This is a genomic window from Mycobacterium sp. DL592 (assembly GCF_011694515.1).
GTDB lineage: Bacteria > Actinomycetota > Actinomycetes > Mycobacteriales > Mycobacteriaceae > Mycobacterium.
The window spans coordinates 517,635-629,575 of sequence record NZ_CP050192.1 but is presented as its reverse complement, the minus strand read 5'-3'; the positions used below and the strand labels follow the sequence as shown (position 1 = coordinate 629,575).

Genomic DNA, 111,941 nt, shown 5'->3' with positions numbered 1-111,941 from the left:
CAGCGGGGTCATCGACAGCGACTGCACACCGCCGGCGATGAGCACGCGCTCCATCCCGGAGCCGATCTGCGCCGAGGCGTTGCCGATCGCGGTCAGGCTACCCGCGCAGTGGCGGTTCACCGACTGCCCGGGAACATGCTGGAGACCGGTGGCGTCGGCCGCGTAACGTGCGAGATCGCCACCGCCGTAATGGGATTCAGCGAAGATCATATCGTCGATGGCCGCCGGGTCCACACCCGAACGACGGATGACCTCGGGCACGATCGCGGTGATCAGAGTCTCCGGCGGGGTGTTTACCAGCGTTCCCTTGAAGGACCGGCCGATCGCGGTCCGCACAGCGCCGACGATGACTGGTTCGGGCATAGTTCTCCACCTCAGGTTTGGACGCGTCAACGACGTTACAAAAGTAGCAGATAATGTATCGGTGCTGGCGGGGGGTCTCAGTCCGGCTCCGGCACGTCGAAATGCTCGTCACGCAGGCGGAACGCCGCCTTCGTCCCGTGCTGAGCGCGGGTCTTGACGAAATTGAACTCCCCCGGCGCGAACTGCAGGTTGGTGCCGTAGGCGTGGAAGAGGTAGCTGGCCACCTCCTCGCCCTGGTAGGCCTGGCTCTGCTCGACGAGGCGGAACGCCTCCTTGGCGATCACCACGCCGTCGGCGGGCATCTTCGCCGCCTTCTGCGCCCAGTACCGCGCCCTGGCGGTCACCGCGCCGGGCTCGCAGGTTTCGGTGAAGACTCCGAGGTGCTCGACATCGGCGGCGGTGATGATGTCCCCGGTGAGCAGCAGCCGCCGCGCCAGTACCGGACCCAACCGGTGGAAGAACATGTGCAGACTGCCCAGCGCGGGGCCCAGGAATCGGGTGGCGGGCATCCCGATCCTGGTGTCCCTGGCGATCACCGAGATGTCGGTCATCAGCGCCATCTCGAAACCGCCGCCCAGCGCGTACCCGCCGATCTCGCCGACGGTGACCTTCGGGAAACCCATCAGGTTGTGGTAGAAGCCGAACGTCTTACGGTCCACTGTGAGTCGGCGCCGCTGGCTCGGTCTGGTCCTGCGTTGCTCGGCGGTTGTGTCGGCCTCGCCGTACCAGCCGTAGGCGTTGTTCATGTCGGCCCCGGTGGAGAACACCCCCTCGGCCCCGCGCAGCACGACGACGGTGATGTCGTCGTCCTCGGCCACGGTATCGAGGTGACGGGCCATGGCCTCGCGCATCGACGCGTCGTAGGAGTTGCGGTGGGCGGGATTGTTCAGCGTGATCGTGGCGATCCGCCCGTCACGATCCACCTCGAACAGGACGCGGTCGTCGGCTGTCATGGTCGGCTCCTGGGTTCTGCGCTGGAGATGAGCTTGGCCTCAATGGGTTTGTCCCGGCCGAAGGCGAGGGTGTGGCGCCGCGCTGCGGCCAGATGGTCCTGGGCGAGCCGGACCGCGCGGTCGGCGTCGCCGTCGACGATCGCCTCGAGCAGGTGCCGGTGGTCATCCAGGGCCGCCCGCATGGTCGTGCGCCGCATCGGGTCACCGTCGTCGCCCCAGACCGACGACTCGTGCGCCGACCAGATCAACTCCAGCGAGCCGATCAACAGGATCATTGGCTCGTTGCCGCACCGGGACACCAACGCCTCGTGGAAGCGCCGCGCAGTGCGCACATAGTGGGACGGCTCGTCGAGAAGCCGTTCCTGACGGTCGATCTCGGCCTGCAGATAGGGCACCACCTCGGTGGACCGGTCGGCGCGGGCGGCACACATGCCGGCGCAGATCGGCTCGAGGTGCATCAGTGCTCCGCCGACGTCGGCAGGCGTGGCCGAGCGGGACTGCAACACCATGCTGATCATGTGTGCGGTGCGCTCGGCCGACGGCAGATGCACCACCGCCCCGCCCATGTTGCCGCGCCGCACCGAGATCAGTCCGTCGGCCTCCAAGATGTGGATCGCTTCCCGTAGGGCAGGGGGACTCACCCCGAACTCGGTGAACAGGTTCTCCTGGGACGGCAGGATGTCGCCGGCCTTGATGCGGCCGGACAGGATGTCGTCACGCAGCCGCGCGGCGACGATCTCGGCGACGCGCGGCTGACGGATCCTGGCAGCGGTCATCTAGCCGGACCGCCTGCGGCCGAATCTGTTGGCCGCCAGTCGTTCCGGTGGCAGCGCGACGGTGTCTGCCGTCCCGGTGCACAACACCTCGCCGTCGAGGCTGATGAGTGCGGTGGCGGAGATCCCACGCTCGTCGTGGGAGCGCTCGATGTCGAAGCGCAGTCTGGTGTTCAGCGGGGTGGGCCGACGGTAGGTGATCGACAGCGAGCGGGTCTTGCCGGCCATCCCGGCCGCACAACTGTGATGCTGGATCACGCAGTCGAAGAACAGCCCGAGGACGCCGCCGTGCACCAGGCCCGGTGGCCCCTCGAAGACGACGGGAAACGTCACGGTTCCGGAGGCGATGGTGGGCTCAATCGAATCGAAACGGTAAGTGGGAAAAGCCGGATTGAACGACCCGACGTCGAAGGCGTGCTGCAAATACAGCCGTCGGTCGGCGCTGTCGGGGGTCATTCGGGGCTGCAGGTCGGCGGGCAGCGCAGGCTCGAGTTCGCGTTCCCAGTGCGCGAACTGGTGCAGCATGGCCTCCACCGTCGGGTGGGGAAGCTCGAGGGAAAGCAGCATGCCGGTGAGGCGGCGCAGGGCAGCGGCCGCGGCGACGGTCTGCGGCAGCGGTAGTTCACCGAACCGCCGGTCGTCGCTGTCCGCCATGAAGCCCCTAACCCGGCCCATCCTTGCTAACTTCTACAAGATAGCACTACTGTATGGCTATCAGTAACGCATCCGAAAAGGCAGGATCCGCGGTGGGCGAACAGGCCGGGCCGGCCGCCGGTGCCGTGACGTCGTCGCGGGACGGCGCCGTCCTGCACATCACGCTCGACCGCCCGAGTCACCGAAACTCACTGAGCCACAGCATGATCGACACGCTGGTCGATATGCTCGCCGCCGCTGCCCGCGACGACGAACTGCGCGCTGTGCACCTGCGCGGAGCAGGTGCGGACTTCTGCGCCGGCGTCGACTGGATCGGGTCCCACCACAGCGGGCCGCGGCCGCGCCCCGGTCACCTGGTGCGCGGCGTGCCCCATAGCGCACACCGGATCATCGACCTGGTGCACACCCTGCACCTGCCGGTGGTGTGCTCGGTGCGGGGCTGGGCCGCCGGCATGGGGTGCAATCTCGCCCTGGCCGCCGACTTCACGGTAGCCGCTTCCGACGCGGTGTTCTGGGAACCGTTCGTGGCACGCGGGTTCTCCCCCGACTCGGGCGCCACCTGGCTACTGCCGCGGCTCGTCGGGATGGCGCGCGCCAAGGAGATGCTGCTCCTCGGCGAGAAGGTGGACGGCGCCACCGCAGCAGAGTGGGGGCTGATCCATCGCAGTGTCGGCGAAGAACAGCTCGACGAGACGGTGGCCGCACTCCTGCACAGGCTGGCAACCGGACCGACCGTGGCGATCGGCCTGGCCAAGCAGGCCATCAACCGCAGCCAGCACGCCGCCCTCGGTGAGGCGATGAACCAGGAGTTGTTCGACCTCGAACTATCCTGCCGGACAGCTGATTTCAAAGAGGGGCTGGCGGCGTTCCGGGAGAAACGGACGCCGGACTTCACCGGCCGATGAGACGAAGGGACATCCAGATGGCGGCGTACCGCACCATCACCTATGAGGTTGACGCCCACACGGCCACGATCACCCTGAACCGTCCCGAGGCACTCAACGCGCTGAGCCCGTTCATGATCACCGAACTGCGCGCGGCCTACGCTGCCGCCGAGAGCGACGACGACGTCTGGCTGTTGATCGTCACCGCCACCGGCCGGGCGTTCTGCACGGGAGCCGACGTCAAGGAGATCCCCGAAGACGGCAAGGTGATCAACGAGCGTGCCTACCTGTCCAGCTACGACCAGTGGGAGGCGCCGCAGGAGGGCACGCCGCCGTTTCGGCAGATGGCCAAGCCGGTGATCGTCGCGGTCAACGGAATCTGTTGCGGCGCAGGCCTGGACTGGGTGACCACCGGCGATATCGTGATCGCCTCGGAGCGGGCGACGTTCTTCGACCCGCACGTCTCGATCGGCCTGGTCGCCGGCCGCGAGATGGTCCGCCTGTCCCGGGTGCTACCCCGGTCGGTGGCGCTGCGCATGGCCATCATGGGCAAGCACGAGCGGATGACCGCCGAGCGCGCCTACGAACTCGGATTGATCACCGAGATCGTCGAGCACGACCGTCTTCTCGAACGCGCCCGCGCGATCGCCGCCACAGTCAACCGCAATGCGCCGCTGGCGGTGCGCGGCACCCGGCTCGCCGTCATCAAGGGTCGGGAGATCCCGATGCACGAGGCCGAGATGCTGGCCGAAGCCTTCCGGGAACGCAATCTGCACACCGAGGACTCCCTGGAAGGCCCGAAAGCCTTCGTCGAGAAGCGCACACCGAACTGGCAGTGCCGATGACCGCCGCCTTCGACACCATCCTGCTGGACTTCGACCGCAGCGACCACGTCGCCACCATCACGCTGAACCGCCCCGACAAACTCAACGCGTTCAACCGCACCATGTGCGAGGAGATGGCGGCGGCCTGGCGGATCGTCAAGAACGACACGGCAATCCATGCGGTGGTGCTGCGTGCCGCCGGTGATCGCGCCTTCAGCACCGGCCTGGACGTTAGTACCCCTTATGGGCAGCCGCACAACGTCTGGAACCACGAGGATCCCGGCGAACTGCTCAGCCCCAAATGGCAGAAGATGTGGAAGCCGGTGGTGTGCGCGGTGCACGGCATGTGCACCGCGGGAGCGTTCTACTTCGTCAACGAGGCCGACGTGGTGATCTGCTCCTCCGACGCGACGTTCTTCGACTCACACGTCAGCGCGGGTCTGGTATCCGCACTCGAGCCGATCGGGCTGATGCGCAAGGTCGGCCTCGGTGAGACGCTGCGGATCGCGCTGATGGGCAACGACGAGCGGGTCAGCGCCGACACCGCCCTGCGGATCGGGCTGGTGTCCGAGGTCGTCGCACCCGACGACCTGTGGTCGCGGGCCCACGAGATCGCCGCCACCATCGCCGCCAAACCGCCGTCGGCCACCCAGGGCACCGTGAAGGCGATCTGGGAGTCCCTGGACAAGCCGTACCGCGCCGCGATGGAACAGAACCTGATCTACACCCGGCTGGGAAACCCGCTGGGGCAGGCCGAACTTGCCGCTCAGGAGGACGACGGCGGGAGCAGGCCGACACCGAGGTTGCGGTAGTGCATCCGCTGTCGCGGCGGATCGACGCGGTGCTCGACCTCGATCCGGGGGCTCGCGCGATCGAGTATGAGGGCCGATGGTCGTCGTGGGGACAACTCGCGGCCTCCGCCGCACGGGTCGCGGAGATCGTCCATCCGGGAGCCCGAGTCGGCATCCTGCTGCACAACACCCCCGGCCACATCGCAGCGATCCTAGGAGTGCTGCTCGCCGAGGGCTGTGTTGTCGTGATCAACCCGTCCCGCGGCGAGCAGCGAATCGCCGCCGACATCGCAGGGCTGCAGCTGGATACGATCCTCGACCCCTGCGCCGAACTCGGCGCAGCGCCGGTGGCCCGTGCCGGTACGGCAGCGGGCAGCACCGCGCCCGGGGTGGCGGTGCGGATGCTGACCAGCGGCACCACCGGTGCACCGAAACGAGTCGACCTCACCTACGACATGCTGGCGGTCTCGGTGCTGGGATCGCAGTTCGCCACCAGCACCGCACCAACGGCCATCAGGCGTTCCGTCGCAATCGTCAATGCCCCGCTTGTGCACATCGGCGGGGTGTACCGGGTGCTGCAGTGTGTCGTCGAGGCCAGGCCGTTCGCCCTGCTCCCCCGCTTCGAACTCGCGACGTGGGCCGATGCTGTGCGCAGGCACCGCCCGAAGGCGGTCTCGCTGGTGCCCGCGGCACTGCGCATGGTGCTGCATTCCGGCCTGGGCCGTGACGACCTCGCGGGTGTTCGGGTCGTCACCTCGGGCACCGCACCACTGTCCGCCGACGACGCCGACGCATTCACCGCGAAGTTCGGCATCCCGGTCCTGACATCCTATGCGGCAACGGAATTCGGTGGCGGCGTGGCGGGCTGGACACTTGCCGACCACCAGCGGTACTGGCAGGCCAAAAGGGGCAGCGTCGGACGTGCCAGCCCCGGGGCACAGCTGCGGGTGGTCGCCGACGACGGCAGCGTTCTCGGGCCGGGCGAGCCAGGACTCCTCGAGGTCAAACCCGGCCAGCTCGGCCCGGCCGCCGACTGGGTGCGCACCACGGATCTGGCCCGCATCGACGCCGACGGGTTCCTGTGGATCCTCGGCCGCGCCGATCAGGCCATCATCCGCGGCGGGTTCAAGGTGCTGCCCGACGACGTGCGTGCCGCGCTGGAGAGCCATCCCGCCGTCCTGGGCGCAGCGGTGGTGGGACTGCCCGACGACCGGCTCGGCCACACCCCGGCCGCCGTGGTCGAGCTTCGCCAGGGCAGCACGGTCACCGCCGCGGACATCGACGAGTATCTGCGAACACGGCTGGCGCCCTACGAGATTCCCACCGAGATCGCGATCGTCGCCGCGATCCCGCGCACACCCTCGGGCAAGCCCGATCTGACCCTGGTCCGACAACACGTCACCGGCCGTGAATACTGACACCGTCGGCGCGCTGCTGCGCGACCAGGCTGACGCCCGCAGCGACCATCCCCTACTGGTGTGCGACGCCGACCACCTCACCTACGCCGCGGCCCACGAACGCTCCGCCCAACTGGCCCGCGGCCTCGTCGGGCTCGGTGCCGGCAAGGGCACCCACATCGGTCTGCTGTTCCCCAACGGCACGGACTTCGTCGTCGCGATGCTGGCCGCGGCACGCATCGGTGCGGTCGTCGTCCCCTTCTCGACGTTCGCCACCCGCGCGGAGCTTGCCGACCAGCTGACCCACAGTGACACCGAAATACTGCTGGCCACCGCAGCGTACCGGGACCACGACTATGTGGACCGGCTGGCCGGCGTATCCGCGCCGTGCCTGCGCCACGTGGTCTTCGACAGCCGGATCGCCGCGGCGGCCGATCCCGCACACGTGAACGCTCTCGGCGCCGATGTCGACGGCTGCGACCCGCTGGCCATCATCTACACCTCCGGCTCCACCGGCAGCCCGAAAGGTGCGGTGCACACCCACGCGGTGCTGCTGGCACATCAGCGCAACCTCAACGGGATTCGCGGGCTGAGCACATCCGACAGGCTGTTCTGCAACTCGCCGTTCTTCTGGATCGGCGGATTCGGCTTCGCGCTGCTGGCCACCCTGGTCGCCGGTTCGACACTCGTCTGCTCCACCGCACCCGACCCCGGCGCCACGCTCGACCTGCTGGAGGCCGTCCGCCCGACCATGACCAACGGATTCGCCGCCGGGGTAGCCCACCTCGCCCGCCACGACAGCTTTCCGCGCCGCGACCTGTCGTCGATGCGGCGCGGGAACCTCTACCCGATCATGGCCCCCGCGAGCCGCCCCCACGATCCGGAGTTGCGCCACAACATGCTGGGTATGACCGAAGCCGGCAGCGTCGTCCTGCTCAGCGGTGACGAGACAGACCAGCCCGAGCACCGGCGCGGCTCGTTCGGAAAACCCGCGCCCGGCTTCGCCACCCGCATCGTCGACCCGGGCTCCAGCCGGCCCGTGGCGCCCGGTGACGTCGGCGAATTGTGTTTGCGCGGGCCGTATCTGATGCAGCACTACTACAAGCGCAGTCGCGAAGACTGCTTCGATCCCGACGGCTGGTTCCACACCGGCGATCTGGTGCGCACCGATCCCGACGGCTTCTACTACTTCCTCGGCCGGCGCGGGTCGATGATCAAGACCGCGGGCGCCAACGTGTCCCCCACTGAGGTCGAGAAGGCCATCGCCTCGGTGACCGGCGGGATGACGGCATACGTCGTGGGTCTGCCCGACTCCCAACGCGGTCAGGTGGTGGCGGCGGCGTTGGTCGTCGCCGACGGCCAGGATCTCGACGAGGCGACGCTGCGGGCAGACCTCAAAGATGTGCTGTCGGCCTACAAGATTCCCCGGCGCTTCGTCGCGGTCCGGCCGACCGAGGTGCCGCTGCTGTCGAGCGGCAAAGTGGACATCCGCCGTCTCACGGAGCTGTTCGATGCCTGACACCCTCGACGCGCTGATCCGCGCCCGGGCGAGCCTGGGCGACAAGCCATTCCTGATCGACACCACCGCGCGGATCGGGTATGCCGAGCTCGACGCCACGACGCGGCAGCTGGCAGCCGGATTCCTCTCGGCAGGCGTCACGAAGGGCAGCCGGGTCGGTCTGATCATGCCGAACGGTGTGCGGTGGGCACAGATCGCGTTGGCGCTCAACAGGATCGGTGCGGTTCTCGTGCCGTTGAGCACGCTGCTGGCCGGCCCGGAGCTCATCGCGCAACTCAAGGTGGCCTCGGTGCGATATCTGGTGTCGGTCGAGGAGTTCCGTGGCCACCGCTATCTCGACGAGGTTGCCCGTGGGATCGTGGACCTTCCCGCGCTGCGCACCGTGTGGCGCGCCGACGAACTGCCGTCGGGCGGGGCCCACGGTGACGCCGCCGCCGTGGCGGGCACCGTCGTAGCGGCCGATCCCCTGGTGGTGATGTTCACCTCCGGCAGCAGCGGTCCGCCCAAGGGCGTGATCCACTCGCACGGCAGTGCGCTGGCCGCGGTACGCGCCGGGCTCTCGGTTCGTCGCATCGACGAGGGCACCCGGCTGTATGTGCCGATGCCGTTCTTCTGGGTCGGCGGCTTCGGCACCGGTCTGCTGTCGGCTCTTGTCGCCGGGGCGGCACTGGTCACCGAGGCGGTCGCGACCCCGCAGAGCACGCTGGATCTGATGGCGCGGGAACGGGTCACATTGTTCCGGGGGTGGCCCGCACAGGCCGAAGCACTGGCCCGCCACGCCGCCGAACTCGGCGCCGACCTGTCGGCGCTGCAACCCGGCAGCCTGGCGGCGCTGCTGCCACCAGAGCGCCGCCCGGCACCCGGATCCCGGGCGAACCTGCTCGGCATGACGGAATCGTTCGGCCCGTACTGCGGCTATCCGATGGACACCAACATGCCGCGCTCGGCCTGGGGATCGTGCGGAAAACCGTTGCCGGGTGTGCAGCTTCGGATCGTCGACACCGACACCGGCGAGCCGGTGCCGCCCGGCAACGTCGGCACGATCCAGATTCGCGGAGCGCAGACGCTGCGCGGAATCTGCCGACGCAGCCGCGAGGAGGTGTTCACGCAGGACGGCTTCTACCCCACCGGCGACCTCGGCCGTCTCAACCGGGACGGGTTCCTGTTCTACCACGGCCGCTACGACAACATGTTCAAGGTCAGCGGTGCGACGGTCTACCCGAGCGAGGTCGAGGCGGGGCTGCGCGCCATCGACGGTGTGCACGCGGCCTACGTCACCGACGTCGACGGCCGGGTGGGCGCCGCAGTGGTGTCGGCGATGAGCGTCGACGAGTTACGGGCCGCCGCGCGCGAACAGCTCAGCGCCTTCAAGGTCCCCATGGCGTGGCTGCTGCTCGACTCCGACGAGGACGTCCCGCGTGGCAGCACCGGCAAGGTCGACGTCACCCGACTGCGTGAGCTGTTGACTGGCGCCGAACCACGGCACTAGCCAGTCGGCGGGGACTGGCTCTTTACCGTCACAGCCGGATTCGGTGGAATACACACCATGACCACCACCGGAGAACTGATCGAGATTTACCGCGTCGCCGGTGAGCATGCGCTGGCACTGGTTGCCGCGGTGCCGCCCGACCGCTGGCAGGCTCCCGCGCTCGGGTCGTGGACGGTGCGGACGCTGGTCGGCCATCTCGGCCGCTCGTTCACCACCGTCACCGACTATCTGGCGAAGCCGGCCACCGATCGCGACGTGCACACCATCGCCGACTACTACATCATCGCCCTGCAGCAGACCAACCCGTCGGCCATCGACGCCCGCGCCGAGCAGGCCGCCCGCGCGCTCGGCGACGATCCACTGAGCGCGCTGCGGGCCTTCCGGGACGCGGCCCTTACCACGCTGGGCGGCGCGGGCGATCCGCTGATCTCCACCATCGCCGGCGGGATGCTTCTGTCGGACTATCTGCCGACCCGGATCTTCGAGTTGGCGGTGCACAGCCTGGACCTGGCCCGGGCGATCGGCGCGCCGCAGACCCTGCCGGATGAGGTGTGCAGCAGTGCAACGGAATTGGCCGCGGCGATCGCCGTCCGCCGGGGCCACGGTGAGCTGGTGCTGTCGGCGCTTACCGGGCGTACCCCGCTCGGGCCGGGATTCTCGGTGGTGTGAGTCTCAGGGGCCGGCGACGCGCCGGGCCACACCCTGCTTCACCAGGTGCTCGATCAGCGGCGTCGCCCCTGCCGCCAGGTGATCGGACATCGCGGCGCGCGCACCGTCCTCGTCGTGGGCCTGCAGCGCAGCCACGATGCGGTGGTGGTCGGCAACCGAGCGGTCCGGCCAGCCCTCGATGGTGGGGAACACCGATTCCGGTGCGTAGCGGGTGATCTGGGACATCAGCTGGGCGAGTTTCGGCGAGTCCGCGGCCACGTTGATCGCGCGGTGGAACTCATGGTTGAGCCGGACCGCATGGTCGCCGGCGTTGGCCGCGTAGGCCTCGGTCAGCTCGGCGTGGATGGCGTTGAGTTCCTGCAGCTGTTCGTCGTTGATGTTGGCCGCCGCCCGAGCAGCCAGCAGACCACCGACGTAGGCCTGCAGGTTCGACACGTCGGTGATGTCGCGGTCGGTGAACGGCAGCACTACGAAACCGCGCCGGGGCAACTGGTCCAGCAGCCCCTCGCCACGCAGCTCGAACAGGGCCTCGCGCACCGGGGTCACACTGATCCCGAGCTCGGCGGCGAGTTGGTCGAGCCGGATGTACTCCCCGGCCGGGTAGGTGCCGTTGAAGATTCGCTGTCGTACAAAGCGCGCGACGTCCTCGGCCAGCTGTGGCCGCGGCGCGAAATCCGGTGCACTCATGTCAGATCCGGTAGTCGGCCAGCAGCCGCTTGCTGATGATGTTCTTCTGGATTTCGCTGGTGCCCTCGCCGATGAGCAGGAAGGGGGCGTCGCGCATCAGCCGCTCGATCTCGTACTCCTTGGAGTACCCGTAGCCGCCGTGGATGCGGAAGCTCTGCTGGGTGACCTCTGAGCAGAACTCGCTCGCCAGGTACTTCGCCATCCCGGCAGCGACGTCGTTACGTTCTCCGGAATCCTTGAGCCGGGCCGCGTTGACCATCATCAGATGTGCGGCTTCGACTTTCGTGGCCATCTCCGCGAGCTGGAAGGCGATGGCCTGATGCTCGGCGATCGGTTTACCGAACGTGCTGCGCTGCTGGGCATAGCGGGCGGCGAGCTCGAAGGCCCGCACCCCCACCCCGCAGGCGCGGGCGGCGACGTTCACACGACCGACCTCCACACCGTCCATCATCTGGAAGAAACCCTGTCCCGGCTTGGCGCCCAGGACGTTCTCGGCGCCGGTGACGTAACCGTCGAAGATCAGCTCGGTGGTGTCGATGCCCTTGTAGCCGAGTTTGTCGATCTTGCCCGGGATGGTCAGCCCGGGCGCGACTTCGCCGAAGCCGGTGGGCTTTTCGATCAGGAACGCGGTCAGGTTGCGGTGCGGCTTGTCGGCCCCTTCGTCGGTCCGCACCAGTGTCGCGACCAGCGTCGAGCTGCCGCCGTTGGTCAGCCACATCTTCTGGCCGTCGATGGTGTAGGTGCCGTCGCCGTTGTCGCGGGCCCGGGTGCGGATCGCGGCGACGTCGGAACCGAGTTCGGGTTCCGACATCGAGAACGCGCCGCGGGTCTCGCCGGTGGCCATCCTGGGCAGGAAGCGTTGCTTCTGTTCGTCGGTGCCATGCTGGCGGATCATGTAGGCGACGATGAAGTGGGTGTTGATGACACCGGAGATGCTCATCCAGCCGCGGGCCAGTTCTTCGACACACAGGGCGTAGGTGAGCAGCGACTCGCCGAGCCCGCCGTACTCCTCGGGCACCATCAGGCCGAACAGACCCATCTCACGCATCTGGTCGACGATGGCCTGCGGGTAGGTGTCGGAGTGCTCGAGGTCCTGGGCGTTGGGGATGATCTCCCTGTCGACGAATTGCCGGACCGTGGAGATGATCTCGGTCTGGATCTCGGTCAGGCCGAGAGTCTGCGCCAGTCGGGTCATACTCCCACCCTTTCGAAGACGGCGGCCAGGCCCTGCCCGCCGCCGATGCACATCGTCTCCAGCCCGTAGCGCCCGTCGCGCAGGTGCAGTTCGCGGGCCAGCGTGGCGAGCATCCGCCCACCGGTAGCGCCCACCGGGTGGCCCAGCGAGATACCCGACCCGCGCACGTTGGTGCGCTCGAGGTCGGCGTCGGTGAACTTCCACTCCCGCATCACCGCCAGTGCTTGGGCGGCGAAGGCCTCGTTGAGTTCGATGACGTCGATGTCGGCCAGTTCCAGGCCGGCCTTTTGCAGCGCTGCTGCGGTAGCCGGCACCGGGCCGATGCCCATGACCTCCGGGCCCACCCCGGCCGAGGCCCACGAGACCAGCCGGACCAGTGGCCGCAGACCCAGTTCGGCGGCCTTCTCGGGGGTGGTGACCAGGCAGGCTGATGCGGCGTCGTTCTGGCCGCTCGAGTTTCCGGCCGTCACGGTCGCGTCGGGATCCTGGTTGAGCAGAACGGGTTTGAGCTTCGCCAGCGACTCGACGGTCGTGTCGGCGCGCGGGTGTTCGTCGGTGTCGATGAGCTGCTCACCACCGCGGGTGGGCACCGTGACCGCGATGATCTCCTCGGCGAGAACGCCGCTGCTCTGCGCGGCGACCGCCCGCTGGTGCGAGGTGACCGCCAACTCGTCCTGCTCCTGCCGCGAGATGCCGTACTGGCGGCGCAGGTTCTCCGCGGTCTCGAGCATGCCGCCGGGCACCGGATAGAACTTGCCGCCTGCAGTCGTGCGGCCGCGCGCCAGCCCGTCGTGCACCGTGACACCGTGCCGGGCACCTCCCCACCGCATGTCGATGGAGTAGAAGGCGACGTTGCTCATGCTCTCCGCGCCACCGGCGACGACGAGATCGTTGTCACCCGAAGCGACTTGGAGGCAGGCCTGAATCACCGCCTGCAGGCCCGACCCGCACCGGCGGTCCACTTGCATGCCCGGCACGGTGACGGGCAGACCGGCGTCGAGTGCGACCACCCGGCCTATCGCGGGTGCTTCGCTGTTGGGGTAGCAGTGTCCGAAGATGACGTCCTCGACGGCTTCCGGGGGGACGCCGGTGCGCTGCAGCAGTCCCGTCAGCGCGGCGACTCCCAACTCGACGGCCGTGAGCGACTGGAACATCCCGCCGTAGCGGCCGATCGGTGTGCGAACCGGCTCGCAGATGACCGCTGTCGGCATCAGAGGTGCCGTCCCCCGGTGACCTCGAGGACCGTGCCCGTCATGTATGACGACAGGTCGGAGGCCAGAAACAGCGCCACCTTAGCCACCTCGGCGGGCTCACCGGCGCGCCCCATGGGCACCTCGGCGACCTTGGAGTCCCAAATGCGTTGCGGCATCGCCTCGGTCATGGCGGAACGGATCAGACCGGGCTGGATGGCGTTGACGCGCACCCCGAGGTGCGCCAGCTCCTTGGAGGCCGCCTTCGTCATTCCGACGATCCCGGCCTTGGCCGCCGAGTAGTTCGTCTGCCCGATCATGCCGACCTTGCCGGAGATCGACGACATGTTCACTATTGCTCCGCTGCGCTGCTCGCGCATGACCGAGGCGGCTTTCCGCAGACCGTTCCAGGTGCCCTTCAGGTGCACCGAGATGACCTGGTCGAACTCGTCCTCGGTCATCTTGCGCAGGGTGGCGTCGCGGGTGATGCCCGCGTTGTTGACCATGATGTCGAAGCGCCCGAACTGCTCGACGGCGGCGTCGACCAGAGCCTCGACGTCGGCGTAGGACGTCACATCGCACTTCACCGCCCGGGCGACGTCGGCACCGCCGAGTTTCTCCGCCGCCGCCTCGGTGGCCTCGAGGTTGATGTCGCCGATCACCACCCTGGCACCCTCGGCGATGAACTGCTCGGCGATCGCAAAGCCGAGGCCCTGCGCCCCACCCGTGACGACTGCCGTCTGGCCGGCCAGCAACGACATCTGATCTCCCTTTTCAGGCTGCGGACGTGAAACTTCGCCGAATCATATTTCATATATGATCCTCAGCGATACCGCCCCCACTCACGAGGAGCTCTGATGAGCCCGGTTGTAGCTGTCAGCGACGACGACTTCCGCGAGATCCTGGCCCAGACCCGCCACTTCGTCCGCTCCGCCGTCGTGCCGCGGGAGTCGGAGATCGTCGCCGAAGACAAAGTGCCTGACGACCTGCGTGACCAGGCCATGAAGATGGGCCTGTTCGGCTACGCGATCCCCCAGCAGTGGGGTGGCCTCGGCCTGGACATCACCCAGGACGTGGAACTGGCCATGGAACTCGGCTACACCTGCCTGGCGCTGCGGTCGATGTTCGGCACCAACAACGGCATCGCCGGCCAGGTACTCGTCGGCTTCGGCACCGACGAGCAGCGCACCCGGTGGCTGGAGCCGATCGCCACCGGCGAGGTCGTCGCCTCCTTCGCGCTGACCGAGCCCGGCGCGGGGTCCAACCCGTCAGGGCTGAAGACGAAAGCCGTTCGCGACGGCGGCAACTGGGTGATCAACGGCAGCAAGCAGTACATCACCAACGCACCGGTGGCTGATCTGTTCATCGTGTTCGCCCGCACCCGGCCCGCCGACGACAAGGGCGCAGGCATCGCGGTGTTCCTGGTGCCGGCCGGCACTCCCGGCGTCGAGGTCGGGGTCAAGGACGCCAAGATGGGCCAGGAGGGCGCCTGGACCGCGGATGTGACCTTCACCGACGTCCGGGTCGGCGACGACGCGTTGATCGGCGGCAGCGAGGACCACGGCTACCGGGCGGCGATGACGTCGCTGGCGCGCGGACGCATTCACATCGCGGCACTGGCGGTCGGCGCCGCACAACGCGCACTGGACGAGTCGGTGGCCTATGCCGCGACAGCCACCCAGGGCGGCACCCCGATCGGCACCTTCCAACTCGTGCAGGCGATGCTGGCCGACCAGCAGGCCGGCGTGATGGCGGGCCGCGCACTGGCCCGCGACGCGGCCCGCAAATGGCTGGACGACGAGGACCGCCGGATAGCGCCTTCGGTGGCCAAGCTGTTCTGCACCGAGATGGCGGGCAAGGTCGCCGACCTTGCCGTGCAGGTACACGGTGGCGCCGGATACATGCGCGGCGTGCCGGTCGAGCGGATCTACCGAGAGGTGCGTTTGTTGCGGCTCTACGAGGGCACCAGTGAAATTCAGCGCCTCATCATCGGTGGCGGTCTGGTCAAGGAAGCGCAGCGCAACCGGTGAGCGGCCGACTCGCCGGCAGGGTTGCCTTCATCACCGGTGCGGCCCGCGGGCAGGGCCGCGCGCACGCCGTGCGAATGGCCCGCGAGGGCGCCGACATCATCGCCGTCGACGTCGCCGGTCCGCTACCGGACTGTGTACCCTACACGCCGGCCTCCCCCGAGGACCTCGCCGATACGGTGACACTCGTCGAGGACACCGGCCGCCGGATCGTGGCGGCCACCGTCGACACCCGCGACCATCACGGCCTCAAAGAGGCTGTGGCGCAGGCTGTTGCAGTGCTGGGACGACTCGACATCATCGTCGCCAACGCGGGGATCACCGCACCCGCAGCCTGGGATGACATCACCCCGGAGGCATTCCGCGACGTGATGGACGTCAACGTCACCGGCACCTGGAACACGGTCATGGCGGGGGCGCCCAGCATCATCGAAGGCGGCCGCGGCGGCTCGATCATCCTGATCAGTTCGGCGGCCGGCATCAAGATGCAGCCGTTCATGGTGCACTACACGGCCAGTAAGCATGCCGTCACGGGGATGGCGCGCGCCTTCGCCGCCGAGCTCGGCAAGCACAACGTCCGTGTCAACAGCGTCCACCCGGGACCGGTCAACACCGACATGGGAACCGGCGACATGGTGGCAGCCCTTGGCAAGGCGATGGAGACTAATCCCGCCCTGGACAGGATGCTCACACCGTTCCTGCCGATCTATATCGCCGAACCCGAGGATATCGCCGACACCGTGTGCTGGCTGGCCAGTGATGAGTCGAAACTGATTACTGCGGAATCGATCTCAATCGATCAGGGCTCGACGAAGTACTGAGCAGGGTGCGCTGCAGGAACGCGACCTGATCGTCGGCGGCCCGGTCGAACCAGGCGTGACCGGGCCAGACGTCGAAGTGGTCACACGGGTAGTGATGCACCTGCCCGCGGGCCAGAACCGCAGTGGCGGCTACCGAGTCGGCGGGCACGTAGCGGTCGAAGTCGGCGATCTGGAACAGCGCGGGGCAGCGTAACTGCTTGGCGGCCTGCGCCGTTCGGATGCTCGCGAGTTGAAGACCCGCTGCCGCGTCGACCTCGTTGCGCCACGTCGGCCCGGCGAGTGCCGTGTAGCTCTCATATGCGCCGTCCAGTGTCAGCCCGCCGGGCTCACCGGGGCGGGCCACCAGGGGCATCATCGTGGGACGTCGGCCGCGGGTCACGTCAGCGCGGCTCTTGAGCCCGATCGCCGTCCACTTCAGTGCCGATCCGACGTCGCGGTGCGCGATGGCGGCGCGACTGGCCGCCAGGCCGCTGGTCAGCGGTGTCATGGCGATGACGGCCGCGATGTCGGGGCGTCTGGCGGCCACCTGCAGGACATGACCACCAGACATCGAGGACCCCCAGAGCACGATCCGATTCGGGTCGACGTCGGGTAGCCGTTTGGCCGCCGCGACCGCCGATTCGAAGTCGGTGATCTGCCCGGCCACCGAGACCGTCTGGCGCGGTGAGCCTTCCGAGGCGCCGAAGCCGCGGTAATCGAAGGCCAGCACGTCAATGCCCTCCTGGCTGATGCGTTCGGCGAACGGGCCCAGCCCGGAGTCCTTGGTGCCGCCGAAGCCGTGGCCCATCACCACCACCGGCCTGCCCGCAGGTCCTAGGTGGCGATCACCCTCGCCGGCGAAATGCCATCCGCTGCAGAGCACTCCGGCTGAGTCGAAGGTGATATCGGTGGGCGTCATACAGCTTCCCTGGTGCGGCGACGACGGAGTTCGGCGCGCTTGAGACCGGCGGGGAACTCGCGGGTGCGGATGTCGTGCTCGTAGTGGAAGTAGTCGACCTGCTGGGTGTGGCGGGGACGGTCGACGCAGTGGCCGACGTACTTCTTCTGGTCGGCGTCGATCACCCGCTCCATCTCGGCGACCGGCGGCAGGGCGTAGCGGCCGATGGCGTAGGCGGCCATCAGCTTGGCCTGGCACTCGATGAACGGGAACAGGGTGGGGACGGCCTGGGCGAAGCCGATGAACACCAGATTGTCCATGCCGGGGGCGAACATTCGCTTGTAGATCCGGATGTCGTTGCCCGGAGCGCTGATGAAGTCGGGGTCGAAGAACGGGAAGGTGATGTTGTAACCGGTGGCGTAGACGATCGCATCGAACACCGCGCTGGTGCCGTCCTCGAAGTGCACGGTGTCACCGTCGAGCCGTGCGACGTTCGGTTTGGGGATGACGTCCCCTGAGCCCAGACGCAGGGGCAGCTCCACCGACTGCGTCGGATGTGCTTCGAACAGTTTGTGATTCGGCGCGGGGAGACCGTAGAGGGTGGGGTCGATTCCCATCGCCGGCGCCATTAGTTGGACGGCCTTACGCTGCCATGACAACGGCAGGTACGGCGAGGTACGCCAGATCGAGTCACCGGGGCGCCCGGCGATGTACTTGGGCACGATCCAGGCGCTCGAACGCGTCGAGAGTGCGACGGTATTCTGCAGAGTCTTCGACGACAGTTCGACGGTGATGTCGGCCGCGCTGTTGCCGATGCCCACCACCAGGATGCGCTTACCGGTGAGGTTCAGCGGCGTCTGCGGGTCGATGTAGTGGTGGGAATGGATTGTCTCGCCGGTGAATTCACCTGCGAAGTCCGGATAGCGCGCATCCCAGTGATGGCCGTTGCCGACCACCAGCAGGTCGAACTCGCGGGTGTCACCACGCTGGTCGGTGATGTCCCACCCGCCGTCGGCTCGCCGGGCGGCATGCGTGATGCCGTTGTTGAACTCGATGTTGTCCAGTAACCGGAACGCCTCGGCGTAGGCGTCGAGATAGGTCTTGATGTCGCTGTGGTGCGGGAAGGAGGGGAAGTGCTCGGGGATCGGAAAGTCCTTGAACGACAACCGCTGCTTGGAGGTGTCGATGTGCAGCGACCGGTAGGCGCTGGAGAGTCCGTTGGGGTTACCGAAGGCCCAGTTGCCACCGATGCGGTCGGACAGCTCGAAGGTGGTGTACGGAACCCCGTAGTCGGTCAGCATCTTGCCCGATGTGAGTCCACTGATTCCCGCACCGATGATCGCGGTGCGCGGCAGGGCATCACCCATGTCTGCTCCTACTCGGCGCCAATGAGATCGAGGGTGCCCAGGTCGCGGATGGCCTGGCAGCCGCGGCGCAACATCGCGGCCATCATGTCATCGCCGCGCTCGGTCTCGATGGAAAACGCGCACCCCAGGGCGGAGATCAACGGCACCTGGATCATGCCGAGCAAGTAGTCCTGCCAGCAGGTCGCCAGGTCATATTCCTCGACACCCTGCTCGATCAGTGCCTCGTGATACTCGGCGACAAGGTCCTTTTCCACCGCCGCCCGGACATCGGGCTCCAGACTCGTCCCGGTGAAGTAGGCGAGGTCGCGGCCGGCAAGTCCCACGCCGAGCGTCTGCCAGTCGACCACGGTGACCCGATCGCCGTCGAAGAGCAGGTTGTCCAGCCGGTAGTCGCCGTGCAGCAGCGCAAACCGGTCGGGCGCGTGCAGCAGCCACGGCGTGACCACAGCCATCGATGAGGACAGGGTCTCGGCGTCGGCGTCACTGAGCTTGCCCGCGAGCTTGTCCCTGGTGATGCCGGCGGCCATCTTGGAGATCTCGCCCATGCCGCGGATGGCGTCCTCGCCGGTGACCGACATGGCCAGACCTTCGAAGGTCCGCCAGTGCGGGTCGCACCAGGTGGGCCCGTGCAGCCCGGCCAGGGCCCGGACGGCCAGCCGGGCCTGCTCGACGCCGCAGCCGGCGATCTGGTCGCCCTGCACCGCGGGTGCCTGGTCTGCCAGCAGGAGGGCGAAACTGGCCCCGTCGTCGGTGATCTCACAGTGGAAGCACTGCGGGATGGGGATGGTGACCCGGTCGGCGACGGACTGATAGAAGGCGCTCTCGCTGCGGTAGCCCAATGCCACGCGGTCGCGCACGGCGTCGTCACCCGAGGGCAGTTTGAGGATGAACGTCTGCGGCACGCCGTGCGGATTGGCGCTGTAGGTGGCGTTCACCCGAAAGGTGGCACCGGTCTGCCCGGTTCCGACGGGGCGCACGTCCACCGAGGTGACGTTCGTCGCCGTTCCGCGTCCGGCGAGAATCGTCGCCAGCCAGGCGGGGGTGACGTCGGAGGGATGCCGGGGAATGGTAGACACATCGCTCATAGTGTCATGTGCTGTTCGTCTGTGGAACGGCGTTGAGACATAGGCGTTGACGCGAGACCGTACCCACGACGAACTCCGAACTACCCGCGGGCGGCCACTGCCTGCCTGGCCGCCTCGACCAGATGCTCGGCAGCGCGGTTCATCCTCCTCAACTCCGCGGCCGTCAGGTTCTGATGCGTGTAGGCAGCCTTGTTCTTCAAGTTGAGCAGGGTGTTGAGATGGCGCTCGGATCCGCTATCGGCTTGCTTGAGCAAGGCGACAGCCTCGCTGTGGTTGCCCGTGTTCGAGTGCACGCCGAGGCGGACGCAGCAGAGTACATCCGACGCGGCGATACCAGCGTCCACGTACAGGTCCCCAGCGGCGTTCGGCATTTCCTCCCCCAGATGATCCGCGGCGTCGAAGAATTCGTTTGCTTTCGACATACGTCCCGCCGTAACCGCAGGGTCGCAGTTTCGCTGTCCCGCCATCAGGACTTCTTCGCCGGGCGCAGCTGGGCGTTGAACCACGCCCTCGTACCCGCGACAGTCAGTCCCTGCTTCGCTACATCACGAAGCAGTGGCTCACCAGCGGCAGCCGCCGCCTGAAACTCGACCTCGGCGTACTCAACAATTCGGCCGTCGTTTCCGGTCCACGCGGCGACCAGTCGACCGAGTTCGGTCACCTGCTGATCCCACGTGTAGTCCTCACCGGAGTCAGCGGTGCGCACCAGGAACACGTCGATGTCGCTGTCCAACCTCATCCTCCCAGTCGCCGCCGACCCGAACACCGCGGCGTACCGCAGCGTCGGCCCCCATCCGTCCAGGTGTTGTTCGAGCCGGCCGAGGAACGTGGAGTGCAGCCGCGACAGCGCCATGATGGGCTCGGCCGCGAGATGCTCGGTGTTGAGGCGGTAGGTGTGGGTCCTTCCCACTTCGTCGTGCAGCACGACGCCCTGAGCGGTCAGGCGGTTGAGCACCTTTCGGATGCCTTCCCCCGACGCGGTGGTGAGGATTCGCCGAACCTGGCTGATCGTGAAGGTGACGTCTGCGCCCGCCAGAACGGCGAGTACGTCGCCGTCCAGGGTCGGCGTAACCGTGGCGAACGGCTTGTTCAACTGCATGACCGCAACCCTCTCTAACTAAAGTTAGAGTAACACATCTATAGTTTGCGTAAGCGACAGAGTGAGACTGGGCCCGATTGGACCACGACAAGCGTGTGGGGCAAGAAACCGAGGAAGCACTTCGGGAGCCGAAAGACACAACGCGCTCCACAAACGAGAAAACCACCCGCTAAGCCGGGTAGCCCTGAAGTGGCCAGGGCCGGGATCGAACCGGCGACCTTCCGCTTTTCAGGCGGACGCTCGTACCAACTGAGCTACCTGGCCGGAAGGCACAAGTGCCTCGCCGTAATGGCGACCCTGACGGGACTCGAACCCGCGACCTCCGCCGTGACAGGGCGGCGCGCTAACCAACTGCGCCACAGGGCCTTGATGTCACTCCACGTTGCCGTGTCGTGAGTACCCCCAACGGGATTCGAACCCGTGCTACCGCCGTGAAAGGGCGGCGTCCTAGGCCACTAGACGATGGGGGCCCGGCCGAATCTCTTCGGGGTACTCGCAACGAGTCAACGTTGGAGCGTCGTTAGCTTAGGGCACCGACAGCCCAATCCCAAAACCAGGACCCCTACCCGGAGGCAGTATTCTGTCCGACGCGCCCCTATAGCTCAGTCGGTAGAGCTACGGACTTTTAATCCGCAGGTCCCAGGTTCGAGCCCTGGTGGGGGCACCACAGCCCGAAGTCGGCCGCGTTCGGCCGCCGGCGCTGCGCCCGACCGCGCCGGCCGCATCGATTCCGGTGACGTCTCCCCCGCCCGCTACCCACGCGCTCGCCGAACCGATGCTCACCGCCGTCAGCTAAAGTTCCGTCGGGAAGAATTTGAATGTTCACCGAGCACAGAAGTGAGCGCTCCGACGGATCACGAGAGTTCCCCCGAATCAGCTCGGCAACCCCAAAGGCCAAGCGCAGCAGACGACTAACGACTTTGCGACGTACACGTGCGTCAATTACATCTCCTCGGCACCGACTGGAAATGACAAATCTGCACACGTATGTGTGAGGTTTTCCAGCAACGGGTAAACACCCCCACAACTTCCGGTCGGGCACGGTCAGGAGAGCGTTATGAACAGCCCATGGGTCACCTCGACCGATGTCGTGCGCTACGCCATCGCGGACACCGTCCGAAAGCTCGGGGGCGACGAGGAAGCGATCGACGACATCGCCGTTGCCGCCACCTACGCAATGTGGTGTACGGCGTTATCGGACGGACATCACTGAGCCCGTAGGCCCGCTCTGCTACTACGCCGCAGGGCCCTTCTGGACCGGACAGCTCGCGCCCAGGTAATGGATTCCGTTGTCCCGGTGGTCGACCGGCGGAAGATTACGGTCGGGTGTGTGCAGCAGCGGCGCGTCGGCCGGGATGCGGCCGGCCGCGCGATCCCACCCGGCCCGTGCGCGCGGGTGCATCCGGCGGCGCCGCGGGACCATCTTGAACGCCAGGTTCACCGTCCGGCCGAACAGCCGATGTAGCCGCTCGTCACGCTTCGACCAGGTGTAGCCCATCAAATCCCGCACCGGTTCGTCGTAGAGCCCGACCGTCAACCACACCGCGAACGGTCCCATCACCTTGAGGTACGCAGACCACAATGGATCAGGAATCCACTGCAGCGACGGGTGTTTCGGCATGGTCGACAGGTCGAGCACCTCACGAGTGGCCCAGTTGTTCTCCAGCACGTTGCGGCACATGTGGTCCCAGTAGGCCTGGAACGCCTCCCACGTGGCCGGCACCGGCCGCATGCTCATCCCGTACATCCGGTACCAGGTGACGTGCTCGTCGAACAGCTGGCGCTTCTGGTCCTCGGTCAGCCCGTCGCCGAAATGCTCGGCGGTCAAGATGGTGCCCATGAAGAACGTCGCGTGCGCCCAGTAGAAGACATCGGGGTTCAATGCGCTGTAGCGCCTGCCCTGCTCGTCGACACCCTTGATCGGGATGTGATAGTCGCGGATCTCCGCACCCGTGGCCGGCGCACGGTCACCGTCGAACACCACGCCGCCGATCGGGTACAGCGAGCGCAGTAGGCGTGGCAACCGCTCGAGGAAGAAGATCGAATGGTCCTTGACCGCAGCTCCGAGCTGAGGATGCATGTTCTGCATCGAGCCCGCCCAGGGGCCTTGCAGAAGGCCACGCCAGTCGCCGAAGTACTTCCAGGTCAGCGAGTCGGGTCCGAGCACAGCGGGCGGCGCGTTGTAGGCGCCGGCGGTCACCGGGCAACCCGACGCGAGAGATTCATCGCCGGTGGTGTCCGGGTGCGCCGCGGACGTATCTTGACTCAACTGATGACCTTCACAATCTGACTACGTACGTTGTCATCACGAGCTTAGGAGCCATGTGACGTCGGGTCAACGACGGGGACGCTGGTCGGGCGTGCCACTGCAGGACCGCCAGGTGCTGCGCCGGGACGAACTCATCGCAGCCGGCGTGACCCTCCTCGGCGATGCGGGCGGCCCCGCCCTGACCGTGCGGGCCGTCTGCCGTCAGTCCGGCCTGACCGAGCGCTACTTCTACGAGAGTTTCAGCGACAGAGACGATTTCGTTCGTGCGGTGTACGACGACGTGTGCAGCCGGGCGATGGCGACACTCATGACGGCAACCACCCCGCGCGAAGCGGTGGAGCGGTTCGTCGCACTGATGGTGGACGACCCGGTCCGCGGCCGCGTGCTGCTGCTGGCACCGGAGGTCGAGCCGGTGCTGATCCATTCCGGAGCCGAGTGGATGCCCAGTTTCATCAGGCTGCTGCAGGGCAAGCTCACCGAGATCGACGACCCGGCGCTGCAGAACATGGTCGCCACCGGGCTGATCGGCGCTTTGACGGCACTGTTCACCGCCTACCTCGACGGTCGGCTCACAGCCTCCCGCGAGCAGTTCATCGATTACTGCGTGGAACTGCTGCTCAGTCGTGCAGCGGGTTAACCGCCGGCGACCTGCCCGGCCTGGCCGGGAACCTGACCATCCTGCAGGAGCTCGGACGACGCGTTCTGCTGGGCCTGGGCCTGCTGTTCGGCCACCTTCTCCTCGTAGTCCGCGCGCGCCTGACGGCCCTCGGGGCTACCGATCGAGTTACCCGGCACGCCGGCGGCGGCGAAGCTGTTGTTGCAGTTCAGGTACAGCAGCACCTGCCCGCTGGAGCTGGTGCCGCTGGAGTTGAGGAAGTTGGCGCTACGCGAGCCCGTAACGGTGCACTGGTCGGTGGGCAGGAAGCTGCCGACCCGCGTCGCGATCACCGCGGTCTGACCGGCATTGCTGATGGCCTGCGAGGCGTCGGCATAGGTCTGTCCGGCGTACTCGTTGACCGCTGAGGCGACACCCGAGCCGAAGACCGCGAACGATGCTGCCGCAACACCGACGGCGCCGATGCCGAGGACTAAGGGCTTCTTCACGTCTGAACGACCTCCGACTTGAGGGTTGCTGTGTGTTTCCTAGAGAAACGCTTGTGGCTTCAGAAACGGAAGAGTACTCCACTGCCCCCGTCCTCGCAGGGGCACCGACCAGGGATTTACGCCCGGAAAGTCGAATCCGGCCGAACCATCCCAGCCCGGAAGCGACTCACCGGCGGAAGCAACTTGAATGTCACTGGGATACACAGATATATTGATGCAACTACTGGAAACAGATAACTGGAGGGTTCATGTCGCAAGACCTGACCGACCTCGAACTGCTTCGCGAGCTCGAACCCGTGGCGGAGAAGCTGATCAACCGCCACATGTCGATGTTCAAGGACTGGAACCCACACGACTACATCCCGTGGTCGGACGGCAAGAACTACTACGCCCTCGGCGGCCAGGACTGGCATCCCGAGCAGGCTCAGCTGTCCGAGGTCGCCCGGACCGCGATGGTGCAGAACCTCCTGACCGAGGACAACCTGCCCGCCTACCACCGCGAGATCGCGATGAACTTTTCCACCGACGGCCCATGGGGCTACTGGGTCAACCGCTGGACCGCCGAAGAGAACCGGCACGGCATCTCGATCCGCGACTACCTGGTGGTCACCCGCAACTGCGATCCGGTCGAGCTCGAAGAGCTGCGAGTGGAGCAGATGACCCGCGGTTTCTCCCCGGGCCAGAACCAGCAGGGCGACCTGTTCGCCGAGAGCCTGTTCGACTCGGTGATGTACGTCAGTTTCCAGGAGCTGGCCACCCGCGTCTCCCATCGCAACACTGGCAAGGCCTGCCAGGAGCCAGTCGCCGAGCAGCTGTTGGCGCGGATCTCCAACGACGAGAACCTGCACATGATCTTCTACCGCGACGTCAGCGAAGCCGGCTTCGACATCGCTCCCAACCAGGCGATGCACTCGCTGCACCGGGTGCTGCGCAACTTCCGGATGCCCGGCTACACCGTGCCGGACTTCCGCCGCAAGGCGGTCATCATCGCCATGGGCGGCGTCTACGACCTGCGCATCCACCTCGAGGACGTCGTGATGCCGGTGCTGAAGAAGTGGCGCATCTTCGAACGCGAGGACTTCACCGGCGAGGCCGCCCGGATGCGTGACGACCTGGCCGACCTGATCAAGGAGCTCGAGGAATCCTGCGAGAAGTTCGAGGAATCCAAGCAGCGCAAGCTCGAGCGTGATGCACGGCTCGCCGAGAAGCGGGCCGCCAAGAAGCTTGCCGGGGCTGCGACATAGTCGACACCTCACCAGCCACCACCGGGCTGCGGATCGGGCCTTTCGCCCTCCGCAGCCCGGTCGTCTTGGCGCCGATGGCCGGGGTCACCAACGTCGCGTTCCGCACGCTGTGCCGCGAGCTGGAGCAGACCCGCGCCGGTACCGTCAGCGGCCTTTACGTCTGCGAGATGGTCACCGCCCGCGCTCTGGTCGAACGTCACCCCGTGACCATGCACATGACGACGTTCGCGCCCCAGGAGTCACCGCGCTCGCTGCAGCTCTACACCGTCGACCCGGCCACCACCTATGAGGCGGCCCGGATGATCGTCGAAGAGGACCTGGCCGACCACATCGACATGAATTTCGGCTGCCCTGTGCCCAAAGTCACACGGCGTGGCGGCGGGGCCGCTCTGCCCTACAAGCGGCGGCTCTTCGGCCAGATCGTCGCAGCCGCCGTTCGCGCCACCGAGGGCACCCCTGTCCCGGTGACGGTGAAGTTCCGCGTCGGTATCGATGACACCCACCGCACCCACCTCGACGCCGGTCGCATCGCCGAGCAGGAGGGCGCCGCCGCCGTGGCGCTGCACGCCCGCACCGCAGCTCAGCGGTATTCCGGGACGGCCGACTGGGAACAGATCGGGCGGCTCAAAGAGACCGTGCAGTCGATCCCGGTGCTCGGCAACGGGGACATCTTCGAGGCCAACGACGCGCTGGCAATGATGGCCGCCACCGGGTGCGACGGAGTCGTCATCGGCCGCGGCTGCCTGGGCAGGCCCTGGTTGTTCGCCGAACTGTCCGCCGCGTTCACCGGCTCACCCGCGCCCACCCCGCCCACTCTCGGCGAGGTCGCCGACATCATGCGCCGCCACGGCCGGTTGCTGGCCCAGCACTTCGGCGAGGACAAGGGCATGCGCGATATGCGCAAGCACATCGCGTGGTATCTGCACGGCTTTCCGGCGGGCGCCGACTTGCGCCGCGCATTGGCGCTGGTCAAGACTCTCGACGAGCTCGACGGGCTGCTCGATCAGCTCGACCGCGAGGTGCCGTTCCCGGCGGCGGCGACCGGTCCCCGGGGCCGCCAGGGATCGGCCGCATCGGTGTCGCTTCCCGAGGGCTGGCTCGACGACCCCGACGACTGCACCGTGCCCGCGGGAGCCGACGTCATGGGATCGGGTGGCTGATTCGAGACGGTCCCGACATCTGGGCGAGCTAGCGGTCCCGCATGTTGTCTCAGTACGATAGAAACCTTGTTGTGGACCCGCTGGACTGGCGGACCCACAGCGACTCCTGCTAGAAGACAGAGGACGGTTGTGGCGCCGCACAGCGGCGATCCTCACCGAGGTGCCGAGACACACGCACCACGGCTGTGTACGCGCGACGATGCGCAATACCCCCAGAGTCGGAGGCGACTGGAACATGAGTGACGGCGATAACGCCACTCCTGGCCAGCACCGCGGTTCTGAGCCTGGCGGCAACGAACGCATCACGCGCACACCGAGACCGGCGCCGAGCGCGACCCCCTGGGAACGGGCCGCCGCCTCACACCGCTCCCCCCAGCAACCGAAGGCCGGCCCCGGCGCATCTGGTAACCACACCGAAGGCGTCGCAGTCGCCGACCTGATCGCCAAGGTGACCGGCGGATCCCCACCCGCGCCCAGCAGGCGCCGGGTGGAAGCGCCCGCAGGACCTCCCGACAACTCCGCGGACCGCACCGAGCCCATCGCGGTCGTGGCGGCTGCCTACGCCGACGAGCTGCCCGACCTCGAGGCGCTCAACCGCGCCCGTGGGACGCTGGCCGCCGACCCCAGCCCCGAGCCGGAGCATCCAGCCGATGAGCAGGGCACGCCGGCCAGGCCCACAAAGGCACGGAAAGCCACGAAGAAGACCAAACCACGCAGGCCGGTCATCCTGGCCGGGCGCTCGGCGGCAGCACTGTTCGCGGTCACCGCGCTGGCGCTGACGGGTGGTGCCTGGCAGTGGCAGTCGAACAAGAACGATCTGCTGCGCAACGTGGCCGCCCTGGATCCGAACTCGCACGACATCCTCGACCCCAACGCCCAGTTCGGCGACGAGAACTTCCTCATCGTCGGCGTCGACAGCCGCACCGGCGCCAACGGCGAGATGGGCGCCGGAAGCACCGCCGACGCCGAAGGTGCCCGCTCGGACACGATCATGCTGGTCAACATCCCGGCCAGCCGCAAACGTGTCGTCGCGGTGTCGTTTCCCCGCGACCTGGCGATCACCCCGATGAGATGTCAGGCCTGGAACTCCGACACCGGCCAGTACGGCCCGGTGTACGACGCAAAAACCGGCGAGTGGAGCGACGACTGGCGCTACACCCAGACCAAGATCAACTCGGCCTATGCCCTCGGCGGTCCGAAGTGCCTGGTCAAGGTCATCCAGAAGCTGTCCGGTCTGTCGATCAACCGATTCATGGCCGTGGACTTCGCGGGCTTCGCCAAGATGGTCGACGCCCTCGGCGGCGTCGAGGTGTGCAGTACCACCCCGCTGCAGGACTACGAACTGGGCACCGTCCTGGCCAGCGCCGGGCGCCAAATACTCGACGGGCACACCGCGCTGAACTACGTGCGGGCACGCCAAGTCACCACCGAGGTCAACGGTGATTACGGTCGCATCAAGCGGCAGCAGCTGTTCTTGTCGTCGCTGTTGCGCTCGGTGATCTCTAACAACACACTGCTCAACCTCGGCAAGCTCAACGACGTCGTCAACATGTTCATCGCCGACACCTACGTCGACAATGTGCGGACCAAGGACCTGGTCGACCTTGGCCAGTCGCTGCAGGGCATCAACGCGGGCCGGATCACTTTCGTCACCGTCCCCACCACTGGGATCACCGACGCCGACGGCAACGAGCAACCCCGCACCGACGACATCCGGTCGCTATTCGACGCGATCATCAACGACGATCCGCTGCCCGGCGAGAACGACACCAACGAGACCACCAGCCCGATGACAGCGGCCAAGAAAGCCGAACAGGCCGCCCCGAGCCCAACAGCCAAACCGCCCGCCGAAACGACCCAGACCGAGCTGGTCAACGCCGTGACGACGAACCCGGCCGATGTCACCGTGCAGGTGTCCAACTCGACCGGCAAGGAAGGACTCGGCGCCAACGCCACCGCAGCCCTCCAGGCGCATGGGTTCAACGTGCTCGAACCCAACGACTACGACGGCACCGTCAGCGGCACGACGGTGATGTTCTCGGCGGGTAACGAGGAGGCCGCCGCGACCGTCGCCGCGGCCTTCCCGAACGCGGCGATGGAGCGGGTCGACGGCCTCGGCCAAACGGTCAAGGTGGTGCTCGGCTCCAACTTCGACACCGTCGCCGCGCCACCACCGAGCGGATCTGCGGTCAGCGTGCAGGTCAGCCACGACGCCAGCAGCACCCCCACTCAGCTGCCCGAGGACCTCACCGTCACCAACGGCGCCGACGTCACCTGCGAATAACCACCCAGATTGGGTTTGTTTCCATTCACCGTTCGTTCACCGACTCAAGCCATACTCAGATGACCTTCTGAAAGTAGGGTGGACCGTATGCGGACCGCGTACCACGAGCAACTCGATGCTCTCACCAACCAGCTGGCCGAGATGTGCCGGATGGCCGGCGTTGCGATGGAGCGCGCCACCCAAGCACTGCTGCAGGCCGATTTGGTGCTTGCCGAGCAGGTAATCACCGACCACGAGGCGCTCTCCGCGGCCAGCGCCCGCTCCGAGGAAGCCGCCTTCGTGCTGCTCGCCCTGCAGGCGCCGGTGGCCGGCGACCTGCGGGCCATCGTGAGCTCGATCCAGATCGTCGCCGACGTCGACCGGATGGGCGCGCTGGCGCTGCACGTCGCCAAGATCGCCCGGCGCCGGCACCCGCAACACGCACTGCCCGAAGAGGTCAACGGCTACTTCGCCGAAATGGGTCGCGTCGCAGTCGAATTGGGCAACAGCGCCCGCGAGGTCCTGTTGTCCCGCGATCCGGAGAAAGCCCGTCGCATCCGGGAAGAAGACGATGCGATGGACGACCTGCACCGCCACCTGTTCACCGTGATGATGGACCGCGAATGGAAGCACGGTGTCGCCGCGGCGGTCGACGTGACCCTGCTGGGACGGTTCTACGAGCGTTTCGCCGACCACGCTGTGGAGATTGCCCGCCGGGTGATCTTCCAGGTGACCGGACATCTTCCCCAGGAAGAAGAGATCGCGACGTACTGACCTTCACCGAAAAGAAGGGCTGCCGCATTCCGCGGCAGCCCTTTTTCGTTCCGGACCCGGTGGTTATCCGAACCGGCCGGAAATGTAGTCCTCGGTAGCCTTCTGGCTGGGGTTGGAGAAGATCTTCTCGGTGTCGTCGACCTCGACCAGCTTGCCCGGCTTACCGGTGGCCTCGAGGTTGAAGAAGGCCGTCTGATCGCTGACGCGGGCAGCCTGCTGCATGTTGTGGGTGACGATCACGATAGTGAAATCCTGCTTGAGTTCCGCGATCAGATCTTCGATGGCCAGCGTGGAGATCGGATCCAGTGCCGAACACGGCTCGTCCATCAGCAGCACGTCGGGCTGCACGGCGATGGCGCGCGCGATGCACAGCCGCTGCTGCTGACCGCCCGACAGGCCGCCGCCCGGCTTGTCCAGCCGGTCCTTGACCTCATTCCACAGGTTGGCACCCTTGAGTGAACGCTCCGCGGTCTCGTCGAGCACCTTGCGGTTGCGCACACCCTGCAGCTTGAGTCCGGCCACCACATTGTCGCGAATCGACATGGTAGGGAATGGGTTCGGCCGCTGGAAGACCATACCGATGGTCTTGCGAACACCCACCGGGTCGACCCCGGAGCCGTAGATGTCCTCACCGTCGAGCAGCACCGAGCCCTTCACGTATGCGCCCGGGATGACCTCGTGCATGCGGTTGAGGCAGCGCAGCACCGTCGACTTGCCGCAGCCGGAGGGCCCGATGAACGCCGTGACACTGCGCGGCGGAACCGCCAGCGACACGTCGGCGACGGCGTGGAAGGAGCCGTAGTAGATGTTGACGTCTTTGAGGTCAAGCCGCTTGGCCATCAGGTATTCCTACACCTTCTTGGGAGAGAAGAACTTTGAGATGAAACGCGCGCCGATGTTGAGCACCGCGATCAGGATGACCAGCGTCAGTGCGGCACCCCAGAGCCGATCAGTGGGAACGGGATTGGCGCCGGCGCCGGCCGAGGTCTGGTCGTACATCATGCCGGGCAGCGAGCCCATGAAGCCGTTGAACATGTCGAAGTTCATGGCCTGCGAGTAGCCGACGAGGATCAGCAGCGGTGCGGTCTCGCCCATCACGCGGGCCAATGCCAGCATGATGCCGGTGACGATGCCCGACAAAGCCGTCGGAATGACAATGCGCGCAATGGTTTTCCACTTCGGTACGCCCAGGGCGTAGCTGGCCTCGCGCAGATCCATCGGCACGATGCGCAGCATCTCCTCGGTGGAGCGGACGATCACCGGGATCATCAGCAACACCAGCGCCAGCGACACCGCGAAGCCGGAGCGCGGGAAACCGAGCGTCGCCACCCACAGTGCGTAGATGAACAGCGCCGCCACGATCGAGGGCACACCCGTGAGGATGTCCACCATGAATGTGGTGATCTTGCCCAGCTTGGTGCCGCCGCCGTATTCGACCAGATAGATACCAGTGAACACGCCGATCGGGATCGAGATGACAGCGCAGACCAGTCCCTGCAACACGGTGCCGACCAGCGCGTGGTAGACGCCGCCGCCCGCCATGAACGCCGTCATCCCCTGCTGCGAGTTGGACCACCAGGTGCTGTCGAGGATGACCTTGTAGCCCTTGGATATCACCGCGTACAGCACCCACAGCAGCGGCACCACCGCGACAAGAACCGAGAGGGAAACCAGCGCCGTGGCGGTGTTGTTCACCGCCTTGCGGCGCACACTCACGCCCTGGAACGTGGGCGCCTTGACCGGTCGGTCCAGCGTCGAGGTCATCGGGCACCCCTTCCGGCAACCGCGGCGCGGGCCAGCGAGTTGACGACGAACGTCAGGATGAACAGCACCAGGCCTGCCGCGATATACGCACCGGCCTTGTACTGGTCGTTGAATTCCGAAGCGGCCGAGGCGATCTTGCTGGCGAAGGTGTAACCCGCGTCGAACAGCGACCAGCCGAATGCCTTTTGCGTGCCGCGCAGGATGATCAGCAGTGCGATCGTTTCACCGAGTGCGCGGCCGAGGCCGAGCATCGCTCCGGAGATGTATCCGGACAGGCCGAACGGAAGCACCGTCGTCCGTACAACTTCCCAGCGAGTGGCGCCCAGAGCCAGCGCCGCCTCGATCTGGCCGCGAGGTGTTTGGACGAACACCTCCCGGGCGACAGCGGTGATGATCGGCAGGATCATCACCGCCAGCACGATGCCTGCGGTGAAGATGGTTCCACCGCCGGCCACCGAGGCGTTGCCCGTCTGGAACAGGAAGAGCCAGCCGAGATTTCCGTTCAGCCACAGCGCCACCGGCTTGAGCACCGGGGCCAGCACGTAGATGCCCCAGACGCCGTAGATGATCGACGGCACCGCGGCGAGCAAATCCACCATGTAGCCCAGCGGCCCGGCCACCCGGCGCGGTGCGTACTGCGTCAAGAAGATCGCAATACCCAACGCGACGGGCATGGCCAGGACGAGGGCGAACAGCGAGACGAAAACCGTGACCTGGATGAGGTCGAAGATGCCGAAGGTCATCTTCGACGTGTCAGTGGTGATCCAGTTCCCGCCGTAGGTGAAGAAGTTCACCTCGTTGCGTTGCAACGCCGGCACCGCACGCCAGACGAGGAAGAAGCCGATCGCGGCGATCATGACGATGATCAGGACGCCCGAGCCCTCCGAGAGGCCCCGGAAGATCGCATCCCCGGGCCGCACCTTGGAATGACCCGACGGGTCCGTCGGCACCGCAGGCTTCTCGGGTATCGGCGCCGCGACAACTTCACCCGAACCCGCATCTGCCGGATTAGGCGTCGTCACGTCTACCCCATCGCTCACTGATCTCTCCATCGTCACCGCAATCGACCTACCTCGCCAGCGCTATTTACTGGATTGCGTTGACTGCGGTCAGCAGACGCTGCTTGAAGGCATCAGGCAGCGGCACGTACCCGGCGGCCGGAAGGCCGTCCTGGCCGTAGTTGGCGGCCACCGTGAGGAACGACTTCACCGCGGCGGAGGTGTCGGCGTCGTAGCCCTTCGAGCAGACGATCTCGTAAGTCGCCAGGATCAGCGGGTAGGCGCCCGCCTCCTTGGTGGCGTAGATCGAATTCAGGTCGAGCACGAGGTCGTTGCCGTCGGCCTTGAACTTCGCGGCGTCGATGGACTTCTTCGCGCTGTCGTCGGTCAGTTGCACCGGACCCGAACCGGTGTCGATCTGCGCCACGGCAGCACCGGCCTGGGTGGCGAAGCCCTTCTCGACATAGCCGATCGATCCCGGAGTCGCCTGCACGGCCTGGATCACGCCGGCGGACTTCTGCGCGCCCTCACCGGCGCCACCCTGGAACTCCTTGCCCGCACCCTTGGTCCAGCTCTGCGGGGCGGCGGCGGTCAGGTACTTCTGGAAGTTGTCGGTGGTACCCGAGGAGTCCGACCGGTAGATCGGGGTGATCTTCTGGTCCGGCAGGGTCGCACCGGAGTTCAGAGCCGCGATGGCCGGGTCGTTCCAGTTGGTGATGCCACCGCTGAAGATCTTGGCCAGCACGTCACCGTTGACGACGAGCTTGTCGACACCGGGAAGGTTGTAGGCCAGCGCAACCGGACCGAAGACCAGCGGCAGGTTCCACGCCGGGTTTCCGCCGCACCGCTTGGCGGCCGCATCCGGCTGATCCTTCGACAGCGCCGAGTCCGAGCCGGCGAAGTCGACCTGGCCGGCGATGAACTGGGTGACACCCGCGCCGGAGCCGGTCGGGTTGTAGGACAGGTTCTTGCCCGGGCACTTCTGGCCCCAGACCTGGTTGAACACCGCGATCGCGTTCTGCTGGGCGGTCGAGCCCTCGGCGGTCAGCGCGTTCTTGCCGCCACAGTCGGCGGAGGAGGCCGACGATCCCGACGCGGCGGTCGAGGAGGACTTCCCGGCGTTGTTGTCGCTTCCGCATGCGGTGAGCGCCATCCCGGTGATGGCCGTCGCTGACACCGTCACGAAGAACGCCTTGCCAAACCTGTTCAGATTCACCGATCCCACTTTCTCGAGGTTGCTCGGTCCGCCCCGGACAGGGGCGTACGCGTCATCCCGGAAGTTATGCGCCGGTGGTGGACGGAACCCGTTGAGTAGATGAACGCGGGGTGAACAGGTTGGTGAACGTGGCGTTGCGACCAGCCGGGAATCAGCTGTCGGTGTCGCCGCCGTCAATTTCGGCGGTCGAAGCCGGTGCGTAGGCGGTGTCGACGTTGCTCACGGCGAAGCCGAGCCGCTCATAGGTTTTCACCGCCGCGGTGTTGTCGGCCTCGACGTAGAGCATCACCGTCGGATCGTCATGACCGCCGAGCCGCCGTGCCAGGTGCCCGATCCCGACCAGCGTGAGCGTGCGGCCCAAGCCGCGTCCCTGCGCAGCCGGATCCACTCCGACGACGTACACCTCGCCGAGCCCCGGGTGCTCGGCGTGCACTTTGGTCCAGTGGAAGCCCAGTAGCGCTCCGGTGGCGTCGTCGAACGCCAGGAACACGCCCTGCGGGTCGAACCAGGCCTCGCCGCGGCGCTCGTCGATCTCGGCCTCACCCCAGCCGCCCTGCTCGGGATGCCAGGCGAAGGCGGCGTTGTTCACCCGCAACAATTCGGGATCGTCGGCCGGGCCTGCGTAGGTGCGGACGGTGACGCCGTCGGGGGTGACGGCGTCGGGCACCTCACGCAGTGCGCGGCGCATCTGCATCAGCTCGCGTACCGCGGTCATCCCCTGTGCGTCAGCCACCGCCTTGGCCGCAGCCAGGGTGCCGTGCGCCCAGTAGCGGATCCGCCCACCGGTGCGTTCGGTGGCCGCGCCGAGCAGTGCCGACCCGACACCGCGGCGACGGGCCCGCGGGTGCACGACCAGCTCCCCCATCGCCTCGGCGCCGTCCCGGCCGGGGGCCAGGTTGAGGTATCCGATGACGTCGTCGCCGTCGGTCGCCAGCAGGTGTCCAGTGCGGTCGTGCGGCAACTCGCGCAGCACCTGCTCACCGACGGGGGCGACGCCATCGGCTCGGGTTGCGGCGTCGACGAGCTCGCGGACCTGGTGTTGATCGCCCGCCGACAGGCTGGTCCGCCAATGCGGTCCGGTCACTGACTGCGCAGTGGGTGCAGGGCCTCGCGCACGGAGTCCACCACATCGTCGCCGTCGAGGCCGTCGTCGTCGTCCTCGATGTAGTCGGACTCCACGGCGGCCGGCCGGCCGCGGGCGGGACGAACGGCCTTGTAGCCGACGTTGCGGACCGTTCCGATCAGCGATTCGTATTCCGGGCCCAGCTTGGCGCGCAGCCGCCGGACGTGGACGTCGACGGTGCGGGTGCCGCCGAAGAAGTCGTACCCCCACACCTCCTGCAGCAGCTGCGCCCGGGTGAACACCCGTCCGGCGTGCTGTGCGAGGTACTTGAGGAGTTCGAATTCCTTGTAGGTGAGGTCTAGCGGCCGCCCGCGCAGCCGCGCGGTATAGGTGCCTTCGTCGATGACAAGTTCCCCGAGGCTGACCTTGCCCGCGCTCTCCTGGCTGGCGGCGCCGCCGCGCCGGCCGACAAGCAGGCGAAGGCGCGCGTCGATTTCGGCGGGCCCGGTGCTGGGCAGCAGGATCTCGTCCAGGCCCCAGTCGACGTTGACCGCGACCAGGCCGCCCTCGTTGACCACGGCCACCACCGGGACAGACGTGCCCGTGGTGCCGAGCAGCCGGCACAGTCCCCGGGCGGCGGCCAGATCGGTGCGTGCGTCGACGATGGCGACGTCCGCACTGCCTGCCTCCAGCAGCGAGGAAACCTCCGTCGGGGCCGACCGAACGGTGTGCGCGAGCAGCGCCAAGGAGGGCAGCACCGACTCCGGATGCGGGTCGACGGTCAGAAGCAGCAGGTCCAACAGATTCTCCAATGCTCTGGATGGGCCAACGTCGACAGCATCGTCGCGGTGACCTACCAGACTCATGGGCGACATATGGTCGTTACGACCATGGGTCGACTAACTTTAACCCGCGACCTGCCATTTAGCCGATCTGAGCTATTCGAGCGACGGGTACCTGATACCGGTAGGCCAGAATGTGCAGGTGCGGAAGCTGCTGATTGCCCTGGGCACCGCCCTCCTGGCGGTGCTCGTCGGAGCGGTCGGTGCCGATTTCGGGGCGACGATCTATGCCGAGTATCGGCTGGCCAGGACCGTTCGCAGCGTCGCGGGACTGTCCTTTGACCCGTCGGTGGCGATTCTGGGTTTCCCGTTCATCCGCCAGGCCATGCGGCACCATTACGACGAGATCGAGATCAAGGCCAACGGGGTGGACCACGCCGTCACGGGCAAGGCTTCCGTGGAAGCGACCATGCATGACATCGACCTCACCGACGCCTCCTGGCTGATCAGGCCGGACGCCGATCTCTCGGTCGGCAAGCTGGAGAGCCGGATCATCATCGACTCCTCCCATATGGGCCGCTTCATCGGCATGAAGGACCTGATGGTGGAGGCGCCGTCGAAAGAGACCAACGACGCCACCGGCGGCACCACCGAGTCGGGCATCTCGGGCAACAAAGGCCTGGTGTTCACCGGAACCCCCAAGAAGGCCGGATTCGACAAGACGGTCAGCGTGAGCGTCGACCTGTCCATCGCCGGCGCCGAGCAGACCACGTTGGTGTTTACCGCGACGGGCCTGCAGATGGGGCCCGGCACCGCCGACCAGGACGTCCCGGAGGACAAGAAGGCCGCCGTGCTGGCGGCGTTCAGCGGCAGTCTGCCCGGCCAGAGGCTCCCGTTCGGGGTTCGCCCCACTACCGAAGGCGCCCGTGGATCGGACATCATCATCGAAGGCATCACCGAGGGAGTAACGATCCGCCTCGACGGGTTCACACAACCATGACCTCTTCACTAGTAATCGCGGTCGCGGCCATCGCCGCCGCACTGGGCGTCGCCGCCATCGCAGGCGTGCTGCACAACCGCCGCTCCGGCGTGCTGCGCCACAGCGCCGACCCGGACGACATCGACACCAGCGACCTGGGCCTGTCGCGCACCGGGCCTACCATCGTGCACTTCAGCGCGGTGTGGTGCGGCCCGTGCGCCGGGGTTCGCCGGGTGGTCAACCAGGTCAGCGCCGAGATGCGTGACGTAGCTCACGTCGAGATCGACATGGACGCCAACCCGGCTGCCGCACGCAAGCTTTCGGTGCTGTCACTGCCGACGACGTTCATCTTCGACGCCGAGGGTCGTCAGCGGTACCGCACATCGGGGGTGCCGAAGGTGGCTGACCTGCGGTCGGCCCTCGAGCCTCTATTGGCCTAAGACCGGTGTCATTGGGTAGCATCACTGCCGTGTCCGCCCGCCTCGAGCTCATGCTCACCAAGCGCCGCGCAGTGGATCTGTGCCGCGTCGCGGGTTGTTGCTGTTGTTGTTGTAGCTGCTGAGTCGCCGCGCCCTTTCGCGTCGCCGCTCGGAGCAGGCCCCTTCTGGGCGTGTCTCCATCCAGCCCATCCCAGCAACAGGAGTAGACCCATGTCGACCACGACAAACACCAACACCGGCCCCGCCCAGGTGGACGTCCGCGGCCCCCGGTTCGCGGCGTGGGTGACCACCGCCGTTCTCATCGCGGTACTCGTCGTGTCGGCGGTAAGCTCCGTCGCCGCGGCGATCCTGCTCGGCCTCCAGGCCGTCGTGTTCGCCATCGGAGCGGTGGGCGGCCCGCGTAATCATCCCTACGGGCGGATCTTCGCCACGCTAGTGGCGCCCCGGCTCAGTCCGGTCACCGAGCGGGAACCGGTGCCGCCCTTGAAGTTCGCCCAACTCGTGGGACTCGTGTTCGCCGTTGCCGGGGTCGCCGGCTTCGCCCTCGGGGTTCCCCTGCTCGGTGTGATCGCCACTGCCTTCGCACTTTTCGCCGCGTTCCTCAACGCGGCGTTCGGCATCTGCCTGGGCTGCCAGCTCTACCCGCTGGTGGCCAGACTGCGCCGCGTTCCCGCATAAGCCTGCACGACACCAAAGAACCGAAAGGATCCACTTCATGGCTCGCTCCGACGTCCTGGTCTCCGCCGACTGGGCCGAGAGCAATCTCGATACCCCCAAGGTCGTCTTCGTCGAGGTCGACGAAGACGCCAGCGCCTACGACACCGGGCATATCGCCGGTGCGGTCAAGCTGGACTGGAAGCAGGATCTCCAGGATCCGGTCAAGCGCGATTTCGTTGACGCCCAGCAGTTTTCGAAGCTGCTGAGCGATCGTGGCATCGCCAATGACGACACCGTCGTGCTCTACGGTGGCAACAACAACTGGTTCGCCGCGTACGCCTACTGGTACTTCAAGCTCTACGGCCACGAGGACGTCAAGCTGCTCGACGGCGGACGCAAGAAGTGGGAGCTCGACGGTCGGCCGCTGTCGGCCGATGCAGTCCAGCGCCCCGCCACCAGCTACTCGGCCAAGGCGCCCGACAACAACATTCGCGCTTTCCGTGAGGAAGTGATCGCGGCGATCGGCACGAAGAACCTCGTCGACGTCCGCTCCCCTGACGAGTTCTCGGGCAAGATCCTGGCCCCGGCTCACCTGCCGCAAGAACAGAGCCAGCGCCCCGGCCACATCCCCGGCGCCATCAACGTGCCGTGGAGCAAGGCCGCCAACGAGGACGGCACGTTCAAGTCCGACGAGGACCTGGCCAAGCTCTACGCCGAGGCCGGCCTGGACGGCGAGAAGGAGACCATCGCCTACTGCCGCATCGGTGAGCGCTCGTCGCACACCTGGTTCGTGCTGCAGGAACTGTTGGGACACAAGAACGTCAAGAATTACGACGGCAGTTGGACGGAATACGGCTCCCTCGTTGGGGCCCCAATCGAGTTGGGAAATTGATCATGTGCTCTGCACCCAAACAAGGACAGACCCTGCCCGCCGGTGTCGACCTGGAGAAGGAGACGGTGATCACCGGTCGCGTCGTCGACGGCACCGGGCAGACCGTGGGTGGCGCGTTCGTGCGTCTGCTGGACTCCAGCGACGAGTTCACCGCTGAGGTCGTCGCCTCGGCCACCGGTGACTTCCGGTTCTTCGCCGCTCCCGGCACCTGGAAGGTGCGGGCGCTGTCGAAGCTGGGCAACGGTGACGTCACCGTCGCCCCGACCGGCGCCGGCATCCACGAAGTCGACATCAAAGTCGCCTGAGCGACTCAGGCTGACATATCGCTGACGGGACTCGGGCGGCGACGCCGCCCGAGTCCCGCGCGGTTAGAATTCCATCGTGGTTCTGTTCTACGAAGTCCTGCTGGTCGCTAACGTCGTGTTGATCACGTGGTTCGCGCTGTACGCGCTCTACCGACTGATCACCGACGAGTCGTGACCTCTGACGACATCGCCGGCAGCGGCGATCGTGCCGTCGCAGCGGCAGCCGAGCGCGCCCGAGAGACGGCCGGCCGCAACATTCCGGTATTCGACGACCTTCCGGTACCTGCCGATACCGCTAATCTGCGGCTGGGCGCCAACCTGAACGACGCGCTGCTCGCGCTGCTGCCCCTGGTCGGGGTGTGGCGTGGCGAGGGCGAGGGCCGCGGCGCCCAGGGCGACTACCGGTTCGGCCAGCAGATCATCGTCTCCCATGACGGCGGCGACTACCTGAACTGGGAAGCCCGCTCGTGGCGGCTGGATGACGACGGCGGCTACCACTCCCCCGGCCTGCGCGAGACCGGCTACTGGCGCTTCGTCGACGACCCCGACGACCCCGGTGAGTCGCAAGCCATCGAACTGCTGCTGGCCCACTCGGCCGGGTACGTCGAACTGTTCTACGGTCAGCCCCGCAGCCAAGCGTCGTGGGAGCTGGTCACCGACGCGTTGGCACGCAGCAAGTCCGGCGTTCTGGTCGGCGGCGCCAAGCGGCTCTACGGCATCGTCGAGAACGGTGATCTGGCCTACGTGGAGGAAAGGGTCGACGCCGACGGCGGACTGGTGCCCCATCTGTCCGCACGACTCACGCGGCACGTCGGCTGATGCGCCGGCTACTGCTCGTCGTGGCGGGCGCTGCGCTGCTCGCGGGGTGCTCGTCGAGCCCGACCCCGTCCGGCCCGCCCACCCCGATCAGCCCGGCGCCGACCGAGGCGACCATCACACCGGCCGAACACGGATCGCTGGCCCATTGCCTCCAGCAGCACGGCGTCTCGGAATCCGGTGGCTCGGTCGTACTCGGACCGCCCGCGGGCGTCGATCAGAAGACCTGGGACGACGCGATGCGGGCGTGCTCGCCGCTGGGCCCCGGCCCGGCGGGCTAATCGCCGCGGATACTGGTGACCCGGCGTAGGAACTGCTGGGTCCGTTCCTGCTGCGGGTTGGTCAAAACCTGTTCAGCAGAACCAGATTCGATGATCTTGCCGCCGTCGAGGAAGCATACGGTGTGGGCCACCTGCCGCGCGAACCCCATCTCGTGGGTGGCCATGACGATGGTGCGCCCGGAGGTAGCCAGTTCCCCTACCAGATCGAGCACCTCGCCGACGAGTTCGGGATCCAGGGCACTGGTGATCTCGTCGAGGAGGAGCAGCCGGGGGTCGTAGGCCAGTGCGCGCGCGATCGCCACCCGCTGCTGCTGGCCGCCGGACAGCTTGTCCGGGTAGGCGTCGGCCTTGTCCGCCAAGCCAACCCGGGCGAGCAGTTCGCGTCCGCGCTCCTGCGCTTCCCGCCGATCACGTCCGTGCACGACCCGGGGCGCCAGCGTGACGTTGTCGAGCACCTTCATGTGCGGGAACAGGTTGAACGACTGGAACACCATGCCGATGGGCCGGCGGGCGGCGTCGGCGTCGACGCGCGGGTCACTGATGTCGCGCCCGTCGAGGAAGATCTGGCCCTCGTCGATGTCTTCGAGCAGATCCACGCATCGCAACAGCGTCGACTTACCCGATCCCGACGCGCCGATGAGGACCACCACCTGGTGCTCGGCGACGTCGAGATCGACGCCGTCGAGGACGTTGCGATCGCCGTAGCTCTTGACCAGGCCCCGAACCGACAAGACCTCGGTCACAGCGCGCCCTGGCGGGTGGCGGCACGCCGCGACGCCCAGTCGGCCAGCCTGGCCGACGGTACCGCCAGGGCGACGAAGAGCAATCCGGCCACCACATACGGCGTGAAGTTGTAACTCGTGGCCACCTGGATCTGCGCGGCACGGACCGCATCGACCGCGCCCAGCACCGAGATGAGGCCGCAATCCTTTTGCAGCGCAACGAAATCGTTGAGCAGGGCCGGAGTGACCCGCCGCGCCGCCTGAGGCAGGACCACCAGGCGCATCGTCTTGCGATAGTTCAGGCCCAACGATCTGGCGGCCGCCAGCTGCGACGGGTGGACCGACTCGATGCCGGCGCGGAACACTTCGGCGACATAGGCGGAGTACACCAAAACGAGCGCCAGACCGCCCAGCAACACCGGGTTGTTGGGTATTCCGGCCAGTCGCAGACCGGGAAGTCCGAACCCGACGAGATAGAGGCAGATGATCAGGGGCAGTCCCCGGAACAGGTCGACGTAGCCGGTGGCCAGTGCGCGCACCGGGAACCACACCGGCCCGCGCAGGGTGCGCACCGCCGCCAGGCCCAGCCCGAAGGCCAGGATCAGGATCTGGCACACCACCAGCACGCGGACGTTGAGCCACAGACCGTCGAGCACGGCGGGCAGGCTGTCCCAGCCCACCCGGAAGTTGAAGAAGGACTCCCGCACCCGCGGCCAGCCCGGCGAGGACATGGCGGCGAATGCGGCCACCGTGGCGAACACCACGGTGGAGACCAGGGCGACCAGCGTGGACCGTCGTGCCCTCGACCGCCGATACGCCTGGCGCTCGACGGCCAGGATGGTCACTTCAGTACCGGCGCGCTGCCGGCTTCGGCCAGCCACTGCTGTTGCAGTTTGGCCAGCGTCCCGTCGCCCCGCAGGGCCTCGACCGCGCCTGAGACACACGCGGTCAGCTTGCTGCCCTTGTCCAAGACGATCCCGAACTGTTCGGGTTTGTCTGTCCCCGAGGGCAATTGGCCAACGATGGAGCCGTCGGTCAGCTCGCTTTGCACCTCGAACGCGGTCGGCAAGTCGAGTACCAGCGCATCGATCTGGCCGTTCGTCAACGCCGCTTTGGCGTCGTCGTTGTTGTTGTAGACGGCGATCGGGGCCTTGGTGTTCAGCGCCTTGGCCGCGTTGTAACTCGTGGTGCCGACCTGGGCGCCCAGCCGCAGGTCGCGCAGACCGTCCAGCGTGGTGACCTTGGCCGCCGGCGACGACTTGATGGTGACGACGGCCTGGGTGACGTCGAAGTACGGTGCGGAGAAGTCGACGGCGTTCTTACGTTCCTCGGTGATGGAGAATTCGTTGAGGTTGGCGTCGAAGGTCTTCGGGCCGGGCGCGATCGCGGCGTTGAACGGGACCCGCACCCATTGCACGTTCTTGGTGTCGTAGCCGAGCTTGCCCGCCACCGCATAGGCGACCGCGGACTCGAACCCCTTGCCGTTGGACGGGTCGTCGTCGACGAACCACGGCGGGTAGGCGGGTTGGTCGGTGCCGAACGTCAGCACGCCGGATTTGAGGGTGGCCAATGCACCCTTGTCGCACTTCTCGGCGCCGGTCGCCGTCGTCGATTTATCGTCGGCCGGGGCACAACCCGCCAACGCCAGCAGTGCCGTCGACGCCGCGACGGTGAACATGACCAAGCCTTTACGCATGCGCGGCATCATCGCGCACAGCGGGCCGCGGCGCCACCAATCCGGTCATCGTGGTTGCAGGGAGGTGGTGCGGCCTCATAGCAGTGCCATAGCGCGGTGCTAATCGCTGCCCAGACGGCAGCCATACGGTCGGCGGAGTTCGTTCCCGCAAGCAAGGAGAGATGACATGACTCTGCGACCGCTACACGCCACGGCCATGGCCGTTCTCGGGGCGGCTCTGATCGGCGGTGTGGTGGGCTGCTCGGCCCCGAGCGACGCCGCGCCCGCCGGTCCCGGTGGAGCGGGCGGTGCCGGTGATCCCTTCATCCAGTGCATGATCGACAACGGTGTGCCTGCGCCGCCGCAGGGTGGGCAAGGCGGTCCGGACGGGCACGGTGGGCAGCCGCCGCAGGGCGGGCCCGGCGGCCAGGGTGGCCAACCGCCGGCACCTCCGGGCGTGGATCAGGGAGTCTGGGACAAGGGTCTGCAGGCCTGCGCGTCGCTGGCGCCGCAGCCGCCCCAGCTGCGGTAGCGCATCGAGTCTGCGTCCGGCCCCGGATATGGGTCGGCCCCCGAGCCGTTCTTCCTGGTTGGACAAAACCAGGGGCTCGGGGGCCGGGTAGCTGCCTGGAATTCGCCAGCGCGCTCAGGGCGAAGGTGATTCCGGCACCTGGTGCTGCTAGCGGGCAGCCACCTCACATGTCCTAGAAGTACTGCTCAAAATTCCGGACCACCTCCTTCCTTGTGTACGGCCGACGGTACCCGTGGCGCGCCAAGGGTGGCAACCGTTTTTCGCGGTCAGCGATCGCTGAGAATCGCGGCGTCAACCAGCTCGGAGATTTCTCCTGCCAGCGGCGCGGGCGTCAGGTAGCGGCCGTCCAGTGTGTGCACACGCGCCGCGAGTGTGATGCTCGAAACCAGCCAAACACCTTGTGCGGCAAACAAATCCGCGGGCCGAAGGGCGCGGTAGTCACAGTCGTACCCCTTGCCGCGAGCCACGTCGAACAACGCCTGCTGGGTAGTTCCGCGCAGGATCGGGTACCACGGCGGCGGAGTGTAGAGACAGGGCCGCCCCGAGGAGTCCTCGCTGTCGGCGGCGATCACCACCGTCGAACGCGGGCCCTCGAGGATGAACCCGTCGGAGCTGACGAAGATCACGTCGCCGGCACCCTTGGCGGCGGCATGCCGCAGGGCGGCCATGTTCACCGCGTACGACAGCGTCTTGGCACCCGCCACCAGCCAGGGCATCGCGTCCACCCCGGAGGCCGGCAGCCCGCGTTCGAGCACCACCGCGGCCAGACCGTTGCTCCGGGTGGCCGCCACCCGGTCGGCGACCGGGTTGACCGTGAGGTACGCCGTCGGCGCCGAGCCGCTCTCCCGGCCACGGCTGTAGACCAGACGCAGGGCGCCTTCAGCCGGCGTCGCCGTGACCCACTCGCCGACGGCGACGTCGATGGCGTGCCGCCAGGCGGGCAGGTCCGGCTCGGGCAGCTCCATCGCCTTGGCGGACTGGACCAACCGCTGCAGGTGCGCCTCCACCAGACAGGCCCTGCCGTCGCGCACGAGCAGTGTCTCGAAGACCCCGTCGCCGCGCACGGCAGCCAGGTCGTCGGCGAACAGCAGAGGGGCAGCCGGATCACGCACCTGCCCGTCGAGCGTGACGACCACAGAAGACTGTCCAGGCATGAAGCCACAGCGTACTGGCCGGCTCCGTAGAGTTGACGTGTGTCTGCCGTCCCCGCCCCCGCCAATTCCCCCGACGCCGGAGCGGTCTGGCACTTCGGTGACCCGCTCGGCGAACAACGCACCGCCCAGCACGAGGCCGTCGTCGTCGACCGCTCCCACCGCGCGGTCATCACCCTCACCGGAGCCGACCGGCGCAGCTGGTTGCATTCGATCTCATCGCAGCACGTCAGCGAGCTGCCGGACGGCTCGGTCACCGAAAATCTCAGCCTCGACGGCCAGGGCCGTGTCGAGGATCACTGGGTGCAGACCGAGCTGGACGGCGTCACCTATCTCGACACCGAACCCTGGCGCGGCGAGCCGCTGCTGGCCTACCTGAGCAAAATGGTGTTCTGGTCCGACGTCGCACCTGCAGCGGCCGATCTGGCGGTGTTGTCGCTGCTCGGGCCGCATCTGGCCGACGCCGCGGTGCTGGCCGTGCTCGGTGTGCAGCAGTTGCCCGCGGAGGGGACCGCTGTCGCGGTGCCGACGGGAGGCTTCGTCCGCCGACTGCCGGCAGACGGCGGACGAATCGAGCTTGACCTGGTGGTTCCCCGCTCGGAGAAGGCCGGCTGGCTGGAGCGGCTGGGTGCCGCCGGGGTGCATCAGGCCGGGGTGTGGGCCTACGAGGCGCACCGGGTTGCCGCCCAGCGCCCCCGCCTGGGCGTCGATACCGACGAACGCACCATCCCGCATGAGGTGGGCTGGATCGGTCGCGCCGTGCACCTCGACAAGGGCTGCTACCGCGGGCAGGAAACCGTCGCACGCGTCCACAACCTGGGCAAACCGCCCCGGACCCTGGTTGTCGTGCACCTGGACGGGTCCGGCGACCGGCCCGCAACCGGCGATCCGCTGCTCGCCGAGGGCCGTACCGTCGGCAGGCTGGGCACCGTGGTCGACCACGTCGACGACGGGCCGATTGCGCTGGCCCTCGTCAAACGCGGAATCCCGGCCGGCACCCCGCTGACCACGGGCGGCGAACACCAGGTCGCCGCCGAAATCGATCCGGACTCCCTGCCGGCAGCCGAGACGGTGGGTGCGGGGCGGCTGGCTGTCGAGCGCCTCCGGAGCGGCGGCAACTGACGTTCACCGTCAGCCGAACGGGCCTGCCAGCACATCGGAGCGGGGCACGGTAAAGTGTTGGCAGGACAATAACCAACACACAGATCGGAGCCGCCTGATTTCGGGCCGCTCCGTTATTGCGCGAGGGGGTTCCCCCATGGGCCGCGGCCGGGCTAAGGCGAAGCAGACCAAGGTTGCTCGAGAGCTGAAATACAGCTCTCCGCAAATCGATGTCGATCGGCTCCGTAAGGAGCTGGCCGGTTCGGGCGGGAGCGAACCCGAGAAGTCCGACAACGGGTTCGGCGACGACCCGTGGACCGACGAGGACGACTGGCGGCCCTGAGCCGCCTTCCCTTTTTTAGAACCGTGGGTGCTGGCCCACGAGCGTCGCTCGTGGGCCGTCTTTCCCCTTGGCGACCGTTCCCAGCGTCCAGCACGTCAGGTGCCGGGCGGTAAGGATGGCCAGCGCGCGGTCGGTGTCCTCCGGCGCGACGACGGCCACCATGCCGACGCCCATGTTGAAGGTCTTCTCCATCTCGGCGCGGTCGATCCGGCCGCGCTGGGCGATCATCGTGAAAACCGGTGCGGGAGTCCATGTTCCACGATCCAGCTCGGCAACCAGACCGTGCGGGATGACCCGCTCGAGGTTGCCCGCCAGACCACCGCCAGTGACGTGACAGAACGTGCGGACCTGAGTCTCGGCGGCCAGCGCCAGGCAGTCCTTGGCGTAGATGCGGGTCGGCTCGAGCAGCTCTTCGCCCAGCGTGCGCCCGAACTCCTCGACGTGGCCGGCCAGGTTCATCCGGTCGATCTCCAGCAGGACCTTGCGGGCCAGCGAATAGCCGTTGGAGTGCAGTCCCGAGGAGCCCATCGCGATGATGACGTCGCCCGGACGCACCCGGTCGGGACCCAGCACATCGTCGGCCTCCACGACACCGACGCCGGTGGCCGAGATGTCGTAGTGGTCGGGTTCCATCAGCCCGGGATGTTCGGCCGTCTCGCCGCCCAGCAGGGCGCACCCGGCAAGCACACAGCCCTCGGCGATGCCGGAGACGATCGCGGCCACCCGTTCGGGCACGGTACGGCCGACGGCGATGTAGTCCTGCAGGAACAGCGGCTCGGCGCCACACACCACCAGGTCGTCGACCACCATGGCGACCAGGTCCAGCCCAACGGTGTCGTGTTTGTCCATCGCCTGCGCGACGGCCAGCTTGGTGCCGACGCCGTCGGTCGATGCGGCCAGCAGTGGCTCACGGTAGCCGCTGCGCAGCGCAAACAATCCGGCGAACCCGCCCAAACCACCCCGCACCTCGGGCCTGCTGGCCCGCTTGGCCAGCGGTTTGAACAGCTCGACCGCGCGGTCACCGGCCTCGATGTCAACCCCGGCCGATGCGTAGGAGATCTGGCTGTCTTCCTCGCGATCAGTCATCGGGCATAAGGCTACCGCCCGTGGACTGGCGCCGTAACGTGCCGGGGTTCACCCCACGTGCCGGGCGATCCACTCGCCCAGCGGCACCCCGGCGCGCAATGTGGTCACGACGTGCTCTTTGGCCTTCTTCGTGCCCAGCCACGCCCCGACGGGCCAGGTCTTCATCATGGCGATGCCTTTGTGGCGCAGCAGCTCGATCCTGGGGTGTTCCTTGGGATATCCCTTGGGTGCGGTCTTGAGCACCTCGTGGGCCATGATCTCGTAGCCGGCCGCGCGCAGGTCCCTGACGATCGCGGCGAGCTCGGCGCCGGACTTCGGTTTGTCCACGGCCTCGCGGTAGCGCGCCAATGTCTTCGGGTCGGGCATGTAGAGCCCGCCACCCACCGACAGCCCGTCGGCGGAGAACGACACATACCCCGATCCGATCGTCGCCGCGCAGTTGGTCTTGTACGGGGTCTTGTCGGCGCTGAACCGAACGTCGCGGTAGGGCCGGAAGATCTTGCCTGCACCGAACTCGTCGGCCAGCTCGGTCAGCAGTTGCTCCATCGGCGCCTTCACGTGGCGGTCGTAGACCGCCTTGTGCGCTGTCCAGTAGACCTTGGAGTTGTCGGCCTCAAGGCCCTCGTAGAACTCGACCGCCTCGATGGGCCATCCGGTGAACGCCATGACAGCCATTGTGGGGTGATGTCAGCTCTCCGGGCAGCCGAACGCGGGGTGCGGTCGGCAGTAGGTGCCGGTGAGTACACCGCGCGCGATGACACTGCCACTCATCACGTGAAGAAGCTCCCTAGCGGTCCGCACGTCGTCGGGCACCGCAGTGCTCAATGCGAAAAGGTGGAACCGGTAGTGGTGCGTACCGTGCCCGGGGATAGGGCGCGGGCCGAAGTATCCCCGCCCTAGAGCCGTTCGGAAGAATCGGATGCCTGGTGTACCCGGCGCCAGAGCACCCTCATCGAGGTGGTCAACCCCCGCAGTCAGAATCGCAACCGTGTGCATCAGAGGACGTGGCAACGGGACGTCCTCGTCTTCAATGACCAACACCAGGGTGGCGGCGTGCTGGGGGACGCCACACCAGGACAACGCCGGCGACATGTTGCTGCCGACCCCTCTACCTGCGTGAGCTGCCGGCATCGGGCCGCCGTCCGCAAACGCCGGACTGCGGAGCTCGAACGTGGATGGCGACGGCAGCGCTGCCAATCGGCTGCGTCGGGCGCCGGCTCGGACGGGCCGCAGCACCTTACCGACGTGTTCAACGAGACTCACGCGTCACTGCCCTGACCGGCCGCGGCCACCGCGGGTGAGCGCAGCTGATCGGCGAGTTCGGTTGGCAGGAAGCCCCGTTCGGCCAGTCTGGGCAACACACCGCCGCTGCCCAGGATGTCCAGGATGAGATCGGGCAGCACCGGGACGGCGCCTGACGCGCCCGTGGTGTCGTTTCGCCAGGTGCCGATGCGCAGGTCGAAGGTGCCGAACTCGCCGTCGGCGAATGCCTTGGTGACGCCGGGAATCGTCATGGCCGGCAGTCCGGCATTGATCGCGTTGCGCAAGAACAGCGAGTTGAACTCTTCTGCCGCCAACGCTGCGATGCCGAGTTGGTTGAAGAGCGCAGCGACGGGGCGCGAGGACCCCAGCCCGAAGTTCCTGCCGGCGATCACGATGTCGCCGGCCCGAACTTCACGCGTCCAGCCTGGACGTACGTCGTAGAAGACCATCGCTGCCGCGTCGGCGAGATCCAACTTCATCGCTTCCGCCGGGTACATGTCGTCGGTGTTCAGGTTGTCGCCGAAGACCCAGACACGCCCGGTGACGACGAGTTCGTTGCTCATCGCACGACCTCCCTGGCGTCGGTGATGTGTCCGGTCACGGCGGACGCGGCCACCGTGGCGGGTGAGGCCATGAAGATCTCGGCCTCCGTCGAGCCCATCCGGCCGGTGAAGTTACGGGTGCTCGAGGTCAGACAGACCTCACCGGGCCCGACCACACCCATGTGGTATCCGAAGCATGCCCCGCAGGTGGAGTTGGTGACCACCGCGCCGGCGTCAGCGAGGTCCTGCAGGTAGCCCAACCTCAACGCGTCGCGGTAGACCTGTTGGCTGGCGGGAGTGACGATCAAGCGGACGCTGGGTGCGACCTGCCGGCCGCGCAGAATCTCGGCGGCGATGCGAAGGTCGTCAAGCTGGCCGTTGGCGCAGGAACCGATGAAGGCTTGGTCGATCTTGCGGGGTTCGACCTGGCTGACGGGAAGTCCGTTGCGAGAAACCGTCCCGGGTCTCGCAACATAGGGCACCAGCGCCGACATGTCGACCGGACGGACCGCGGCATAGGCGGCGTCCGGGTCGGCGCAGGTGGGCTCATAACCGGTGATTCCGAGGGTCTGGAAATGCTCGGCGAGTAGGTCGTCGTAGGCGAAAGTGGAGAAGTCCGCGGAGATCTCGGCTCCCTGTGTGGCAATCGTTCGCCGGTCGTTGAGGGGGACCGAGGCAAGGCCAGGTCCGCCGTACTCCAGATTGCTGTTGGTGGCGTCGCCGTACTCGTTGGCGATGTAAAGGAACAGGTCCTTGCCGCTGACGCCGGTCGGCAGCGCCCCGGTCAGCTCATAGCGGATGGTGGGCGCAGCCTGGAACCAGGTGACCCCGGTGCACAGAATCGAGTAGATCTCGGCGGGGCCAAGGCCGCGTGCCGCGGCGTTGTAGGCGCCACCCGCGCAGGTGTGGCTGTCGGTGCAGGCCAGTATTTCTCCGGGCCGGGCGAGTCCATTCTCGGCGATGACTTGGTGGCAGATGCCGTGCCGGCCGACATCGTAGAAGCGCTCGATGCCGAACTCGGCCGCGAACCGTCTGGCCTTCGGGCCGCCGGCGGCGTCCTTTATCGTGGGCGCCGGGACCGCGTGGTCCATCACGATTGCGACTTTGGCGGGATCGCTGATCCGCAACGGCTGCATCCACATCGTGGCGAATTGCAGGTCGATCAGGACGGTCATATCCACCTCGACCGTCACGGTGTCGCCGGCCTGGACTCGGGGTCGGCCGGCCTTGCGAGCCAGGATCCGTTCGATCATCGTCATGCCCATCTCAGACCTCCGATTCGATGGCGGGTTGGTGTTTCTCGCCGAGGGCGGACCATTCGGCCATACCAACGAGGTTGAAGAACCCGTGCGGTGTGGTCGGCAGGAACTCGTCGACGGCGACACCGCGTAACTCGCATAACGCGGTCAATGCACCTATCGTTGCCCGCCCGAGCACGGCAGACGGGTGGATGGCGATGGCGAAGCCGAGTTCTTCTAACCGCTCCACAGACTGCTCGGGGGTCAGGCCGCCGATCACCAGATTGAGCAGCAGCAGCGGCGCGTTCACCTCCGCAGCGATCCGTTCGATCTCTGCGACGCTGTGCGGGGCCTCCACGAAGAGGATGTCCGCACCCGCCGCCGCGTACCGGTTGGCGCGACGGATCGCCTCGTCCAATCCCAGCGGACCCCGGGCATCGGTCCTGGCGATCACCAGCATCCCGTCGTCGGTGCGCGCGTCCAGGGCAGCGTCGAGGGTGCGAACGAAGTCGTCGCTGCTGACCAATTCCTTGTCCGGCAGGTGACCGCATCGCTTGGGAAAGGCCTGGTCTTCGATCTGGATCGCGGCCACCCCGGCGTCCTCGTATTGGCACACGGTGCGAATGACGTTGATGGGAGCGCCATAGCCGGTGTCGGCATCAGCCAGCAACGGCACGTCTCCGAGCGCACCCACGACCATCCGGGCGCGTTCGACCATCTCGGTCTGGGTCACCAGCCCGATGTCGGGAAGTCCGAATCCCGCGGCGGCGACGCCGGCACCGGTCAGGTACGCCGCGGCGTGTCCGGTGCGCTTGGCCAGCTGGGCGGAGATGCCGTCGTAAACACCGGGAGCGACGATCAGCCGCCCCGCATCGAGTAGCTCACGAAGCCGCGCGCGGGCGTAGGTCGTCATCAGTCCAGCGCCCTTCCGACAGAGCCGGCGAGGAGATCCGACAGCGCAGCCACATCGTGTGCCTCGGGCAGGCCGAGCACGGCGGATTGGATCGCCGCGGCTCGGTCGGCCGGCATCACACGTCCGACAAGACTGTGAAACTTAGCCACCACCTCGTCGTTGGTCACCGGGTCGAGTGGGTTGCCATGCGGCGCGATCACCGATGCCGACTCCGTACTGCCGTCGCCGAAGGTGAGCGTCAGGTGGGTCTGGAACCGCTCGGTGATAGACAGCTCATCGATGCTGCGGTCGAGGTGAACATTGGTGCACTGCAACAGGTTCCATATATCGTCGGCGTCCATTCGTTCAGCAGTGAACTGCTCAGGCAGCGCGGTCCCGTCGAGTAGGGTTACCGCCGCGGCATACCCAATGTTCATTTGTGCGCCGATCGCTGTCAACGGCCGCTGAGGAGTCCACCAGCCGTGGTGATAGACGACGTCACCGACGCGGATGTCGATGCGGTCGATGGTGCGACTCCCGTTGCGCTGTCGCAATATTCGGGCGGCTTCGACCACGCCGTGCAACCCGCCCATCACCGCCCACGACTTCACCATGATGACGTCGGTTTCCCAATTCTCGCCGAGTCCCCGGGTAATCGCTTTCGCGTCGGGGTCGTGCCCTTCGCCATAGACCGCCAGAAATCCGCCGTACGGGCGTTCCAGAACTTGATCGATGCCGGTGTACCCGGCCTGTGCGAGTGCGGCGGAATAGAACCCGTTACGCGCCGCGAACCCGTGCTGCATACGCTTGCCCATCGCCTCGTACTGTGCTGACATCAGTCCGGCGGATTGTGTCGCGGCGAATCCGACTGCGTCCTCAAGTTCTGCACCGTCGAGGCCCCGCAGCACGCCGCAGGCGAGAGCCGCGGCGATGCCACCAAATATCGGGCCGGAATGCCAACCACGAGAGAGCATTTCGGCTCCACCCAAGGAATGCCCAATCCGCGGACCGGTCTCGAAACCGATAATCACTGCGAGCAGCAACTCACGCCCGCTCACAGTACGGTCCAACTGTGCGGCGGTGGCCAGCAGAGCCGGCAGCAGTACCGCCGCGGAATGCAGCGGTGCCAGCGGATGAAAATCGTCGAGCTCGAAGCCCTGAATGAAGGCACTGTTCAGCAGTGCCGTACCTGCCGGTGTGGTGGTCAGGCCGGTGCCGATGACCGGCGCGCTCCCAGCACCCTCGATGGCCAGCACCGCCTCGGTGGCCACCCTCGACCACGGCAGTTGGGCGCCGATGAGAGCGCATCCGAGGCCGTCCAGAACCAGATGCGCTGCGCGCCGACGGACGGAGTCGGGTACGTCATCCCATGTCAGGGTGCGAGCCCAGTTGACCAGGCGCCCAGTCGTACCGTCGGGTGCACTCGGGGCAGCGGAGGAAACTTTCACGCGTCCCATTTACAGGCAACTCGTCGGCAATCCGCCAAACAACTTGCCGAATACGCAAGTAACATGAGTCTCGTGCCTACCGCACTGCGCGGCCTGCAGATATTGGAAACCCTGGCGGGCATGCGTCAACCAGCTGCGCTACGTGAGATTGCCGAGCGCATCGGGCTTTCGGATTCATACACCTTTCGGATCCTGCGGTCTCTCGAGCGCGAGGGCTACCTGCACCATCTCGGAAGGGACGGCTACCGCCTGGCCAGCCGGTCGATCGCGCTGGCAACGCTGATCGGTCCGCGGCCGGCATTGCTTCGGTTGATGTATCCAGTAGTGGCCCGGCTGGCCATTGTCAGCGGCGAAGCGGCAGTCGTGCACTTGCGTGCCGGTGACGCTCGAGTGCTCGTGCTAGGTGTACCCGCGCCGTCGGGGCCGATGGTCGACCCCGCGGGAGTTCTCGGGGAGCGCTCGCCGTTGGCAGTCGGAGCCAGCGGGCGGGTCATCCTCGCCCATCTGCCGACTGCTGAGCTGGCCGGCTTAGAACTCGAAGGAATTACGCCGGAACGCCTCGCGGAGATTCGCCAACGCGGCTACGAAATTTCCTGTGGGGAGAACCACCCTGGCATCAACGGCATCTCGGTTCCTCTGCTTGCTGAGGCTGACCATCCAGCGACTCAACCCTTCGTACTGGGCTCGATGACCGTCGCCGGGCCCTCGGGACGCCTGTCCTCCACCGCGCTGACCCGCCTGGTCGGACCGCTACTGGGTGCTTCCCGTGAGCTCAGCCCGCGCTTGGGCGCCTTGCTGGGCCCGAACCCCGGCGCCGCTGTCGGCGCCCTCGATCTGTAGAAGCCCCAAGGCCGGGCCCGCCGCTGTGACACCCTGACTGACTATGGCTGCAATTCAGCGGTTGGCAGTTGCGGGGGCCACGGCCGCGCTGGGCGTGCTGGCCCCGCCCGCTCCGGCCTCGGCCACCCCCGGTGACGGTGTGGACGCCGTGACGCTGTCGCAAGCGTCGCGCAACGACAAGGACTACGTCACCAAGCAGATCACCATCGCGCCGGGCGGCACGACCGGCTGGCACTACCACCCCGGCGAGGTCTTCGGTGTCATCAAGGAGGGCACGCTGACGCACTACGACAGCGGTTGCACCGTCGACGGTGTCTACGGCGTGAACCAGCCGATTACCGAGGGCAGCGGGCGGGGATACGTCCACGAGGGCCGCAACGAAGGTCCCGATCCACTGGTGATGTGGGTGCTCTACATCGACCCGGCGGGCAGTCCGCTCACCGTGGACATGCCCAATCCGGGGTGCCCGTTCTGAGTCGGGCGCAGGTGGGGGCAATCCGGAGAGGCGTCGGCTCCGAATAGCAGTCGACTGATGGGAGGGGTTTCGGTGTCGGCTGAGCAGATGAGGTGCCTGGTCACGGGTGCGACGGGGTACATCGGGGGCCGCCTGGTCCCACGACTGCTGGAAAGCGGCTTCACGGTGCGGGCGCTGGCGCGCAATCCTGACAAACTGGCAGGCGTCCCGTGGCGCAGCAAGGCCGAAGTGGCCCGCGGCGACCTCAATGACGTGGCCTCGCTGGAGGCGGCCTTCGCCGACGTCGACGTCGTCTACTACCTGGTGCACTCGATGGGACTGGAGAAGGATTTCGCCGCCGAGGAGCGTCGCGCCGCGCAGAACGTCGTGACGGCCGCCCGCTCGGCCGGTGTGCGCCGCATCGTCTACCTCAGCGGCTTGCATCCCGAAGGTGTCGAGCTCTCAACACATTTGACGTCGCGCACCACGGTCGGCGAGATCCTGATCGCTTCGGGGATCGAGGCGATCGTGCTGCAGGCCGGTGTCGTGGTGGGCTCGGGGTCGGCCTCGTTCGAGATGATCCGGCACCTCACCGATCGGCTGCCGGTGATGACGACGCCGAAGTGGGTGCATAACAAGATCCAGCCGATTGCGATCCGCGACGTGCTGCACTACCTTGTCGCGGCGGCCACCGCGACGGTGCCGAAGTCGCGGACCTGGGATATCGGCGGACCCGACGTGCTGGAGTACGGCGACATGATGCAGATCTACGCCGAGGTCGCCGGACTGGGGCGGCGGCACATGCTGGTGCTGCCGGTGCTCACTCCGCGAATCGCCGCGCTGTGGGTGGGATTGGTGACGCCGATCCCGTCCGGTCTGGCCCGGCCACTTGTCGAGTCGCTGCACTGCGACGCGGTGATGAACAACCACGACATCGACACGATCATCCCGCCGCCGGCCGGCGGGCTGACCCCGTATCGGCGGTCGGTGTCACTGGCGTTGGCCCGCATCGCCCGCGGCGAGGTGGAGACCACGTGGAACACCGGCACCGCCGCTCAGCTGCCGAGCGATCCGGAATGGGCAGGCGAGATCGTGTACACCGACACCCGCTCTCGGCACACCGCGGCGAGCCCGGACCGGCTGTGGAAGGCCGTCGAGAGCAGCGCGCCGGATCGGTGGACCGTCGAGGAGCGCGAGCCCGGAAAGGTGTTGCGGCTGCGGGCCGCCAACACCGCCCCCGGCGATCGGTGGCTGGAGATGCGGGTCACCCCGGAAGGCGACGGCAGCCGCTACGAGCAGCGGGCGATCTTCTATCCGCGCGGCCTGCTGGGACGGCTGTACTGGTACGCGGGCCGTCCGGTGCAGGCGATGCGACTTGATGCCCGGGTACGGCGAGTGACCACCGCGGCCGGCTGAGGTCTGCCGCTACGGCCGGCGCAGGGCCGAGACGTTGTCGTTGTCGGTTTGCAGCGGAATCCCGGTGCGGGCGGCGGTGGCCAGCATGTGCTCGACGACGTTCTTGCCGAGCTGGGTCTCGCCGGGCAACTCGATCGGGTAGTTGCCGTCGAAGCAGGCACAGCACAGCCGCGACGCGGGCTGTTCGGTCGCGGCGATCATGCCTTGCTGCGAGATGTAGCCCAACGAGTCTGCGCCGATCGCGTGCCGCACCGCCTCGAGCATCTCGTCCTCGTTGTCCACCGCGTTGGCGATGAGTTCGGCCGGGGTGGCGAAATCGATGCCGTAGAAGCACGGCCACTTCACCGGCGGGGAGGCGATGCGCACATGCACCTCGACGGCGCCGGCCTCCCGCAGCATCCGCAACAGTGCGCGCTGGGTGTTACCGCGGACGATCGAGTCGTCGACGACGATGAGCCGCTTGCCGCGGATCACCTCTTTGAGTGGGTTCAGCTTGAGCCGGATACCGAGCTGACGGATGGTCTGCGACGGCTGGATGAAGGTGCGCCCGACGTAGGCGTTCTTCATCAGGCCCTGGCCGAACGGGATCCCGGATTCCTGGGCGTAGCCGACGGCGGCCGGGGTGCCCGACTCGGGAACACCGATCACGAGGTCGGCCTCGACCGGCTTCTCGCGGGCCAGCCGGCGTCCGATGTCGACCCGCGCGCCGTGCACCGACCGCCCGGCGAGCGTGCTGTCGGGACGGGCGAGGTAGACGTACTCGAAGACGCAGCCCTTGGGTGTCGGGTTGGCGAAGCGGCTGGAGCGCACGCCGTCGGCGTCGATGGCCAGCAGCTCGCCGGGTTCGATGTCACGCACGAACGACGCGCCGACGATGTCGAGGGCCGCCGTCTCCGACGCGACGACCCAGCCGCGGTCCAGCCGGCCCAGCGACAACGGCCGCACCCCGAACGGGTCGCGGGCGGCGTAGAGGGTGTTCTCGTCCATGAAGGTCAGGCAGAACGCGCCGCGCACCGTTGGCAACAGTTCGAGGGCGGCCTGCTCCAGGGTGGAGTCCGCCGCGCCGTGCGCCAGCAGCGCTCCGAGAATGTCGGAGTCGGTGGTCGCCGCGCCCGGCATGTTGGGGTTGATCAGGCCGGCTTCCCGGGCGCGCCGTGCCATGTCGGTGGTGTTGACCAGATTCCCGTTGTGGCCCAAGGCAACTCCGGTGCCGGCCGCGGTGTTGCGGAATACCGGCTGGGCGTTCTCCCAGGTGGTCGAACCGGTGGTGGAGTAGCGGCAGTGACCAATGGCGACGTGGCCCGGCATCGCGGCCAGCGTCTGCTCGTCGAACACCTGGCTGACGAGGCCCAGATCTTTGAAGACCAGCACCTGTGATCCGTCGGCGACGGCGATGCCTGCCGCCTCCTGGCCCCTGTGTTGTAGGGCATAGAGGCCGTAGTAAGTGAGTTTGGCTACATCTTCGCCCGGAGCCCAGACTCCAAAGACGCCGCACTCTTCGCGGGGCTCGTTTTCCAGTTGGCCGGTCACGATATGGGCTGCTCCCTGGCGGAGGTTGTTGGCGTGAACCCAGTCTACGGTGATCGGCGCAAAACGCGGAATTGAACGACGAGTGTCGTGGGCGCGCTCAGTTGAGTTTCACGACTGGCAGAAAATGGCTCACCTCTGCGGCGCGCGATCCGGACAGCCGCAGTGTCCCGTTGCGGGCGGCGTCGGCGAGGTCGAGCCGACCGGTCGCCACCCGCAGCCAGGTTCGCGGGTCGGTCTCGACGACGTTCGGTGGCGTACCGCGGGTGTGCCGGGGACCGTCGATGCACTGGACGGCGACGAACGGCGGGATGCGCACTTCCACACTGGCGCCGGGAGCCAGTCTGGCCAAGGTGCGCGCGGTCAAGCGGACGGCCACCGCAATCGCGGACCGGTCGGGTGCCGCAGCGTTCTCGTCGCTCAGCCAGGCCGCGACCGCACGCACCGCGGCCAGCGTCGCCTCCGGGTCTGCGCTGCGGCGGGATGTCACGGCACCAGTATTTCAGCACCGCGCCAGGCATTGACATCAACCAAAGTTGAGGTCTTAGCGTGGGCCCATGACCTTCGCACCGCACGAAATCGCCTATCTGAACGCGGCCGATATCGGCAGGCTCGCCACCATCCAGCCGAACGGCACACTGCAGAACAGCCCCGTCGGCTTTCAGTACAACGACGATCTCGGCACGATCGACGTGTACGGCTACAACCTGGCGAAGAGCCAGAAGTTCCGCAACATCGCCACCAACAACACGGTGGCGTTCGTCGTCGACGACATCTTCTCGCACGATCCATGGCGCGTGCGCTGTCTGGAAATCCGCGGCACCGCCCAGCAGGCCGAGAACGCCAAGGGCGAGCCGCTGATCCGGATCACCCCGAAACGCATCATCAGCTTCGGCATCGATGACACCGACACCGAAGCCCACGACCTGGTGCCGGACAGCCGCGACGTGCCGACGACGGCGAGCTAACGTCCGCGGACGATCAGGGCGGCGACCGCACCGGCTTCGTTGATCGCGAGGTGGGCCAGCATCGGGGCCACCACGCTGCCCGACCGCTCGGCCAGCCAGCCGAACCCCCACCCGGCCAGCCCTGTCACCAGCACGGTGCCGAGCACCGGCTGGCCCGCCCTGCGGGCGTCCGGGACGTGCCAGAGGCCGAACGCCACAGCCTGCAGCAGCCGGCCGGCCGTCGGTCCGAGCCCGCGGCGCGCGGCGCCGGCCAGCGCACCGCGGAACAGTGCCTCTTCGAACCAGACTGTGCCCAAAGGGATATCGAACACCAGCCAGCGTCGTGCACTGTCGGGGACGTCGCGCTCGCGCATCGCCGTGCGCACCGAGGGCGCCATCGTCGTGGCCGCCACCCCGGCGGCGACCGCCACCGCTGCCGCGCCGCCGTGGCGCAGGCCCGACCACAGGTGCGGCGGTCGAAGGCCAAGCGGCGCACGAACGGCCAGCGCCGCGGCGGTGCCGGCCGCCGCACGCAGAACGGGACGCCAGGTCACTGGAATTCCGGGCCGCCCGCCGCCATGGCCTTGTCCAGGAACTGACGGATGCGGTCGGTGTCCTGGGCGCTCCAGCCCGCGGGTGCGGCCACGGCGACCCAGCCGTCGAGCTGGCCGTCGCCGTAGTTGTGGCCGTGTCCGATCGGCGAAGCCTGCGAGCTGGTGACGTTGCCTGCCATATCGGCGCTGACTTGCCAGAACGTGACGATCGGATACCAGCGCATCAAGGCGCTGCGGTCGAAGCCCGGCGGTTCGGCCAGCCAGTCGGGCTTCTTGAACAGCAGATCCGGTGTCCACCACACCACCGGATCCGATGGGTGCTGCAGGTAGAGCACCCGGGTGCCGCGCCATGGCGGATCGGCGGCCACCCGGGCGATCTCGGCGGGACCGGCAGCCTGGGCGAAGCGCACCGTGCGGCCGTTGTCGTAGCGGGGCTGCACCTCAGGTGTTCCCGGATCGCGCCTGGCGGTCAACGCTTTCCACAGCGCGCTGGCATTCGGCGGGCCCACCCACAGCACCGACGAGAAGTCCATGTCCACCACGTCGGGCAGATATCCGAATGCGCCCTGGCCGGCCATCGAGCCGAGACTTTCGCCGTACAAGGCCAATTGGGGCCGCCGGTCGGCGGGCCACTGCTGCCAGCGGTCGTGGATGGCGTAGACCATCGCCTTGCCAGCCTGCACCGACTTCTGCTGGTCGGCGAGGAACGAGATCCAGCTCGGCAAATAGGAATACTGCATGGCGACCAGCGCGGTGTCGCCGTTGTACATCGCCTCGATGGCGCGCGCGGCGACGGGATCGACCCAGCCGGTGCCGGTGGTCGGGATGATCACCAGCAGTTTGCGTTCGAAGGCCTTGGTGCGCTGCAGTTCGGAGAGCAGGACGGCGACGCGGCCCTCGTCGGTGTCAGCGGTCTGCAGGCCCGCATAGATGCGGATGGGCTCCTTGGCGGGCCGGCCGTTGAGCTCGGTCAGTTCGCGGGCATGCGGCCCGGTGCCGACGAAGTTGCGGCCCTGGAATCCCAGCGTGTCCCATTTCGCGAATGATGCTGGGCTACCCGATCTTTCGGGGTTCAGCGGTTGTTCGACGCCGGGTCGGGTGGTGGTGTTCTGCGGCTGGAACACCGCGCGGGCGCCGCCGATGAAGCCGCGCACCAGCACGCCGTTGACCAGGGTGATGATCAGCACGACGACGATCGCGGTGCCGACGAACATCGCAACCTCGTCGTTGATGTCCCAGCGCCGGATCATCACCCGGGCCAGCAGCTTGATCGCGTCCTTGACCACCCGTGCCACCGCGACCAGCAGCCCTCCGGCCACCACGGCGACGACCAGGATGCGCAGGTAGCCCAGGGTGTCCGGACCGTCGATGCCCATGACCGAGGCCAGCTGCCGTTGCCAGGCCGCCGCGGGGATGACCATCCCTACGCTTGCCGCGATCGCACCCACCACCGTGGCGGCCTTGAGGGCGTAGCCGATCTTCGGCTTCGGCGGCCACCAGTCGCGGTGCGAGAGGAACAGCCAGCGAAAAGCCTTGCCCACCAAGACGCCGATGCCGTATCCGATGGCGGCGTTGATGCCACCGATGAGACCGCCGGTTGCCCAGTCCCGCGGCAGCAGCGACGGGGTCAGGGACAGACAGAAGAACAGTGCGCCGAACGCGATGCCGACGAAATCGAGACGGACCAGGCTCCACGCCCAGGCCATAAGCGATTCCCGGTGCCGTCGACGTTGGGGCGAGGCCGCTGCCTCACCCGTGACGTCGTCGACCGCACTGGTCATCCGAACAGCCCGGGCAACACTTTCTCAGATGTGGTGCGCAGCTCTTCGAGTGACACGGTGAACAATCCTTGGACCTCAACGGAATCCGAGCCGGTGTCCGAGACGCCGATCCGGGTGATCGGCAGGGCGCGTGCCTCGCACATTGCCCGGAACCGGCTCTCCTCGGTGCGGGGCACCGCGACCAAGGCCCGGCCCGCGGACTCGGAGAACAGAAAGACAAAGGCGTCCCCGACTGTTTCACATTCGCTGGGAAGCACTATGCGGCAACCGGTTTCGCCGGCCAGCGATGCCTCCACGACGGCCTGGATCAGGCCGCCTTCGGACAGGTCGTGCGCCGCGGAGGCCAGCCCGTCGCGCGAGGCGGCCGACAACACCTCGGCCAGCAGCTTCTCACGGTCGAGATCGACCGACGGCGGCACACCGCCGAGGTGGTCGCCGGCGACCTGGGCCCAGATGGACCCGTCGAACTCGTCGCGGGTGTCGCCGAGCAGGAACAGCGTCTCACCGGGCTCGTTGCCCAGACCGGTGGGCAGCCGTCGGCTCACGTCATCGATGACACCGAGCACGCCGACTACCGGGGTCGGCAGGATGGCCGTCGCCCCGGTCTGGTTGTAGAAGCTGACATTGCCGCCGGTGACCGGAATGCCAAGGGCTGCACAGCCGTCCGCGAGGCCGCGGACGGCCTGGGAGAACTGCCACATGACGCCCGGGTCCTCCGGGGAGCCGAAGTTGAGGCAGTTCGTCACCGCGATCGGGGTGGCCCCGGTGACCGCGACGTTGCGGTACGCCTCGGCCAGCGCGAGCTGCGCGCCGGTGTAGGGGTCGAGCTGGGTGTAGCGGCCCGAGGCGTCGGTGGACACCGCGATGCCACGGCCGGTGGCTTCGTCGATGCGCAGGACCCCACCGTCGGCATGCTCGGCCAGCACGGTGTTGCCGCGCACGTAGCGGTCGTACTGCTCGGTGATGAACGCCCGGCTGCACAGGTGCGGGCTACCCACCAGGGCCAGCAGAGTCGAACGCAACTCCTCGCCGGTGCTGGGTCGCGGCAGCTTCGCCGAGGTGTCGGCGATCAGTGCGTCCTGCCATTCGGGCCTGGCCACCGGCCGCTGGTAGACCGGACCCTCGTGGGCCACGGTGCGCGGTGGCACGTCCACGACGCACTCGCCGTGCCAGCTGATCTGCAGCCGGTCGCCGTCGGTGACCTCGCCGATCACCGTCGCCAATACCTCCCACTTGCGGCAGACGGCCATGAACTTCTCGACGTTCTCCGGTGAGACGACCGCGCACATGCGTTCCTGCGACTCGCTGGACAGGATCTCCGCCGGGGTCATGTTCGCCGCACGCAGCGGGACCTTGTCCAGCTCGATGGCCATGCCACCGTCACCGGCGGACGCCAATTCTGATGTGGCACAGGATAATCCGGCACCACCGAGGTCTTGAATGCCGATGACCAGCCCGGCCGAGTACAGCTCGAGACAGCACTCGATGAGCACCTTCTCCATGAACGGGTCGCCGACCTGGACACTGGGCAGCTTCTTGCGGCCCGGCCCGGAGCCTTCGTCACCGCCGAAGGTGTCGCTGGCCAGCACCGAGACGCCGCCGATGCCGTCGAGTCCGGTGCGGGCGCCGAACAGGATGATCTTGTTGCCCTGCCCCGAGGCGAACGCCAGGTGCAGGTCTTCCTTGCGCAGCACGCCCACGCACAGCGCGTTGACCAACGGGTTGCCGGCGTAGGACGGGTCGAACACCGTCTCCCCGCCGATGTTCGGCAGGCCCAGGGAGTTGCCGTAGCCGCCGATGCCGCGGACCACACCGTCGAGCACCCGGCGGGTGTCGGGCGCGTCGGCCGCACCGAAGCGCAACTGGTCCATCACCGCGACCGGGCGTGCGCCCATCGCCATGATGTCGCGAACGATGCCGCCCACGCCGGTGGCAGCGCCCTGGTACGGCTCGACGTAGGACGGGTGGTTGTGCGACTCGACCTTGAAGGTGACCGCCCACCCGTCGCCGATGTCGACCACGCCGGCGTTCTCGCCGATCCCGGCCAGCATCGCTGTGCGCATCTCGTCGGTGGTGGTCTCGCCGAAGTACCGCAGATGCACCTTCGAGGACTTGTAGGAGCAATGTTCGCTCCACATCACCGAGTACATCGCCAATTCGGCATCGGTGGGCCGCCGGCCCAGGATGTCGCGTATCCGCTGGTACTCGTCGTCCTTGAGGCCGAGTTCGCGGAACGGCTGCGGGTTGTCAGGGGTGGCCGCCGCCCGGTCGACGGTGTCAACGGGCGAAACGTCGGTCGTCACAGAAGACAGTTTATGGCCTGGCGGCCGCAGCCGGTTCCACGGAAGCCCGACTCACCAGCATCGGACCCACCAGGCCGTGGATCACCACGCTGCCGAGCACCACGATGATCATCACCGTCAGCAGCGTTTCCGACGGAGCGTCGGGCAGCACGATGTAGGCAAGCAGCCCGAGCGCGATGCTTGCGGTGCCGCGCGGACCCAGACCCGCCATCAGGCTGCGCTCGGGCCACGTCAACCCGGATCTGAGCAGGACCAGCATGACCGGAAGGCCGCGGACGACGATCAACACCAAGACGCCGAACACCACCTGGCCCAACTCCACGCCGTCCTCGAGGACGTACCAGGCGACCGCGCCGAAGACGAACCACACCACCGCCGTGAGCAGGAAGGTGATGTCGTCGATGAACTCCTGTTCCCGGCTGTCGTCGATGTAGCGCCGCACGCTGTTGAAGGCGATACCGCAGACGAAGGCGGCGACGAACCCGTTGCCATGCAGACCGATGTTGACTGCGTAGGTCAGCACGGGCGCACCGACAACCAGGTAGCGCCGGGATTGCTCGGTCATGTAGCCGAGACGGTCGGCGGTGTTGGCCAGCCACGCCAGGCCGGTGCCGATCCCCACACCGAGGGCTATTGCGACCGCGAGATGGGGCAGTCCTTCCCTCAGCGCGGTCGCGATACTCTCGGCCTTGCTGTGCTCGCCGTCGGAGATCGCCAACGCGAACAGAAAAATCGGTGCGATCACGCCGTCGGAGTAACCCTCCTCAACGTTGAACAGCTGGCGTACCCGCAACGAGATTCGCGTGTCGTGCAGGAAGGAGGTCACCGGAGCGAAGTCGATCGGGACCACCACGCAGGCCACCACCAGCAGCATCGGCCATGACAATCCCGGCAGCAACCACATCCCGAGTCCGACGGCGAGTGCCAGGCTGATCGGCAGCGCCACGAACAGCAGCCGCATCGCCAACACGGTCTGTCCGCCGAAGTATCCGCCGCGAATGTTGGCAGCGTGCTCGAAAAGCACTATGGCGAGGATCATTTCGGTGATCGGTTCGATGACGTGGGCTTGGATGCCGGCTGCCAGCGCATCGTGGGTGACGAATCCGACCAACGCACCGGCGAAGACCAGTGTCATGACGGGTGTGATGCGCCATCGCTCCAGCCGGCGGGCGACCAAGGACCACACGACGATGATCGCGGCTAATCCGGCGACCGACCACACCACCGGGTGATTATCACTCGGGCACCACCACGCCGCGAGTTCGGCTCTCCCGATGACCCCGGGTCAGGAGAACACCTCTGGTGCCGTTCAGTGCGCGGCGGCAGCGACGCAGAACGCGTTGCCTGCCGGGTCGGCCAGCACCACCCAGCTGAACGCGTCCCCGAACGAGTGCCGTGCCGTCTCGGTGGCGCCGTGGGCGACCAGCCGCCGGACTTCCGCCTCGACGTCGACGGCGGCGAAGTCGACGTGCACCCGGTTCTTGCCGGGTGTCGGGTCATCGACCCGCTGGAAGCCGAGCCGGGGTCCGTCGGGTTGGGAGACCATGACGAATTCGCCGGGCATCACCGCGGTGGCGCTGCCCCCGACGGCACCGGCCCACCAGTCGGCCAGCCCGTCGGGGTCGCTGCAGTCGAATGTGATCATCTCCACGCCGAGAGCCATGCGGCCAGCGTAGGTCAGGCCGGTGACAGGAACGCCTGCAGCGCAGCCGCATACGACACCACGTCGGCGGCACCCATCAGTTCACGCGCGGAGTGCATGGCCAACTGCGCCGCCCCGACGTCGACCGTCGGGATGCCGGTGCGTGCCGAGGTCATCGGGCCGATCGTCGAGCCACACGGCAGGTCGGCCCGGTGTTCGTAGCGCTGCAGCGGCACCCCCGCCTGGCGGCAGGCCAGTTCAAACGCGGCTGCCGTGCGGCCGTCGGTGGCGTAGCGCAGGTTGGGCTGAACCTTGAGCACCGGTCCGCCGTTGACCGCGATCAGGTGGCCGGGCTCGTGGCGGTCGGGGTAGTTAGGGTGGGTGGCGTGCGCCATGTCACCGGAGGCCACCATCGACGCGGTCAGCCGGCGCAGGAAGTCCTCTCGGTCGCCGCCGGCGCTCAACACGATGCGTTCGAGTGTGGTGAGCAGCAGGTCGGATTGGGCGCCGTGGTCGGATGTCGAGCCGACCTCCTCGTGGTCGAACAGCGCCAGCACCGGCAGGTAGCCGCGCGGTTCGGTGGCCAGGAACGCTTCGAGCCCCGCGTAGCAGGTGCCCTGGTTGTCCAACCGCGGCGCGCTGACGAACTCCCCGTCGGCGCCGATCAGCGCCGACGGGGTCAGGTCGTGGGTCATGAGATCGGCCGAGAGCAGGTCGGCCGGATCCACACCGACCCACTGGGCGGCGTAGTCGAGGAACGAGCGCGGCGCCGAGCCCAGCCCCCACACCGCGTTGACGTGCCGCTGCGGGTCCAGCTTGACCGCGGCGCGGTCCTCGGACAGGTGGATGGCCAGCTGCGGAACCCGCAGGATCGGCTCGTCGATGAGGACGAGCAGATGCGAGACGCCGCCGTCGGCATCGGGGTCGCGGACCGACAGTCGGCCGCTGACGCCCAGGTCGCGGTCCAGCCAGGAGTTCAGCCACGCCCCGCCGTAGGGCTCGAGCGCCACGACCTGCCAGCCCGCGACCGCCCGGTCGGGGTGCTGCTTGACCCGAAGGTTCGGGCTGTCGGTGTGCCCGCCGACGATGCGGAACGGCCGGGTGGGGTCGTCGCTACTGTTCCAGGCGACCAGCGAGCCGGCCCGCACCGTGTAGTAGCGCCCCTTGCGCTCCGGCCAGCGGTCGGTCTCGGACAGTTCGGTATATCCCGCGGCGTCCAGCCGGCGAGCCGCCGTCTGGCAGACGTGGAACGGCGACGGCGACGCGTCGATGAATTCGCACAGCCCGTGTGCACTGGCCCCGGTCGACATGTTGACCATCATGTCCGACCGCGCAGCCATTAGGGTCGAACAGTGCCCTCCCCGCAGCCGCAACCGGTACTGGCGCCGCTGACACCGGCGGCCATCTTCCTGGTGGCCACGATCAACCAAGGCGGTGAGGCGGTGGTGCACGACGCGCTGCCCGACCTGGCCGGCCTGGTTCGCGCGATCGGCTTCCGCGACCCGTCCAAAAATCTGTCGCTGGTGACGTCGATCGGCTCCGACGCGTGGGATCGGTTGTTCGCCGGTGTGCGCCCTGCCGAGTTGCATCCCTTCATCGAGCTGCACGGCGGACGCCACCACGCCCCGGCCACGCCGGGCGATCTGCTGTTCCACATCCGCGCCGAGGTGCTCGACGTCTGTTTCGAGCTGGCCGGCCGGATCGCCAAGGCGATGGCGGGGGCGATCACGATCGTCGACGAGGTGCACGGCTTCAAGTTCTTCGACAACCGCGACCTGCTCGGCTTCGTCGACGGCACCGAGAACCCCGATGGCCAGGTTGCCCTGAGCGCCAGCCAGATCGGCGAGGAGGATCCCGACTTCGCCGGCGGCTGCTATGTGCACGTGCAGAAGTACCTCCACGACATGGGGTCGTGGGAGTCGCTGTCGGTCGAAGAGCAGGAACGTGTCGTCGGTCGCACCAAACTCGACGACATCGAACTCGGCGACGATGTGAAACCCGCCAATTCCCATGTGGCACTGAACGTCATCGAGGACGCCGACGGTAACGAACTGAAGATCGTCCGAGCCAACATGCCGTTCGGCGAGGTCGGCAAGGGCGAGTACGGCACCTACTACATCGGCTACTCGCGGACCCCTGCGGTCACCGAGAAGATGCTGGAGAACATGTTCATCGGCAGCCCGCCGGGCAACACCGACCGCATTCTGGACTTCTCGACCGCAGTCACCGGAACCCTGTTCTTCACCCCCGTCGCCGATTTCCTCGACGATCCGCCACCGCTGCCCGGCACTGACACGCCGGCGGCGCAGACCGCCCCTCCCCCGACTCACGACGGCTCACTGGCAATCGGCAGCCTGAAAGGACAGCCCCAATGAACAACCTTTACCGCGAACTCGCTCCGGTCACCGAATCCGCCTGGGAAGAAATCGAACTGGAGGCGACGCGCACCTTCAAGCGGCACATCGCCGGCCGGCGTGTCGTCGACGTCAGCGGTCCGGGTGGACCGGTCACCGCCGCGGTGAGCACCGGGCACCTGCGCGATGTGACCGCACCCGCCGACGGTGTCGTCGCACACCTGCGGGAGTCCAAACCACTTGTCCGGCTGCGGGTTCCGTTCACCGTGTCGCGCGACGCGATCGACGACGTCGAGCGCGGATCGCAGGACTCGGACTGGGACTCGGTGAAGGAGGCCGCCAAGAAGCTGGCGTTCGTGGAGGACCGCGCGATCTTCGAGGGTTATGGTGCCGCGTCGATCGACGGTATCCGCAGCTCCAGCTCCAACCCGGCGCTGGCCCTGCCCGCCGACCCCCGCGAGTACCCCGACGTTGTCGCGCAGGCGCTTTCGGAGCTGCGGCTGGCCGGTGTCGACGGGCCGTACTCGGTGCTGCTGTCGGCGGACGCCTACACCAAGGTCAGCGAAACCACAGAGCACGGCTATCCCATTCGCGAACACCTCAACCGGCTGGTCGACGGCGAGATCATCTGGGCGCCCGCCATCGACGGCGCGTTCGTGCTGAGCACCCGCGGCGGTGACTTCGATCTTCAGCTGGGCACCGACGTGTCGATCGGCTACCTGAGCCACGATGCCGAGACCGTGCAGCTCTACCTGCAGGAGACGCTGACGTTCCTCTGCTACACCGCCGAGGCCTCGGTCGCCCTGACGCCGTAACTGCGCATCGCCTCCCCTTTTCGCGACTGCGCGGTTTCATCCGCAACACGCCGCGAGAGGCGGATAAGAACGCACGCTCGGAATAAAGGGGCAGCCGCGCGAGATCGCCAGTGTGGTGGCTTTCCTGACCGGTCCCGTCGGGCCGCTTGATTACCGGTCGGCGCGACGGACGTGTGCCTCCACGCAGCGGATGAACGCATGGCAGGCAGCCGACCGCACCGTGCCGGCAGGCGCGATCAGGTTGACCTGTCGGTGCAGATTGGCGCCGCGCACCGGTCGCAGTGCGAGTGAGACGTCGCCACCGGCCCGCGATGTCGCCACCGACTCCGGCAACAGCGCAACGCCCAGATCTCGGCGGACGAACTGGACCACCTCGTCGACGCGGGTGACCTCGAAGGCAACGCGCCTGGGCACGCCGGTGAACCCCCGGTCGGTTTCGTGCCGTAGGCCGTAACCGGGAGGGAAGTCGATGAACGGCAGCTCGGCGAGTTCGGCAAGCGCGAGTGACGACTTCGCCGCGAGCGGATGCCCTGCCGGAAGCACCGCGATGAGCGGCTCGCTGAACAACTCGGTGTGCGTCAACCGGCCCTTCGCGCCGGCGACATTCGAGCCGACGATGGCGACGTCAAGCTTGCGATCCCGGATGGCGTCGATCAGCAGATCACTGCCGCCACTGCGCAGTGTCACGCTGACCTCGGGGTATCGGGCGTGAAATGTCGCCATCAGCGCCGCGACATCGAGGCTCTCCGAGGGCACCTCCATCATCCCGACCGTAAGCCGACCACCGATCGTTCCGCTCAGTGCCTGTGCGTCGACCGTGATCTGATCGATTCCGGCGAGCACCTGATGGACCAGGGGGATCAGCGCCTCGCCTGCCGGTGTGAGGGATACCGACCGCGTCGTGCGTTCGAACAGTTGGACGCCGAGTTCGTCCTCGAGCTTGCGGATCTGCTGACTCAACGCGGACTGCACGACGAAGGCACTCTCGGCAGCCTTGGTGAAGCTCTGCGCTTCGGCCAGGGCTACCACGTAGCGCAGCTGTTGAAGGTTCATCGCACCAATCACTCCTGATGATAGATCGCATCATATATATGAACTGGACTGGTAGGTGGGTGCCGGACAGAATTGACGCCATGTCGGTCCCCGCCTCGGTTGACGCGCCAGCTGTCCGCGTCGCGGTGCGGCCTCAGTCGCGCGTTCAGACCAACGATTGCTCGGATCCTGTTGTCGCCGCGCACGTCAACGAGGAACTGGACGCCCTGCCGTTCCTCGGCGTCCTGTCCTGCGATACCCCGTCGGTGGTGGCCGGCGCTATCGAAGAACTGATCTTCACCTACATCGTGGGCCGCTCGGGTATCGCCGACAGCGGCTGGCTCAAACTGTGCTTCCGGTATTACTCGGACTGGGACCTCCAGACGGTCGATCCGCACGGCCGCGACTACGCCTCGGCCCGCCTGGTGCACCGTTCTCGCGCCGGACGCGCGTCCGAGCAGGGGCTCGCCACCGTCGAGCACCTCGAGGTCAGATACGACGTCAAGGGTGGCGAGCGCCCCTTCCAGAAATCACTGCTGATCCACGTGGTCGATGGGTACCTGCGCCCGGGGGACATCATCGAGATCCGGTTGGGTGACCGGAGTTTCGGCGGTCCCGGCACCAGGGTGCAGACTTTCGTCGAGGACGAGTTCGAGGTCCATCTGTTCGTCGACGCGCTGGGTACATCGCGGATGGCTCATGCCGGGGTCACGAGGCTTGCCATCACACCCGGCAGGCCGGAGCGGCTGGTCGTGCACGGCCCCAGGGTGGTTCGCGCGGATGTCGACACCGCCCAGCTGCGTGCCCATCTTCAGGACCGGTGGGGCAACGTCTGCCGCGACGTGCCGGCGACGATCCATGCCGCGGTGGACAACCTGTCGGTGGCACGAGCCGCGTTCCCCACGACCGGATGGGCGTGCACAACGGTGGCGGTTCCAGCCAGCGGTGGCACCGTCGAGCTTCTCGCCGACTTGGACGCCCCCGAGCGGCTGTCGAGCACCTGCCACCTGGACATCGTCGACGAACTCCCCTCTCCCCGAGGCTTTTTCGCTGATCTGCACGTGCACTCCAACGACACCGTCGGAACCCAGGACACCCCGTGGAATCTGACGTTCGGGCGCGACGTCGGCGCTCTCGACGTATTGGGCTACACCGCCAACGATTTTCAGATCACCGATCAGGCCTGGGCCGAAGTCGTGTCGGCCTGCCGAGAGGTGACCGAAGAGGGACGGTTCGTCTGCTACCCGGGAGTCGAGTGGTGCGGCACCGCCGGCGTCGGCGGGGACCACAATGTCGTGTTCCTCGGCGACGACACCACGTTGGCCCGTTCGCTGGAGTGGCACCAGGGGATGTCGACCAATGAGCTTGCGCCACAAGCGTGGCCGATCACCCGCCTGTACGCCGCCTACGACCACGATCCCGAGTCCTATCTGTTGATCCCCCACGTGGGGGGCCGGCGTGCCGTTCTGGACTGGCACCATCCGGGCCTCGAGCGCCTGATCGAGGTGCACTCGGCCTGGGGCACCAGTCCGTGGTTCTTCGAAGACGCGCTGGCGCGCGGTCTGCGTCTGGGCGCCAGCGCTGCCAGCGACGAGCACCGGGGTCGCCCCGGCGGCGGCGCACCCGGCGCCAACATCTTCGGCGGATACGGTGGGCTCACCGGGGTGTTGGCCACCGAGCTGAACCGCGGGGAGGTCGGGCGCGCCCTGCGCTCCCGCCGGACCTGGGCCACCACCGGCGCGCGAGCGGTCGCGCTTCTGCACTCCGGTGAGCACTGGATGGGCGACGAGTTCGAGGTGGACGCCGAGCAGCTCGCGGCGGAGTACGCCCTCTACGGCAGCACCGGACTCGAGGAGCTCGAGGTACGCGACACCACCGGGCGACTCTGGCGGCGCGACCTGCAAACCGAGACAGGGCTCTCCGACGAACTGGTCCGAGTCCGCTGGGGCGGGGCGCGCCATCGAGACCGCTATCGGTGGGCAACCTGGACGGGGCGGCTACGGGTCAGCGGAACCGATATCGAAACGGTGACGCCCTGGGCCGCTACGCATCCCGAACAGCACTTCGACACTCTCGCCGACGGGCTCACCTGGCGCACGGTGACCTACGGCAGCGACATCGGCGTGGTGTTGCGGCTCTCCGCACTGGCACAGGCGCGACTGGAGCTGTCCACCACAGTGATCGAGGGCGGCCTCGAAGCAGCACTGACGATCACCGGTGAGCAACTGATGCAGTCGGTTCATCACGACATCAGCGTGGGCGGCCTGAACCTGGCGGTCAGGGTCGAGCGGATCGCGGAGCCGGCAATGCTGCCCGTGACGGCCACCGGTCGCCTCGCACTGGATCTTCCACACGGCGACAGCGCCGTCTACCTGCGGGCACGGCAATCCGATGGCCACCAACTGTGGACCAGCCCGTTGTTCCTCTCCCGGCCTGATCGGAGCCCGGCGTGACACCGGCCCTTCGGTCGCAGCTCACCAGACGCCTGCACATCGATCTGCAGCGCGTCATCGCCGCCGCCTGTTGCGGCCTGCGCGGCTTCGCCCGCTTTCGCTGAATCCTGCTGTCCTGCACTTCATCGCACCGGCCGATGGCCGGTCAACACCCATTCTCGGTACACATACTTTCCTCCAGGAGACATCATGCCTCGACGCATGTTCACTATTCAGGCGGCGGTGCTGCTGTCCGTACTCGTTGCCGGGCTGACCGGCTGCGGACAGAACGCCTCGTCGACGAGTGCGGCCCACTCCGTCACACTGCGCCTGGGCTACCTGACCCGCATCACCCACGCGTCCGCCTTGGTCGGCATCGACAAGGGGCTTTTCGGCAAGAATCTCGGGCCCGACGTCACCTTGGATGCCAAGGCGTTCGGTCAGGGCACCGAGGAGGTCACCGCCCTGTTGTCGGGCCAGATCGACGCTGCTTACGTCGGGCCCAACCCGGTGTTCAACGCTTGGCAGAAGTCGGGCGGCACCGCGATCAAGATCGTCTCCGGATCAGCAACGGGGGGAACGTCTTTCGTCGTCAAACCGGAGATCCGCACCGCCGAGGACCTGCGCGGCAAGACGCTGGCCGACCCCGCCCTGGGTGGGACACAGGATGTCAGCCTTCGGTCGTGGCTCAAGGAGAACGGCCTGCACACCAACGCCCAGGGTGGGGGCGACGTCTTCATCAAACCCACCAAGCCTGAGTCCGCCATCGTCGCGGAGTTCGCCGCGAATCAGATCGCCGGCGCGATCGAGTCCGCCCCGTACGACGTTCAGCTGGTCAAAGCCGGCGGCACGACGCTATGGACGGACCCGAACACCATCACCGTGCTGGTCGTACGCCAGGAGTTCCTCAATGCGCACCCCGACGTCGTCAGCGGTCTGCTCCGCGGACAGGTCGAGGCCAATGACCTCATCCACGACAGTCCCGACGCTGCCGCGCAGGCCGCCAACGCGACGCTGGCCAAATCGCTGGGCAAGGGGCTGGATCCGGACGTGCTCCGCGCGTCCTTCCAGGAGACGACCTTCACAAATGATCCCAACGCCGCCTCGTTGAAAGACCAGGTGCAGAAGGCGGTTTCGGTGGGCCTGCTCGAACCGATCAACCTCGACGGGATCTTCGACCTGCATCTGCTGAACGACCTCCTGAAGGCATCGGGAAAGCCACAGGTTGACGCATGACCAGCCCCGTGTGCACGGCGGCGAGTCCTCCGCACTCCGGGTCCGAGGTGGCCGTCCGGCTGACGGAGGTGTCGAAGGTCTACCGGCAGGCCCGGTCGGATGTCCAGGCGCTCGACGGCATCTCCCTGAGCGTGGAATCCGGTGGCTTCGTGTGTATCGTCGGCGCATCCGGTTGCGGCAAGAGCACATTGCTGTCGCTCGTGGCGGGTTTGGAGCAGCCGTCCTCGGGCGCGGTGTTCACCGGGAATGGCCGCCCGGCCTTGATGTTTCAGGAAGCGGCTCTGTTTCCCTGGTTGACCGCGGCACGCAACGTGGAGTTGCCGCTGCGGGCCCGCGGGGTACCCAAGCGGCAGCGGGCAGAACGTGTCGCCGAATTGCTGCACACGGTCCGGCTCACCGAATTCGCCGACGCTCGCCCCCACCAACTGTCCGGAGGCATGCGCCAGCGGGTGGCCTTGGCTCGAGCGCTGGCTCAGGACGCGAATACGCTGCTCATGGACGAGCCGTTCGGCGCCCTCGACGCGATGACCCGCGATCATCTGCACACCGAACTCGAACGGGTGGTCACCGAGTGTGGGTTGACCGTGCTGTTCGTGACGCACAACGTCGGTGAAGCGGTGCGGCTGGCTGACCGCGTCGTGTTGTTGAGCAGCAGGCCCGGGCGGGTTCTTGCCGACTTCCCGGTCCGGATCGAACGTCCGCGGCGCGTCGACACGGCCGAGGTGGCGCAGCTGGCGGCTGTGATCACCGATCGTCTGCAGTCCGGTGGCGGTGGCCATGACACTCACTGAGGTCGTGCGATCACCGCGACGCACCAACTACTCGTCCCTTGGTGTCATCCGCTCGCTGATGCCGCCGGTACTGGGAATCCTGACCGTGCTGCTGGCGTGGCAGCTGGTGTACCTCAGCGGCTGGAAACCGCCCTTCGTGCTGCCCAGCCCGGCCACGGTACTGGCCGAGTTGTGGGCCCAAGCGCACCACGCGGTCTTGTGGCAGGCCATCTGGACCACCATGGGCAGGGCGGTGTGCGGGTTCGCGCTGGCGTTGGTGATCGGGACGGCCGTTGGCGTCGTGGTGACGCGGAACCGATTGCTGCGCAGTGCGTTCGGGCCGGTCATCACGGGTTTGCAAACGATGCCGGCGATAGCCTGGTTTCCGTTTGCGATCATCTTCTTCGGCATCACCACGTCAGCGATTCTGTTCGTCATCGTGATCGGTACCGCGCCGGCGATCGCCACCGGAGTCATCGCGGGCGCCGACCACATCCCGCCGCTGCTGTTGCGCTCGGCCAAGTCGATGGGCCTGCGCGGGGTGGCGCTCTACCGGCACCTCATCCTGCCCGCGTCGCTGCCGATGTTCGTCGCCGGTCTCAAGCAGGGATGGGCGTTCGCCTGGCGCAGCCTGATGTCCGGTGAACTCGTCGTCATCGTCACCAACACCGCCTCGATCGGCGTGTTGCTCGAGAACGCCCAGAACCTGTCGGACATGCCCGCGGCAATTGCGATCATGATCGTGATCCTGATCTTGGGCATCATCATCGACGCCCTGTTCACCTTCTTGGACAGGGTGATCCGGCGCCGCTGGGGCCTGATCGACACGGCGGACTCATGACACATCAGGATCCGGCCGCGCGACCGTTTCGGCTGTGGGCCTTCGGTGACGCGCACGTCGGCACGGACAAGAAGTTCGGCCGTCGCAGTCTTGCCGAGGCCATCACCCAGTCGGAGTCCGGCGGTACCGAAGGCGGGCCCGCCTTCGGCTGGGACATCGCCGTCGATGTCGGGGACATGTCCGGCGCTCACCACGACGTGCCGGCGGACGACGAGGGCCGAGAAGTGCGCGAGCAGTTCGCGGCGCTGCGGACCCACCGCCGCGAGGACGTCTACAGCGTGTGCGGCAACCACGACCGCAGCGGCTTGGCCGAACCGGAGGCCTGGTGGTGGCAGAAGTGGATCGACCCGCTTGGTGAGCACACCGAGTACTCCGGGGTCGATGCTGCCGCACGCCGGTACCCGATCGAGGGGAGCTGGCACCGTTACTCCTTCCGGGTGGGCAACCTGTTGTTCCTGATGATGAGCGACCGAAACGAACCCTCCCAGACCGTCGGGCGCGGAACGTTGGGCGGCAACCCCGGCGGAGTGGTCGGCGGTGAGACGTTCGACTGGTTCACCCAGATGGTCGACGCCAACCCGGACGCCGTCGTCGTCGCGGCGCACCACTACGTGTTGAAGGACACCACCGTGGCTTCCGGCGAGTGGGAGGGGGTGCGCAGGAACGCGGCCGGAGAGTGGGAGGAGTACTACCACCGTCCGTTCGAGCAGGGCACGCCTCAGGGCGCGTCCTATCTGTACTGGGTGGACAGCCAACCTGATTCGGGGGCCTTCGAGACGTTCCTGGCCGAGCGCCCGGGTCGGGTGCAGATGTGGCTGGCCGGCCATACCCACACCCACCCGGAGGACAACCACGGCGGCAAGACTCACATCGAACGCCGTTGGGGGACCTGGTTTCTCAACGTCGCATCGCTGAGCCGCCACCACATGCCACGGACCACCCTGCCGGTGAGCCGGCTGCTGACATTCACTCCGGGCAGCCGCGAGGTGCGGGTGCAGTGCTATCTGCACACCAGCCAGTTCGCGCCCCAGGGCTGGTATCCCCGTGCGGAACGAACCATCGCCCTCGATCGGCCGTTCTTATGGCAGTGAACGGTCGGGCGACGGAGGCCTAGACCAGGACGGCGTCCAGCGCGGAGTAGAACAGGCCGAGGCCGTCGTCGGATGGCCCGGTCAGCGCTTCGGTCGCGTGTTCGGGATGTGGCATCAAGCCGACGACGCGCCCGTTGGCCGAGCTGATGCCCGCGATGTCGCGCATCGAGCCGTTGGGGTTGTCGGCGTAGCGGAACACCACGCGCCCCTCCCCCTCCAGCTCGTCGAGCACGGCCTCGCTGGCCACGTAGCGGCCTTCGCCGGACTTCAGCGGCACCAGCAGTTCGGCACCCCACTCGTAGCGCGACGTCCAGGCCGTGGTGATGGAGTCGACCTTGAGCCAGACGTCGCGGCACACGAAGTGCAGTCCGGCGTTGCGGGTCAGCGCCCCGGGCAGCAGGCCCGCCTCGCACAGCACCTGAAAGCCGTTGCAGATGCCAAGGACGGGCATCCCGCGGCCGGCCGCGGCCACCACCTCACCCATGACCGGGGCGAACTTGGCGATGGCCCCGCAGCGCAGGTAGTCGCCGTAGGAGAAACCACCGGGGACGACGACGGCGTCGACGCCCTTGAGGTCGGCGTCGGCGTGCCAGAGACTGACGGCCTCGGCGCCGGCCAACCGCACCGCGCGGGCGGCGTCGACGTCGTCGAGCGTTCCGGGGAAGGTGATGACCCCGACGCGCGCGCTCACGGCTTCTCCCGGGTGACCGACCAGTCCTCGATCACGGTGTTGGCGAGCAGTGACTCGGCGATCTCGGCGAGCTGCGCGTCGCTGACCGAGTCGTCTACTTCGAGCTCGAATCGCTTGCCCTGCCGGACATCTGAGATGCCGGCGTGCCCGAGCCGGCCCAGCGCGCCGACGATGGCCTGGCCCTGCGGGTCCAGAATCTCGGCCTTGGGCATCACATTGACTACCACCCGGGGCACGGAAGCTCCTCGCTGACGTCGGTGAACGGTGCGGCTCAACTGTACCGGCGCGCTACGGACACGACCCGATATAGGCGGTGCAGAGCGGCGCGGCGAGGGTGTCGAGCACGGTTTCGTCGTCCAGCGAGGGCCACGCGGTCTGCGGTGGGGCGCTCGACCACAGCGACAGTTCGGTGATCGTGCTGTTGGCCGGGTTGGCCACCAGGTACAGGTGCAGGATCGTCGGCCCGCTGACCACGGCCGCCATCCGGTCGGGCTCGAGAATGGTCACCGACGGCGACTGCGCCGGGTTGGTGCGCTGACAGGCCCGCAACACGGCGACGGCGGTGTTGAAGGTGTCCTCGGCCAGCGGTCCGCCCCGCCAGGTCTCCCCACGCCAGTGCACTACCTGGGCCTGCAACTGCCACTGGCCGTCGGGGTTGACGACGGTGGCCCGCTCGGCGACGGCGTAGGAGCGGGGGTCGGCGGGCACCGGTGGGCTGGCGCACAGTTCCTCGAACCGGAATCGCGGCGAGACGGCGGTGACAGCCAGGCCGGGCAGCCGCGGCCACACGTAGCGGGCGTTGAGCGGAATCGCCCACGGCGGGATCCAGGCTGAGTCGGGGATGCGATCACAGGCAGGCGGACAGGTCTCCGGTTCGGCGGCAGCCGGGGACGCGACGGCCAGCCCGCAGGCCACCAGCACGACAGCCAGGACCATCCGCATAGTGACGCCTCCCCTAAGCGCACAATCGTAAGCATGGAATTGACGCATTTCGGCCATTCATGCCTTCTCGCCGAGCTCGGCGGCGCCACGCTGTTGTTCGATCCGGGCAACTTCTCGCACGGCTTCGAGGGTGTGACCGGTCTGTCGGCGATCCTGATCACCCATCAGCACCCCGACCACGCCGACCGGGAGCGGCTGCCCGCGCTGGTGGAGGCCAACCCGGGTGCCGCGCTCTACGCCGACCCGGCCACCGCTGCCGAGCTCGGCGGACGGTGGCAGGCGGTGCACGTCGGCGACGAGCTGGCCGTCGACGGCCTGACCATCCGCGGGGTGGGTGGCCGACATGCCGTCATCCATCCCGAGATACCGATCATCGACAACATCTCCTATCTCGTCGGCGATGACGAGCACCCGGCCCGGCTGATGCACCCCGGTGACGCGTTGTTCGTCCCCGGCGAGCCGGTGGACGTGCTGGCCACCCCGGCGGCCGCGCCGTGGATGAAGATCTCCGAGGCGGTCGACTACCTGCGTGCCGTGGCCCCCGAACATGCCGTTCCGATCCACCAGGGCGTCGTCGCCCCGGAGGCTCGCGGCATCTACTACGGTCGACTCACGGAGATGACCGACACTGACTTCCGGGTGCTGCCCGAGGAGAACTCGGTGCGGTTCTAGAGGACGGGCTGTGCGGGCGATGTTCGACAGGTGGCGGCTGCAGCGGCGTGGCGAGCGTTGTACGGCAACGGTTCTGCATGTGCAGCAGGCCAATAAGATCGCGACCAACGACTACCGCAAGTACGACTTCGTCGTCGATGTCCATCCGGGTAACGGCGAACCGGCACGAATCGAGATCACCGATACCTTCACGGTGATGGGTCTCAAACCCGGGCCGGGTGACGTCGTACCGGTGATCTGGGACAGCGCCGGGCAGCGGGCTGTCTTCGACCTGGCCGGCGATCCCCGCTACGACATGAAAGCCCTTCGCGCCCAACAGGATGCTGAGCGGCAGAGGCTTCTCGGCCTGCCGCCGAACGGAATTGAGGAAACATGAGCGCTGCAGATCTGACCGAGTTGTTCGGCCTGTCGGGGAAGACGGCGCTGGTGACCGGCGGCACCCGCGGAATCGGCATGATGATCGCCCGCGGCCTGCTGCAAGCGGGGGCGCGGGTCATCGTCAGCTCCCGCAAACCCGATGCCTGCGAGCAGGCGGTCGAGGCGTTGTCGGCGTTCGGGGACGTGCGGGGCATTCCGGCGGACCTGTCCCAGCAGCAGGAGTGCAAGCGGCTGGCCGCCGGGGTGCTCGCCGACACCGACGCGCTGCACATCCTGGTCAACAACGCCGGGGCGACGTGGGGCGAGCCGCTGGAGACGTTTCCGGCATCAGGGTGGGACAGGGTGCTCGACCTGAACGTGAAGTCGCCGTTCTGGATGGTGCAGGAGTTGGTACCCGCGCTGCGCAAGGCCGGCACCCAAGACGACCCCGCGCGGGTGATCAATATCGGCAGCATCGACGGCATCCACGTGCCGGTCCTGCCGACCTACTCCTACTCGGCAAGTAAGGCCGCCCTGCACCAGCTCACCCGGGTGTTGGCGAAAGAACTTGGCCCGCAACACATCACCGTCAATGCGGTGGCGCCCGGGCCGTTCCCGTCGAAGATGATGGCCGCCACGCTGGATGCCTTCGGTGAGGCGATCGCCGCCGCGGCTCCGATGCGCCGCATCGGCCGTGACGACGACATGGCCGGTATCGCGATCTTCCTGGCGAGCCGCGCGGGTTCCTATGTGAACGGGGCGATCATCCCGGTCGACGGCGGGATCGCGACGACCGCTTCGGGGTCGGGTTCAAGCCGCTGACGATGCCGGCTGGTCACGTTCCCACCGGTAGACCGCCGGTGCGCAGCCGTGCATCAGGGCGAGGTTGACGACGTCGAGCATGGCCTGCCGAGGTCCGGGCTTGCGCAGTTGCCGCGCCGCGACGCCGACCCGGACCAGACCGCCGCGCCGCGCCGTCCGCTCGGCGGACAGCACCAACGTCCGGCACCACCACGGCTCGGACAGGAACCCTTCACCGATACCGAGCACCCGGCCCCGCACGGTCGATCCGCTCACCAGGTCGGTCATGCCATGGAGGTCGGCCAGCATGCGAAACCCGTTGCGCGGCAACGCAGTCACCGTTCCCGACGACACCGTCCAGCCGGGTGCGGCGAACAGCCTGGTCCTAAGCCCGACGTGCTCGAGCACCCGGTCGGCACCCATCAGGCGCAGGTTGGCCTCGTGGGCGGGCAGCGTGGCGAATTCGCCCCGGCGTTTCTTGGTCGCGGCCTCGTCGAAGCCGTGCAGTACCACCGCGTCGCCGGCGGCCCGGCGGCGCGCCAGCCAGTCGACCGTCACGGGGTCGGCTTCCAGCCGGTAGCCGTCTTTGAGCCGGGGCGCCACCAGCAGCGACACCGGTACGCCCTGGCTGTCGAGCACCGAGCAGAACTCGTCGACATCGCCGAGCGTGCGCTCGCAGATTCCGGACACCGACACGATGAGTCGTCCAGCCATGTGTGGATTCTGACAACTCCAGGTGTCCACATGGTGTCGTCCATCGAGATGTCAGACGACCATCCGGATCAGTTCGGCAGGACCGCTTCGATCGCGGCGACCACCTCGGTTGCATCCGGTTCGGTGCGCGGACGGAACCGGGCGACCACCTCGCCGCCAGGGGCGATCAGGAACTTCTCGAAGTTCCACTGGATGTCGCCGGCCTGACCTTCGGCGTCGGCGGTCTTGGTCAGTTCGGCGTACAGCGGGTGACGGTCCTCGCCGTTGACGTCGGTCTTGGCCAGCAGCGGGAAGGTCACCCCGTAGGTCGTCGAGCAGAAGGTGGCGATCTCCTCGGGGGTGCCGGGTTCCTGGCCCATGAACTGGTTGCACGGCACCCCGATCACGGTCAGGCCTCGGTCGGCGTAGTCGCGGGCCAGCTGCTCGAGGGCACCGTACTGCGGGGTGAGACCGCACTTGGAAGCGACGTTGACCAGCAGGATGGCGCGATCGGCGTAGTCGCCCAGCGAGGTCGGCGTGCCGTCGAGCGTGGTCAGCGGGATATCAGTCAGGGCCATGACGGTGACCGTACCCGGCCGGAGGCCCACCCGCCCCGCCGGTCGCGCCTGCCACATCGTCTGCTACTGAAGAGAGGGCATTTCCACGACATCGACGGAGTGATTCAGTGACGCAGACTTCCCCGGCCCGCCAGCGTCGTATCCCGGCCGCGGATCTCGAGCTGTGCGCCGATGCCTACGGTGACCCGGCCGATCACCCGGTGGTGCTGCTGCACGGGGGCGGTCAGACCCGGCACTCCTGGACGAAGACCGCCGCCGACCTCGGCACGCAGAACTGGTACGCGTTGACCGTCGACCTGCGCGGGCATGGTGACAGTGGCTGGTCCCCCGACGGCGTCTACTCCCTGGACCGCTTCGCCGACGACGTCGTCCGGATCACCGAGTTCCTCGGGCGCCCGCCTGTGCTGGTGGGGGCCTCCCTGGGCGGCATCTCGTCGCTGGCCGCGCTGGGGTTGCGGCCCGACCTCGCGCTCGGCCTGGTCCTGGTCGATGTCTCGCCGTTCCTGCAGCCCAAGGGGACCAGCAGGATTCGTGACTTCATGATGGGGCGCGCCAAGGAGGGCTTCGCATCGCTGGAAGAGGCCGGGGACTACGTCGCGGCCTACCTGTCGCACCGGCCCCGGCCGAAGAGTCTCGACGGCCTCAAGCGCAACCTTCGCGAGATCGACGGCCGGTGGTACTGGCACTGGGATCCGGCCTTCCTCGCTTCACCGGAAGATCAAGCGGTGCAACGCAACACCTTGACCGACCCGGCGTGGCTCGGGGCGGCGGCGGGCACCTTGCGGATTCCCACCCTGCTGGTTCGGGGCGGTAAGTCCGACGTTCTCAGCATCGAGGACTCGGTGCGGTTTCTGCACCTCGTTCCGCATGCCGAGTTCGCGTCGGTGGCCGACGCGCACCACATGGTCGCCGGTGACGACAACGCGGTCTTCGAGCAGGTGCTCTGGGACTTCCTGGATCGCCGGGTGCGTTCCCGGCTGGCGCTGCTCGACGGCTGAGCGCCCCTAGGCCTGCTTCCCGTAGTGCTCGCTGTCGGCGGTGGCCAGCAGCCAGGAGTACTGGAACGCCGCCTCTTTCCACCGCTCGTAGCGGCCGCTGATTCCGCCGTGGCCTGCGGTCATCTGGGTCTTGAGCAGCACCGGATGGCCGTCGGTCTTCGTGTGTCGCAGTGCGGCAACCCATTTGGCCGGTTCGACGTAGAGCACCCGGGTGTCGTTGAGCGACGTCATCGCCAGGATGGCCGGATAGTCTTTGGCCTCGACGTTCTCATACGGCGAGTAGGACTTCATGTAGAAGTAGACGTCCTTGTACTCCAACGGGTTTCCCCACTCGTCCCACTCCGTCACGGTCAGTGGCAGCGACGGGTCCAGGATGCTGGTGAGGGGATCGACGAACGGCACCTGGGCGAGGATTCCGGCGAACAGGTGCGGTGCGAGGTTGGCGACCGCGCCCATCAGCAGGCCGCCGGCGCTGCCGCCGAGAGCGACGAGGTTCTGCGGCCGGGTCAGACCGCTGTCGATCAGATGCTCGGCGACAGCGATGAAGTCGGTGAAGGTGTTGCGCTTCTCCAGCAGCTTGCCGCGCTCGTACCACAGCCGCCCCATCTCCCCGCCGCCGCGGATGTGGGCGATGGCGAACACCATCCCCCGGTCGAGCAGCGACAGCCGGGCCACCGAGAATCGCGGGTCCTCGGAGGACTCGTAGGCGCCGTACCCGTACAGGACTGTGGGAGCGGGGAATTCGATACCGGCGCGGTACACCAGGGAGATGGGCACCCGGGTGCCGTCGGCGGCGACGGCCCAGTCCCGGCGTTCGACGTAGTCCTCGCGGCGGTAGCCACCCAGGACCGGTTGCTCGCGCAGTAGGGTGCGCTCACCGGTGGCCAGGTCAAGGTCGTAGATCCGCAGCGGCGTGATGAAGGATGTGGTGCCCACCCGAAGCTTCGGCGCGATCCAGTTGGGGTTGCCTGCCAGGCCGGCCGAGGTCAGTTCCGAGTCGAAGGTGATCTCCTCGGGCGTTCCGTAGCCGTCGGGGCCGATGGGCCACAACTGGATGCGCGGCAACGCTTCCCGGCGATAGCTGACGACGAGGTGATCGCCGAACGCGTCGACACCGTCGAGCCTGACGTCGTCGCGTGCGGCGATCAGGGTGCGCTGGGCGGTCGGATCGGCGACCGGCGCCTCCACGAGGGTGAAGTTGACGGCACCGTCGTTGTGCAGGATCAGGAAGCGGTCCTCGCCGTCGACCACGGCGTGTTCCACCGAGTACTCGACGCCGTCACGGCGCGGCAGGATCGAGACGAACGGTGCTGCCGGGTCGGCGGCGTCTGCGACGAACACCTCGGAGGTGATCGCCGATCCGGCGGCGATCATCACGTACTTGTTGCTGCGGGTGCGGCCGACCCCGATCCAGAACCGTTCGTCGGGCTCGTGGAACACCTGCTCGTCGGGCTCAGCCGAACCCAGACGGTGCCGCCACACGGTGTCGGGCCGCCAGGCGTCGTCCACGGTCGTGTAGTACACGCATCCGTTGTCCGCCGCCCATGTCACGCCGGAGGAGATGCCGGCGATCTCATCGGGGTAGAGCTTGTCGGTGCGTAAGTCCTTGAACCGCAGTGTGTATCGCTCGTCACCCACGACGTCGACGGAGTACGCCAGCAGGTTGCCGTCCAGGCTCACACTGCTGGCGCCGAGCGCGAAGAAGTCGTGCCCTTCGGCAAGCGCGTTCTCGTCGAGCAGTATCTGCTCGCCGGGGATGTCGGTGTGCTCGTCGAACACCGGCGGGGTCCAGTCGTCCGGATCGGACAGCGGGCACCGGCAGTGCACCCCGTACTGCTTGCCCTCGAAGCTCCGCCCGTAGTACCACCAGTCGCCCCGGCGGGTCGGTACCGAGAGGTCGGTCTCCTTGGTTCGGGACTTGATCTCGTCGAAGATCTTCTGCCGCAGCGGTTCCAGATACTCGGTTGCCTGGTCGGCATACTCGTTTTCGGCCTCGAGGTGGGCGATGACCTCGGGATCGGACTTCTCCCGCAACCACTCGTAGGGGTCGACGAAGACGTCGTCGTGGTGGACGCGGCGGGTGTCGACGCGCTTGGCGACGGGCGGGTTCATACGGTGGGTCCGATCCAGTCGGCGAACGAGAGTCCCGAAATTCGTTCGTAGGCTTCGATATAACGGGCCCGGGTGGCCTCGATGATGTCGTCGGGAAGTGGCGGCGGGGGTACCGATCCGTAGCGGTCCCAGCCCGACTCCGGCCCGGTGAGCCAGTTGCGGACGAACTGCTTGTCGAAGCTCGGCTGCACCACACCTTGGGTGTAGGTGTCGGCGGGCCAGTACCGCGAGGAGTCTGGGGTGAACACTTCGTCGGCCAGCACCACCCGGTCGTCGGCGTCGACGCCGAACTCGAACTTGGTGTCGGCGATGATGATGCCTTTGGTCAGGGCGTGGTCGGCGGCCTGGGTGTAGATCTGCAGCGTCCGCTCCTCGAGCTGGTTGGCCCGCACCGCGCCCACGAGTTCGATGACCTGAGCGAACGAGATGTTCTCGTCGTGTTCGCCGAACTCGGCCTTGGTCGCCGGGGTGAACAGCGGGGTCTCGAACTTGCTGGCCTCGCCGAGGCCCGGCGGCAGCGGGATGCCGCAGACCGATCCGGTGCGCTGGTAGTCCAGCAGGCCCGATCCGGTGAGGTAGCCGCGGGCGACGCACTCGACGGGCACCATCTCCAACCGCCGGACCACCAGTGCACGGCCCAGCACCTCGCCGGGGATGCGCGGGTCGTCAGGCGGGCCTGCCAGATGGTTGGGCGCGTCGATGTAGTCGAAGAAGAAGACGCTCATCGCGGTGAGGATGCGGCCCTTGTCGGGGATGAGGCTGTCGAGGATGTAGTCGAAGGCCGAGATCCGGTCGCTGGCGACGAAGAGCAGGTGCTCGTCGTCGATGCGGTAGATCTCGCGTACCTTGCCGCTGGCCAGATGCTGATAGTCGCTCAGAGCGGGGCGCATCGGGTCAGCCTATCGGCCGCTGAGCGGACGCGACTGTGCTGGGATCGAGCCATGAGATCGCGGTATCTGCCCTATGCCACCACCCCGGGTCGACTGCTGGTGCAGTTGGTCACCGACCTGCTGGTCGTCCTGTGGGCGGTCCTGTGGGTCACGGTGGGTCTGGGTGTGCACTCGGCCATCGCGACCATCTCCAGCGTCGGGCGCCAGGTCAACGACAGCGCCACCGGGCTGTCGGACAATCTGCATTCGGCCGGCGACAGCGTGCACGGTGTCCCGCTGATCGGCGACACGATGTCCAAGCCGCTGCGCGCGGCCAGCGAGGCGGCGCTCGACCTGGCCGGGGCGGGCCACGAGTTGGACACCACCGCGGCGTGGCTGGCGGTGCTGCTGGCGATCGCCGTCGCCGCCCCGCCGATCCTGGCGGTCGGCATGCCGTGGCTGTTCCTGCGGATCCGGTTCTTCCGGCGCAAGCTGACGGTGGTCGCGCTGGCCAGAACGAACGCCGGGGTGCAACTGCTGGCGCTGCGGGCCCTGGCCAACCGTCCGTTGCGCAAGCTCACCGAGATCAGCCTCGACCCGGTAGGGGCGTGGCGCCACGACGACCCGACGGCGATCCGGGGGCTTGCCGCCCTCGAGCTGCGGTCGGCGGGCGTCGGGCCGCCGCGGTACTGGCAAGGCTGACCGCTAGAACTTGAGCATCGCGCCGGCGTCGACCTTGAACTGGCTGCCGGTGATGTAGCGCGACTCGTCGGAGGCCAGAAAGCACACCACCTGGGAGATGTCCTCGGGCTCGACGTAGGGAACCGGCATGGCCTGCATGGCGGGGAACACCAGCAGGGCGTCGTCGCGGGTGGGGTTCTGAAGATCGGGCCGGAACTGCTTGTACATCGGGTCGCTGTTGAGCATGTTGGTGTTGCAGTTGGTCGGGTGAATCACGTTGGCCCGGATCGACATTGGCGCCAGCTGCCCGGCGAGGTGCTTGGTGTAGGAGTCCACGAGCTGTTTGGCGTAGCTGTAGCCCGCGCCGCCGGGACCGCCGGGACCGCCTGCGCCGACAGGCTGGCTGTCGGCGATCAGCGCGGCGATGGAGCCAGTGGTGATGATCGAGGCGCCCGCTTTGAGGTACGGCAGCGCGACGTGCACGGTGTTGACCACACCGATGAAGTCGACGTCGAAGGCGTCGGCGAACGCGGTGATCGGCAGCCCGTCTCCCAGCGGGCAGATGCCGGCGTTGGCGACGACGATGTCCAGGCTGCCACCGAGTTCGGCCACCGCATTGGCCAGTTCGGTGGCCACCGCCGCCCGATCGCGGACGTCGACTTCAGCGGTGACCGCCCGCCGGCCCGTCTTCTCGACTTCCAGCCCTGCCTCTTCGAGGTCATGGGGTGTGGCCAACGGGTAGCCGTTGGTCTCGATGTCTCGGCAGATGTCGAAGAGGATCACGTCGGCGCCCTCTTCGGCCAGCTTGACCGCGTGGCTTCGGCCCTGCCCACGGGCTGCACCGGTCACCAGAGCGACTTTTCCCTGTACTCGTCCCATGGTCATGACCGCATCCTCGGTCATGGCAACCGATTGGGTGGGCGGTTTGCCGCTAGCTGTCAGTTTCCAGCGTGAGCGCGAGCTCGGGGCATGCCGCCACTCCGGCCCGGGTGGTTGCCTCGTCGCTAGGCGCCACCTCGCGATCCTCGAGGATCGAATAGCCGTTGTCGTCGATCGGGAAGAGTTCCGGATCCACCGCGTAGCACTGGGCGTGCCCCACGCACTTCGCCTTGTCGAGATGCACACGCATCTTGACACGGTATCCGCCATCATCAGCGACACGTGCCGAAAACGGCTGACGGGTGTGGAATGGGCAGCGTGGCCGACCATGACGTATTCGACGCACACTTCCACATCGTCGACCCACGTTTCCCGCTGATCGCCAACAACGGTTATCTGCCCGGGCCGTTCACAATCGGCGACTATCTCACGCGGGTCGCCACGCTGCCGGTCAGCGGCGGTGCCGTAGTCAGCGGGTCATTTCAAGCCTTCGACCAGAGCTACCTGAAAGACGCTCTGAGACAACTGGGGCCGTCATTCGTGGGTGTTACACAGTTACCCGCCGAGGTCAGCGACGCGGAGATACTCGGGCTGGATGCGGCCGGTGTGCGTGCGGTTCGATTCAATCTCTATCGGGGCGGATCAGCGTCCCTGGCCGACGTCGACACGCTGGGACGCCGCGTTAACGAGGTGGCGGGCTGGCATTCGGAGTTCTATCTCGATGCCACCGATCTCGGTGAGCTCGAGCCGATACTCGCCTCGCTTCCACAGATCAGCATCGACCATCTCGGCATGTCCGAGGACGGCACCGGGGCCCTGCTGCGGCTCGTCGAGGCGGGGGCTGTTGTCAAGGCGACCGGGTTCGGCCGGATGTCGATCGATGATCCGGAGTCGTTGATGCGCAACATTATTCGGACTAATCCCTCCGGTTTGGTGTTCGGAAGTGATCTTCCGTCGACCCGGGCCGCGACACCGTTCCAGGACAGCGATATCGACCGGGTGGCCGACGCCGTCGGTTGCGAGAATGCGGGTGCGGTGCTTGCCGACAACGCCCGCCGTCTCTACCGACTCATTCGCTGATCGTTAGAAGGCTCGTCCCGGTCGCTGTTAGGGTCCGCAGATGGCAGAGCTCACCGGCAGCGTCGCAGTGATCACCGGCGCGGCCCGCGGTCAAGGTCGAAGTCATGCGGTGGCGCTGGCCGCCGAGGGTGCCGACATCATTGCGATCGACCGCTGCGCCGACATCGAGTCGATCCCCTATCCCCTGGGCACCAAGGCCGATCTGGACGAGACGGTGGCCGCGATCGAGGCCCTCGGCCGCCGAGCGGTTCCGGTCATCGCCGACGTGCGCGACCTCGATGCTCTGACGGCGGGAGTGCAAAGCGGGATCGACCAGCTCGGTGAGGTCGACATCGTCATCGCCAACGCCGGGGTGGTCGCGATCGGAATCAAGGACCCGCTGGATGCACAGCTGTACAAGGACATCGTCGACACCAACCTGACCGGTGTCTGGCACACCATCGTGGCGACCGTGCCATCGATCATCCGCAAGGGTCAGGGCGGGTCGATCGTGTTGACCAGCTCCGCGCAGGGGCTGGTCGGCCGGGGCGGCGACGGCAGCGCAGCGATGTTCGCGTATGCCGCGGCCAAGCATGGCGTCGTGGGTCTGATGCGCTCTGCAGCGAATGCCTATGCGCAGCACAAGATCCGGGTCAATTCGGTGCATCCGACAGGTGTGGCGACGCCGATGATCATGAACGAGTTCGTCGCGAAGCGGATCCGGGAGAACCCCAACGCATCGGCACTGTCCGCCAACCTGCTTCCGGTTCCCTATGTGGAATCCGAGGACGTCACCAATGCCATCATGTGGCTGGTCAGCTCCAAGGCTCGCAACGTCACGGGTGTGACGTTGCCGGTCGACGCCGGCCACGCGGTCATGTAGGGACGATTCCTCCCGGCCACACGCGAAAGAGTGCCCGGAGTTTGGTGAGCAAACCTTAAGTGGTTGCAGTCGAGCGGCCTGTGAATCGGCCCGACAACAGAACCGTTCCGCGTGTGATGGGTGTTTAGCTGTGGTAAGGCCGGAGGCTTGGCTCGTCCGTGCGAAGTAGATGAACTTCACGACGAGCTTTCGCGCAAACCGAGCGAAAGTAACGCGTTGGTTGGATAGTTTTTGCAGAATTAACAACTGTGCGCGCCGAGTACGCGTGCTGCGTCCTGAACGGGGTCCTTTGGTGCGCGCTACTGGTCCGGATGTTGGTGGGGTTTCGCGGTCTGCCTGGTATGTAGGTCGGGTCGGGGCGTTGGCAGTGGCGTTGGGGGTCGGAATCGGGATCGCCTCGGTACCGGTCACCGCGTGGGCTGATACAGGTTCGGCGGGCTCGTCGGGGTCGACGGGGTCGGGGCCGCACTCGACCGGGCATAGCCGGCGCGCCGCGTCGGGCTCGCCTGCGACGAATGCGGTTGGGTCGGGAACTGCGTCGGCGGGAGCGACGGCCTCCCGCAGCACGACCAAAACCACCACGGCCGGGGGAGCATCGACGGGCAGCTCCACCACCACGGATTCCGCTGGGGCGACGGCGGCGGTCACCGCAGCGACCACAGCTTCCACTCCTGCGGGCTCTCCTTCTGCGGGCTCTTCGAGCAACACCGCGGTGTCGGCACGTTCGACGGGGGTGTCGGCACGTCCAGCGACACCGGCATCGGCAGCGCTGACGAGTTCGTCGGCACCGCAGACCGTCGCGTCGTCGACAGCGATCACCTCTGCGGCAGTGGGCACCGGCACCGGTCCGGGTCCTGAGATTCCGGCGGCGTATATGTGGGCGGCCGCGGCCACGGTGACCCGCCGCCAGACGACGGTAGCGGCCTCGAGTACGACGAGTGCCTCGGCAGTGGCGTCGAATCCGATCACCGACTTCATCGCGATTTTCATCTCCAATGGCACCGCCGCCCATCCTGATGCCGGTCTGCTGTTGGGTAACGGCTTTAGCTATGACGCCACCACCTGCACCGGCGGGACGGCCTGCAATGGCGGGCGGGCAGGGGTGTTCGGCAACGGCGGCAACGGGTTCAACGGCGGTAACGGCGGCGCGGCGGGCTGGTTAGGCAACGGCGGTAACGGCGGGACCGGCCTGGCGGGACAGGCCGGCGGTAACGGCGGTAACGGCGGCCTGTTCAGCGGTGCCGGTGGTGACGGCGGCGCCGGCGGTGACGCCACCACCCCCGGCGCAGCCGGTGGGGCGGGCGGGGCAGGCGGGAACACCGGGTCACTGTCACTCTTTGGCATCGGCGGTGCTGGTGGGGCCGGCGGCAAAGGCAACAACGGCACCGGCGGGGCCGGCGGGCACGGCGGCTCGGTCGCCGGGATCACCGCGTGGGGCGACGGCGGTAGCGGCGGGGCCGGCGGGGCCGGTACCACCGGCGGACATGGTGGTGACGGCGGCACCGCGGGACTGCTCCTCGGTGACGGCGGAACCGGCGGAACCGGCGGAAAAGCACTGGCCCTCAACGGGATCGGTGGCACCGGCGGCAACGGCGGTAACACCGGCGCACTTTCCGTCTGGGGCTACGGCGGGGGCGGCGGCAAGGGCGGTGATGGCGCACCCGGCGCCACAGGCAGCGACGGAACCAACCCCGGCGACTCCGGCACCCAAGGCCACACCGGCGGGGCAGGCGGCGACGGCGGCACCGGAGGTGACGGCAGCTGGGTCATCGGAGCCGGTGGTGCCGGCGGTGCCGGCGGCAGCGGCGGTACGGGTGGCGTCGGCGGCAAAGGCGTTATTGGTGCCACCCCTGGCACCGCAGGCCAGGATGGCGGTAAGGGCGGCAACGGGGGTGCCGGTGGCGACGGCGGCACCGGCGGCAACGGCGGACAGGGCGGAACCGGTCGAGCCCTGTTGCTGTTCAATCGAACCGGGCAGAGCGGGGTCGGCGGGAACGGTGGCAACGGCGGGATATCCGGCACCCCAGGAGACGGCGGAACCGGCGCAGCCGGCAACGCCGTCACCCCCACCGGTGGTGACGGCGGAGACGGCGGTAACCCCGGGGCGCCCGGCCACGGCGGCCAAGGCGGTACCGGCTCCACCCCCGGACAAACCGGCACCACGGCCACCGCGATCACTTCCGGCGGTAACGGCGGAACCGGCGGGGCCGGCTACACCCCCGCCACCGACCCCACCGCAGTCGCGGGAACCAACGGCGGCAACGGGGGCGACGGGGGCAACGGCGGAACCGTCGGCAACGGCGGAACCGGCGGGGCAGGCGGTACCGGTGCTGCCGGGGATGCCACCCACACCGGCGGCACGGGCGGCAGCGGCGGAACAGGCGGCAACAGCGGCGCCCAAGCAGGCAGCGGCGGCCAAGGCGGGGTGGGCGGCGCCGGCGGAACCGGCGGCACCGGAACAACGGGCGTCACCGGCGGGTCATCAGACCTACCGCTGACGGTGGTCGCCTCCACCATCCACGTCACATCGCCGAATACAGTCGCGGTCAGCCCCGATGGGAAGTACGCCTACGTGGCCACCGAATTGAATGGCGTATCGGTGATCAATACTGCCACCAACACGGTGGTCGCCACCGTTCCCCTCGGTGCCGGCGAGCATGCGTTCGGCGTCGCGGTCAGCCCAGTAAGCAATGGCAGATACGTCTACGTCACCAGCAGTGCGACAACTAGCGGAACGGTGTCGGTGATCGACACCACCACCAACACCGTAACAGCCACCATCGCGGTCGCGGGCTCACTCGTCGGCGCGGCCGTCAGCCCTGACGGGATGCAGGTATACGTCGCCAACTCTTACTCCGACTCGGTTGCGGTGATCGACACCAACCCAGCTCACACCGCCACCTACAACACGGTTATCGCGACCGTCGGGGTCGGAAGCGATCCACAGGGCGTGGCGGTCAGCCCCGACGGGAAGTACACCTACGTCGCCAACAGCAACGGGACCACGGTGTCGGTGATCGACACCGGCACCAACGCCGTCACGACCACCATCGGAGTCGGGCGTGCGCCGATCGCAGTGGCCGCCAGCCCCGACGGGTCTCTGCTGTATGTAGCCAACGAAACCGACAACACGGTGTCGGTGATCAACACCACCAGCAACAACAGCGTCGTCGCCACGGTCCGCGTCGGAAGTACCCCGTTCGGAGTGGCGGTCAGCCCTGACGGCAAACAGGTCTACGTCACCAATTACGGAGCAGGCACGGTGTCGGTTATCGACACCGTCACGAACAAAGTGACCAACACCATCACCGTCGGCGGATCCCCGATCGGAGTGGCCGTAACACCCGACGGCACACAGGCATATGTCACCGGCAACAACGTGGCGGTGCTCGTTCGCTCGCAGGACGGCAGCGCAGGCGGCACCGGAACAGCAGGTGGTGCAGGAGGTGCCGGTGGTTCAGGCGGAAAGGCGTTGTCGGCCAACGGCACCGGCGGTCAAGGCGGCTCTGGCGGCAGCGGCGGCGCCGGCGGTCAAGGCGGCGTCGGGGGTAACGGCGCCAACGCCACGGCGCATATCGCCGCTGGCACCGGTGGGACGGGCGGCACCGGCGGCAACGGCGGCACCGGCGGAAAGGGCGGGGCCGGCGGCACCGCAGTCACAGCCGCCCTCGCCGGAGCTGCTGGCCAAGGTGGCGCCGGCGGGGATGCCGGCAACGGAGGCAACGGCGGAAACGGCGGAAATGCCAACGCCGCCTTCACCACCGGCGGCACCGGCGGGCACGGCGGTAACCCCGGAACAGTGGGCACCGGCGGAGCCAACGGCGACGGCAGCGGCAACGGGCCCAATGGCAATCCGGCCACGTCGGGCGGCAACGGCGGAACCGGCGGAGCCGGTTATGACGCCGCCTCCGACGTGACCGCCCTAGCCGGCACCAACGGCGGTAACGGCGGACGCGGCGGCGACGGCGGCGCCGTCGGCAACGGCGGAACCGGCGGGGCAGGCGGCGACGCCGCCAAGGGTGACGCCACGCATGCCGGCGGACAAGGCGGTCAAGGCGGCGACGCCGGGAACAGCGGCACCCAAGCAGGCAACGGCGGACACGGCGGCGCCGGTGGGCAGGGCGGGGGCGGCACCACCGGAGCCACCGGCGCCACCGGTGGCTCGACAACCCTGCCTGCCACCACCATCGCCAGCACGATCAGCGTCGGGAAAAGTCCCGGTGCGATCGCGGTGTCACCCGACGGCACCCGCGCCTACGTCGCCAATTTCGGCGACGGCTCGGTATCGGTCATCGACACAGCCACGAACACTGTTGTCAAGACGATCGCCGTCGGCGAAGGGCCGGTCAGTATCGCGGTCAGCGCAGACGGTACCCGCGTGTACGTCGCCAACCTCTCCGACTCGACGATCTCGGTGATCGACACAGCCGACAACACGGTCATCGACACCTTCTACGGCGGCGATTCAGCTGTGGCGGTCAGCCCGGACGGCAACTATCTATACACAGCCCATAGCGGTCCCGGCAACGTATTGGTCTTCGACACCGCCCCCATCACCCTCGAACACACCATCTCGGTGAACGGGGAGCCCTTCGAGCTGGCGGTCAGCCCGGACGGCAGTTCCATCTACTCCGGCAACATCCTTCCCGGCACGATATCGGTCATCGACACCAGCACCTACAACGTCAAGCACACCATCGCCATCAACACGAACGCTAAGGGGATGGTGGTCAGCCCGGACGGCAAATACCTGTATGTCGCCACGAATCTCGACGCTGGCGGCGCGGTGCTGGCCATCGACACCACCACCTACGCCATTGTGCACACCATCACCGTCGGTGGCTCCGCCACCGGGCTGGCGATCAGCACAGACGGCAAATATCTCTATGTAACCAACGGCGGCAACGTAACCGATAGCGGTAACTCGATATCGATCGTCGACACCACCACCAACACTGTCCTCCAAACTGTCGCTTTTGGTACCCACACTTCCGGGGTGGCGGTCAGTCCCGACGGCAACTCTGTCTACGTCGCAGAGGGATCGGCCAAGTCGGTGTCAGTGCTCGTCCGTTCGCAGGCCGGTGGCACGGGCGGGACCGGCTCCGGTGGCGGCGCCGGCGGAGCGGGTGGCGCCGGTGGTAAGGCTTTATCGGCCAATGGCATTGGCGGTACCGGCGGTGCTGGCGGTAACGGTGGCGATGGTGGAACCGGCGGCACCGGCGGCACCGGGGCCGACGCCACCAGCTACGTCGCGGCGGGCACCGGCGGCCAGGCCGGCACCGGCGGCAGTGGCGGCGCGGGCGGGGTTGGCGGTGCCGGTGGTGATGCCAGCGGCGGAACCAACGGAATCGGCGGCCAGGGTGGAACCGGCGGTAGTGCCGGCAGCGGCGGCAACGGCGGCACCGGCGGCACCGGAAATGCGACCTTCCCGACCGGCGGAAGTGGCGGCGGCGGTGGTGAGGCTGGCTCCCCGAGTGCGGGCGCACAGGGCGGTGCCGTCGGAACCGGCGGCAGCGGGGGCGGCCCCGGCTCGCAGGGTGGAGACGGGCAGCCTGCCGCTCCGGGCACGCCCGGCCTGAACGGGGCTAACTACACCAGCCCTGGTGGTGACGGTGGCTCCGGCTCGGCCTGACCAACGTCCTTGACCAACTGGCTCAGCTGAATTCGACGACCATGTGCCGGATGCCGGTGTGCCGGTTGCTGCGTGCCCACTCCACCGGCTTGGTCACACGGATCTCGTCGAACCTGCCCAGCAGCTCTTCGTAGAGCACCCGTAGTTCCAGCCGGGCCAGGTTGGCACCCAAGCAGTAGTGCACACCCTGCCCGAAGCCCAAGTGCGGGTTGGGTTTACGGCCCACATCGAAATAGTCCGCGTCGGCGAACACCGCCGCGTCGCGGTTCGCCGAACCCTCCCACACCAGGACCTTGTCCCCTGCCTTGACGGTCTGCCCACCGAGTTCGGTGTCGCGGGTTGCGGTGCGCCGCTTCGACGGTGACGGCGAGGTCCAGCGGATCATCTCCTCGATCGCCGTCGGCAAGAGCTCAGGATCGTCCTGGAGGCGCCGATACTGGTCGGGGTTCTGCGCCAGCGCCAGCAGACCGCCAGCCACCCCGTTGCGGGTGGTCTCCGCGCCGGCACTGAACAGCAGGGAAAAGAACATGTACAGCTCGAGGTCGGACAGCGACGGCGCCTCGGCATCGTCGACGGTGGCGTTGGCCACCACCGAGAGCATGTCGTCGGTCGGCTGGGCACGCTTGGCGGCGATCAGCTCGGTGCCGTAGGCGAACATCCGCGAACCGGCGTCCTCCACCGACTCTGCCTTTTCGAACGACCGGGTACCCACGTCGCCGCGACGGGAGTCGCCGAAGTCGAACGTCGGCTCGATCGCCTGGAACAACCAATGCCGTTCGGTTTCAGGCACTCCCAGCAGGATGCAGATCATCTGCATCGGCAGTTCGGCGGCGACGTCGACCAGGAAGTCGAACGCCACCCCCGGCTCGACAGCATCCAGCAGGGCCCGGGCTCGGGCACGCAGGTCGTCCTCCACGCGGCGGATCATCCGCGGGGTCAGGCCGGAGCTGACCAGCCGCCGGATGTAGGTGTGGCGCGGGTCGTCCATCATGTTGAGCACCTGCCCGGCGACGGGCAAATCCTGCAGCAGTGTGCCGCCGTAGGGCCGCTCTCCCCCGGTCACCGACGAATAGGTGTCCGCATCACGCAGCACCACAAGGGTTTCCGGATGGGTGGCCACCGACCAGAAACCCTCGCCGTCAGGGGTGTGCTCGGTGGGCTCGTGCCAGTACACCGGCGCCTCGCGGCGATGGATCGCGAACAGGTGGTGTGGGAAGCCCTCGGCGAAGTTGTCCAGGTCGGTGAAGTCGATGTCCTTGAGTGACATGGTGTTACAGGATCGCGCCGGGGGCGTACTTGGCGGCGTCGGGATACGCGCTGACCAACTCGTCGACTGCGGCGATCACCTGGTCGACCTGGCTGGCGGCTGCCCCGGTGAACGCCTTCTTGTCGGCCAGGGCGGCATCGAGTGCGGCCCGGTCCAGCGGTAGCCGGGCGTCGGCGGCCAGCCGGTCCAACAGGTCCGGCTCGACACCCTGCTCGCGCATCGCCAGCGCGACAGCCACCGCGTGCTCCTTGATGACTTCGTGTGCGGTCTCGCGTCCCACCCCGGCACGCACTGCGGCGATCAGAACCTTCGTGGTGGCCAGGAACGGCAGGTAGCGGTCGAGTTCACGCTGGATCACCGCCGGGTAGGCACCGAACTCGTCGAGCACCGTCAGGAACGTCTCGATCTGCCCGTCGACGGCGAAGAAGGCGTCCGGCAACGCCACCCGGCGCACCACCGAGCAGAACACGTCGCCTTCATTCCATTGCGCCCCAGCCAGTTCCGCGGCCATCGAGCCGTACCCACGCAGCACCACCTGCAGGCCGTTGACCCGCTCGCAGCTGCGGGTGTTCATCTTGTGCGGCATCGCCGACGAGCCGACCTGCCCAGGCGCGAAACCCTCGGTCACCAGTTCGTGGCCTGCCATCAGCCGCACGGTGTGCGCGAACGACGACGGACCGGCACCGAGCTGTACCAGCGCGGAGATCACGTCGTGGTCTAGTGACCGCGGGTAGACCTGGCCGACGCTGGCGAAGACGGTTGAGAATCCCAGGAATTGGGCGACCCGGCGTTCCAGTTCGGCGAGCCGGTCGGCGTCGCCGTCGAACAGATCCAGCATGTCCTGGGCGGTGCCCATCGGGCCCTTGATGCCGCGCAGCGGGTAGCGGTCGATCAGCTCACGGATGCGGGTCAGTGCGAGCAGGGTTTCCTCGGCGGCCGAGGCGAACCGCTTGCCCAGCGTGGTGGCCTGGGCGGCGACGTTGTGACTGCGCCCGGCCATCACCAGATCGCGGTAGGCGGCCGCCCGCTCGGCCAGCCGGGCCGCCACCGCGACACCGTGGGCGTGCACGAGTTCCAAGGACCGCCGGATCTGCAGCTGCTCGACGTTCTCGGTGAGGTCGCGGCTCGTCATGCCCTTGTGGACGTGCTCGTGGCCGGCCAGCGCATTGAACTCCTCGATGCGGGCCTTGACGTCGTGGCGGGTCACCCGCTCGCGGGCGGCGATCGAACCGAGGTCCACCTGGTCGAGCACCCGCTCGTAGTCCTCGATCACGCCGTCGGGCACGTCGACGCCGAGTTCCTTCTGCGCACGCAGCACCGCAAGCCACAGCCGCCGTTCGGCCACGATCTTGGCCTCGGGCGACCAAATCGCCACCATCTCGGCACTCGCGTACCGGTTGGCCAGGACATTCGGGATCGTCACAACGCATTAGCTTACGGTTTGCGGTTATGCACTATGTCGGGGTCGACCTCGCCTGGGGTCAGCGCAACCCGACCGGCCTGGCCGTCCTCGACGCCGCGGGGGCGCTCGTGCATGTCAGCGCCGCCGGTGACGACGACGACGTGCTGGCCCAGCTGGCGCCCTATGTCGCCGGGCCGTGCGTGGTGGCGATCGACGCGCCGCTCGTGGTCGTCAACCCGACCGGCACCCGGCCGTGCGAGACGGCGCTGAACCGCGACTTCCGCCGCTTCGACGCCGGGGCTCATCCCGCCAACACCGGCCTGGCCTGGTTCGCCGACGGCGGCCGTGGCGCGCGGTTGTGCCGAACCCTGGATCTCGATCTCGACCCGCGCTCGGCCGCGCCACGACGCGCACTCGAGGTGTATCCGCATGCCGCCGCTGTGGTGCTCTTCGGACTCGACCGCACCCTGAAGTACAAGCAGAAGTCCGGCCGCGACTTCGCACAACTGCAGTCCGAGCTGACCCGGTTGGTCGGCTACATCGAGGGCCTGCGCCCTCTCGAGGTGAACCGTCACCCCGGATGGCAGCAGCTGGCGGAGTCGGTACGCTCGGCGACCACCAAGGCCCAGCTGCGCCGGGCCGAGGATCCCGTCGACGCGGTGTTGTGCGCCTACGTCGCCCGGCTGGCCGCCGAACACCCCGAAGACGTGACGATCTACGGGGAGCCGGACACCGGATGCATCGTCACCCCCACGCCGAGATCGACGTAATGGCGCTGCGCACTTGATCTTTCGCGCCCATTCGTTGGTTTGGGCGCAGTGGGGTCAGGCGCGCAAGCCGGTCCACTCCTCCGCGGTGCCGGTGAGCCTGCTGACCTGTTCAAGGAAGCGGCGCACCTTGGCAGGGTTCTCGTGCCGCTGCCAGCCGAACGTCGTGGGCCGCTGCACCCGGTCATGCCAGAAATGTCCCGGCGTGGACTCGGGCCGGGTGGCCACCAGCCACACCGCGGTGTCGGCGCCGTCGGCGAGATCGCGCAGCAGCGGCTTGGTGATCACCCGAAAGCGCGGCAGGTACTCGGCCACACCGGGGGTGTCGACCCAGCCGGGGTGCATACTCTCCACCCGCACGTCGGTGCCCGCCAGCCTGCGCGCCCACGAGTCGGCGAGCACCACCTGCATCTTCTTGGTGCGCGCATACGCCCGCACGCCGTTGTAGCCGCTGCGGTACTCCAGGTCCTCGACCACCAGCGGCGAGCTGTACATCCCACCCGAGGACACGAAGACCACCGACGAACCACGGGCCGCGCGCAGCAGCGGCAACAGCTGCTCGGTCATCAGGTGCGGCCCCAACACGTGGGTCGCCAGTTGCACCTCGTGGCCCTGCGCGGTGAGCCTGCGGTCCTTGGGCATCAGCCCGGCGTTGTGCACCAGTCCGTCGAGTGCGGGCACCCGGTCGGAGAACGCCGCCGTCCACTCCCGCACCGCGTCGAGGTCGGAGACGTCGCACACCTCCTCGACGATGTCGGCGCCGGGCACCGCCTGGCGAATCTCCGTCGCGCAGCGATGCACCTTCTGCTCGTCGCGGCCCAACAGATGGACCGTGGCGCCCAACTCGGCGAAACCCTGGGCCATGGCGAATCCGATACCGGCCGTCGCCCCGGTGACCACCACCCGCTTTCCGGTCAGCGAACCGGCCGCTGCGTCGGCAGGCCACCACAGCCGGCGCAGACCCGAGCCGATCCTGGTGTAGCCGAGCACCAGCGCGCGGTCCATCGCGCCGTCGATCAGTTCGGTCGCCGGCCGGGTGAGCGCGGAGAAGTCCATCCCTCGAACGTAACCGCTCAGGCGCGCATACTGCGTTCGTCAATGGGAGCCAGCACGTCCAGCAGGTCGACCAGCGTCGTCCGCGCCGCCTCGCGAGGCCCGTCGCCATCCCCGACGAGTGCGGACACCACGGCCCCGTCGACCGCGCACACCAGTGCGGTGAGCAGGTCCATCCGCACATAGCGGCCGCACCGCTCGACGGCCTCCACCACGGCGCCGACCCGCTGTTGCAGCAGCCGCCGCTGAATACCCCGCAAGGTGGGCTGCCGGGCGCACGCGATGTAGCGCTCGTAGCGCGAGATCAGATGCTCGCTGACCGGCTCGTCGGCCGGGTCTCCGATCAACAGGTCCACCAGGACCTCCGCGGTGGCTTCGGCGCCGCGGCGCCGCCGCGGCAAATCCTCCACACGAGACCGCAGCGCAGCGGCTTCGGACCGGCCGATGAACTCGACGGCATTTTCGACCAGATCGTCCAACGACGAGAAGTAGTACGTGGTCGAGGCCAGCGGCAAGCCCGCCCGCGACGCCACCGCCCGGTGCCGGACCGCCTCGAAGCCACCCTCACACAGCAGCTCGGCGGCAGCGCTAACCAGCGCATACCGCCGACGTTCTCCCTTGGGAGTAACCGCTGCGATCACGCTTGTGAATGCTGCCAGCAGGCAGCACTGCCACATCGGCCTTTCACCGAATCATTAACGTTGCGTTCTGAAGCAGAATTCGGCGCTCGACGGCGCCGATGGCAGGATGACCGTTATGGCGAAGCTGAGCCGGCGGGCGATTCTGCGACTCGGCGCCGGCGCAGCCGCCGGTGCCGCCGGGGCATTTGCGGTCGGCACGGTGCTGGAGTCGGCAATCCGCCTGGTGGGTCCCGACGTCTCGATGACGGGCATCGGCGCACCGCTGCTTGCTCCCCCGCCGCTGGCGCCGTCGCCGGCTGTCGCCGCCCCGACGATGGTGACGGGTTCGTTCGTGTCCGCGGCGCGCGGCGGCATCCAGACCAACTGGGCGATCGCGCGCCCGCCCGGCCAAACGGCGCCGCTGCGGCCGGTTATCGCACTGCACGGCCGGTGGAGTGATGCTGCGACGGTGATGGCCGGCGGCGTCGAGCAGGGCTTGGCCCAGGCGGTCAGCGCCGGGCTCCCGCCGTTCGCGGTGGTCTCGGTCGACGGCGGCGAGGCCTACTGGCACGACCGCGCCTCCGGCGACCATGTCGGTTCGATGGTGCTCGACGAGCTCATCCCCATGCTCTCAGGCCAGGGACTGGATACCTCGCGGGTGGCGTTCCTGGGCTGGTCGATGGGTGGTTACGGTGCGCTGCTGCTCGGCGCCCGGCTCGGCCCGGCGCGCACCGCTGCGATCACCGCCGTCAGCCCGGCGCTGTGGCTGTCCTCGGGTGCGGCCGCTCCCGGCGCCTTCGACGGACCCGGTGACTTCGCCGCCAACAGTGTGTTCGGCCTGCCGGCGCTGGCCTCGATCCCGATCCGCATCGACTGCGGCACCAGCGATCCGTTCTACGCCGCCACCAAGCAGTTCATCGCGCAGCTGCCGAATCCGCCCGCCGGCGGCTTCTCCCCCGGCGGCCACGACGCCGGGTTCTGGAGTGCGCAGCTGCCCGCCGAACTCGCCTGGATGGCTCCGCTTCTGACGGCGTGACTCACACGATGTCGACGGCGTCGAGGAACGCCTCGGCGTAGCCGGTGTCTCCGGTGATGTTCACGTCGCGGTCGCGCCAGCTGGCCCGCCGGGTTCCCCACTGCGGGAACTCGAGGGCCACCCCGGTGATCTGCGCCGCGGTGGAGCCGTCAGCACCGGCGCTCACCGAGCCGTCGGGCAGCACCTGCCAGGTGTTACCGCCGGGACCGCTTAGAGTGATCGACAGCGGCCGGTTTAGGAACGGAAGTGGTTGCGCACGAAGCTGATTGGACAGCACCGCCATCATCCATTCCAGGACGACGGCCATCCGGTTGGCATCGGTACCCGGCGCGGGCCGGCCCAGCGCCGGCGCCATGTCGTGACGCAGGTGGGTGTGGTGGTCGAATACCAATGCGCCGAGCAGCAGCCGCACCGGGAACTTGCCGAGGTCGGCCAGGGGCGCCTGCAGGCCGCCCAGCGGTGACCGGCCTGCGGTCCCGACGACCGCTCCGAACACCCGACTCCAGCGCCGGTACTCGGCCAGCACGTCAGCCGAGGACCAGTTTCGCCGGGTGTCCACCATCAGGTCGTTGGCGCGCTCGACAGGGTTGGTGCGCAACACTTTCGCCGCTGAAGGGCTGAACACCGCGTGACAGCCGGTGCCCAGGTGGGCCACGACGTCCTGGATGCTCCAGCCGGCCGCCAGGCTGTTCATCCGCCACTCGGCGGGTTGCAGTGCGGCACAGAAGGACAACAGGCCAGCACGCTCGGCGTTGAACGCGGCGCGGCGGTCGAGGGTCATTGCCGGCCTGGCAGGGTGATCCGGCCCTCGGCTGCGGCGAGACCGATATCGGTGCGAAAGTGGCTGCCCGGCAACTTGATCGACGACATGACGGAGTAGGCGGCCGTGCGTGCGCCCGGCAGGTCGGCACCGGTGCCGACCACCGAGAGCACCCGGCCCCCGGAGGAGACGACGGCACCGTCGTCGCGGCGGGCGGTGCCGGCGTGCAGCACGCCGGGTGTGTCCGAGCCGGTGATCGCGTCCCCGACCCGCGGGCGGCCGGGATAGTTCTCGGCGGCCAGTACGACGGCGACGGCATAGCCGTCGTGCCACTGCAGCGGGCCGAACTGTGCGAGCGTGCCGGTCGCCGTGGCGTGCAGCACCTGACCGAGCGGCGATTCCAGCAACGCCAGCACCGCCTGCGTCTCCGGATCACCGAAACGGCAGTTGAATTCGACGACGGCCGGGCCGTTGGAGGTGATCGCCAGACCGGCGTAGAGCAGACCGGAGAACGGGCAGCCGCGGCGGACCAGTTCGGCGGCGACCGGTTCGACGACGTCGCTGACGATGGCGGCCCGCACCGCCTCGGGTAGCCACGGCAACGGCGAATATGCGCCCATCCCACCCGTATTGGGTCCCGCGTCGTTGTCGCCGACGCGTTTGAAGTCCTGGGCGGGCAACAGCGGAACCACGGTCGCACCGTCGACGAGGCAGAACAGCGAGACCTCGGGGCCGTCGAGGAAGGACTCGAGCAGCACCGGGTGCCCGGACTCGAGCAGCTCGGCGGCGTGGACCCGCGCGGCATCGCGGTCGGCGCTGACCACCACGCCCTTGCCCGCGGCCAGGCCGTCGTCCTTGACCACCCAGGCCGGCTGCCCGACCGCGGGACCGAACCGGTCGAGGGCGGCGTCGAGATAGGCCGGGTTGTCGACGGTCTCGCTGGTGGCCGTGCGCACCCCGGCCGCGGCCATCACGTCTTTGGCGAACGCTTTGGAGCCTTCGATGCGGGCGGCGTCCCTGGACGGGCCGAAACAGGCGATGCCCGCCGCGCGGACGGCGTCGGCCACGCCGAGCACCAGCGGCACCTCGGGACCGACGACCACCAGATCGACGGCAAGTTTCCGGGCCAGCGCGCTGACCGCGTCGGCGGAGGTGATGTCGACGTCGTGCTGTTCGGCGACCGCGGCAGTACCCGCGTTACCCGGCGCGACAGCCAGGAACTCCACCTGCGGGTCTCTTCGGAGGCCCAACAGCAGAGCGTGTTCGCGGGCACCGGATCCGATCACGAGGACGCGCACACGCACACCCTAGATCACCAGGTGTCGACGAACCGGCGCAGCGGCGGCAGTTCACCCTGCGCGCTCGCCGCGGCCAGGGTCGCCGCGATCAGGCCCCGGGTGTCCGCAGGGTCGATGACGTCGTCGATCTCGAAGATCGCCGCGGCGTTGAGCGCCTTGGCGTTCTCCTGGGCAGCGGCGGTGGCCTGGCGCACCCGTTCCTCGCGCTCGGCGTCGTCGGCGATGGCCTCGAGTTCCTTGCGCATTCCCAGCCGCACCGCGCCCTCGAGCCCCATCGGGCCGAGGTGGGCGCCTGCCCAGGCCACCGACAGCAGCGGTTCACGCAGGCTGCCGCCGGTCATGGCCTGCGCGCCGAGGCCGTAACCGCGGCGCAGCACCACCGCCACCATCGGCACCCGCAACGCGGCGCCGGCGACCAGCAGCCGCGACGCCCGCCGCACCAGCGCGTCGGCTTCGGCCGCCGGGCCGACCATGTAGCCGGGGCAGTCGATGAGCGAGACGATCGGGATGCCGAAGGTGTCGCACAGCTGCAGGAACCTGGCCGCCTTGTCGGCCGCCGCGGCGGTGATCGCACCTGCCATCACCATGGTGTTGTTGGCGATCACCCCGACCGGCCTGCCGTCAATGCGGGCCAGGGCCGTCACCATCTCGGGTGCGAACTTCTCCCGCAGGAACGTCACCGAGTCCTGGTCGGCGATCGTCTGGATGACCGGGGCCACCGGGTAGGCCCGGCGGGCTCGCTCGGGAACGATTGTGCGCAAAGCGGTTTGGTCGGCTGCGGTGCCCGGGGCGACCGGTCCGCGGAAGTAGCCCAGCAACCGTTTGGTGACGGCGACGGCTTCGGCCTCGTCGGCGACGACGACGTCGACCACACCGTTGGGTGCCTGCACCGAGATCGGCCCGACCGCCTCGGGGGCGACCTCGCCCAGTCCGCCACCGGCGATCATCGCCGGCCCGCCCATGCCGATCGAGGTGTCGGCGGTCGCCACGATCAGATCCGAGCATCCGGCGATGACGGCGTTGCCGGCGAAGCATCGGCCCTTGACGATTGCGATGCGCGGTACCACTCCCGACAGCGCGGCCCACAACTTGAACGCCCGGACCTCCAGAGAGGACACCGTCGGATGGTCGGTGTCGCCGGGCCGTCCGCCGCCGCCTTCGGCGAAGAACACGGTGGGCAGCCGCAGGCGCTCGATGATCTCGAAGAGGCGGTCTTTCTTGAGGTGCCCGTACACGCCTTGGGTGCCGGCCAGCACGGTGTAGTCGTAGGACAGCACCGCGCACGGCCGACCGTCGATCTGCGCCGTGCCGGCCACCAGCCCGTCGGCGGGCGTGCGGGCGATCAGGTCCTCGAGGTCGCGGCGCTGCCGCTGTGCGGCGATGGCGAAGCGCCCGTACTCGACGAACGACCCGTCGTCGATGAGGTCGGCGATGTTCTCTCTGGCCGTGCGCCCTCCGGCGGCATGCCTGCGGGCCACCGCGTCCGGTCGCGCCGCATCCTCGGTCAACGCACGTCGCGCCAGCAGTTCGTCGAGTTCGGGGCGGTCGGCCATCAGCCGAACCTACCCGCGGTCGCGTCGGCCCCGCGGCCACCTAGGGCATACACACTTTGCATCGGTGTATGGTCTAATGAGGTGCCCTACATCACACGAATCGCGAGGTAAGCCATGACCGCAGGTGTCTGCCCCTTTGGCCAGGGTTTCGACTTCACTGACCCCGACGTCCTTTTGGAGGGCATGCCGGTCACCCAGCTCGCGCAGCTGCGCAAGACCGCGCCGGTGTGGTGGAACGAGCAGCCCGCGGGTACCAACGTCTTCGACGACGGCGGCTACTGGGTGATCAGCAAGCACCGCGACATCAAGGCCATCTCCCGCGACAGCCATCTGTGGTCCACCAACGCCCAGGGCGTCATCATGCGGTTCCCCGAAGGCACCCCCAAAGAAGGCCTCGAGCTCACCAAGGCCCTACTGATCAACCACGACGCTCCCGAACACACCCGGCTGCGCAAGCTGGTATCGCGACTGTTCACCCCGCGCTCGGTGGCCGCCCTGGAGGAGAAGCTGGCGCTGGCGGCCCGCGACATCGTGGCTGCCGCAGCTGAGAAGGGCTCCGGAAACTTCGTCGACGATATCGCGATGCCGTTGCCGCTCATGGCGATTGCCGACCTGATCGGGGTTCCCGAAGAAGACCGCCAGAAGCTGTTCCACTGGACCAACAGCATCATGAACAGCGAAGACCCCGACTTCGAGAACGACCCGACGGTGTCCAATGCCGAACTGATGGGCTACGCCTACACGATGGCCGAGCAGCGGCGGCAGTGCCCGGCCGACGATATCGTCACCCGGCTGGTGCAGGCCGACATCGATGGTGAGTCGCTCTCGGAGGTCGAGTTCGCGTTCTTCGTCATCCTGCTCGCGGTGGCCGGCAACGAGACCACCCGAAATGCCATGACGCACGGCATCAATGCGTTCTTCGACAACCCCGACCAGTGGGAGCTGTTCAAACGTGAGCGCCCCGCGACCGCGGTCGACGAGATCATCCGCTGGGCCACACCGATCCACTGCTTCCAGCGCACCGCACTCACCGACGTGGAACTCGGCGGCGTGACGATCCGCAAGGGCCAGCGCGCCGGCCTGTTCTACAGTTCGGCCAACTACGACGAGGACGTCTTCGAAGAGCCCTTCCGGTTCAACATCCTGCGCGACCCGAACCCGCATATGAGCTTCGGCGGCAACGGCGCCCATTTCTGCGTGGGCGCGAACCTGGCGCGCATGGAGATCAAGCTGATCTTCGACGAGATCGCCAACCAGATCCCCGACATCAGCAAGCTCGGCGAGCCCGAGCGGCTGCGGTCGGGATTCGTCAACGGCGTCAAGGATCTGCCGGTCTCGTATCACTGAGGTCGGCTCGCCGATACGATGCCCGGTCATGGGCTATCCCGGCTATCCGCCTCCTCCCGGTTACCCGCCGTATCCGGGATACCCGGGTTATCCCCCGCCCGCCCCGCCACAACGGTCGACCACCGACATGACGACCTCGATCATCGTCATGGTGGTCACGATCCTGATGGGCGCAGCGGCAGTGTTCTTCGGGATCTTCTCGCTGGCCTTCCTCGACTACTGCCCGCCGGCGACGTGCAGCGCAGAAGGCGCCGCCACGGCCGTCTTCACAGCGCTCGGCGTGGCCGCCGTGGTCGGTCTGGTCGGCATGATCGTCACCATCATCGCGCTCGCCCGCCGCAAGCGCGCCTGGCCGTTCGCGGTGGGAACGCTTGGCCTGTGCATTGTCGTGCTGTTCTTCGGCGCGGTGGGTTACTCAGCAGCAGTGGGCGCCTGAGGTGCGCACCCACGGCTGGTCGGGGTCAGCGCCCGCAACCGACGACGAGGCCGTCGCGCGGATCCTGGCGGCCGCGAACAAAGCCATCGACACCCACGGCGCCGATCTGAGCATCGCCGACGTCGCCCGCACCCTGGGCGTCACCCGCCAAACGGTGTACCGCTACTTCCCCAGCACCGACGCGCTGCTCCAGGCCGCGGCCATGCAGGCCACCACCGGATTCCTCGACCGGATCGCGGCGCGCGTGGCCGGTATGACCGATCCGGCCGAGGCGGTGACCGAGGCGATTGCGACGGCGGTGGAGGCACTGCCCCAGGACAAGCACATGGGTCTGCTGCTGGGTCCCGAACGCGCGGGTGCCTTCAGCGCGGAGATCACCTCCGACGTGGCACTGGCATTCGGTGTGTCGATGCTGGGCCGCTTCGATGTCGATTGGGCCGCAGCGGGATTCGGCGACGATGACCTCACCGAGCTGGCCGAGCATCTGCTCAGGACCATCCAGTCGTTCACCCTCGATCCGGGGCGGCCGCCACGGCAAGGCGTGCAGTTGCGGCGCTACCTGCGCCGCTGGGTCGGCGGCGCACTGACGCGTGACGCGCCTACGGCTGCGGCAGTGGGACGGAACTCGGCGTCGTCGCATTGACGGTGGCCGGGTGCGACGGCGCATCGTGCGCGGGCCACATCAAGACGGCGAAGACGACGGCCGCGGTGGCCACCAGGGGGTAGGACATCCGGACCGTGGTGTCGACGAAGCCGATCCAGTTCGACACGCGGTGAACGACGTTGGATCGCTTGGTGGGTGGCTCTTCCCACAGGCTGAGCATTGTCGGGCAGGTCCACGAGTCATAGGCCAGGGAAGTCATCGCCACTCCTACCGTCATCGAGACCGGGTAGGTCTCCATTTCACTTTGGTAACAGTGGTCTACAGATGTCACATTTAGGACACGGCCCGATAAAGGTTTGCGATCCGGGCGTTTCCTTACCGTTGCCTTAACCGACGTGGTGTTATCGGCGCCGCTCTCAGTCCTCGAGATTCTTGCCGCTGTGCATCTTCACCGCGGCGTTGACGTTGGCCTTCTTATTCTCGCCCTCGCCCTTCTCCGCGGCCTTGGCACGCTTGGCCACCACCCGGCCCACCGCGCCGTCGAACTTCGAGCCCAGCGGGAAGCCGAGGTAGTGGGTCAAGAAGATCGCCATCTCCTTGAGCTCGTCGGCGGTGAGTTCGTTGTTGTGCAGGGCGGCGTTGGACTGGATCTCGGCGAGATCGTCGATGCCCAGGGCGGCGACGGCGGTCAGCGTCATGATCCGCTTGTCGCGCATCGACAGACCCGGGCGCGTCCAGATGCTGCCGAAGAGATGCTCGACGGTCAGGTCGAAGTACGGGTTGCCCTCGATATTGGGCATCTCCCAGCCGTAGACCTCGTTCATCTTCTCGAGGCCCTTGCGGCGCAGTTCGTCCATCGTCACTCCTTCGTGTGGGGGACGCCCAGCCCGGCGGCCAGGTCTCGTAGCGCGATCTCGGCCAGCGGCAGTTCCACGCCGGTGGCTTCGCCCAGGCCCAGAGCCAACTTCAGATCCTTCTCGGCCAGCCCGCGGGTGTGGATGAACATGTTGTAGATGAAGTGATCGGACTCCAGCGGTGCGGTGTCGTCGCGGACCATGATGGCGCCGGGACCGCCGCTCTGGGCGTCGCTGTGCCGGACCACCCGGCCGAGCTTCTGCAGGTCGATTCCGGCCGCCTCGGCCAGCCTGGAGGCCTCGCAGGCGGCGGCAAAACCAATGAAGGTCAACATGTTCCGGGCCAGCTTCATCCGGGTGCCGGCGCCCGGCTCACCGGCGCGGACCACCAATGAGGCCCACTGTTTGAACACCGGCTTGACCCGTTCGTACGCGTCGTCGTCCGCGCCGACCATGACGGCCAGCTCACCCTTGTCAGCAGCACCGGCGCCGCCGCTGACCGGTGCGTCGACGATGTGAATACCCTTGGGCCGCAACTGCTCAGCCAATTCAGCGGCCGTGTTCGGCTCGATGGTCGAGTGGATGGCAATGACGGTTCCGGGCTTGGCGTGCTCCGCGAGCTGGGCGACCACATCGCGCACCTGCTCGTCGTTGAGCACGGTCACCTCGATGACGTCGGCGTTCGCGACATCAGCGACGCTGCCGGCCAGCGTGGCCCCGAGTTCGGCGAACGGCGCCATCACGTCGGGCCGGACGTCGAAGACGATCAGCCCGCCGGGCCACGCTGTGAGCCGTTTGGCCATCGGCGCGCCCTGGTTTCCCAGCCCGATGTAGCCGACCTTCACGTCGCCGGCCGTCATGAGCGGAAAATCTGTCCGCCGTCGACGTTGAAGATCTGGCCCGTGATCCACTTGGCCTGATCCGACAGCAGGAACAGGCACATGCCCACCAGGTCGTCGACTTCACCCATGCGGGACAACGGAATTCCCTTGACGATGTCGGCGACCATCTCCTGCGGCGTGGTGGTGCGGTTGGCCTCGGTGTTGATCGGGCCGGGCGCGATCGCGTTGATCCGGATGTTCTGGCCGCCGAGCTCGGTGGCGAGCTGTTGGGTGAGGCTGTTGACCCCGGCCTTGGCCAGCCCGTAGAAGTTCGAGTACAGCCATGCCGCGGTCGAGGACTGGTTGATGATCGCGCCGCCGCCGCGCTTGGCCATCTTGCGGTAGACCGCGCGGGTGCACACCAGCGCGCCGTCGAGGTTTACGCTCATGAACTTCTTGTAGTAGTCCCAGTCGACGGTGATGAGGAAGTCCAGCTTCATCCCACCGAAGATCGCGGCGTTGTTGACCAGGTAATCGATCCCGCCGAACTCGGCGAGCGTCTGATCCGCCATCGCCTTGGCCGAAACCGGGTCGCTGACGTCGACGGGCAGCGCGAGCGCGGTGCCGCCCTCGCCCTTGATGCCGTCGGCGACCTTCTGCGCGCCCTCGATGTTGATGTCGGCGACCACGACGGCCGCTCCCTCGCGGGCGAGCGCCTCGGCGTAGGCCTGCCCGATGCCGCCGCCGGCACCGGTGACGATGGCCACCTTCTCGTCAAACTGTCCCATGTGCGTTCCTCTCTCGGGTCGAGTGGCCAGTTAGCGCACGCATTCCACTGATTCGCGTGTCACAAGTGGCCACTCGGCATGACCTACACGGCTGTGGCAATGACTTTCAGTTCGAGGTACTCCTCGAAGCCGGCCAGGCCCATCTCGCGGCCGACGCCGGACTGCTTGTAACCGCCGAACGGCACGTCCGCGGAGTACCAGACACCGCCGTTGACATTGACGGTGCCGACCCGCAGCCGGTTGGCGACCGCCTGGGCGCGCTCGGGATCGGCACTGAACACGCTGCCGGACAGACCGAACGGCGAGTCGTTGGCGATCCGGACCGCGTCGTCGTCGCCGTCATGGGCGATCACCGTCAGCACCGGCCCGAAGATCTCCTCGCGCGCCACCCGGGCGTTGTTGTCCAGCCCGGCGATCACCGTCGGTGCGATAAAGAAGCCCGTGTCCCGGCCGGCCGGCCGGCCCCCGCCACAGGCGAACCGGCCGCCCTCCTCGATCGCCAGATCGAGGTAGGACTGCACCCGGTCACGCTGTCGCTCGGAAATGACTGGGCCGCAGATGGTTCCAGGGTTGTTCGGGTCGCCGGGGGCCAGGCCGGCCATCGTCGCGGCAGCTGCCTCGACCGCTTCGTCGTAGCGGGCCCGCGGGACGACCAGACGTGTGGTGATCGCGCAGCCCTGTCCGGCATGCATGGAGGCGGTGAATGCCGACATCGAGCAGGCCCCGGCCAGATCGGCGTCGTCGAGCACCAGGAACGCCGACTTACCGCCGAGTTCCAGGAACACCTTCTTGATGGTGGCGGCGCCGGCGGCCATCACCGCGCGCCCGGTGTTGGTGGATCCGGTGAACGACACCATGTCCACCCGCGGGTCGCTGGACAGCAGCGCGCCCACCGAGTGGTCGTCGGAGGTGACGATGTTGACCACGCCCGGCGGGATGTCGGTGTGCTCGGCGATCAGCTCACCGAGAACTGCTGCGCACCAAGGGGTATCGGGCGCGGGCTTGAGAACGATGGTGTTGCCTGCCGCCAGCGCGGGGCCCAGCTTGGCCAGGTTGATCTGATGCGGGAAGTTCCACGGGGTGATCGCGCCGACGACACCGACGGCCTCCCGCGCGATGGTGCGCTGGGTCTTGATACCCATCGGGGCGGCGACACCGAGATCCTGGCGCCACTCGTAGGCCTCGGCGGTATCGGCGCTGAACGACAGGTCGTCGACCGGGCCCTCGAGCTGGGCCGCCGACGTCAGCATCCGCGGGGCGCCCACTTCGGCGATCGTGAGGTCGCGCAGCTGCTCGATGTTGGCCTTCATCGCATCGCGCAACTGCCGGATACCGCGCACCCGCAGCTCGGTGTTGGTCGACCAGTCGGTGGTGTCGAAGGCGCGGCGCGCGGCCTCGATGGCCCGGTCCATGTCCGCGGCATCGCCGTCGGCGGCCGTGCCCAGCACCTCTTCGGTCGCCGGGTTGATCGTCGGATACCGGCCGTTTCCGCCCGCTTCGAACTTCCCGTCGATGAAGAGATCGCTGCTGTTGTCGGCTGCTATCGCCATCCGCGACTCCCGCCTTTTCGTTGGACACATGTCCGAGAATTAGTCAGTCGAACCTTAGTCGTAGACCCGGGCGCGGTGCAAGGTCCTTCCCGGCTACGCCGATACATAGCCACTGAACAGGTACTTTGACCGCTGCGCTTGCTTATCCGACGCCTGCACCGATATCTTGGACATGTGTCCAGCGATACCGTGGTAGCCGTCACACGTGACGGTTCCGACGTTCCGCGCAACCGCCGCCAGGAAGAGACCTTCCGCAAAGTGCTGCGCGCCGGCGTCGAAATGCTGCGGGAAACGTCCTACTCCGACCTGACCGTGCGTGCGGTCGCGGCGCGGGCCAAGGTCGCACCGGCGACGGCCTACACCTACTTCTCGTCGAAAAACCATCTGATCGCCGAGGTGTACCTCGACCTGGTCAAGCAGGCGCCGTTCTTCACCGATGTCAACGACACCAGACTTCGCCGGGTGGAGCAGGCGCTGCGCAGCCTGGCACTGGTGATCGCCGACGAACCCGAGGTGGCGGTCGCCTGCACCACCGCCGTGCTGTCCAACGACGCCGGGGTGCGCCCGGTGCGTGACCGTATCGGCGCCGAGATCCACAAACGCATCAAGTCCGCGCTCGGCCCCGATTCCGATCCGCGGATCGTCTCGGCGCTGGAGATGACGTACTACGGCGCGCTCGTGCACGCCGGCAGCGGCACCCTGACCTATCACCAAGTTGCCGACCGGATGTCCTACGTGGTCGGCTTGATTCTGGGAGACGAAAACTGATGCCCGCTGCGACCGGAGAACGGCCCGTCGAGCTGGTCCTCGACCCGTATGACTACGACTTCCACGAGGACCCGTATCCGTACTACAAGCGGCTGCGCGACGAGGCGCCGCTGTACCGCAACGAGGAACGCAACTTCTGGGCGCTGACACGGCATGCCGACGTGCACAAGGCTTTTCGTGAGACCGTCGCGTTGTCGAACAAGCTCGGGGTGTCACTCGACCCGATCTCCCGCACGCCTGAAGCGCACCGCACCATGTCGTTTCTGGCCATGGACGACCCCGCCCACCTGCGCCTGCGCACCCTGGTGTCCAAAGGGTTCACGCCGCGGCGTATCCGCGAGCTCGAGCCCCGCGTGCTGCAACTGACCACCGAGCACCTCGACGCCGCCCTGGAGAGCGAAAGCTTCGACTTCATCACCGAATTCGCCGGCAAGCTGCCGATGGACGTGATCTCGGAGCTCGTCGGGGTGCCCAAGGAGGACCGTCAGCACCTGCGTGCGCTGGCCGACGGCGTGATGCACCGCGACGACGGGGTGGCCGACGTCCCCCCCGCCGCCATCGAGGCCTCGATCAACCTGTTCGTCTACTACGCCGACATGGTGGCCCAGCGCCGTAAGAAGCCGCACGACGATCTGACGACAGCCCTGATCGAAGCCGAGATCGACGGCGACCGACTGACCGACGACGAGATCATGGCGTTCCTGTTCCTGATGGTCGTCGCCGGCAACGAGACCACCACCAAACTGCTTGGCAATGCCGCTTTCTGGGGCTGGAAGAACCCCGATCAGCTGGCTACCGTCCACGCCGACCACTCGCGGGTTCCGCTGTGGGTGGAGGAGACACTGCGCTACGACACCTCCAGCCAGATCCTGGCCCGCACGGTCGTCAAGGACATCGAGTACTACGGCACCACCCTGCATGACGGTGACGTGCTGTTGCTGGTACCGGGTGCCGCCCATCGTGACGAGCGGGTATTCGACGAACCCGACGCCTTCCACATCGGCCGCGACATCGGTTCCAAGCTGCTCAGTTTCGGTTCCGGCGCGCACTTCTGCCTCGGCGCGCACCTGGCCCGGATGGAGGCCCGGATGGCGTTGGAGGAGTTCTTCAAACGCATCCGCTCCTACGAGATCGACGAAGCCAATGCGGTCCGTGTCCACTCCAGCAACGTCCGCGGTTTCGCGAACGTGCCGATCACCGTGAAGAAGGCCTGATGCCCCGTTTCGAACCGAACCCAGCCCGCCGGCCGGCTCTCGTCGCCGGCGCATCGTCCGGCATCGGCGCGGCGACCGCACTCGAGTTGGCCTCGCGCGGCTTCCCGGTCGCCCTCGGCGCCCGCCGTGTCGAGAAGTGCCAGGAGCTCGTCGACCAGATCCGCTCGAACGGCGGTGAGGCCGTGGCACTTCCGCTCGACGTCACCGACGCCGACTCCGTCAAGGGATTCGTGCACGGAGCCACCGAGGCACTCGGTGAGATCGAGGTGCTCGTGGCCGGCGCCGGTGACACCTACTTCGGCCGGCTCTACGAGATCAGCCCCGACGATTTCGATTCCCAGCTGCAGATCCACCTCGTCGGTGCCTTCCGCCTGGCGAATGCGGTGCTACCCGGAATGATCGACCGGCAGCGCGGTGACGTCATCTTCGTCGGTTCCGACGTGTCGCTGCGGCAGCGCCCGCATATGGGCGCCTACGGCGCGGCCAAGGCCGGTCTGGTGGCGATGGTGACCAACCTGCAGATGGAGCTGGAGGGCACCGGCGTCCGTGCGTCGATCGTCCACCCCGGCCCGACCAAGACCTCGATGGGCTGGAGCCTCCCGGGCGAGCTGATCGGCCCGGCGCTGGAGGACTGGGCCAAGTGGGGCCAAGCCCGCCACGATTACTTCCTGCGCGCAGCCGATCTGGCCCGCGCGATCTCCTTCGTCGCCGAGACCCCGCGCGGCGGGTTCATCGTGTCGATCGAAGTGCAGCCGGAGGCGCCGTTGTCCGACGCGCCCAAAGAACGTCAACAACTGAAGTATCGGGAGGAATCGTGACCAGCTCTCTGAAAGAAGTAAGGCGGGTTTCGGGCGGCGAGGAGGAACACGGCCACCTCGAGGAGTTCCGCACCGACCCGATCGGCCTGATGAAGCGGATCCGCGAGGAGTGCGGAGACGTGGGCTGGTTCCAGCTGGCCGGCAAGAAGGTCATCCTGCTGACCGGTGCCGAGGCCAACGAGTTCTTCTTCCGGTCCTCCGACGAGGATCTCGACCAGGCCGAGGCCTACCCCTTCATGACGCCGATCTTCGGTGAGGGTGTCGTGTTCGACGCCAGCCCCGAGCGTCGCGCGGAGATGCTGCACAACACCGCACTGCGCGGCGACCACATGAAGGGCCACGCTGTCACGATCGAGCGCGAAGTGCGCAAGATGATCGAAAACTGGGGCGACTCCGGCGAAATCGACCTGCTCGAGTTCTTCGCAGAGCTGACCATCTACACCTCCACGGCCTGCCTCATCGGACCGAAGTTCCGCAACCAGCTGGACTCGCGTTTCGCCAACTACTACCACCTGCTCGAGCGGGGCACCGACCCGCTCTGCTACGTGGACCCGTACCTGGACATCGAGAGCTTCCGCATCCGCGACGAAGCCCGCGCGGGACTGGTCGAGCTGGTGCAGGGCGTCATGGACCAGCGGATCGCCAACCCGCCCAAGGACAAGAGCGACCGCGACCTGCTCGACGTCCTGGTGTCGATCAAGGACGGTGACGGCAACGCCCAGTTCACGGCGAACGAGATCACCGGCATGTTCATCTCGCTGATGTTCGCCGGGCACCACACCAGTTCGGGAACCTCGTCGTGGACGCTGATCGAGCTGCTGCGCCACCCCGAGGTGTACGCCCAGGTGCAACAGGAACTCGATGACCTGTACTCCGACGGTCAGGAGGTGAGTTTCCATGCGCTGCGCCAGATTCCGAAACTGGAGAACGTGCTCAAGGAGACGCTGCGGCTGCACCCCCCGCTGATCATCCTGATGCGGGTGGCCAAGGGCGAGTTCGAGGTCGAGGGCTATCCGATCCACCAGGGTGACCTGGTGGCGGCCTCCCCCGCCATCTCGAACCGAATCCCGGAGGACTTCCCCGACCCGGACGGCTTCGACCCCACCCGCTACGACAAACCGATGGAAGCCGACGTCCTGCACCGCTGGACCTGGATTCCGTTCGGCGCCGGCCGCCACCGCTGCGTCGGTGCGGCATTCGCGCAGATGCAGATCAAGGCGATCTTCTCGGTCCTGTTGCGCGAGTACGAGTTCGAGATGGCGCAGGAACCGGACAGCTACCAGAACGACCACTCCAAGATGGTCGTCCAGCTGGCCCGCCCGGCCCGCGTCCGCTACCGCAAGCGCACCTCCTAGGAGTCAGACGATGGGCAGCTACCGCGTGGAACTCGATGAGGACCTGTGCCAGGGGCACGCCATGTGCGAGCTGGAGGCACCCGA

The 111,941-nt window shown here is 67.5% G+C and carries 117 protein-coding genes and 4 tRNA genes (2 of these 121 cut by a window edge); 56 read left to right on the top strand and 65 right to left on the bottom strand.

The window, feature by feature from the left end:
- The 4 genes from HBE64_RS03100 to HBE64_RS03085 all read right to left on the bottom strand — a co-directional run.
- Positions 1-363, bottom strand: the beginning of a protein-coding gene (locus HBE64_RS03100; protein ID WP_167097675.1) for a thiolase family protein. It extends 813 nt beyond the left edge of the window; the window shows 363 of its 1,176 coding nt (coding positions 1-363); the start codon lies at positions 361-363; its stop codon lies beyond the left edge, outside the window.
- A gap of 77 nt (positions 364-440) precedes the next feature.
- Positions 441-1,316: an enoyl-CoA hydratase/isomerase family protein gene (locus HBE64_RS03095; RefSeq protein ID WP_167097673.1), complete on the bottom strand. Its 876-nt coding sequence runs from the start codon at positions 1,314-1,316 to the stop codon at positions 441-443.
- Entirely contained in the window at positions 1,313-2,092 is a 780-nt protein-coding gene (locus HBE64_RS03090; protein WP_167097671.1) for a FadR/GntR family transcriptional regulator, read from the bottom strand. The genes HBE64_RS03095 and HBE64_RS03090 overlap by 4 nt, the downstream gene beginning before the upstream one ends.
- Entirely contained in the window at positions 2,093-2,743 is a 651-nt protein-coding gene (locus HBE64_RS03085; RefSeq protein ID WP_167097669.1) for a PaaI family thioesterase, read from the bottom strand.
- Positions 2,744-2,796: 53 nt separating this feature from the next.
- Between HBE64_RS03085 and HBE64_RS03080 the strand changes: the two genes are divergently transcribed.
- From HBE64_RS03080 to HBE64_RS03050, 7 genes are read left to right on the top strand one after another with little or no spacing between them, the layout of a single operon-like run.
- On the top strand, positions 2,797-3,648 hold the full coding sequence (locus HBE64_RS03080; RefSeq protein WP_208300554.1) for an enoyl-CoA hydratase/isomerase family protein: 852 nt from the start codon (positions 2,797-2,799) through the stop codon (positions 3,646-3,648).
- 17 nt (positions 3,649-3,665) lie between these two features.
- Positions 3,666-4,472, top strand: a complete 807-nt coding sequence (locus HBE64_RS03075) for an enoyl-CoA hydratase/isomerase family protein (protein WP_371744078.1) — start codon at positions 3,666-3,668, stop codon at positions 4,470-4,472.
- A complete protein-coding gene (locus HBE64_RS03070; RefSeq protein WP_167097665.1) occupies positions 4,469-5,263 on the top strand; it encodes an enoyl-CoA hydratase/isomerase family protein in 795 nt (264 codons plus the stop codon). The genes HBE64_RS03075 and HBE64_RS03070 overlap by 4 nt, the downstream gene beginning before the upstream one ends.
- A complete protein-coding gene (locus tag HBE64_RS03065; protein WP_167097663.1) occupies positions 5,263-6,660 on the top strand; it encodes a class I adenylate-forming enzyme family protein in 1,398 nt (465 codons plus the stop codon). Before HBE64_RS03070 ends, HBE64_RS03065 begins: the two co-directional genes overlap by 1 nt.
- Positions 6,650-8,158, top strand: coding sequence for a class I adenylate-forming enzyme family protein (locus HBE64_RS03060; protein WP_167097661.1), 1,509 nt, complete (start codon positions 6,650-6,652; stop codon positions 8,156-8,158). The genes HBE64_RS03065 and HBE64_RS03060 overlap by 11 nt, the downstream gene beginning before the upstream one ends.
- Positions 8,151-9,647, top strand: a complete 1,497-nt coding sequence (locus HBE64_RS03055; protein ID WP_167097659.1) for a class I adenylate-forming enzyme family protein — start codon at positions 8,151-8,153, stop codon at positions 9,645-9,647. The genes HBE64_RS03060 and HBE64_RS03055 overlap by 8 nt, the downstream gene beginning before the upstream one ends.
- A 57-nt stretch (positions 9,648-9,704) precedes the next feature.
- Positions 9,705-10,316: a maleylpyruvate isomerase family mycothiol-dependent enzyme gene (locus HBE64_RS03050; protein WP_167097657.1), complete on the top strand. Its 612-nt coding sequence runs from the start codon at positions 9,705-9,707 to the stop codon at positions 10,314-10,316.
- A 3-nt stretch (positions 10,317-10,319) separates the two neighbouring features.
- Here the strand turns inward: HBE64_RS03050 and HBE64_RS03045 are convergent, their stop codons facing one another.
- From HBE64_RS03045 to fabG, 4 genes are read right to left on the bottom strand one after another with little or no spacing between them, the layout of a single operon-like run.
- Positions 10,320-11,003, bottom strand: a complete 684-nt coding sequence (locus HBE64_RS03045) for a GntR family transcriptional regulator (protein ID WP_167097655.1) — start codon at positions 11,001-11,003, stop codon at positions 10,320-10,322.
- A gap of 1 nt (position 11,004) precedes the next feature.
- Entirely contained in the window at positions 11,005-12,198 is a 1,194-nt protein-coding gene (locus HBE64_RS03040; RefSeq protein WP_167097653.1) for an acyl-CoA dehydrogenase family protein, read from the bottom strand.
- Positions 12,195-13,409, bottom strand: coding sequence for an acetyl-CoA C-acetyltransferase (locus HBE64_RS03035; RefSeq protein ID WP_167097651.1), 1,215 nt, complete (start codon positions 13,407-13,409; stop codon positions 12,195-12,197). The genes HBE64_RS03040 and HBE64_RS03035 overlap by 4 nt, the downstream gene beginning before the upstream one ends.
- Complete coding sequence (gene fabG / locus HBE64_RS03030; protein WP_167097649.1) at positions 13,409-14,149, bottom strand: 3-oxoacyl-ACP reductase FabG; 741 nt, start codon at positions 14,147-14,149, stop codon at positions 13,409-13,411. The genes HBE64_RS03035 and fabG overlap by 1 nt, the downstream gene beginning before the upstream one ends.
- A gap of 96 nt (positions 14,150-14,245) precedes the next feature.
- Between fabG and HBE64_RS03025 the strand changes: the two genes are divergently transcribed.
- Together HBE64_RS03025 and HBE64_RS03020 are read left to right on the top strand one after the other, a co-directional pair.
- Positions 14,246-15,418, top strand: coding sequence for an acyl-CoA dehydrogenase family protein (locus tag HBE64_RS03025; RefSeq protein ID WP_167097647.1), 1,173 nt, complete (start codon positions 14,246-14,248; stop codon positions 15,416-15,418).
- Complete coding sequence (locus HBE64_RS03020) at positions 15,415-16,236, top strand: mycofactocin-coupled SDR family oxidoreductase (protein ID WP_167097645.1); 822 nt, start codon at positions 15,415-15,417, stop codon at positions 16,234-16,236. The genes HBE64_RS03025 and HBE64_RS03020 overlap by 4 nt, the downstream gene beginning before the upstream one ends.
- On the opposite strand, the gene HBE64_RS03015 is transcribed toward HBE64_RS03020, so the two are convergent.
- The 8 genes from HBE64_RS03015 to HBE64_RS02980 all read right to left on the bottom strand — a co-directional run bounded on the left by HBE64_RS03015 (position 16,190) and on the right by HBE64_RS02980 (position 21,134).
- The gene (locus HBE64_RS03015; protein WP_167097643.1) at positions 16,190-17,134 is read right to left on the bottom strand and encodes an alpha/beta hydrolase; all 945 of its coding nucleotides are present in this window, start codon (positions 17,132-17,134) and stop codon (positions 16,190-16,192) included. The two genes, HBE64_RS03020 and HBE64_RS03015, sit on opposite strands and share 47 nt — an antisense overlap.
- Positions 17,131-18,480 (bottom strand): NAD(P)/FAD-dependent oxidoreductase, encoded by a 1,350-nt coding sequence (locus tag HBE64_RS03010; RefSeq protein ID WP_167097641.1) that lies wholly within the window; start codon positions 18,478-18,480, stop codon positions 17,131-17,133. The genes HBE64_RS03015 and HBE64_RS03010 overlap by 4 nt, the downstream gene beginning before the upstream one ends.
- 8 nt (positions 18,481-18,488) lie before the next feature.
- Positions 18,489-19,565: a phosphotransferase family protein gene (locus tag HBE64_RS03005; RefSeq protein ID WP_167097639.1), complete on the bottom strand. Its 1,077-nt coding sequence runs from the start codon at positions 19,563-19,565 to the stop codon at positions 18,489-18,491.
- An 80-nt stretch (positions 19,566-19,645) separates the two neighbouring features.
- Positions 19,646-20,032, bottom strand: a complete 387-nt coding sequence (locus tag HBE64_RS03000; protein ID WP_167097637.1) for a hypothetical protein — start codon at positions 20,030-20,032, stop codon at positions 19,646-19,648.
- Complete coding sequence (locus HBE64_RS02995) at positions 20,032-20,664, bottom strand: nucleotidyltransferase domain-containing protein (protein ID WP_167097635.1); 633 nt, start codon at positions 20,662-20,664, stop codon at positions 20,032-20,034. The genes HBE64_RS03000 and HBE64_RS02995 overlap by 1 nt, the downstream gene beginning before the upstream one ends.
- Before the next feature lie 190 nt (positions 20,665-20,854).
- Positions 20,855-20,928: transfer RNA gene (locus HBE64_RS02990), tRNA-Phe, on the bottom strand.
- Positions 20,929-20,953: 25 nt separating this feature from the next.
- Positions 20,954-21,030 (bottom strand) — tRNA-Asp (locus HBE64_RS02985).
- 31 nt (positions 21,031-21,061) lie between these two features.
- A tRNA-Glu gene (locus HBE64_RS02980) sits at positions 21,062-21,134 on the bottom strand.
- A 121-nt stretch (positions 21,135-21,255) separates the two neighbouring features.
- Between HBE64_RS02980 and HBE64_RS02975 the strand changes: the two genes are divergently transcribed.
- Positions 21,256-21,331: transfer RNA gene (locus HBE64_RS02975), tRNA-Lys, on the top strand.
- A gap of 390 nt (positions 21,332-21,721) precedes the next feature.
- Positions 21,722-21,877 carry a hypothetical protein gene (locus HBE64_RS02970; protein ID WP_167097633.1) on the top strand — a complete coding sequence of 52 codons (156 nt, stop codon included), beginning with the start codon at positions 21,722-21,724 and terminating at the stop codon, positions 21,875-21,877.
- 21 nt (positions 21,878-21,898) lie between these two features.
- On the opposite strand, the gene HBE64_RS02965 is transcribed toward HBE64_RS02970, so the two are convergent.
- Complete coding sequence (locus HBE64_RS02965; RefSeq protein ID WP_167097631.1) at positions 21,899-22,933, bottom strand: oxygenase MpaB family protein; 1,035 nt, start codon at positions 22,931-22,933, stop codon at positions 21,899-21,901.
- A gap of 55 nt (positions 22,934-22,988) precedes the next feature.
- On the opposite strand from HBE64_RS02965, the gene HBE64_RS02960 reads away from it, so the two are divergent.
- On the top strand, positions 22,989-23,570 hold the full coding sequence (locus HBE64_RS02960) for a TetR/AcrR family transcriptional regulator (RefSeq protein ID WP_167097629.1): 582 nt from the start codon (positions 22,989-22,991) through the stop codon (positions 23,568-23,570).
- On the opposite strand, the gene HBE64_RS02955 is transcribed toward HBE64_RS02960, so the two are convergent.
- On the bottom strand, positions 23,567-24,037 hold the full coding sequence (locus HBE64_RS02955) for a hypothetical protein (RefSeq protein ID WP_167097627.1): 471 nt from the start codon (positions 24,035-24,037) through the stop codon (positions 23,567-23,569). The two genes, HBE64_RS02960 and HBE64_RS02955, sit on opposite strands and share 4 nt — an antisense overlap.
- A 248-nt stretch (positions 24,038-24,285) precedes the next feature.
- Here HBE64_RS02955 and HBE64_RS02950 point away from each other — a divergent pair, with 248 nt between their 5' ends.
- The 4 genes from HBE64_RS02950 (at position 24,286) to phoU (ending at position 29,478) form a co-directional block, all read left to right on the top strand.
- A complete protein-coding gene (locus tag HBE64_RS02950; protein WP_167097625.1) occupies positions 24,286-25,281 on the top strand; it encodes an acyl-ACP desaturase in 996 nt (331 codons plus the stop codon).
- A gap of 26 nt (positions 25,282-25,307) precedes the next feature.
- The gene (gene dusB, locus HBE64_RS02945; protein ID WP_167108559.1) at positions 25,308-26,441 is read left to right on the top strand and encodes a tRNA dihydrouridine synthase DusB; all 1,134 of its coding nucleotides are present in this window, start codon (positions 25,308-25,310) and stop codon (positions 26,439-26,441) included.
- Positions 26,442-26,676: 235 nt separating this feature from the next.
- Positions 26,677-28,725, top strand: a complete 2,049-nt coding sequence (locus HBE64_RS02940) for an LCP family protein (RefSeq protein WP_167097623.1) — start codon at positions 26,677-26,679, stop codon at positions 28,723-28,725.
- Positions 28,726-28,812: 87 nt separating this feature from the next.
- Complete coding sequence (gene phoU, locus HBE64_RS02935; protein WP_167097621.1) at positions 28,813-29,478, top strand: phosphate signaling complex protein PhoU; 666 nt, start codon at positions 28,813-28,815, stop codon at positions 29,476-29,478.
- Positions 29,479-29,541: 63 nt separating this feature from the next.
- On the opposite strand, the gene pstB is transcribed toward phoU, so the two are convergent.
- The 6 genes from pstB to HBE64_RS02905 all read right to left on the bottom strand — a co-directional run bounded on the left by pstB (position 29,542) and on the right by HBE64_RS02905 (position 35,322).
- Complete coding sequence (pstB, locus tag HBE64_RS02930; RefSeq protein ID WP_167097619.1) at positions 29,542-30,318, bottom strand: phosphate ABC transporter ATP-binding protein PstB; 777 nt, start codon at positions 30,316-30,318, stop codon at positions 29,542-29,544.
- Positions 30,319-30,327: 9 nt separating this feature from the next.
- The gene (gene pstA, locus HBE64_RS02925) at positions 30,328-31,242 is read right to left on the bottom strand and encodes a phosphate ABC transporter permease PstA (protein WP_167097617.1); all 915 of its coding nucleotides are present in this window, start codon (positions 31,240-31,242) and stop codon (positions 30,328-30,330) included.
- Positions 31,239-32,294 (bottom strand): phosphate ABC transporter permease subunit PstC, encoded by a 1,056-nt coding sequence (pstC, locus tag HBE64_RS02920; RefSeq protein ID WP_167097615.1) that lies wholly within the window; start codon positions 32,292-32,294, stop codon positions 31,239-31,241. The genes pstA and pstC overlap by 4 nt, the downstream gene beginning before the upstream one ends.
- Before the next feature lie 34 nt (positions 32,295-32,328).
- The gene (gene pstS, locus HBE64_RS02915; protein WP_371744075.1) at positions 32,329-33,456 is read right to left on the bottom strand and encodes a phosphate ABC transporter substrate-binding protein PstS; all 1,128 of its coding nucleotides are present in this window, start codon (positions 33,454-33,456) and stop codon (positions 32,329-32,331) included.
- A gap of 151 nt (positions 33,457-33,607) precedes the next feature.
- Complete coding sequence (gene mshD, locus HBE64_RS02910) at positions 33,608-34,540, bottom strand: mycothiol synthase (protein ID WP_167097613.1); 933 nt, start codon at positions 34,538-34,540, stop codon at positions 33,608-33,610.
- Positions 34,537-35,322, bottom strand: a complete 786-nt coding sequence (locus HBE64_RS02905) for a response regulator transcription factor (protein WP_167108554.1) — start codon at positions 35,320-35,322, stop codon at positions 34,537-34,539. The genes mshD and HBE64_RS02905 overlap by 4 nt, the downstream gene beginning before the upstream one ends.
- Before the next feature lie 181 nt (positions 35,323-35,503).
- Here HBE64_RS02905 and lmeA point away from each other — a divergent pair, with 181 nt between their 5' ends.
- From lmeA to HBE64_RS02870, 8 genes are all read left to right on the top strand, one after another.
- Positions 35,504-36,301, top strand: coding sequence for a mannan chain length control protein LmeA (gene lmeA, locus HBE64_RS02900; protein WP_167097611.1), 798 nt, complete (start codon positions 35,504-35,506; stop codon positions 36,299-36,301).
- Positions 36,298-36,720 (top strand): thioredoxin family protein, encoded by a 423-nt coding sequence (locus tag HBE64_RS02895; RefSeq protein ID WP_167097609.1) that lies wholly within the window; start codon positions 36,298-36,300, stop codon positions 36,718-36,720. Before lmeA ends, HBE64_RS02895 begins: the two co-directional genes overlap by 4 nt.
- A gap of 50 nt (positions 36,721-36,770) precedes the next feature.
- A complete protein-coding gene (locus HBE64_RS24945) occupies positions 36,771-36,842 on the top strand; it encodes an Ms5788A family Cys-rich leader peptide (protein ID WP_353961803.1) in 72 nt (23 codons plus the stop codon).
- Between the two features lie 88 nt (positions 36,843-36,930).
- On the top strand, positions 36,931-37,398 hold the full coding sequence (locus tag HBE64_RS02890; protein ID WP_167097607.1) for a DUF4395 domain-containing protein: 468 nt from the start codon (positions 36,931-36,933) through the stop codon (positions 37,396-37,398).
- Positions 37,399-37,435: 37 nt separating this feature from the next.
- Positions 37,436-38,269, top strand: a complete 834-nt coding sequence (locus HBE64_RS02885; RefSeq protein ID WP_167097606.1) for a sulfurtransferase — start codon at positions 37,436-37,438, stop codon at positions 38,267-38,269.
- 2 nt (positions 38,270-38,271) lie between these two features.
- A complete protein-coding gene (locus HBE64_RS02880) occupies positions 38,272-38,574 on the top strand; it encodes a DUF1416 domain-containing protein (protein WP_167097604.1) in 303 nt (100 codons plus the stop codon).
- 171 nt (positions 38,575-38,745) lie between these two features.
- Positions 38,746-39,393, top strand: coding sequence for an FABP family protein (locus HBE64_RS02875; RefSeq protein WP_167097602.1), 648 nt, complete (start codon positions 38,746-38,748; stop codon positions 39,391-39,393).
- Positions 39,393-39,671: a hypothetical protein gene (locus tag HBE64_RS02870; protein WP_167097600.1), complete on the top strand. Its 279-nt coding sequence runs from the start codon at positions 39,393-39,395 to the stop codon at positions 39,669-39,671. Before HBE64_RS02875 ends, HBE64_RS02870 begins: the two co-directional genes overlap by 1 nt.
- Here HBE64_RS02870 and HBE64_RS02865 read toward each other — a convergent pair.
- The 3 genes from HBE64_RS02865 to HBE64_RS02855 are packed head-to-tail and all read right to left on the bottom strand — an operon-like array spanning position 39,668 to position 42,089.
- Positions 39,668-40,414, bottom strand: coding sequence for an amino acid ABC transporter ATP-binding protein (locus HBE64_RS02865; RefSeq protein WP_167097598.1), 747 nt, complete (start codon positions 40,412-40,414; stop codon positions 39,668-39,670). The two genes, HBE64_RS02870 and HBE64_RS02865, sit on opposite strands and share 4 nt — an antisense overlap.
- Positions 40,411-41,274: an amino acid ABC transporter permease gene (locus HBE64_RS02860; protein ID WP_243841478.1), complete on the bottom strand. Its 864-nt coding sequence runs from the start codon at positions 41,272-41,274 to the stop codon at positions 40,411-40,413. Before HBE64_RS02860 ends, HBE64_RS02865 begins: the two co-directional genes overlap by 4 nt.
- Positions 41,235-42,089: an ABC transporter substrate-binding protein gene (locus HBE64_RS02855; protein ID WP_167097596.1), complete on the bottom strand. Its 855-nt coding sequence runs from the start codon at positions 42,087-42,089 to the stop codon at positions 41,235-41,237. The genes HBE64_RS02860 and HBE64_RS02855 overlap by 40 nt, the downstream gene beginning before the upstream one ends.
- Before the next feature lie 166 nt (positions 42,090-42,255).
- Between HBE64_RS02855 and HBE64_RS02850 the strand changes: the two genes are divergently transcribed.
- A complete protein-coding gene (locus HBE64_RS02850; protein ID WP_208300553.1) occupies positions 42,256-42,600 on the top strand; it encodes a hypothetical protein in 345 nt (114 codons plus the stop codon).
- 266 nt (positions 42,601-42,866) lie between these two features.
- Here HBE64_RS02850 and HBE64_RS02845 read toward each other — a convergent pair whose 3' ends face one another.
- Entirely contained in the window at positions 42,867-43,736 is an 870-nt protein-coding gene (locus HBE64_RS02845; protein ID WP_371744162.1) for an aminodeoxychorismate lyase, read from the bottom strand.
- A 57-nt stretch (positions 43,737-43,793) separates the two neighbouring features.
- On the opposite strand from HBE64_RS02845, the gene HBE64_RS02840 reads away from it, so the two are divergent.
- Positions 43,794-44,873: a folate-binding protein YgfZ gene (locus HBE64_RS02840; protein ID WP_167097592.1), complete on the top strand. Its 1,080-nt coding sequence runs from the start codon at positions 43,794-43,796 to the stop codon at positions 44,871-44,873.
- Between the two features lie 136 nt (positions 44,874-45,009).
- The gene (locus tag HBE64_RS02835; protein WP_059016776.1) at positions 45,010-45,195 is read left to right on the top strand and encodes a DUF3073 domain-containing protein; all 186 of its coding nucleotides are present in this window, start codon (positions 45,010-45,012) and stop codon (positions 45,193-45,195) included.
- A 15-nt stretch (positions 45,196-45,210) separates the two neighbouring features.
- Here the strand turns inward: HBE64_RS02835 and purM are convergent, their stop codons facing one another.
- From purM to HBE64_RS02800, 7 genes are all read right to left on the bottom strand, one after another.
- The gene (purM, locus tag HBE64_RS02830) at positions 45,211-46,281 is read right to left on the bottom strand and encodes a phosphoribosylformylglycinamidine cyclo-ligase (RefSeq protein WP_167097590.1); all 1,071 of its coding nucleotides are present in this window, start codon (positions 46,279-46,281) and stop codon (positions 45,211-45,213) included.
- 48 nt (positions 46,282-46,329) lie between these two features.
- Positions 46,330-46,947, bottom strand: a complete 618-nt coding sequence (locus HBE64_RS02825) for a DUF2461 domain-containing protein (protein ID WP_243841477.1) — start codon at positions 46,945-46,947, stop codon at positions 46,330-46,332.
- 21 nt (positions 46,948-46,968) lie between these two features.
- Positions 46,969-47,373, bottom strand: coding sequence for a YbhB/YbcL family Raf kinase inhibitor-like protein (locus HBE64_RS02820; RefSeq protein WP_243841476.1), 405 nt, complete (start codon positions 47,371-47,373; stop codon positions 46,969-46,971).
- Between the two features lie 167 nt (positions 47,374-47,540).
- Positions 47,541-48,107, bottom strand: coding sequence for a 3-isopropylmalate dehydratase (locus tag HBE64_RS02815; RefSeq protein ID WP_167097584.1), 567 nt, complete (start codon positions 48,105-48,107; stop codon positions 47,541-47,543).
- A complete protein-coding gene (locus tag HBE64_RS02810; protein ID WP_167097582.1) occupies positions 48,104-49,351 on the bottom strand; it encodes an aconitase/3-isopropylmalate dehydratase large subunit family protein in 1,248 nt (415 codons plus the stop codon). Before HBE64_RS02810 ends, HBE64_RS02815 begins: the two co-directional genes overlap by 4 nt.
- A 1-nt stretch (position 49,352) precedes the next feature.
- Positions 49,353-50,240: an isocitrate lyase/PEP mutase family protein gene (locus HBE64_RS02805; RefSeq protein WP_208300639.1), complete on the bottom strand. Its 888-nt coding sequence runs from the start codon at positions 50,238-50,240 to the stop codon at positions 49,353-49,355.
- Positions 50,237-51,673 (bottom strand): MmgE/PrpD family protein, encoded by a 1,437-nt coding sequence (locus HBE64_RS02800; RefSeq protein ID WP_167097578.1) that lies wholly within the window; start codon positions 51,671-51,673, stop codon positions 50,237-50,239. Before HBE64_RS02800 ends, HBE64_RS02805 begins: the two co-directional genes overlap by 4 nt.
- Before the next feature lie 54 nt (positions 51,674-51,727).
- Here HBE64_RS02800 and HBE64_RS02795 point away from each other — a divergent pair, with 54 nt between their 5' ends.
- Genes HBE64_RS02795 through HBE64_RS02785 form a run of 3 tightly spaced genes read left to right on the top strand, consistent with a single transcriptional unit; the run spans position 51,728 to position 54,374 of the window.
- Positions 51,728-52,504, top strand: a complete 777-nt coding sequence (locus HBE64_RS02795; protein WP_167097576.1) for an IclR family transcriptional regulator — start codon at positions 51,728-51,730, stop codon at positions 52,502-52,504.
- Between the two features lie 43 nt (positions 52,505-52,547).
- A complete protein-coding gene (locus HBE64_RS02790; RefSeq protein WP_167097574.1) occupies positions 52,548-52,979 on the top strand; it encodes a cupin domain-containing protein in 432 nt (143 codons plus the stop codon).
- Positions 52,980-53,036: 57 nt separating this feature from the next.
- The gene (locus HBE64_RS02785; RefSeq protein ID WP_167097572.1) at positions 53,037-54,374 is read left to right on the top strand and encodes a DUF2867 domain-containing protein; all 1,338 of its coding nucleotides are present in this window, start codon (positions 53,037-53,039) and stop codon (positions 54,372-54,374) included.
- Between the two features lie 9 nt (positions 54,375-54,383).
- Here HBE64_RS02785 and purF read toward each other — a convergent pair whose 3' ends face one another.
- Positions 54,384-55,907 carry an amidophosphoribosyltransferase gene (gene purF, locus HBE64_RS02780; protein WP_167108547.1) on the bottom strand — a complete coding sequence of 508 codons (1,524 nt, stop codon included), beginning with the start codon at positions 55,905-55,907 and terminating at the stop codon, positions 54,384-54,386.
- A 94-nt stretch (positions 55,908-56,001) separates the two neighbouring features.
- Positions 56,002-56,391, bottom strand: coding sequence for a sterol carrier family protein (locus HBE64_RS02775; RefSeq protein WP_167097570.1), 390 nt, complete (start codon positions 56,389-56,391; stop codon positions 56,002-56,004).
- 67 nt (positions 56,392-56,458) lie between these two features.
- On the opposite strand from HBE64_RS02775, the gene HBE64_RS02770 reads away from it, so the two are divergent.
- Positions 56,459-56,869, top strand: a complete 411-nt coding sequence (locus tag HBE64_RS02770; protein ID WP_167097568.1) for a PPOX class F420-dependent oxidoreductase — start codon at positions 56,459-56,461, stop codon at positions 56,867-56,869.
- Here HBE64_RS02770 and HBE64_RS24425 read toward each other — a convergent pair.
- The 6 genes from HBE64_RS24425 to HBE64_RS02740 form a co-directional block, all read right to left on the bottom strand.
- Positions 56,866-57,402 (bottom strand): CPBP family intramembrane glutamic endopeptidase, encoded by a 537-nt coding sequence (locus HBE64_RS24425; RefSeq protein WP_243841475.1) that lies wholly within the window; start codon positions 57,400-57,402, stop codon positions 56,866-56,868. The genes HBE64_RS02770 and HBE64_RS24425 overlap by 4 nt on opposite strands.
- On the bottom strand, positions 57,399-59,183 hold the full coding sequence (locus HBE64_RS02760) for an alpha/beta-hydrolase family protein (RefSeq protein ID WP_167097566.1): 1,785 nt from the start codon (positions 59,181-59,183) through the stop codon (positions 57,399-57,401). Before HBE64_RS02760 ends, HBE64_RS24425 begins: the two co-directional genes overlap by 4 nt.
- Positions 59,180-61,486 carry a phosphoribosylformylglycinamidine synthase subunit PurL gene (purL, locus tag HBE64_RS02755; RefSeq protein ID WP_167097564.1) on the bottom strand — a complete coding sequence of 769 codons (2,307 nt, stop codon included), beginning with the start codon at positions 61,484-61,486 and terminating at the stop codon, positions 59,180-59,182. The genes HBE64_RS02760 and purL overlap by 4 nt, the downstream gene beginning before the upstream one ends.
- A 10-nt stretch (positions 61,487-61,496) precedes the next feature.
- Positions 61,497-62,711, bottom strand: a complete 1,215-nt coding sequence (locus HBE64_RS02750; protein ID WP_167097562.1) for a sodium:proton antiporter — start codon at positions 62,709-62,711, stop codon at positions 61,497-61,499.
- Between the two features lie 84 nt (positions 62,712-62,795).
- Positions 62,796-63,149: a VOC family protein gene (locus tag HBE64_RS02745; RefSeq protein ID WP_167097560.1), complete on the bottom strand. Its 354-nt coding sequence runs from the start codon at positions 63,147-63,149 to the stop codon at positions 62,796-62,798.
- Positions 63,150-63,163: 14 nt separating this feature from the next.
- Positions 63,164-64,438, bottom strand: coding sequence for a M18 family aminopeptidase (locus tag HBE64_RS02740; protein WP_167108541.1), 1,275 nt, complete (start codon positions 64,436-64,438; stop codon positions 63,164-63,166).
- A gap of 42 nt (positions 64,439-64,480) precedes the next feature.
- Between HBE64_RS02740 and HBE64_RS02735 the strand changes: the two genes are divergently transcribed.
- Entirely contained in the window at positions 64,481-65,503 is a 1,023-nt protein-coding gene (locus tag HBE64_RS02735) for a Dyp-type peroxidase (RefSeq protein WP_167097558.1), read from the top strand.
- Positions 65,500-66,297, top strand: coding sequence for a family 1 encapsulin nanocompartment shell protein (locus tag HBE64_RS02730; protein ID WP_167097556.1), 798 nt, complete (start codon positions 65,500-65,502; stop codon positions 66,295-66,297). The genes HBE64_RS02735 and HBE64_RS02730 overlap by 4 nt, the downstream gene beginning before the upstream one ends.
- A 150-nt stretch (positions 66,298-66,447) precedes the next feature.
- On the opposite strand, the gene HBE64_RS02725 is transcribed toward HBE64_RS02730, so the two are convergent.
- A complete protein-coding gene (locus tag HBE64_RS02725) occupies positions 66,448-67,350 on the bottom strand; it encodes a LysR family transcriptional regulator (protein WP_167097554.1) in 903 nt (300 codons plus the stop codon).
- Between the two features lie 80 nt (positions 67,351-67,430).
- On the opposite strand from HBE64_RS02725, the gene HBE64_RS02720 reads away from it, so the two are divergent.
- From HBE64_RS02720 to HBE64_RS02700, 5 genes are all read left to right on the top strand, one after another.
- On the top strand, positions 67,431-69,782 hold the full coding sequence (locus HBE64_RS02720) for a hypothetical protein (RefSeq protein WP_167097552.1): 2,352 nt from the start codon (positions 67,431-67,433) through the stop codon (positions 69,780-69,782).
- Between the two features lie 189 nt (positions 69,783-69,971).
- Positions 69,972-70,997 (top strand): ABC transporter substrate-binding protein, encoded by a 1,026-nt coding sequence (locus tag HBE64_RS02715; RefSeq protein ID WP_167097550.1) that lies wholly within the window; start codon positions 69,972-69,974, stop codon positions 70,995-70,997.
- Positions 70,994-71,788, top strand: coding sequence for an ABC transporter ATP-binding protein (locus tag HBE64_RS02710; protein ID WP_167097548.1), 795 nt, complete (start codon positions 70,994-70,996; stop codon positions 71,786-71,788). Before HBE64_RS02715 ends, HBE64_RS02710 begins: the two co-directional genes overlap by 4 nt.
- Positions 71,775-72,608: an ABC transporter permease gene (locus HBE64_RS02705; protein WP_243841474.1), complete on the top strand. Its 834-nt coding sequence runs from the start codon at positions 71,775-71,777 to the stop codon at positions 72,606-72,608. Before HBE64_RS02710 ends, HBE64_RS02705 begins: the two co-directional genes overlap by 14 nt.
- Positions 72,605-73,699, top strand: a complete 1,095-nt coding sequence (locus HBE64_RS02700; protein WP_167097546.1) for a metallophosphoesterase — start codon at positions 72,605-72,607, stop codon at positions 73,697-73,699. Before HBE64_RS02705 ends, HBE64_RS02700 begins: the two co-directional genes overlap by 4 nt.
- Before the next feature lie 19 nt (positions 73,700-73,718).
- Here HBE64_RS02700 and purQ read toward each other — a convergent pair whose 3' ends face one another.
- The 3 genes from purQ to HBE64_RS02685 are packed head-to-tail and all read right to left on the bottom strand — an operon-like array spanning position 73,719 to position 75,389.
- On the bottom strand, positions 73,719-74,390 hold the full coding sequence (gene purQ / locus HBE64_RS02695; RefSeq protein ID WP_167097544.1) for a phosphoribosylformylglycinamidine synthase subunit PurQ: 672 nt from the start codon (positions 74,388-74,390) through the stop codon (positions 73,719-73,721).
- Positions 74,387-74,626, bottom strand: coding sequence for a phosphoribosylformylglycinamidine synthase subunit PurS (gene purS / locus HBE64_RS02690; protein ID WP_167097542.1), 240 nt, complete (start codon positions 74,624-74,626; stop codon positions 74,387-74,389). Before purS ends, purQ begins: the two co-directional genes overlap by 4 nt.
- A 52-nt stretch (positions 74,627-74,678) precedes the next feature.
- Positions 74,679-75,389 (bottom strand): ATPase, encoded by a 711-nt coding sequence (locus tag HBE64_RS02685; protein ID WP_208300552.1) that lies wholly within the window; start codon positions 75,387-75,389, stop codon positions 74,679-74,681.
- Here HBE64_RS02685 and HBE64_RS02680 point away from each other — a divergent pair.
- From HBE64_RS02680 to HBE64_RS02670, 3 genes are all read left to right on the top strand, one after another.
- Positions 75,366-76,004 carry an MBL fold metallo-hydrolase gene (locus tag HBE64_RS02680; protein WP_167097538.1) on the top strand — a complete coding sequence of 213 codons (639 nt, stop codon included), beginning with the start codon at positions 75,366-75,368 and terminating at the stop codon, positions 76,002-76,004. The two genes, HBE64_RS02685 and HBE64_RS02680, sit on opposite strands and share 24 nt — an antisense overlap.
- 79 nt (positions 76,005-76,083) lie before the next feature.
- Positions 76,084-76,380 carry a hypothetical protein gene (locus HBE64_RS02675; RefSeq protein ID WP_167097536.1) on the top strand — a complete coding sequence of 99 codons (297 nt, stop codon included), beginning with the start codon at positions 76,084-76,086 and terminating at the stop codon, positions 76,378-76,380.
- Complete coding sequence (locus HBE64_RS02670) at positions 76,377-77,183, top strand: SDR family oxidoreductase (RefSeq protein ID WP_167097534.1); 807 nt, start codon at positions 76,377-76,379, stop codon at positions 77,181-77,183. Before HBE64_RS02675 ends, HBE64_RS02670 begins: the two co-directional genes overlap by 4 nt.
- Here HBE64_RS02670 and HBE64_RS02665 read toward each other — a convergent pair.
- Together HBE64_RS02665 and HBE64_RS02660 are read right to left on the bottom strand one after the other, a co-directional pair.
- Complete coding sequence (locus tag HBE64_RS02665) at positions 77,172-77,876, bottom strand: DUF2334 domain-containing protein (protein WP_167097532.1); 705 nt, start codon at positions 77,874-77,876, stop codon at positions 77,172-77,174. The genes HBE64_RS02670 and HBE64_RS02665 overlap by 12 nt on opposite strands.
- Before the next feature lie 68 nt (positions 77,877-77,944).
- The gene (locus tag HBE64_RS02660; protein ID WP_167097530.1) at positions 77,945-78,433 is read right to left on the bottom strand and encodes a glutathione peroxidase; all 489 of its coding nucleotides are present in this window, start codon (positions 78,431-78,433) and stop codon (positions 77,945-77,947) included.
- Between the two features lie 107 nt (positions 78,434-78,540).
- Here HBE64_RS02660 and HBE64_RS02655 point away from each other — a divergent pair, with 107 nt between their 5' ends.
- Positions 78,541-79,431 carry an alpha/beta fold hydrolase gene (locus HBE64_RS02655; RefSeq protein WP_167097528.1) on the top strand — a complete coding sequence of 297 codons (891 nt, stop codon included), beginning with the start codon at positions 78,541-78,543 and terminating at the stop codon, positions 79,429-79,431.
- 6 nt (positions 79,432-79,437) lie between these two features.
- On the opposite strand, the gene HBE64_RS02650 is transcribed toward HBE64_RS02655, so the two are convergent.
- Both HBE64_RS02650 and HBE64_RS02645 read right to left on the bottom strand, forming a co-directional pair.
- A complete protein-coding gene (locus tag HBE64_RS02650; protein ID WP_167097526.1) occupies positions 79,438-81,543 on the bottom strand; it encodes a S9 family peptidase in 2,106 nt (701 codons plus the stop codon).
- Entirely contained in the window at positions 81,540-82,433 is an 894-nt protein-coding gene (locus tag HBE64_RS02645; protein WP_167097524.1) for a phosphoribosylaminoimidazolesuccinocarboxamide synthase, read from the bottom strand. Before HBE64_RS02645 ends, HBE64_RS02650 begins: the two co-directional genes overlap by 4 nt.
- Before the next feature lie 51 nt (positions 82,434-82,484).
- On the opposite strand from HBE64_RS02645, the gene HBE64_RS02640 reads away from it, so the two are divergent.
- The gene (locus tag HBE64_RS02640; RefSeq protein ID WP_167097522.1) at positions 82,485-83,114 is read left to right on the top strand and encodes a hypothetical protein; all 630 of its coding nucleotides are present in this window, start codon (positions 82,485-82,487) and stop codon (positions 83,112-83,114) included.
- Between the two features lie 3 nt (positions 83,115-83,117).
- Here HBE64_RS02640 and HBE64_RS02635 read toward each other — a convergent pair whose 3' ends face one another.
- Both HBE64_RS02635 and HBE64_RS02630 read right to left on the bottom strand, forming a co-directional pair.
- Positions 83,118-83,972, bottom strand: a complete 855-nt coding sequence (locus tag HBE64_RS02635; protein ID WP_167108535.1) for a mycofactocin-coupled SDR family oxidoreductase — start codon at positions 83,970-83,972, stop codon at positions 83,118-83,120.
- Between the two features lie 52 nt (positions 83,973-84,024).
- The gene (locus HBE64_RS02630) at positions 84,025-84,222 is read right to left on the bottom strand and encodes a ferredoxin (RefSeq protein WP_167097520.1); all 198 of its coding nucleotides are present in this window, start codon (positions 84,220-84,222) and stop codon (positions 84,025-84,027) included.
- A gap of 68 nt (positions 84,223-84,290) precedes the next feature.
- On the opposite strand from HBE64_RS02630, the gene HBE64_RS02625 reads away from it, so the two are divergent.
- The 3 genes from HBE64_RS02625 (at position 84,291) to HBE64_RS24835 (ending at position 91,546) form a co-directional block, all read left to right on the top strand.
- Positions 84,291-85,052 (top strand): amidohydrolase family protein, encoded by a 762-nt coding sequence (locus HBE64_RS02625; protein WP_243841473.1) that lies wholly within the window; start codon positions 84,291-84,293, stop codon positions 85,050-85,052.
- A 40-nt stretch (positions 85,053-85,092) separates the two neighbouring features.
- Positions 85,093-85,914: a mycofactocin-coupled SDR family oxidoreductase gene (locus HBE64_RS02620; protein WP_167097518.1), complete on the top strand. Its 822-nt coding sequence runs from the start codon at positions 85,093-85,095 to the stop codon at positions 85,912-85,914.
- A gap of 874 nt (positions 85,915-86,788) precedes the next feature.
- Positions 86,789-91,546, top strand: a complete 4,758-nt coding sequence (locus tag HBE64_RS24835) for a cytochrome D1 domain-containing protein (protein ID WP_371744161.1) — start codon at positions 86,789-86,791, stop codon at positions 91,544-91,546.
- A 22-nt stretch (positions 91,547-91,568) separates the two neighbouring features.
- Here the strand turns inward: HBE64_RS24835 and HBE64_RS02610 are convergent, their stop codons facing one another.
- Complete coding sequence (locus HBE64_RS02610) at positions 91,569-92,813, bottom strand: cytochrome P450 (protein ID WP_167097514.1); 1,245 nt, start codon at positions 92,811-92,813, stop codon at positions 91,569-91,571.
- Between the two features lie 4 nt (positions 92,814-92,817).
- Positions 92,818-94,236 (bottom strand): adenylosuccinate lyase, encoded by a 1,419-nt coding sequence (purB, locus tag HBE64_RS02605; protein ID WP_167097512.1) that lies wholly within the window; start codon positions 94,234-94,236, stop codon positions 92,818-92,820.
- A gap of 26 nt (positions 94,237-94,262) precedes the next feature.
- On the opposite strand from purB, the gene HBE64_RS02600 reads away from it, so the two are divergent.
- Entirely contained in the window at positions 94,263-94,985 is a 723-nt protein-coding gene (locus HBE64_RS02600) for a DUF429 domain-containing protein (protein WP_167097510.1), read from the top strand.
- Positions 94,986-95,039: 54 nt separating this feature from the next.
- On the opposite strand, the gene HBE64_RS02595 is transcribed toward HBE64_RS02600, so the two are convergent.
- Together HBE64_RS02595 and HBE64_RS02590 are read right to left on the bottom strand one after the other, a co-directional pair.
- A complete protein-coding gene (locus tag HBE64_RS02595) occupies positions 95,040-96,038 on the bottom strand; it encodes an SDR family NAD(P)-dependent oxidoreductase (RefSeq protein WP_167097508.1) in 999 nt (332 codons plus the stop codon).
- 17 nt (positions 96,039-96,055) lie between these two features.
- Positions 96,056-96,712: a TetR/AcrR family transcriptional regulator gene (locus HBE64_RS02590; protein WP_167097506.1), complete on the bottom strand. Its 657-nt coding sequence runs from the start codon at positions 96,710-96,712 to the stop codon at positions 96,056-96,058.
- A 70-nt stretch (positions 96,713-96,782) separates the two neighbouring features.
- Between HBE64_RS02590 and HBE64_RS02585 the strand changes: the two genes are divergently transcribed.
- Positions 96,783-97,691, top strand: a complete 909-nt coding sequence (locus HBE64_RS02585) for an alpha/beta hydrolase family protein (protein ID WP_167097504.1) — start codon at positions 96,783-96,785, stop codon at positions 97,689-97,691.
- A gap of 1 nt (position 97,692) precedes the next feature.
- Here HBE64_RS02585 and HBE64_RS02580 read toward each other — a convergent pair whose 3' ends face one another.
- From HBE64_RS02580 to HBE64_RS02570, 3 genes are read right to left on the bottom strand one after another with little or no spacing between them, the layout of a single operon-like run.
- Positions 97,693-98,472 (bottom strand): maleylpyruvate isomerase N-terminal domain-containing protein, encoded by a 780-nt coding sequence (locus HBE64_RS02580; RefSeq protein WP_167097502.1) that lies wholly within the window; start codon positions 98,470-98,472, stop codon positions 97,693-97,695.
- Positions 98,469-99,749, bottom strand: coding sequence for a phosphoribosylamine--glycine ligase (purD, locus tag HBE64_RS02575; RefSeq protein ID WP_167097500.1), 1,281 nt, complete (start codon positions 99,747-99,749; stop codon positions 98,469-98,471). The genes HBE64_RS02580 and purD overlap by 4 nt, the downstream gene beginning before the upstream one ends.
- 14 nt (positions 99,750-99,763) lie before the next feature.
- Complete coding sequence (locus HBE64_RS02570) at positions 99,764-101,302, bottom strand: acyl-CoA carboxylase subunit beta (RefSeq protein WP_167097498.1); 1,539 nt, start codon at positions 101,300-101,302, stop codon at positions 99,764-99,766.
- Positions 101,303-101,416: 114 nt separating this feature from the next.
- Here HBE64_RS02570 and HBE64_RS02565 point away from each other — a divergent pair, with 114 nt between their 5' ends.
- Genes HBE64_RS02565 through HBE64_RS02555 form a run of 3 tightly spaced genes read left to right on the top strand, consistent with a single transcriptional unit; the run spans position 101,417 to position 103,728 of the window.
- Positions 101,417-102,649 carry a cytochrome P450 gene (locus HBE64_RS02565; protein ID WP_167097495.1) on the top strand — a complete coding sequence of 411 codons (1,233 nt, stop codon included), beginning with the start codon at positions 101,417-101,419 and terminating at the stop codon, positions 102,647-102,649.
- Between the two features lie 28 nt (positions 102,650-102,677).
- Complete coding sequence (locus HBE64_RS02560; RefSeq protein ID WP_208300551.1) at positions 102,678-103,085, top strand: hypothetical protein; 408 nt, start codon at positions 102,678-102,680, stop codon at positions 103,083-103,085.
- Between the two features lies 1 nt (position 103,086).
- Positions 103,087-103,728 (top strand): TetR/AcrR family transcriptional regulator, encoded by a 642-nt coding sequence (locus HBE64_RS02555; protein WP_167097493.1) that lies wholly within the window; start codon positions 103,087-103,089, stop codon positions 103,726-103,728.
- Here HBE64_RS02555 and HBE64_RS02550 read toward each other — a convergent pair.
- From HBE64_RS02550 to HBE64_RS02530, 5 genes are all read right to left on the bottom strand, one after another.
- Complete coding sequence (locus tag HBE64_RS02550) at positions 103,685-103,987, bottom strand: hypothetical protein (RefSeq protein ID WP_167097491.1); 303 nt, start codon at positions 103,985-103,987, stop codon at positions 103,685-103,687. The genes HBE64_RS02555 and HBE64_RS02550 overlap by 44 nt on opposite strands.
- A gap of 118 nt (positions 103,988-104,105) precedes the next feature.
- Entirely contained in the window at positions 104,106-104,546 is a 441-nt protein-coding gene (locus HBE64_RS02545) for a carboxymuconolactone decarboxylase family protein (RefSeq protein WP_167097489.1), read from the bottom strand.
- A 2-nt stretch (positions 104,547-104,548) separates the two neighbouring features.
- Positions 104,549-105,403, bottom strand: a complete 855-nt coding sequence (locus HBE64_RS02540; RefSeq protein ID WP_167097487.1) for an NAD(P)-dependent oxidoreductase — start codon at positions 105,401-105,403, stop codon at positions 104,549-104,551.
- Complete coding sequence (locus HBE64_RS02535; RefSeq protein ID WP_167097485.1) at positions 105,400-106,152, bottom strand: SDR family oxidoreductase; 753 nt, start codon at positions 106,150-106,152, stop codon at positions 105,400-105,402. The genes HBE64_RS02540 and HBE64_RS02535 overlap by 4 nt, the downstream gene beginning before the upstream one ends.
- An 83-nt stretch (positions 106,153-106,235) precedes the next feature.
- Entirely contained in the window at positions 106,236-107,702 is a 1,467-nt protein-coding gene (locus HBE64_RS02530; RefSeq protein WP_167097483.1) for an aldehyde dehydrogenase, read from the bottom strand.
- 174 nt (positions 107,703-107,876) lie between these two features.
- On the opposite strand from HBE64_RS02530, the gene HBE64_RS02525 reads away from it, so the two are divergent.
- The 5 genes in view from HBE64_RS02525 to HBE64_RS02505 are tightly spaced (at most 10 nt apart) and all read left to right on the top strand, a layout consistent with a single transcriptional unit that may run on beyond the window.
- Entirely contained in the window at positions 107,877-108,470 is a 594-nt protein-coding gene (locus HBE64_RS02525) for a TetR/AcrR family transcriptional regulator (RefSeq protein WP_167097480.1), read from the top strand.
- Positions 108,470-109,684 (top strand): cytochrome P450, encoded by a 1,215-nt coding sequence (locus HBE64_RS02520; protein ID WP_167097478.1) that lies wholly within the window; start codon positions 108,470-108,472, stop codon positions 109,682-109,684. The genes HBE64_RS02525 and HBE64_RS02520 overlap by 1 nt, the downstream gene beginning before the upstream one ends.
- A complete protein-coding gene (locus tag HBE64_RS02515) occupies positions 109,684-110,502 on the top strand; it encodes an SDR family oxidoreductase (protein WP_167097476.1) in 819 nt (272 codons plus the stop codon). Before HBE64_RS02520 ends, HBE64_RS02515 begins: the two co-directional genes overlap by 1 nt.
- Positions 110,503-110,510: 8 nt before the next feature.
- Positions 110,511-111,857: a cytochrome P450 gene (locus tag HBE64_RS02510; protein ID WP_208300636.1), complete on the top strand. Its 1,347-nt coding sequence runs from the start codon at positions 110,511-110,513 to the stop codon at positions 111,855-111,857.
- Positions 111,858-111,867: 10 nt separating this feature from the next.
- A protein-coding gene (locus HBE64_RS02505; RefSeq protein ID WP_167097472.1) for a ferredoxin crosses the window boundary here: on the top strand, positions 111,868-111,941 show its beginning. It continues 133 nt past the right edge of the window; 74 of the gene's 207 nt are visible here — the first part of the coding sequence; it begins with the start codon at positions 111,868-111,870; its stop codon lies off the right edge, out of view.

Bases quoted from the DNA above. Each gene is read 5' to 3' on its own strand.
- purM (WP_167097590.1), bottom strand. From the start codon at position 46,281: ATGACTGATCGCGAGGAAGACAGCCAGATCTCCTACGCATCGGCCGGG.
- HBE64_RS02565 (WP_167097495.1), top strand. From the start codon at position 101,417: ATGACCGCAGGTGTCTGCCCCTTTGGCCAGGGTTTCGACTTCACTGAC.
- HBE64_RS02720 (WP_167097552.1), top strand. From the start codon at position 67,431: ATGTCGGTCCCCGCCTCGGTTGACGCGCCAGCTGTCCGCGTCGCGGTG.
- HBE64_RS02590 (WP_167097506.1), bottom strand. From the start codon at position 96,712: ATGTGGCAGTGCTGCCTGCTGGCAGCATTCACAAGCGTGATCGCAGCG.
- HBE64_RS02710 (WP_167097548.1), top strand. From the start codon at position 70,994: ATGACCAGCCCCGTGTGCACGGCGGCGAGTCCTCCGCACTCCGGGTCC.
- HBE64_RS03080 (WP_208300554.1), top strand. From the start codon at position 2,797: ATGGCTATCAGTAACGCATCCGAAAAGGCAGGATCCGCGGTGGGCGAA.
- HBE64_RS02895 (WP_167097609.1), top strand. From the start codon at position 36,298: ATGACCTCTTCACTAGTAATCGCGGTCGCGGCCATCGCCGCCGCACTG.
- HBE64_RS02795 (WP_167097576.1), top strand. From the start codon at position 51,728: ATGAGTCTCGTGCCTACCGCACTGCGCGGCCTGCAGATATTGGAAACC.
- HBE64_RS02820 (WP_243841476.1), bottom strand. From the start codon at position 47,373: ATGTCGCCGGCGTTGTCCTGGTGTGGCGTCCCCCAGCACGCCGCCACC.
- HBE64_RS03010 (WP_167097641.1), bottom strand. From the start codon at position 18,480: ATGGGTGATGCCCTGCCGCGCACCGCGATCATCGGTGCGGGAATCAGT.
- HBE64_RS02580 (WP_167097502.1), bottom strand. From the start codon at position 98,472: ATGACCCTCGACCGCCGCGCCGCGTTCAACGCCGAGCGTGCTGGCCTG.
- HBE64_RS03000 (WP_167097637.1), bottom strand. From the start codon at position 20,032: ATGGCGGGACAGCGAAACTGCGACCCTGCGGTTACGGCGGGACGTATG.
- fabG (WP_167097649.1), bottom strand. From the start codon at position 14,149: ATGTCGTTGCTGGCCGGCCAGACGGCAGTCGTCACGGGTGGGGCGCAG.
- HBE64_RS03040 (WP_167097653.1), bottom strand. From the start codon at position 12,198: ATGACCCGACTGGCGCAGACTCTCGGCCTGACCGAGATCCAGACCGAG.
- HBE64_RS02705 (WP_243841474.1), top strand. From the start codon at position 71,775: ATGACACTCACTGAGGTCGTGCGATCACCGCGACGCACCAACTACTCG.
- HBE64_RS02645 (WP_167097524.1), bottom strand. From the start codon at position 82,433: ATGCGCCCCGCTCTGAGCGACTATCAGCATCTGGCCAGCGGCAAGGTA.
- HBE64_RS02835 (WP_059016776.1), top strand. From the start codon at position 45,010: ATGGGCCGCGGCCGGGCTAAGGCGAAGCAGACCAAGGTTGCTCGAGAG.
- HBE64_RS03055 (WP_167097659.1), top strand. From the start codon at position 8,151: ATGCCTGACACCCTCGACGCGCTGATCCGCGCCCGGGCGAGCCTGGGC.
- HBE64_RS02730 (WP_167097556.1), top strand. From the start codon at position 65,500: ATGAACAACCTTTACCGCGAACTCGCTCCGGTCACCGAATCCGCCTGG.
- HBE64_RS03075 (WP_371744078.1), top strand. From the start codon at position 3,666: ATGGCGGCGTACCGCACCATCACCTATGAGGTTGACGCCCACACGGCC.
- phoU (WP_167097621.1), top strand. From the start codon at position 28,813: ATGCGGACCGCGTACCACGAGCAACTCGATGCTCTCACCAACCAGCTG.
- HBE64_RS02815 (WP_167097584.1), bottom strand. From the start codon at position 48,107: ATGAGCAACGAACTCGTCGTCACCGGGCGTGTCTGGGTCTTCGGCGAC.
- HBE64_RS02650 (WP_167097526.1), bottom strand. From the start codon at position 81,543: ATGAACCCGCCCGTCGCCAAGCGCGTCGACACCCGCCGCGTCCACCAC.
- HBE64_RS02630 (WP_167097520.1), bottom strand. From the start codon at position 84,222: ATGCGTGTGCATCTCGACAAGGCGAAGTGCGTGGGGCACGCCCAGTGC.
- HBE64_RS02745 (WP_167097560.1), bottom strand. From the start codon at position 63,149: ATGGCTCTCGGCGTGGAGATGATCACATTCGACTGCAGCGACCCCGAC.
- HBE64_RS02550 (WP_167097491.1), bottom strand. From the start codon at position 103,987: ATGGAGACCTACCCGGTCTCGATGACGGTAGGAGTGGCGATGACTTCC.
- HBE64_RS02560 (WP_208300551.1), top strand. From the start codon at position 102,678: ATGGGCTATCCCGGCTATCCGCCTCCTCCCGGTTACCCGCCGTATCCG.
- HBE64_RS02880 (WP_167097604.1), top strand. From the start codon at position 38,272: ATGTGCTCTGCACCCAAACAAGGACAGACCCTGCCCGCCGGTGTCGAC.
- HBE64_RS02870 (WP_167097600.1), top strand. From the start codon at position 39,393: ATGCGCCGGCTACTGCTCGTCGTGGCGGGCGCTGCGCTGCTCGCGGGG.
- HBE64_RS02760 (WP_167097566.1), bottom strand. From the start codon at position 59,183: ATGACCAGTGCGGTCGACGACGTCACGGGTGAGGCAGCGGCCTCGCCC.
- HBE64_RS02640 (WP_167097522.1), top strand. From the start codon at position 82,485: ATGAGATCGCGGTATCTGCCCTATGCCACCACCCCGGGTCGACTGCTG.
- HBE64_RS02535 (WP_167097485.1), bottom strand. From the start codon at position 106,152: ATGGGACAGTTTGACGAGAAGGTGGCCATCGTCACCGGTGCCGGCGGC.
- HBE64_RS24835 (WP_371744161.1), top strand. From the start codon at position 86,789: ATGTGGGCGGCCGCGGCCACGGTGACCCGCCGCCAGACGACGGTAGCG.
- HBE64_RS02585 (WP_167097504.1), top strand. From the start codon at position 96,783: ATGACCGTTATGGCGAAGCTGAGCCGGCGGGCGATTCTGCGACTCGGC.
- pstA (WP_167097617.1), bottom strand. From the start codon at position 31,242: ATGACCTCGACGCTGGACCGACCGGTCAAGGCGCCCACGTTCCAGGGC.
- HBE64_RS02715 (WP_167097550.1), top strand. From the start codon at position 69,972: ATGCCTCGACGCATGTTCACTATTCAGGCGGCGGTGCTGCTGTCCGTA.
- HBE64_RS02950 (WP_167097625.1), top strand. From the start codon at position 24,286: ATGTCGCAAGACCTGACCGACCTCGAACTGCTTCGCGAGCTCGAACCC.
- HBE64_RS02600 (WP_167097510.1), top strand. From the start codon at position 94,263: ATGCACTATGTCGGGGTCGACCTCGCCTGGGGTCAGCGCAACCCGACC.
- HBE64_RS02855 (WP_167097596.1), bottom strand. From the start codon at position 42,089: ATGCGTAAAGGCTTGGTCATGTTCACCGTCGCGGCGTCGACGGCACTG.
- HBE64_RS02740 (WP_167108541.1), bottom strand. From the start codon at position 64,438: ATGTCGACCGGGGCCAGTGCACACGGGCTGTGCGAATTCATCGACGCG.
- HBE64_RS03090 (WP_167097671.1), bottom strand. From the start codon at position 2,092: ATGACCGCTGCCAGGATCCGTCAGCCGCGCGTCGCCGAGATCGTCGCC.
- HBE64_RS02680 (WP_167097538.1), top strand. From the start codon at position 75,366: ATGGAATTGACGCATTTCGGCCATTCATGCCTTCTCGCCGAGCTCGGC.
- HBE64_RS02770 (WP_167097568.1), top strand. From the start codon at position 56,459: ATGACCTTCGCACCGCACGAAATCGCCTATCTGAACGCGGCCGATATC.
- HBE64_RS02515 (WP_167097476.1), top strand. From the start codon at position 109,684: ATGCCCCGTTTCGAACCGAACCCAGCCCGCCGGCCGGCTCTCGTCGCC.
- HBE64_RS02685 (WP_208300552.1), bottom strand. From the start codon at position 75,389: ATGGCCGAAATGCGTCAATTCCATGCTTACGATTGTGCGCTTAGGGGA.
- HBE64_RS03015 (WP_167097643.1), bottom strand. From the start codon at position 17,134: ATGACGCCCACCGATATCACCTTCGACTCAGCCGGAGTGCTCTGCAGC.
- HBE64_RS02540 (WP_167097487.1), bottom strand. From the start codon at position 105,403: ATGACGGCCGGCGACGTGAAGGTCGGCTACATCGGGCTGGGAAACCAG.
- HBE64_RS02570 (WP_167097498.1), bottom strand. From the start codon at position 101,302: ATGGCCGACCGCCCCGAACTCGACGAACTGCTGGCGCGACGTGCGTTG.
- HBE64_RS02800 (WP_167097578.1), bottom strand. From the start codon at position 51,673: ATGGGACGCGTGAAAGTTTCCTCCGCTGCCCCGAGTGCACCCGACGGT.
- HBE64_RS02635 (WP_167108535.1), bottom strand. From the start codon at position 83,972: ATGGGACGAGTACAGGGAAAAGTCGCTCTGGTGACCGGTGCAGCCCGT.
- HBE64_RS02665 (WP_167097532.1), bottom strand. From the start codon at position 77,876: ATGGCTGGACGACTCATCGTGTCGGTGTCCGGAATCTGCGAGCGCACG.
- HBE64_RS02660 (WP_167097530.1), bottom strand. From the start codon at position 78,433: ATGGCCCTGACTGATATCCCGCTGACCACGCTCGACGGCACGCCGACC.
- HBE64_RS02610 (WP_167097514.1), bottom strand. From the start codon at position 92,813: ATGTCACTCAAGGACATCGACTTCACCGACCTGGACAACTTCGCCGAG.
- HBE64_RS03025 (WP_167097647.1), top strand. From the start codon at position 14,246: ATGAGCCCGGTTGTAGCTGTCAGCGACGACGACTTCCGCGAGATCCTG.
- HBE64_RS02520 (WP_167097478.1), top strand. From the start codon at position 108,470: ATGCCCGCTGCGACCGGAGAACGGCCCGTCGAGCTGGTCCTCGACCCG.
- HBE64_RS02790 (WP_167097574.1), top strand. From the start codon at position 52,548: ATGGCTGCAATTCAGCGGTTGGCAGTTGCGGGGGCCACGGCCGCGCTG.
- HBE64_RS02545 (WP_167097489.1), bottom strand. From the start codon at position 104,546: ATGGACGAACTGCGCCGCAAGGGCCTCGAGAAGATGAACGAGGTCTAC.
- HBE64_RS02970 (WP_167097633.1), top strand. From the start codon at position 21,722: ATGAACAGCCCATGGGTCACCTCGACCGATGTCGTGCGCTACGCCATC.
- HBE64_RS03035 (WP_167097651.1), bottom strand. From the start codon at position 13,409: ATGCCGACAGCGGTCATCTGCGAGCCGGTTCGCACACCGATCGGCCGC.
- HBE64_RS02890 (WP_167097607.1), top strand. From the start codon at position 36,931: ATGTCGACCACGACAAACACCAACACCGGCCCCGCCCAGGTGGACGTC.
- HBE64_RS03045 (WP_167097655.1), bottom strand. From the start codon at position 11,003: ATGAGTGCACCGGATTTCGCGCCGCGGCCACAGCTGGCCGAGGACGTC.
- HBE64_RS02725 (WP_167097554.1), bottom strand. From the start codon at position 67,350: ATGAACCTTCAACAGCTGCGCTACGTGGTAGCCCTGGCCGAAGCGCAG.
- HBE64_RS03050 (WP_167097657.1), top strand. From the start codon at position 9,705: ATGACCACCACCGGAGAACTGATCGAGATTTACCGCGTCGCCGGTGAG.
- HBE64_RS02785 (WP_167097572.1), top strand. From the start codon at position 53,037: ATGGGAGGGGTTTCGGTGTCGGCTGAGCAGATGAGGTGCCTGGTCACG.
- HBE64_RS02670 (WP_167097534.1), top strand. From the start codon at position 76,377: ATGAGCGCTGCAGATCTGACCGAGTTGTTCGGCCTGTCGGGGAAGACG.
- HBE64_RS02620 (WP_167097518.1), top strand. From the start codon at position 85,093: ATGGCAGAGCTCACCGGCAGCGTCGCAGTGATCACCGGCGCGGCCCGC.
- pstC (WP_167097615.1), bottom strand. From the start codon at position 32,294: ATGGAGAGATCAGTGAGCGATGGGGTAGACGTGACGACGCCTAATCCG.
- HBE64_RS02885 (WP_167097606.1), top strand. From the start codon at position 37,436: ATGGCTCGCTCCGACGTCCTGGTCTCCGCCGACTGGGCCGAGAGCAAT.
- HBE64_RS03085 (WP_167097669.1), bottom strand. From the start codon at position 2,743: ATGGCGGACAGCGACGACCGGCGGTTCGGTGAACTACCGCTGCCGCAG.
- pstB (WP_167097619.1), bottom strand. From the start codon at position 30,318: ATGGCCAAGCGGCTTGACCTCAAAGACGTCAACATCTACTACGGCTCC.
- HBE64_RS03095 (WP_167097673.1), bottom strand. From the start codon at position 1,316: ATGACAGCCGACGACCGCGTCCTGTTCGAGGTGGATCGTGACGGGCGG.
- HBE64_RS02825 (WP_243841477.1), bottom strand. From the start codon at position 46,947: ATGGCGTTCACCGGATGGCCCATCGAGGCGGTCGAGTTCTACGAGGGC.
- HBE64_RS02530 (WP_167097483.1), bottom strand. From the start codon at position 107,702: ATGGCGATAGCAGCCGACAACAGCAGCGATCTCTTCATCGACGGGAAG.
- HBE64_RS02700 (WP_167097546.1), top strand. From the start codon at position 72,605: ATGACACATCAGGATCCGGCCGCGCGACCGTTTCGGCTGTGGGCCTTC.
- HBE64_RS03070 (WP_167097665.1), top strand. From the start codon at position 4,469: ATGACCGCCGCCTTCGACACCATCCTGCTGGACTTCGACCGCAGCGAC.
- HBE64_RS02940 (WP_167097623.1), top strand. From the start codon at position 26,677: ATGAGTGACGGCGATAACGCCACTCCTGGCCAGCACCGCGGTTCTGAG.
- HBE64_RS02810 (WP_167097582.1), bottom strand. From the start codon at position 49,351: ATGGGCATGACGATGATCGAACGGATCCTGGCTCGCAAGGCCGGCCGA.
- HBE64_RS02850 (WP_208300553.1), top strand. From the start codon at position 42,256: ATGACTCTGCGACCGCTACACGCCACGGCCATGGCCGTTCTCGGGGCG.
- HBE64_RS03005 (WP_167097639.1), bottom strand. From the start codon at position 19,565: ATGAGCGATGTGTCTACCATTCCCCGGCATCCCTCCGACGTCACCCCC.
- HBE64_RS02995 (WP_167097635.1), bottom strand. From the start codon at position 20,664: ATGCAGTTGAACAAGCCGTTCGCCACGGTTACGCCGACCCTGGACGGC.
- HBE64_RS02595 (WP_167097508.1), bottom strand. From the start codon at position 96,038: ATGGACTTCTCCGCGCTCACCCGGCCGGCGACCGAACTGATCGACGGC.